95 protein-coding genes, 4 tRNA genes and 4 pseudogenes (2 of these 103 cut by a window edge) are annotated in these 114457 nt (G+C 72.1%); 57 read left to right on the top strand and 46 right to left on the bottom strand.

What is annotated here, in order from left to right:
* The 3 genes from DRB89_RS17600 to DRB89_RS17590 all read right to left on the bottom strand — a co-directional run.
* Positions 1 to 597, bottom strand: the 5' portion of a protein-coding gene (locus DRB89_RS17600) for a trypsin-like peptidase domain-containing protein (RefSeq protein ID WP_162688622.1). Its footprint begins 345 nt before the window's first position; only the first 597 of its 942 coding nucleotides appear in the window; its start codon is at positions 595 to 597; the stop codon falls past the left edge of the window.
* Between the two features lie 10 nt (positions 598 to 607).
* The gene (locus tag DRB89_RS17595; RefSeq protein WP_112463332.1) at positions 608 to 2128 is read right to left on the bottom strand and encodes an FAD-binding oxidoreductase; all 1521 of its coding nucleotides are present in this window, start codon (positions 2126 to 2128) and stop codon (positions 608 to 610) included.
* Between the two features lie 127 nt (positions 2129 to 2255).
* Positions 2256 to 3875 (bottom strand): IucA/IucC family siderophore biosynthesis protein, encoded by a 1620-nt coding sequence (locus tag DRB89_RS17590; RefSeq protein WP_112463865.1) that lies wholly within the window; start codon positions 3873 to 3875, stop codon positions 2256 to 2258.
* A 118-nt stretch (positions 3876 to 3993) separates the two neighbouring features.
* Between DRB89_RS17590 and DRB89_RS17585 the strand changes: the two genes are divergently transcribed.
* Both DRB89_RS17585 and DRB89_RS17580 read left to right on the top strand, forming a co-directional pair.
* A complete protein-coding gene (locus DRB89_RS17585) occupies positions 3994 to 5574 on the top strand; it encodes an IucA/IucC family protein (protein WP_112450625.1) in 1581 nt (526 codons plus the stop codon).
* Positions 5575 to 5719: 145 nt separating this feature from the next.
* Positions 5720 to 6520, top strand: coding sequence for a winged helix-turn-helix domain-containing protein (locus tag DRB89_RS17580; protein ID WP_112450624.1), 801 nt, complete (start codon positions 5720 to 5722; stop codon positions 6518 to 6520).
* A gap of 15 nt (positions 6521 to 6535) precedes the next feature.
* On the opposite strand, the gene DRB89_RS17575 is transcribed toward DRB89_RS17580, so the two are convergent.
* Positions 6536 to 7399: a GntR family transcriptional regulator gene (locus DRB89_RS17575; protein ID WP_112450623.1), complete on the bottom strand. Its 864-nt coding sequence runs from the start codon at positions 7397 to 7399 to the stop codon at positions 6536 to 6538.
* 230 nt (positions 7400 to 7629) lie between these two features.
* Between DRB89_RS17575 and DRB89_RS17570 the strand changes: the two genes are divergently transcribed.
* Positions 7630 to 9438: a beta-N-acetylhexosaminidase gene (locus tag DRB89_RS17570; RefSeq protein ID WP_112463331.1), complete on the top strand. Its 1809-nt coding sequence runs from the start codon at positions 7630 to 7632 to the stop codon at positions 9436 to 9438.
* Here the strand turns inward: DRB89_RS17570 and DRB89_RS44585 are convergent.
* Positions 9432 to 10640, bottom strand: a pseudogene (locus DRB89_RS44585) (cytosine permease); the annotation flags it as partial. The gene DRB89_RS17570 and the pseudogene DRB89_RS44585 overlap by 7 nt on opposite strands.
* A gap of 222 nt (positions 10641 to 10862) precedes the next feature.
* Between DRB89_RS44585 and DRB89_RS17560 the strand changes: the two are divergent.
* Positions 10863 to 11420 (top strand): TetR/AcrR family transcriptional regulator, encoded by a 558-nt coding sequence (locus tag DRB89_RS17560; RefSeq protein WP_112449222.1) that lies wholly within the window; start codon positions 10863 to 10865, stop codon positions 11418 to 11420.
* 117 nt (positions 11421 to 11537) lie between these two features.
* Here the strand turns inward: DRB89_RS17560 and adhE are convergent, their stop codons facing one another.
* Positions 11538 to 14174 carry a bifunctional acetaldehyde-CoA/alcohol dehydrogenase gene (gene adhE, locus DRB89_RS17555; protein ID WP_112449223.1) on the bottom strand — a complete coding sequence of 879 codons (2637 nt, stop codon included), beginning with the start codon at positions 14172 to 14174 and terminating at the stop codon, positions 11538 to 11540.
* Positions 14175 to 14472: 298 nt separating this feature from the next.
* Here adhE and DRB89_RS17550 point away from each other — a divergent pair, with 298 nt between their 5' ends.
* The 7 genes from DRB89_RS17550 (at position 14473) to DRB89_RS17520 (ending at position 25396) form a co-directional block, all read left to right on the top strand.
* On the top strand, positions 14473 to 15375 hold the full coding sequence (locus DRB89_RS17550; protein ID WP_112453484.1) for an alpha/beta hydrolase: 903 nt from the start codon (positions 14473 to 14475) through the stop codon (positions 15373 to 15375).
* A gap of 277 nt (positions 15376 to 15652) precedes the next feature.
* The gene (gene fxsA / locus DRB89_RS17545) at positions 15653 to 15817 is read left to right on the top strand and encodes an FxSxx-COOH cyclophane-containing RiPP peptide (RefSeq protein ID WP_162688621.1); all 165 of its coding nucleotides are present in this window, start codon (positions 15653 to 15655) and stop codon (positions 15815 to 15817) included.
* A gap of 29 nt (positions 15818 to 15846) precedes the next feature.
* Positions 15847 to 18123, top strand: coding sequence for a radical SAM/SPASM protein FxsB, inactivated metallohydrolase extension form (gene fxsB / locus DRB89_RS17540; RefSeq protein ID WP_204357751.1), 2277 nt, complete (start codon positions 15847 to 15849; stop codon positions 18121 to 18123).
* Positions 18120 to 18938 (top strand): AAC(3) family N-acetyltransferase, encoded by an 819-nt coding sequence (locus DRB89_RS17535; protein WP_239516197.1) that lies wholly within the window; start codon positions 18120 to 18122, stop codon positions 18936 to 18938. Before fxsB ends, DRB89_RS17535 begins: the two co-directional genes overlap by 4 nt.
* Positions 18939 to 18981: 43 nt before the next feature.
* Positions 18982 to 20442 (top strand): TIR-like protein FxsC, encoded by a 1461-nt coding sequence (locus DRB89_RS17530; protein WP_162688998.1) that lies wholly within the window; start codon positions 18982 to 18984, stop codon positions 20440 to 20442.
* Positions 20426 to 24424 (top strand): FxSxx-COOH system tetratricopeptide repeat protein, encoded by a 3999-nt coding sequence (gene fxsT / locus DRB89_RS17525; RefSeq protein ID WP_112449226.1) that lies wholly within the window; start codon positions 20426 to 20428, stop codon positions 24422 to 24424. Before DRB89_RS17530 ends, fxsT begins: the two co-directional genes overlap by 17 nt.
* Positions 24425 to 24499: 75 nt before the next feature.
* Positions 24500 to 25396: a DUF4231 domain-containing protein gene (locus DRB89_RS17520; protein ID WP_112449227.1), complete on the top strand. Its 897-nt coding sequence runs from the start codon at positions 24500 to 24502 to the stop codon at positions 25394 to 25396.
* A gap of 68 nt (positions 25397 to 25464) precedes the next feature.
* On the opposite strand, the gene DRB89_RS17515 is transcribed toward DRB89_RS17520, so the two are convergent.
* From DRB89_RS17515 to DRB89_RS17500, 4 genes are all read right to left on the bottom strand, one after another.
* Positions 25465 to 25944, bottom strand: coding sequence for a hypothetical protein (locus tag DRB89_RS17515; RefSeq protein WP_112449228.1), 480 nt, complete (start codon positions 25942 to 25944; stop codon positions 25465 to 25467).
* A 152-nt stretch (positions 25945 to 26096) separates the two neighbouring features.
* Positions 26097 to 26921 carry a S1 family peptidase gene (locus DRB89_RS17510; protein WP_239516808.1) on the bottom strand — a complete coding sequence of 275 codons (825 nt, stop codon included), beginning with the start codon at positions 26919 to 26921 and terminating at the stop codon, positions 26097 to 26099.
* A 196-nt stretch (positions 26922 to 27117) separates the two neighbouring features.
* Positions 27118 to 27939: a DUF1684 domain-containing protein gene (locus tag DRB89_RS17505; RefSeq protein ID WP_112449230.1), complete on the bottom strand. Its 822-nt coding sequence runs from the start codon at positions 27937 to 27939 to the stop codon at positions 27118 to 27120.
* An 89-nt stretch (positions 27940 to 28028) separates the two neighbouring features.
* Positions 28029 to 29168: a DUF5685 family protein gene (locus tag DRB89_RS17500; RefSeq protein ID WP_112449231.1), complete on the bottom strand. Its 1140-nt coding sequence runs from the start codon at positions 29166 to 29168 to the stop codon at positions 28029 to 28031.
* Between the two features lie 283 nt (positions 29169 to 29451).
* On the opposite strand from DRB89_RS17500, the gene sepF reads away from it, so the two are divergent.
* Complete coding sequence (gene sepF, locus DRB89_RS17495) at positions 29452 to 29904, top strand: cell division protein SepF (protein WP_112449232.1); 453 nt, start codon at positions 29452 to 29454, stop codon at positions 29902 to 29904.
* Between the two features lie 18 nt (positions 29905 to 29922).
* Here sepF and DRB89_RS17490 read toward each other — a convergent pair whose 3' ends face one another.
* Entirely contained in the window at positions 29923 to 31092 is a 1170-nt protein-coding gene (locus DRB89_RS17490) for an acyl-CoA dehydrogenase family protein (RefSeq protein WP_112449233.1), read from the bottom strand.
* Between the two features lie 161 nt (positions 31093 to 31253).
* Entirely contained in the window at positions 31254 to 32972 is a 1719-nt protein-coding gene (locus tag DRB89_RS17485; RefSeq protein WP_112449234.1) for an MFS transporter, read from the bottom strand.
* Positions 32973 to 33294: 322 nt separating this feature from the next.
* Between DRB89_RS17485 and DRB89_RS17480 the strand changes: the two genes are divergently transcribed.
* Positions 33295 to 34404 (top strand): glycosyltransferase family 39 protein, encoded by a 1110-nt coding sequence (locus DRB89_RS17480; RefSeq protein ID WP_343234526.1) that lies wholly within the window; start codon positions 33295 to 33297, stop codon positions 34402 to 34404.
* 250 nt (positions 34405 to 34654) lie between these two features.
* Entirely contained in the window at positions 34655 to 35731 is a 1077-nt protein-coding gene (locus tag DRB89_RS17475; protein ID WP_112449236.1) for a phosphatase PAP2 family protein, read from the top strand.
* A gap of 290 nt (positions 35732 to 36021) precedes the next feature.
* On the opposite strand, the gene DRB89_RS17470 is transcribed toward DRB89_RS17475, so the two are convergent.
* Together DRB89_RS17470 and DRB89_RS17465 are read right to left on the bottom strand one after the other, a co-directional pair.
* Positions 36022 to 37014, bottom strand: a complete 993-nt coding sequence (locus DRB89_RS17470; RefSeq protein ID WP_112449237.1) for a YafY family protein — start codon at positions 37012 to 37014, stop codon at positions 36022 to 36024.
* 104 nt (positions 37015 to 37118) lie between these two features.
* A pseudogene (locus tag DRB89_RS17465) lies at positions 37119 to 37514 on the bottom strand (transglycosylase family protein); the annotation flags it as partial.
* A 104-nt stretch (positions 37515 to 37618) separates the two neighbouring features.
* On the opposite strand from DRB89_RS17465, the pseudogene DRB89_RS17460 reads away from it, so the two are divergent.
* Both DRB89_RS17460 and DRB89_RS44580 read left to right on the top strand, forming a co-directional pair.
* A pseudogene (locus DRB89_RS17460) lies at positions 37619 to 38128 on the top strand (YbaK/EbsC family protein); the annotation flags it as partial.
* A gap of 72 nt (positions 38129 to 38200) precedes the next feature.
* Positions 38201 to 38355 (top strand): annotated as a pseudogene (locus DRB89_RS44580) (DUF2000 family protein); the annotation flags it as partial.
* Positions 38356 to 38402: 47 nt separating this feature from the next.
* Here the strand turns inward: DRB89_RS44580 and DRB89_RS17450 are convergent.
* From DRB89_RS17450 to DRB89_RS17435, 4 genes are all read right to left on the bottom strand, one after another.
* Positions 38403 to 40397 carry an FAD-dependent oxidoreductase gene (locus DRB89_RS17450; protein ID WP_162688620.1) on the bottom strand — a complete coding sequence of 665 codons (1995 nt, stop codon included), beginning with the start codon at positions 40395 to 40397 and terminating at the stop codon, positions 38403 to 38405.
* On the bottom strand, positions 40390 to 41994 hold the full coding sequence (locus DRB89_RS17445) for a class I tRNA ligase family protein (RefSeq protein WP_112448298.1): 1605 nt from the start codon (positions 41992 to 41994) through the stop codon (positions 40390 to 40392). Before DRB89_RS17445 ends, DRB89_RS17450 begins: the two co-directional genes overlap by 8 nt.
* Positions 41991 to 42305 carry a cupin domain-containing protein gene (locus tag DRB89_RS17440; protein WP_162688619.1) on the bottom strand — a complete coding sequence of 105 codons (315 nt, stop codon included), beginning with the start codon at positions 42303 to 42305 and terminating at the stop codon, positions 41991 to 41993. Before DRB89_RS17440 ends, DRB89_RS17445 begins: the two co-directional genes overlap by 4 nt.
* 297 nt (positions 42306 to 42602) lie before the next feature.
* The gene (locus DRB89_RS17435) at positions 42603 to 43523 is read right to left on the bottom strand and encodes a helix-turn-helix transcriptional regulator (protein WP_162688618.1); all 921 of its coding nucleotides are present in this window, start codon (positions 43521 to 43523) and stop codon (positions 42603 to 42605) included.
* A 491-nt stretch (positions 43524 to 44014) separates the two neighbouring features.
* Between DRB89_RS17435 and DRB89_RS17430 the strand changes: the two genes are divergently transcribed.
* The 14 genes from DRB89_RS17430 to ddaH all read left to right on the top strand — a co-directional run bounded on the left by DRB89_RS17430 (position 44015) and on the right by ddaH (position 58093).
* Complete coding sequence (locus tag DRB89_RS17430) at positions 44015 to 45325, top strand: lysine N(6)-hydroxylase/L-ornithine N(5)-oxygenase family protein (protein WP_343234514.1); 1311 nt, start codon at positions 44015 to 44017, stop codon at positions 45323 to 45325.
* Complete coding sequence (locus DRB89_RS17425; protein ID WP_112463327.1) at positions 45322 to 46401, top strand: FAD-dependent oxidoreductase; 1080 nt, start codon at positions 45322 to 45324, stop codon at positions 46399 to 46401. The genes DRB89_RS17430 and DRB89_RS17425 overlap by 4 nt, the downstream gene beginning before the upstream one ends.
* Positions 46402 to 46432: 31 nt before the next feature.
* Positions 46433 to 47368 carry a dihydrodipicolinate synthase family protein gene (locus DRB89_RS17420; RefSeq protein ID WP_112448303.1) on the top strand — a complete coding sequence of 312 codons (936 nt, stop codon included), beginning with the start codon at positions 46433 to 46435 and terminating at the stop codon, positions 47366 to 47368.
* Positions 47365 to 47751 (top strand): L-rhamnose mutarotase, encoded by a 387-nt coding sequence (locus DRB89_RS17415; RefSeq protein ID WP_112448304.1) that lies wholly within the window; start codon positions 47365 to 47367, stop codon positions 47749 to 47751. Before DRB89_RS17420 ends, DRB89_RS17415 begins: the two co-directional genes overlap by 4 nt.
* Complete coding sequence (locus tag DRB89_RS17410; RefSeq protein ID WP_112448305.1) at positions 47748 to 48776, top strand: hypothetical protein; 1029 nt, start codon at positions 47748 to 47750, stop codon at positions 48774 to 48776. The genes DRB89_RS17415 and DRB89_RS17410 overlap by 4 nt, the downstream gene beginning before the upstream one ends.
* Positions 48769 to 49512, top strand: a complete 744-nt coding sequence (locus tag DRB89_RS17405) for an HAD family hydrolase (protein ID WP_162688617.1) — start codon at positions 48769 to 48771, stop codon at positions 49510 to 49512. Before DRB89_RS17410 ends, DRB89_RS17405 begins: the two co-directional genes overlap by 8 nt.
* Entirely contained in the window at positions 49509 to 50204 is a 696-nt protein-coding gene (locus DRB89_RS17400; protein WP_112448307.1) for an SDR family oxidoreductase, read from the top strand. Before DRB89_RS17405 ends, DRB89_RS17400 begins: the two co-directional genes overlap by 4 nt.
* A 45-nt stretch (positions 50205 to 50249) precedes the next feature.
* Positions 50250 to 50984: an SDR family oxidoreductase gene (locus DRB89_RS17395; RefSeq protein WP_112448308.1), complete on the top strand. Its 735-nt coding sequence runs from the start codon at positions 50250 to 50252 to the stop codon at positions 50982 to 50984.
* Positions 50985 to 51011: 27 nt separating this feature from the next.
* On the top strand, positions 51012 to 51929 hold the full coding sequence (locus tag DRB89_RS17390; protein WP_162688616.1) for a hypothetical protein: 918 nt from the start codon (positions 51012 to 51014) through the stop codon (positions 51927 to 51929).
* Positions 51930 to 51976: 47 nt separating this feature from the next.
* On the top strand, positions 51977 to 53230 hold the full coding sequence (locus tag DRB89_RS17385; RefSeq protein ID WP_112448310.1) for an ATP-grasp domain-containing protein: 1254 nt from the start codon (positions 51977 to 51979) through the stop codon (positions 53228 to 53230).
* Positions 53231 to 53293: 63 nt separating this feature from the next.
* Complete coding sequence (locus DRB89_RS17380) at positions 53294 to 54622, top strand: ATP-grasp domain-containing protein (RefSeq protein ID WP_112448311.1); 1329 nt, start codon at positions 53294 to 53296, stop codon at positions 54620 to 54622.
* Positions 54619 to 55923: an MFS transporter gene (locus tag DRB89_RS17375; RefSeq protein ID WP_162688615.1), complete on the top strand. Its 1305-nt coding sequence runs from the start codon at positions 54619 to 54621 to the stop codon at positions 55921 to 55923. The genes DRB89_RS17380 and DRB89_RS17375 overlap by 4 nt, the downstream gene beginning before the upstream one ends.
* The gene (locus DRB89_RS17370) at positions 55920 to 57182 is read left to right on the top strand and encodes an ATP-grasp domain-containing protein (RefSeq protein ID WP_112448313.1); all 1263 of its coding nucleotides are present in this window, start codon (positions 55920 to 55922) and stop codon (positions 57180 to 57182) included. The genes DRB89_RS17375 and DRB89_RS17370 overlap by 4 nt, the downstream gene beginning before the upstream one ends.
* Before the next feature lie 95 nt (positions 57183 to 57277).
* Entirely contained in the window at positions 57278 to 58093 is an 816-nt protein-coding gene (gene ddaH, locus DRB89_RS17365) for a dimethylargininase (RefSeq protein WP_112448314.1), read from the top strand.
* 91 nt (positions 58094 to 58184) lie between these two features.
* Here ddaH and DRB89_RS17360 read toward each other — a convergent pair whose 3' ends face one another.
* Both DRB89_RS17360 and DRB89_RS17355 read right to left on the bottom strand, forming a co-directional pair.
* Positions 58185 to 58790 carry a hypothetical protein gene (locus DRB89_RS17360; protein WP_112448315.1) on the bottom strand — a complete coding sequence of 202 codons (606 nt, stop codon included), beginning with the start codon at positions 58788 to 58790 and terminating at the stop codon, positions 58185 to 58187.
* Positions 58791 to 59002: 212 nt separating this feature from the next.
* Entirely contained in the window at positions 59003 to 59434 is a 432-nt protein-coding gene (locus DRB89_RS17355) for a VOC family protein (protein ID WP_112448316.1), read from the bottom strand.
* Between the two features lie 222 nt (positions 59435 to 59656).
* Between DRB89_RS17355 and DRB89_RS17350 the strand changes: the two genes are divergently transcribed.
* The 3 genes from DRB89_RS17350 (at position 59657) to DRB89_RS43005 (ending at position 61461) form a co-directional block, all read left to right on the top strand.
* Complete coding sequence (locus DRB89_RS17350; RefSeq protein WP_239516196.1) at positions 59657 to 60244, top strand: hypothetical protein; 588 nt, start codon at positions 59657 to 59659, stop codon at positions 60242 to 60244.
* A 9-nt stretch (positions 60245 to 60253) separates the two neighbouring features.
* A complete protein-coding gene (locus DRB89_RS17345; protein WP_112448317.1) occupies positions 60254 to 60574 on the top strand; it encodes a hypothetical protein in 321 nt (106 codons plus the stop codon).
* A gap of 203 nt (positions 60575 to 60777) precedes the next feature.
* Positions 60778 to 61461 (top strand): barstar family protein, encoded by a 684-nt coding sequence (locus DRB89_RS43005; protein WP_162688614.1) that lies wholly within the window; start codon positions 60778 to 60780, stop codon positions 61459 to 61461.
* A 49-nt stretch (positions 61462 to 61510) separates the two neighbouring features.
* On the opposite strand, the gene DRB89_RS17335 is transcribed toward DRB89_RS43005, so the two are convergent.
* Both DRB89_RS17335 and DRB89_RS17330 read right to left on the bottom strand, forming a co-directional pair.
* A complete protein-coding gene (locus DRB89_RS17335) occupies positions 61511 to 62236 on the bottom strand; it encodes a hypothetical protein (RefSeq protein ID WP_112448319.1) in 726 nt (241 codons plus the stop codon).
* A gap of 90 nt (positions 62237 to 62326) precedes the next feature.
* Positions 62327 to 63235: a UbiA family prenyltransferase gene (locus DRB89_RS17330; RefSeq protein ID WP_239516195.1), complete on the bottom strand. Its 909-nt coding sequence runs from the start codon at positions 63233 to 63235 to the stop codon at positions 62327 to 62329.
* A 79-nt stretch (positions 63236 to 63314) separates the two neighbouring features.
* On the opposite strand from DRB89_RS17330, the gene DRB89_RS17325 reads away from it, so the two are divergent.
* Genes DRB89_RS17325 through DRB89_RS17315 form a run of 3 tightly spaced genes read left to right on the top strand, consistent with a single transcriptional unit; the run spans position 63315 to position 65954 of the window.
* Positions 63315 to 64385 carry a 3-oxoacyl-[acyl-carrier-protein] synthase III C-terminal domain-containing protein gene (locus DRB89_RS17325; protein ID WP_112448320.1) on the top strand — a complete coding sequence of 357 codons (1071 nt, stop codon included), beginning with the start codon at positions 63315 to 63317 and terminating at the stop codon, positions 64383 to 64385.
* A 7-nt stretch (positions 64386 to 64392) separates the two neighbouring features.
* A complete protein-coding gene (locus DRB89_RS17320) occupies positions 64393 to 64929 on the top strand; it encodes an isoprenylcysteine carboxyl methyltransferase family protein (RefSeq protein WP_112448321.1) in 537 nt (178 codons plus the stop codon).
* Entirely contained in the window at positions 64926 to 65954 is a 1029-nt protein-coding gene (locus tag DRB89_RS17315; RefSeq protein WP_112448322.1) for an NAD(P)/FAD-dependent oxidoreductase, read from the top strand. The genes DRB89_RS17320 and DRB89_RS17315 overlap by 4 nt, the downstream gene beginning before the upstream one ends.
* A gap of 47 nt (positions 65955 to 66001) precedes the next feature.
* Here DRB89_RS17315 and DRB89_RS17310 read toward each other — a convergent pair whose 3' ends face one another.
* Positions 66002 to 66631, bottom strand: a complete 630-nt coding sequence (locus DRB89_RS17310) for a hypothetical protein (protein WP_112463326.1) — start codon at positions 66629 to 66631, stop codon at positions 66002 to 66004.
* A 170-nt stretch (positions 66632 to 66801) separates the two neighbouring features.
* Here DRB89_RS17310 and hrpA point away from each other — a divergent pair, with 170 nt between their 5' ends.
* Together hrpA and DRB89_RS17300 are read left to right on the top strand one after the other, a co-directional pair.
* On the top strand, positions 66802 to 70779 hold the full coding sequence (gene hrpA / locus DRB89_RS17305) for an ATP-dependent RNA helicase HrpA (RefSeq protein WP_112449220.1): 3978 nt from the start codon (positions 66802 to 66804) through the stop codon (positions 70777 to 70779).
* 69 nt (positions 70780 to 70848) lie between these two features.
* Positions 70849 to 70922 (top strand) — tRNA-Asp (locus DRB89_RS17300).
* A gap of 647 nt (positions 70923 to 71569) precedes the next feature.
* Here DRB89_RS17300 and bldC read toward each other — a convergent pair.
* Positions 71570 to 71776, bottom strand: a complete 207-nt coding sequence (gene bldC, locus DRB89_RS17295) for a developmental transcriptional regulator BldC (RefSeq protein ID WP_003949541.1) — start codon at positions 71774 to 71776, stop codon at positions 71570 to 71572.
* Positions 71777 to 72333: 557 nt separating this feature from the next.
* On the bottom strand, positions 72334 to 73188 hold the full coding sequence (locus DRB89_RS17290) for a hypothetical protein (protein ID WP_112449219.1): 855 nt from the start codon (positions 73186 to 73188) through the stop codon (positions 72334 to 72336).
* A 196-nt stretch (positions 73189 to 73384) separates the two neighbouring features.
* On the opposite strand from DRB89_RS17290, the gene DRB89_RS17285 reads away from it, so the two are divergent.
* Both DRB89_RS17285 and DRB89_RS17280 read left to right on the top strand, forming a co-directional pair.
* Positions 73385 to 74494 (top strand): Glu/Leu/Phe/Val dehydrogenase dimerization domain-containing protein, encoded by a 1110-nt coding sequence (locus tag DRB89_RS17285; RefSeq protein WP_112453483.1) that lies wholly within the window; start codon positions 73385 to 73387, stop codon positions 74492 to 74494.
* Positions 74495 to 74794: 300 nt separating this feature from the next.
* Complete coding sequence (locus DRB89_RS17280; protein ID WP_112449218.1) at positions 74795 to 75067, top strand: DUF3073 domain-containing protein; 273 nt, start codon at positions 74795 to 74797, stop codon at positions 75065 to 75067.
* Between the two features lie 101 nt (positions 75068 to 75168).
* On the opposite strand, the gene purM is transcribed toward DRB89_RS17280, so the two are convergent.
* Entirely contained in the window at positions 75169 to 76239 is a 1071-nt protein-coding gene (gene purM, locus DRB89_RS17275) for a phosphoribosylformylglycinamidine cyclo-ligase (RefSeq protein ID WP_112449217.1), read from the bottom strand.
* A gap of 162 nt (positions 76240 to 76401) precedes the next feature.
* Positions 76402 to 77919: an amidophosphoribosyltransferase gene (gene purF / locus DRB89_RS17270; protein WP_112449216.1), complete on the bottom strand. Its 1518-nt coding sequence runs from the start codon at positions 77917 to 77919 to the stop codon at positions 76402 to 76404.
* A gap of 171 nt (positions 77920 to 78090) precedes the next feature.
* On the opposite strand from purF, the gene DRB89_RS46340 reads away from it, so the two are divergent.
* Positions 78091 to 78186: a putative leader peptide gene (locus DRB89_RS46340; protein ID WP_343234525.1), complete on the top strand. Its 96-nt coding sequence runs from the start codon at positions 78091 to 78093 to the stop codon at positions 78184 to 78186.
* A gap of 127 nt (positions 78187 to 78313) precedes the next feature.
* Entirely contained in the window at positions 78314 to 79726 is a 1413-nt protein-coding gene (locus DRB89_RS17265) for a sulfatase-like hydrolase/transferase (RefSeq protein WP_239516194.1), read from the top strand.
* 99 nt (positions 79727 to 79825) lie between these two features.
* Here the strand turns inward: DRB89_RS17265 and DRB89_RS17260 are convergent, their stop codons facing one another.
* The 6 genes from DRB89_RS17260 to purS form a co-directional block, all read right to left on the bottom strand.
* On the bottom strand, positions 79826 to 80668 hold the full coding sequence (locus DRB89_RS17260) for an META domain-containing protein (protein ID WP_112449214.1): 843 nt from the start codon (positions 80666 to 80668) through the stop codon (positions 79826 to 79828).
* A gap of 39 nt (positions 80669 to 80707) precedes the next feature.
* Positions 80708 to 81499 carry a maleylpyruvate isomerase family mycothiol-dependent enzyme gene (locus DRB89_RS17255; protein ID WP_112449213.1) on the bottom strand — a complete coding sequence of 264 codons (792 nt, stop codon included), beginning with the start codon at positions 81497 to 81499 and terminating at the stop codon, positions 80708 to 80710.
* Positions 81500 to 81541: 42 nt separating this feature from the next.
* A complete protein-coding gene (locus DRB89_RS17250) occupies positions 81542 to 82081 on the bottom strand; it encodes a hypothetical protein (protein WP_162688613.1) in 540 nt (179 codons plus the stop codon).
* A gap of 112 nt (positions 82082 to 82193) precedes the next feature.
* Positions 82194 to 84443: a phosphoribosylformylglycinamidine synthase subunit PurL gene (gene purL / locus DRB89_RS17245; RefSeq protein WP_112449211.1), complete on the bottom strand. Its 2250-nt coding sequence runs from the start codon at positions 84441 to 84443 to the stop codon at positions 82194 to 82196.
* The gene (gene purQ, locus DRB89_RS17240) at positions 84440 to 85144 is read right to left on the bottom strand and encodes a phosphoribosylformylglycinamidine synthase subunit PurQ (protein ID WP_112449210.1); all 705 of its coding nucleotides are present in this window, start codon (positions 85142 to 85144) and stop codon (positions 84440 to 84442) included. Before purQ ends, purL begins: the two co-directional genes overlap by 4 nt.
* A 2-nt stretch (positions 85145 to 85146) precedes the next feature.
* Complete coding sequence (gene purS, locus DRB89_RS17235; protein ID WP_008740952.1) at positions 85147 to 85398, bottom strand: phosphoribosylformylglycinamidine synthase subunit PurS; 252 nt, start codon at positions 85396 to 85398, stop codon at positions 85147 to 85149.
* A gap of 356 nt (positions 85399 to 85754) precedes the next feature.
* On the opposite strand from purS, the gene DRB89_RS17230 reads away from it, so the two are divergent.
* From DRB89_RS17230 to DRB89_RS17205, 6 genes are all read left to right on the top strand, one after another.
* Positions 85755 to 86072: an Lsr2 family protein gene (locus tag DRB89_RS17230; RefSeq protein WP_112449209.1), complete on the top strand. Its 318-nt coding sequence runs from the start codon at positions 85755 to 85757 to the stop codon at positions 86070 to 86072.
* 86 nt (positions 86073 to 86158) lie between these two features.
* Positions 86159 to 86230 (top strand) — tRNA-Gly (locus DRB89_RS17225).
* Between the two features lie 81 nt (positions 86231 to 86311).
* Positions 86312 to 86384 (top strand) — tRNA-Gly (locus tag DRB89_RS17220).
* A 173-nt stretch (positions 86385 to 86557) separates the two neighbouring features.
* On the top strand, positions 86558 to 87799 hold the full coding sequence (locus tag DRB89_RS17215; protein ID WP_112449208.1) for a histidine kinase: 1242 nt from the start codon (positions 86558 to 86560) through the stop codon (positions 87797 to 87799).
* Entirely contained in the window at positions 87796 to 88407 is a 612-nt protein-coding gene (locus DRB89_RS17210; RefSeq protein WP_112449207.1) for a response regulator transcription factor, read from the top strand. The genes DRB89_RS17215 and DRB89_RS17210 overlap by 4 nt, the downstream gene beginning before the upstream one ends.
* 22 nt (positions 88408 to 88429) lie before the next feature.
* A tRNA-Gly gene (locus DRB89_RS17205) sits at positions 88430 to 88502 on the top strand.
* A gap of 92 nt (positions 88503 to 88594) precedes the next feature.
* On the opposite strand, the gene DRB89_RS17200 is transcribed toward DRB89_RS17205, so the two are convergent.
* From DRB89_RS17200 to mgrA, 6 genes are all read right to left on the bottom strand, one after another.
* Positions 88595 to 89497: a phosphoribosylaminoimidazolesuccinocarboxamide synthase gene (locus DRB89_RS17200; RefSeq protein ID WP_112449206.1), complete on the bottom strand. Its 903-nt coding sequence runs from the start codon at positions 89495 to 89497 to the stop codon at positions 88595 to 88597.
* Positions 89498 to 89584: 87 nt separating this feature from the next.
* Complete coding sequence (locus tag DRB89_RS17195) at positions 89585 to 91069, bottom strand: N,N-dimethylformamidase beta subunit family domain-containing protein (protein ID WP_112449205.1); 1485 nt, start codon at positions 91067 to 91069, stop codon at positions 89585 to 89587.
* Positions 91070 to 91257: 188 nt separating this feature from the next.
* A complete protein-coding gene (locus DRB89_RS17190) occupies positions 91258 to 92889 on the bottom strand; it encodes a hypothetical protein (RefSeq protein ID WP_112449204.1) in 1632 nt (543 codons plus the stop codon).
* A 300-nt stretch (positions 92890 to 93189) separates the two neighbouring features.
* Positions 93190 to 94443 carry a phosphoribosylamine--glycine ligase gene (gene purD, locus DRB89_RS17185; protein ID WP_112449203.1) on the bottom strand — a complete coding sequence of 418 codons (1254 nt, stop codon included), beginning with the start codon at positions 94441 to 94443 and terminating at the stop codon, positions 93190 to 93192.
* Between the two features lie 60 nt (positions 94444 to 94503).
* Positions 94504 to 95100 carry a hypothetical protein gene (locus DRB89_RS17180; RefSeq protein ID WP_204358144.1) on the bottom strand — a complete coding sequence of 199 codons (597 nt, stop codon included), beginning with the start codon at positions 95098 to 95100 and terminating at the stop codon, positions 94504 to 94506.
* A gap of 489 nt (positions 95101 to 95589) precedes the next feature.
* Entirely contained in the window at positions 95590 to 96627 is a 1038-nt protein-coding gene (gene mgrA, locus DRB89_RS17175; protein WP_112450417.1) for an L-glyceraldehyde 3-phosphate reductase, read from the bottom strand.
* A gap of 128 nt (positions 96628 to 96755) precedes the next feature.
* Here mgrA and DRB89_RS17170 point away from each other — a divergent pair, with 128 nt between their 5' ends.
* From DRB89_RS17170 to DRB89_RS17145, 6 genes are all read left to right on the top strand, one after another.
* Positions 96756 to 97529 carry an isoprenyl transferase gene (locus DRB89_RS17170; protein WP_112450416.1) on the top strand — a complete coding sequence of 258 codons (774 nt, stop codon included), beginning with the start codon at positions 96756 to 96758 and terminating at the stop codon, positions 97527 to 97529.
* A gap of 426 nt (positions 97530 to 97955) precedes the next feature.
* A complete protein-coding gene (locus DRB89_RS17165; RefSeq protein WP_112450415.1) occupies positions 97956 to 99272 on the top strand; it encodes a PhoH family protein in 1317 nt (438 codons plus the stop codon).
* Positions 99273 to 99668: 396 nt separating this feature from the next.
* The gene (locus DRB89_RS17160; RefSeq protein ID WP_204358065.1) at positions 99669 to 100385 is read left to right on the top strand and encodes a transglycosylase SLT domain-containing protein; all 717 of its coding nucleotides are present in this window, start codon (positions 99669 to 99671) and stop codon (positions 100383 to 100385) included.
* A gap of 139 nt (positions 100386 to 100524) precedes the next feature.
* Complete coding sequence (locus tag DRB89_RS17155; protein ID WP_112450414.1) at positions 100525 to 101970, top strand: AI-2E family transporter; 1446 nt, start codon at positions 100525 to 100527, stop codon at positions 101968 to 101970.
* Entirely contained in the window at positions 101954 to 102694 is a 741-nt protein-coding gene (locus DRB89_RS43000) for a hypothetical protein (RefSeq protein ID WP_162688612.1), read from the top strand. The genes DRB89_RS17155 and DRB89_RS43000 overlap by 17 nt, the downstream gene beginning before the upstream one ends.
* Before the next feature lie 15 nt (positions 102695 to 102709).
* Positions 102710 to 103417 (top strand): hypothetical protein, encoded by a 708-nt coding sequence (locus tag DRB89_RS17145; RefSeq protein WP_112450412.1) that lies wholly within the window; start codon positions 102710 to 102712, stop codon positions 103415 to 103417.
* A gap of 123 nt (positions 103418 to 103540) precedes the next feature.
* Here DRB89_RS17145 and DRB89_RS17140 read toward each other — a convergent pair whose 3' ends face one another.
* Entirely contained in the window at positions 103541 to 104080 is a 540-nt protein-coding gene (locus DRB89_RS17140; RefSeq protein ID WP_112450411.1) for an alkyl hydroperoxide reductase, read from the bottom strand.
* Positions 104081 to 104083: 3 nt separating this feature from the next.
* Positions 104084 to 104638 (bottom strand): peroxiredoxin, encoded by a 555-nt coding sequence (locus tag DRB89_RS17135; protein WP_112450410.1) that lies wholly within the window; start codon positions 104636 to 104638, stop codon positions 104084 to 104086.
* 135 nt (positions 104639 to 104773) lie between these two features.
* On the opposite strand from DRB89_RS17135, the gene DRB89_RS17130 reads away from it, so the two are divergent.
* Entirely contained in the window at positions 104774 to 105721 is a 948-nt protein-coding gene (locus tag DRB89_RS17130; protein ID WP_239516193.1) for a hydrogen peroxide-inducible genes activator, read from the top strand.
* A 49-nt stretch (positions 105722 to 105770) separates the two neighbouring features.
* Here the strand turns inward: DRB89_RS17130 and DRB89_RS17125 are convergent, their stop codons facing one another.
* Genes DRB89_RS17125 through DRB89_RS17115 form a run of 3 tightly spaced genes read right to left on the bottom strand, consistent with a single transcriptional unit; the run spans position 105771 to position 109338 of the window.
* Positions 105771 to 108134, bottom strand: coding sequence for an FtsX-like permease family protein (locus DRB89_RS17125; protein WP_112450408.1), 2364 nt, complete (start codon positions 108132 to 108134; stop codon positions 105771 to 105773).
* Complete coding sequence (locus DRB89_RS17120) at positions 108131 to 108817, bottom strand: ABC transporter ATP-binding protein (protein ID WP_112450407.1); 687 nt, start codon at positions 108815 to 108817, stop codon at positions 108131 to 108133. The genes DRB89_RS17125 and DRB89_RS17120 overlap by 4 nt, the downstream gene beginning before the upstream one ends.
* Entirely contained in the window at positions 108814 to 109338 is a 525-nt protein-coding gene (locus tag DRB89_RS17115; RefSeq protein WP_112450406.1) for a PadR family transcriptional regulator, read from the bottom strand. The genes DRB89_RS17120 and DRB89_RS17115 overlap by 4 nt, the downstream gene beginning before the upstream one ends.
* A gap of 151 nt (positions 109339 to 109489) precedes the next feature.
* Here DRB89_RS17115 and DRB89_RS17110 point away from each other — a divergent pair, with 151 nt between their 5' ends.
* On the top strand, positions 109490 to 111016 hold the full coding sequence (locus tag DRB89_RS17110) for a DUF2079 domain-containing protein (RefSeq protein WP_112450405.1): 1527 nt from the start codon (positions 109490 to 109492) through the stop codon (positions 111014 to 111016).
* 116 nt (positions 111017 to 111132) lie between these two features.
* Here DRB89_RS17110 and DRB89_RS17105 read toward each other — a convergent pair whose 3' ends face one another.
* Positions 111133 to 111393, bottom strand: a complete 261-nt coding sequence (locus tag DRB89_RS17105; RefSeq protein WP_112450404.1) for a hypothetical protein — start codon at positions 111391 to 111393, stop codon at positions 111133 to 111135.
* Positions 111390 to 112301 (bottom strand): SPFH domain-containing protein, encoded by a 912-nt coding sequence (locus DRB89_RS17100; protein ID WP_112450403.1) that lies wholly within the window; start codon positions 112299 to 112301, stop codon positions 111390 to 111392. The genes DRB89_RS17105 and DRB89_RS17100 overlap by 4 nt, the downstream gene beginning before the upstream one ends.
* A 240-nt stretch (positions 112302 to 112541) precedes the next feature.
* Between DRB89_RS17100 and DRB89_RS17095 the strand changes: the two genes are divergently transcribed.
* Positions 112542 to 114457 carry the 5' portion of a transglycosylase domain-containing protein gene (locus DRB89_RS17095; protein ID WP_112463325.1) on the top strand. 235 nt of this gene lie beyond the right edge of the window, so 1916 of the gene's 2151 nt are visible here — the first part of the coding sequence; it begins with the start codon at positions 112542 to 112544; the stop codon falls past the right edge of the window.

Here is a 114457-nt window from a genome sequence, read left to right as displayed (position 1 = left end):
CAGCCGGTTGCCGCCCACGACGTCCTCCACCGGGAACCCGTCGGCATCGGGGCCGACCTGGGCGAAGGCCACGTCGAGGGTGGCGCCCCGGTCCGCGCCGAGCTGCCGGTAGCGCGGATCGATCCACACCTTGGAGCGGCCTGCGGAGTCGCGCAGAATGGGGAACATCCCGTACGGCTGCGGGTTCCCGGCCGTGTACTGCGGTACGAAGGCCACCTGCCGGGCGTCGGTCCCCAGCAGGCAGTGCGCCGCGCTGAGCACCAGGTCGCGGCCGGGGGAGGCGACCACGCTCGCGGTGCAGAAGTACGCGCCGCCGCCCTTCATGACGAACATCCGCCCGACGACCGGGATCCCGTCGAAGTCCTGTCCGGTCCCGTCGCCCGCCGCCGGGGCGCCGCCGCGGGTGACCGGGACGGCGGACGCCATCCGGTCGGGGGTCCAGAAGGACTCCGCCTCCCGGGCCGACCACCGGCCGGCCGGAGCCGGGGCAGGGGCCAGGGCCGGGGCCGGGGCGTTCCCGGCCTCGGCGACGGGCAGCGGCCCGCCGGGGAGCAGCAGGCCGGCCGTCATGGCCGCCACCGTCAACACTCGTCGCACGTCGGTCTCCTTACACAGCCTGCGGGAAGCGGAAGAGCCGGTCGGGGTCGTAGGCGCGCCGGACCTCCTCGAGGCGGGCCAGATTCGGCCCGTAGTAGGCATCGCGCCAGCCGGCCAGCTTCGGGTCGGCGTAGTTCTGGTACGCGGACCCGCTCGCCCAGGGCCGCAGGTCCTGCCAGAGCGAGTCGAGCCAGCCCTGGTGCCGGCCGATGTCGGCCGCCGTCGCCGGAGCCGGCCAGTAGGCGAGGTACTGCGCGAGGAAGCCGGCGGAGCGGTGCGCGAAGGCGGTGGCGGTGGGCGCGGTCCGGTTGAGGGCGCCGCCGCACACACCGTCGAACTGGACCACTCCGAAACCGCCGCGCGGCACGCTCCCGGCGTAGCGCCCCACGGCCGCGAGCACCGCCGCCACGGCCGGCTCCGTCAGCCCGCGGGGGGCCCAGAAGTCCGAGCGGGCGGCGTAGGAGTCGCGGCCGAGGCGCCCCCGGGGGTCGTGTCCGGGCAGGGTGCCGGGGAGCCGGCACTCGGCGGGGCCCAGGTCGAGGCAGCCCGACATGGCCCGGACGGTGTCCCCGTGGCTCCGCACCACGGTCCAGCTGTCCCGCGGCGGCCGCCCGGCCAGGTCGGACAGGCGGGTCAGCTGCCGCTCCAGCTCACCGCGCCCGCCCTCCAGGCAGAGCACCCGCAGCGCCGGTGCACCGACCGGGCCGCCGTCGACGGTGAACTCCACCTGGCTCCAGAACGGGTCCGGGAGCGCCGCGAGCCAGCGCTGCCAGCCGCGCAGGACGGCGGCCGAGTCGGCCGGGGCCCAGTGCAGCTCGGCGAACGCGCAGTCGCCGACGGGATGGGCGAGGAAGCGGAAGCCGGTGACCACGCCGAAGTTGCCGCCCCCGCCGCCGCGCAGGGCCCAGAACAGCGCCGGGTCGTCGTCGGCGCCGACCTCGCGGACCGTCCCGTCGGGGGTCACGACGGTCGCCCCGGTGAGCCGGTCGCAGGTGGCGCCGTGGAACCGGGAGGCCAGGCCCAGCCCGCCGCCGAGGGTGAGCCCGGCGATGCCGACGGAGGGGCACAGCCCGGCCGGCACGGCCAGGCCCCGGGCGGCGAGGGCGGCGTTCACCTCGCCGAGCCGGGCGCCCGCGCCGATCCGCACGTCGGTTCCGGAGGCGGAGACCTCCGCCATGGCCCCCGCGTCGATCACGAGCCCGCCCTCGCGGGTGGACCAGCCGGCGTAGCCGTGTCCGCCGCCGCGCGGCACCACGGGGACGGCCGAGCGCCGGGCGAAGTCCAGGCAGGCGGCCACGTCGCCCGGGTGCGCGGGGTAGGCCACCGCGCCCGGCCGAACCGTGTCGTAGCGGGGCTGGAAGAGCCTGCGGGCTTCGGCGTAGTCCGGGTCGGCCGCCGTCACCACCCGGCCGTCGAGGGAGCGGGCCAGCGCGCCGAAGTCCGGGTCCCGAGCGCGCCGGCCCGCCGCGCCGAGGGAGGCGAGTGCGCCGGCGGCGCCGGCCGCGAGGACCTGGCGGCGGTGGAGGCTCATCCCTCCTTCCTGCCACCGCCGTGCCCGTTCGGGGCGAAGGCGGGCCCACGGGGGCCGAGTTGCCCCCCGAACGGCCCACACCCGGACGCCGCGGCGCTGGAGTGCCGGTCTGGACCCCGCCCCGGGATCAGCCCCCCGTCAGCGGATTGTCCAGCTCGGCCCACTGGTCGCCCGGGACCCCGGGGCTCAGCCGCATCAGGGTCAGCGCCTTGGTGGGCAGCGCTCCGCGCAGCAGTGCCTCCGTGTCGGCCGTGGCCGCGAGCCCGGGCGCCGCCGCCGCGAGGTCCGCCGCGAGCGCGGCGGCCGAACCGGCCGTGGAGCCGAACGCGCCGGCCACCAGGGACCCGAAGAGCTTGCGCCGCAGGGCGGTCACGTCGTCGGTGACCAGCCGACCCGTCAGCGGGGGCACCGGCAGGCCGTGGCGGGCCAGCCGGGCCGGGCTGATCCGGATGTCGGCGAGATCGCGGTAGACCAGGCGCAGCGGGGTGCCGTCGGCGGCCAGGACGACCAGCAGGTTCTGGCCGTGCGCCTCCAGGGCCACCCCGAGGTCCAGCACCCGCAGGCACACGGACAGGGCGAGGCGGGCGAAACCGGCCCGCCAGGGCGCGGAGCGCGCGTACGGGGTGAGGGCCAGCGCGGCGACGGGCAGCACGCGTTCGCCCGCGCCGACGTCCGCGTACGCCTCGGGGGGCTCGCGGAGCACCGCGGCCAGGTCCGGGGTGTGCGCGGTGACGGCGCCGAGGGTGCGGGTGATGTGCAGGCGGCCGTCGAGCCGCTCGGACAGGCCCTGCGCGAAGGCGGAGACCGCGGCGGCCGTCTCGACGGAGTAGGCGGAGATGTCCCGCACGGAGGAGGTGAGCCGGGTGCTCAGCGCGGTCTTGACGTGCGGCCCGCCGTCGGCGGGGGACAGGGTGCGCAGGGCCATCAGCGGGTGCGCGGCGGGACCGGGCCGGACCTCGTGCCCCGCCGGTCCCCCCTGCTTGAAGACGTGCTCGGCCTGCCACGGATGGACCGGCAGGAGGATCCGCCCGCCCTCCCGCCAGGCGTCCGGCCAGTCCCCGGCGACCAGGCACTCCTCGGCCCGTACGGAGGCCAGCCCGAGGGTGACCAGGGGCCGGTGCTCGGGCGCGTACGCCAGCTGCTCGGCGACCGTGAAGCCCGGCCGGGAACGGCAGTTGGGGTGGTACGGATGCCCGTCGACGATCCGCTGCTCCCACTCCCAGGTGGTCCGGGGCGCGGGGTCCGGCCCGGCCGGCTGCCCGGCCCGGGACAGGGCGAGCGAGGCCGTGCTGTCGTCGAGCTCGGCGGCGAACTCCTCCCCGTGCGGCACCCCGAGGGCCGCCACCAGGGCGGCGGCCCCCCGGTGGGGGCGGCCGTCGAGCAGCAGCTCGGTGACGTACGGCGCCGTCGCGTACGGGTCCGCCGCCGGGCCCTCCAGCAGCGCGCCCGAGGCGAGGCGCAGCGCGAGGGAGCCGGGGCCCGGCTTCCGGTGCGCGATCCAGGGCAGCGGTTCGCAGGCGAGCGCCCGCCACAGCCGGGTCAGCACGGCGGCGCGCGCGCCGGGCAGTGCGGCGGCGTACGCGCCGGGCAGTGCGGCGGCGTACGCGCCGGGCAGTGCGGCGGCGTACGCGCCGGGCAGTGCGGCGGCGTACGCGCCGGGAAGTGCGGCGGCGCGCGCGCCGGGCAGCGCGGATCCGGCCAATTCGGCGGCCACGGCCTCTTCGGCGGGGGTGGCGGGGAGGTGCATGCTGGGGTCCAGGGCCTTGATCCTCTCGGATGACGTGATGATCACTTCATCATCGCGGATACTGAAGATCACGGCCGGTGGTACGCCCCGCGCGCCGCCGGCACACCGGTTGTACCGAATGGAATCCGTGGACCTCAACGCCGCCGACACTGCCGTCGACAACGCTGCCCGCAGCGCTGCCGCCGATGCCTACGCATCCGCGCCACTGTTGAACTGCCTGCTCAGAGAGGCGGCCGAGTCCGCCGAGGGCGGTGCGGGTGTGTACCGGCTGCTCGGCAGCGGGCGGCTGATGCGGGTGGGCGGCGGCCGGCGGCCGGCCGGGCCCGAGCTGCGCACGGCGGACGGCTGGCATCCGCTCAGCCACACCGAGCTGGTCAAACTGGTCTCCGACGAACTGCTCCAGTACACCGGGGTGTCCAACGACGAGCTCCCGGTGGAGATCGCCGACAGCCGCGAGACGGTCGCCGCGCTGCTGACCGCCCGGGCGGCGGCCGAGCCCCCGGCGGACCCGTACGTCCGCTCCGAGCAGGCCCTGGTGATGGGGCACCCGCACCATCCGGCGCCCAAGGCGCGGGGCGGTGCCCCGGCCGCGGGCTGGCTGCCGTACGCGCCCGAGGCGCACGCCCGGTTCCCCCTGGTCTTCCTGGGGCTGCGGGAGGACCAGGTGGTGGAGGAGGGCGGATCCGGGGCGGCGGCGGCGATCGACTCCCTCGTGCGGACCGCCGGCGGCCCGCACCCGCCCGCGGGCTACCGACTGCTGCCCGCGCACCCCTGGCAGCTCGACCTGGTCGGGGGCCGGCCCGCGGTGCGCGAGGCCTTCGAGGACGGACGGCTGCTGCGGCTGGGGACCGGACGGCTCCCGGTCTGGCCGACGGCGTCGATCCGGACCCTGTACGTCCCCGGCGGCGGCCCGGACGCCGACCTGTTCGTGAAGTTCAGCCTCGACGTGCGGATCACCAACGACGTGCGCCGGCTCTGGCGGCACGACCTGCTGGGGCTGCGCCGCACGGACGCGGCGACCCTGGCGGGCTTCGCGGACCTGCGCCGGTCCGGATCGCGCGCGGCCTGGCTGCCCGACCGGGGCTACCGTACGGCCGCCTTCGCCTTCGAGGAGCTCGCGGTCCTGGTCCGCGACGGGCTGCGGGCGCACGCGGAGCCGGGGCTGACGCCCCTGCTGGCGGCGGCCCTGGCGGAGGGCTACCCGGGCAGCCCGCTCACGGCCGCCGCGGACCCGGCCGCGTGGTGGCGGGCGTACCTGCGCGAGGTGGTGCCGCCCGTGCTGTACCTGTTCGCCCGGCACGGCGTCGTCCTGGAGGCCCACCTGCAGAACACCCTGGTCGCCGTCGACGCCGAGGGCATGCCCGCGCAGGCGCTCTTCCGGGACGCGGAGGGCGTCAAACTCCTGCCGGACACGGAGCGCGGAGCCGCCTGGCAGCGCCTCGTGTACTGCCTGGTGGTCAACCACCTGACCGAGGTGGCGGGCGCGCTCGCGCAGGACCACCCCGCGGCGGCCGGAGCCCTGTGGCCGGCGGCCCGAGAGGAGTTCCGGCGCTTCGACGCGGCCCACGGGCTCCCCGAGATCGAGTCCCTGCTGGCCTCCCCGACGCTCCCGGCCAAGACCAACCTGCTGCTGCGCTGGACCAGGGCCGACGGGGCGGACGCCCGCTACCTGCCGCTTCCCAACCCCTTGCACGGCTGAGGGGGCCCGGCGGGCCGCAAGCGGCAGGCAAGGTTCCGGCCAATCGGGGCCGGTTGTCGGCACCCGTCTCACCTAAAGGTATAGACCAATGCTACGTTGGTCGGGCAGACCGCGCAGTCCTTGACCTCCCGTCAGAGGAGAAGCCATGCCCTCCCCTTCGCGGGGTGGCGGCCAGGCCGCCATGCCCAAGTACCAGCGGATCGCCGCAGCGCTGCGGCACGAGATGGACCGCACCGCCCTCACCCCCGGAGCCAGACTGCCCTCCGAGCGCAGCCTGGCCGCCCGCTACCAGGTCAACCGGCAGACCATCCGGGCCGCCCTCCAGCACCTGCGCGAGGACGGCCTCGTCGTCACCGGGCGCCGCGGCACCCGCACCGCCTTCCCCGAGCCGGCGCCGCGGCCCCCGGCCGCCGTCCCCGCGCGGGTGGCGGCGCCGGCGCCCGCAGGTCCGCCCGCACCGGCACCGGCGCCCGCCGCCGGACCCGCGCAGAACTGGCTCACGCTCGTCACCCTGGCTCCCGCGCTCGCCGATCAGCTCGGCATGCGCGGCGGTGAGCGGACCCTGGTCCACCACCACCGCGAAACCGGCCCGGGGGGCCAGACGCGGCGGCACGAGGTGACGTACCTCTGCCCGCGCGCCGTGGACGGGGCGCCGGAACTCGCCCGCTACCGCGACCGCGCGGCGGCCGGTGTCCGGGACGAGGACCTGGGTGCCCTGCACCGGTGGCTGGAGCGGGCCGCGAACGGCGGCCGGGTCGCGGAGACCATCACCATGACCCGGACCAGCTTCCCCCAGGCCCCCGCCCCCGCGGGAGGGCTCTCCGTGCGCCGCACCCTGCACGACGTCTCCGGCAGGCTGCTCGCCGTCACCGACCTCGCCTTCCCCGGCTGGGACCGGCTGACCTTCGACCGCTCCCACCCGGCCATCGGCTTCCGGGTGACCTAGTGCTGTGACCGGAAGTTACGCGCCGGTGTGGATGTCCCCCGAGGTGGTGGAGGTGATGACGGCCCGCCGGCCCAGATCGCCCGGCGGGATCCCCGGGTGGTGGCCGTCCGGCCGTCCGGCCCCCGGGGACGTCCCGAGCGCGAGGCGCGAGACGATCCGGTAGCGGTCGCCGCGGTAGACGGAGTGCACGTACTCCACGGGGCGCCCGGTGGAGTCGGTGGTGAGCCGCTCGATCAGCAGGGCGGGGGAGAGCAGCGGGACGTCCAGCAGGCCGGCCTCCGCCTCGTTCACCACGGTCGGCTCGATGGACTGCTGCGCCTCGTGCACGTACACGCCGTGGTGGTCGCGCAGGTGCTCGTAGAGGTCGCCGGCCTCCAGCTCGGCCGGGGTCAGGGCGGGCACCAGGGCGGCCGGGATGTGCAGGTGCTCGATCGCCATCGGGGCCCCGTCCACCAGCCGCAGCCGGGCGACGTAGAGCAGCTGCGCGCCGGGCGAGATGCGCAGCCGGCGGCCGATGCGCGCGCCCGCCTGGACGGTGGACTGCTCCAGGATCCGGCTGGACCAGTGTCCGGCGGCCTGCCGCATCGCGAACGCCGCCTCGGCGGCGGCCAGTTCCTGGGTGATCTTGGCCGGGGCGACGAACATGCCGCGCCCGTGCTCCCGTACGAGGACGCCCGTGGCCACGAGTTCGTCCACCGCCGCGCGCAGGGTGGGGCGGGAGACCTCCAGGGTGGCGCACAGGGTGCGCTCCGAGGGGATCGCGTCGCCGGGCCGCCGGACGTCGATGAGGCCCAGCAGGTGCTCGCGGACCCGCTCCCGTTTGAGCACCAGCCCCGACGCTGCGGCTGCGCGGTCAGAGTCGGATGCGCCGTTCTCCATGGCCGGACTCCGTTTCCCTCTGGTCACCTGTCCAACTGGTCATGTGCATCTAACCATTCGGTCGGTGATCGGCGCGAGGTCTCTGCGGAAAATACCGGGAGCGCGCGGGGTTGACGGCGAACACGGGCCGTGTCACCTTCTAGCCACTCAGCTAACCAATTGGTCAGTTGGTCAACTCGCTGGTCAAGGTGGCGAGTTGTCTCCACGACCAGGTGAGGAACCTCGACGCCGTGCCCGCAGCCGCCCTCCGCCCCGACCTCGCGCTCGTCCCGCGCCCCGACTCGGTCACCACCCAGCCCGGACGCTTCCCCCTGGACCACCGCACCGGACTGCGGGCCGGTCCCGGCGCCGGGGCGGCGGCCGACCTCCTGCGCGAACTGCTCACCCCCGCCACCGGACTGCCGCTGGCGCCTGACCCCGAGGGGCGGATCTCCTTCCTGCTGGCCCCCGGCGAGCGGGCCCTCGGAGCCGAGGGGTACTCCCTCACCGTCCGACCCGAGGCGGTCCTGCTCCTCGCCGCCCGGCCCGAGGGGCTGCTGCGCGGGGTCCAGACCCTGCGCCAGCTGCTGCCGCCCGAGGCGCTGGCCGCCACCGGGTCGTTGGCCGGCGGGGAGCGGCCCGGCGGGGGTGCGCGGACCCGTACGCCCGCCCCCGACTGGTCACTTCCCTGCGTACGGATCATCGACCGGCCCCGGTTCGCCTGGCGCGGAGCCATGCTGGACGTGGCCCGCCACTTCCAGCCCGCGGACTACCTGCGGCGCTTCGTGGACCTGCTCGCCCTGCACAAGCTCAACGTCCTGCACCTGCACCTCACCGACGACCAGGGCTGGCGGATGCCGGTCGCCGCCCGCCCCCGGCTCACCGAGATCGGCGGCCGCCGGGCCGAGAGCGCGGGCGACGGCATCCCGCACGAGGGCGCCTACACCCGTGCCGAACTGGCCGGGCTCGTCGCCTACGCGGCCCGGCGCGGGGTGAGCGTCGTCCCCGAGATCGAGATGCCCGGCCACGCCCGCGCCGCCCTCGCCGCCTACCCCGGACTCGGCAACCGGCCCGGTGTCCGGCTGGAGCCGTGGACCCGCTGGGGAGTCTGCGAGAACGTCTTCGGCGTCCACGACGGTGTCCTCGACTTCTGCCGGGAGGTGCTGGACGAGGTCGCCGACGTGTTCCCCGCCCCCTACGTCCACATCGGCGGCGACGAATGCCCCCGCGTGGAATGGGAGCGCTCGCCGGCCGCCCGGGCCCGGGTCGCAGCCGAGGGCCTGTCCGGACCGGGCGCCCTGCACGGCTGGTTCCTCGACTCCGTCGCCGCGCACCTGGCCCGGCTCGGCCGGCGCCCCCTCGGCTGGACCGACACCGGCGCCGAACTCCCCGCCGCCTTCACCGCGATGGCGTGGCGCGACGCGGACCACGGGCGCGCCGCCGCGCTGCGTGGCCACGACGTGATCATGGCCCCGTACCGCTCCACCTACCTCGACTACCCGCAGTCCGCCGACCCCGGCGAGCCGCGCGGCCAGGACGGCGTGCTCGACCTGCGTGGCGTCTACGACAACGAGCCCGTTCCCGCGCACTGGGAGCCCGAGGCCGCGCGCCGGGTCCTCGGCACCCAGGCGCAGCTGTGGACCGAGTACGCGCGCACCCCGGCCGAGCTCGAGTACCTGGCCTTCCCCAGGCTGTGCGCCCTGGCGGACACCGCCTGGTCGGCGCACCGCGACTGGCCGGACTTCCGCCGCCGGCTGGACCGCCACCAGACCCGGCTCGCCGCCCTCGGCGTGCGAGGCCGATCCCCGCAGCACCCCGTCCTGCAGCACCCCGTCCCGCAAGCCCCTCTGCTCGGCCGGGGGGATCAGGCGGCCGGGACGTACGCGGGCACCCGCCGGGCGAGCGCCCAGTACGTGAGCCCGGCGACGACCGAGCCGAGCAGCGTGAGGTCCGCGCCGCCGAGCGGGGCGACGAGCGGCCCGGTCCACAGCTCGGAGTCGCAGGTCAGAGCGGCGAAGACCATGCCGGCGAGCAGGGCGGCCATCCCGGCGGGGTGGTAGCCGGCGCGGTACCAGTAGGCGCCCGCGCTCCCGGCGTGCAGCGCGTCGGAGTCGTAGCGGCAGCGGCGCATCAGCATGTCGGCGAGGAAGACGCCGCCCCAGGGGGCGAACACGATGATCAGGAGGGAGAGGAAGGAGAGCAGCGAGGTGGTGAAGTCGGTGAGGAAGAGCGCGGCGAGCGATCCGGCGGCGGTCACGGCGGCGCTGATCACGATGGCCCGGGCCCGGCTCCACGGGATGCCGAGGACCTGGAGGTTCAGGCTGGAGGAGTAGAGGGTGATGATCGAGTTGGTGACGGAGCCGCCCAGGACCAGGGCGAGGAACAGCGGCTGGAACCAGCCGGGCAGCAGGCTCTCGGCTCCGGCGACGGCGTCGGTCATGTCGGTCTGGGTGGCGGCGGCGACGCCCGCGATCCCGAGGGCGACGGAGGAGACGAAGCCGCCGAGCGCGCCCATCCAGGTGATCGACTTCAGCGAGGTGGTGCGGGGCAGGTAGCGGGTGTAGTCGGCGGGCATCGGCAGGTACGAGAACGGCCCGGCGAGCATCACCACGAAGGCCAGGCTCCAGCCGGACAGACCCGGGAGCGCGGCGCCGGCCGGGGCGGAGGTCTCGGCGCCGGGCAGGACGAAGACCAGCAGGGCACCGAAGCCGACGGCGAGGACGTAGGCCATCCAGCGCTCCGCGAACTGCACGGTGGCGTGGCCCCACATGGCGACGGCGAAGGTGAGCGCGAGGGTGGTGCCGAGGGCGAGGGCCCGGATCGAGGCGCCTTCGCCCAGGCCGATTTCGGCGAAGAAGACCTCCAGCGCCAGGGTGCCGACGACGGTGTTGACGATGGTGTAGCCGATGCTCACCACCCAGTTCAGGACGCCCGCCGGCCAGTTGCCGCGGACGCCGAAGGCGGCCCGGGAGATGACCAGGGTGGCGGTGCCGGTGCGGATGCCGCTGAGGCCGGCGGCGCTGATCGCGAAGAAGGACAGTCCGCTGATCACGACCACGGCGGTGGCCTGCCAGAAGGAGAGGCCGAAGGCGACGGCGAGGGCGCCGTTGATCACGTAGGTGAAGGTCAGGTTGGAGCCGAACCAGAGCCAGAAGAGGTCCTTGGCCCCGCCGTGGCGCTCGGCGTCGGGGATCGGGTCGATGCCGTGCGTCTCGACTCTGAAGATCTCGTCGACGTCGGCCGTCGTCTCCTGCTGTGCCATGCGTCTGCCCCTGACCTTCGAACCGGTGACCTGTCGAACCGCCGCATCTAGATTGAACGGCGTTCTAAGTTCTTGAATGACATTCAAGATGCGCCGCCGATCGGGGCCCCGTCAAGACCCTGTCCGGGATAAGGTCGGCCCACGAAGATCGGGAAGGCGGCACGGGTGGCAGGGGCAGCGGGAGCGGCACGCCGGCGCGACGGGCAGATCGCCCAGGAGCGGATGCTGGAAGAGGCCATGACGGCGATCGCCGAGGACGGGCTGGCGACGCTCACCATGTCCGCGCTCGCCGAGCGGCTCGGCACCAGCGGCGGCCACATCCTGTACTACTTCGGCAGCAAGGACCGGCTGCTGCTGGCCGCACTGCACTGGAGCGAGCGGCAACTGGCCGAGGAGCGGACCGCGCTGCTGGGCCGCCGGGTCACCGCCCACCGCAAGCTCGCGCTCTTCCTGGAGCTCTACCTGCCGCGCGGCCCCCGCGATCCGCGCTGGACGCTCTGGATCGAGCTGTGGGCCCGCATCCCCTCGAACGAACCGCTGCGCGCCGCCCAGCAGGAGATCGACGACGGCTGGCAGCGGGACCTGGAGGCGCTCCTCGCCAAGGGCGTCGAGCAGGGCCGCTTCGCCGCCGGCCTGGACGTCCCCGCCCGCGCCTCGGAGCTGCTCGCCCTGCTGGACGGCCTGAGCACCCGCGTGGTGCTGGGCGAGCGGGGCGCCGACCGGGCCACCTCCCTGGAGCGGGCCCGCTCGGCGGCGGCCCTGCTGATCCCGCACGTGTGAGCCGCCCGCCCCTCCCTGGGGACACGCCCTCCACGGGGACACGTGGAAAGCCCGCCCGGGCCTTGGCGCCCCGGACGGGCTTTTCCGCTCCTTGGCGGAGGTTCTGGGGAAGAAGGGCTACTTCTTCTTGGCGGCGGCCTTCTTGGCCGGGGCACCCTCGGTGTTGCCGTAGTACGCCTGGAGCATCAGCTGCTTCAGGTCGTCGATCATCGGCATCCGGGGGTTGGCGGGCGCGCACTGGTCGGCGTAGGCGTTCATGGCCTGGGTCGGCAGGGCCTCGATGAAGGCCTGCTCGTCCACGCCCTCCTCGGCGAAGGAGGCGGTGATCCCGCACTTGGCGCGCAGCTCCTCGACGGCCTTGGCGTAGGACTCGACGCCCTCGGCCGCGGTGGCGGCCGGCAGGCCCAGCATCTTCGCGATCTCCTGGAAGCGCTCCGGCGCCCGGTAGACCTCGGCCTTCGGCCACGGGGTGGCCTTGTGGGTGACGGTGCCGTTGTGGCGGATCACGTGGGGCAGGAGCAGCGCGTTGGTGCGGCCGTGGGCCACGTGGAAGGTGTTGCCCAGGGTGTGCGCCATGGCGTGGACCATGCCCAGGAAGGCGTTGGCGAAGGCCATGCCCGCCACCGTGGAGGCGTTGTGCATCTTCTCGCGGGCCTCGGGGTCGTTCGGACCGTCGACCACGCAGCGCTGGAGGTTTTCGAAGATGAGCTTGATGGCCTGGAGGCACAGGCCGTCGGTGTAGTCGTTCGAGTACGCGGAGACGTAGGCCTCGGTGGCGTGCGTCAGGGCGTCGAAGCCGGAGTCGGCGGTCACCTTGGGCGGGAGGCCCATCGGCAGCATCGGGTCGACGATGGCGACGTTCGGGGTCAGGGCGTAGTCGGCGAGCGGGTACTTCTGGGCCGCGGCCGGGTCGGAGATGACGGCGAACGGGGTGACCTCGGAGCCGGTGCCCGAGGTGGTCGGGATGGCGACCATCTTGGCCTTCTCGCCGAGCGAGGGGAACTTGTAGGCGCGCTTGCGGACGTCGAAGAACTTCTCCTTCGTGTCGGCGAACTCCACCTCCGGGCGCTCGTACATCAGCCACATGATCTTCGCGGCGTCCATCGGCGAGCCGCCGCCGAGGCCGATGATCGTGTCGGGCTTGAAGTCGCGCATCATCGCGGCGCCGGCCTGGACGGTGGAGAGCTCCGGGTTGGGCTCGACGTTGTCGATGACCTGGATGGCCACGGCGCCTTCGCGGGCCTGGAGGATGTCCACGACCTTCTGCACGAAGCCGATGGAGACCATCGTCTTGTCGGTGACGATCGAGACCCGGCTGATGCCGTCCATCTCACCGAGGTAGCGGATGGAGTTGCGCTCGAAGTAGATCTTCGGCGGGACCTTGAACCACTGCATGTTGGTGTTGCGCCGTCCGATCCGCTTGACGTTGATCAGGTTGACCGCGGTGACGTTGTTCGACACCGAGTTGTGTCCGTACGAGCCGCAGCCGAGGGTGAGGGAGGGGAGGAAGGCGTTGTAGACGTCGCCGATGCCGCCGAAGGTGGAGGGCGAGTTGGCGATGACGCGGATCGCCTTGACCTTCTTGCCGAACTCCTCGACGAGCTCCTCGTCCTCGGCGTGGATGGCGGCGCTGTGGCCCAGGCCGTGGAACTCGACCATCGCGGCGGCCAGTTCGAGGCCGTGCTCGGTGTCGGAGGCCTTCAGGGCGGCCAGCACCGGGGAGAGCTTCTCGCGGGTCAGCGGCTCGTTCTCGCCGACCTCGTTGCACTCCGCGAGGAGGATCGAGGCGTCGGCGGGGACGGTGAAGCCGGCCTGCTCGGCGATCCACTGCGGGGACTTGCCGACGACCGCCGGGTTCAGCTTCGCGCCGGAGGCGTCGGCCGCGTAGGCGGTGGTGCCGAAGACGAACTGCTCCAGCTTGGTCTTCTCGGCCGCGGAGACCACGTGGGCGCCGAGCCGCTTGAACTCGGCGAGGCCCTTCTCGTAGATCTCGGCGTCGAGGATGACGGCCTGCTCGGAGGCGCAGATCATGCCGTTGTCGAAGGCCTTGGAGAGCACGATGTCGTGGATCGCGCGGCCGAGCTTGGCGCTCTTGTGGACGTAGGCGGGGACGTTGCCCGCGCCGACTCCCAGGGCCGGCTTGCCGCACGAGTACGCGGCCTTGACCATGGCGTTTCCGCCGGTCGCGAGGATGGTGGAGACGCCCGGGTGGTTCATGAGGGCGCCGGTGGCCTCCATGGAGGGGGCGGTGACCCACTGGACGCAGTTCGCGGGGGCGCCGGCGGCGACGGCGGCGTCGCGGACGACGCGGGCGGCCTCGGCCGAGCAGTTCTGCGCGGAGGGGTGGAAGGCGAAGATGATCGGGTTGCGGGTCTTCAGGGCGATCAGCGCCTTGAAGATCGTGGTGGAGGTCGGGTTGGTGACCGGGGTCATCGCACAGACGACGCCGACGGGCTCGGCGATCTCCGTGATGCCGTTCAGCTCGTCGCGGCGGATGACGCCCGCGGTCTTGAGCCCGCGCATCGAGTTCACGACGTGCTCGCAGGCGAAGAGGTTCTTGACCGCCTTGTCCTCGAAGAGGCCGCGGCCGGTCTCCTCCACCGCCAGCCGGGCGAGCTCGCCGTGCTGGCTCAGCGCCGCCAGGGAGGCCTTCTTGACGATGTGGTCGACCTGCTCCTGGTTGAACGACGAGAACTGGTCGAGCGCCTTGAGCGCTCCCTGGACCAGTCCATCCACCATCTCGTTGGCCTGCATGGCGGGAACTCCTTCATTTCGACTCAACCCGAACCGCTTTCCTGATGACTCAATTCGACACCCAAAAGCGGAAGCCGCGGCGCCGAGAAAGCCCTTTTCCGGCAGGCCGAAGGTCTGTTCACGCCTGTTCGAACCTCTTCCATCACCCATCTGACCTGCATAGACACCCCAGGACCAAAGACCCCTGTGCGCTTGTGAAAACTTTCACAAGAATTTCGCGCGAAGTGCGCCCTACCGCACTCCTCCCCCAGCGAGCACAATCACCGTGACGAGTCGCGGCGAGCGCAAGGGGGTGCGCGTGCGCAGTCAGGTGCGCGTGGCGGACGGACGGAGCCTGACGGTGGAGCGCTGGGGCGATCCATTCGGCAAACCCGTGTTCCTGCTCCACGGCATGCCCGGAAGCCGGCTGGGCCCGGCGCCCCGGGGGATGGTCCTCTACCAGCGCCGGATGCAGCTCATCGCCTACGACCGGCCCGGCTACGGCGGCTCCGACCGGCACGCGGGCCGCACCGTCGCCGACGTGGCCGGCGACGTGGCCGCGATCGCCGACGCCCTGGGCCTGGACACCTTCGCGGTGGCCGGCCGCTCCGGCGGCGGACCCGGCGCCCTGGCCTGCGCCGCCCTGCTCCCCGACCGGGTCACCCGGACCGCGGCCCTGGTCCCCCTCGCCCCCCGGGACGCGGAGGACCTGGACTGGTTCGACGGCATGGCCGAGTCGAACGTGCTGGAGTACTCGACGGCCGGCCGGGACCCCGAGGAGCTCGCGGCCCGGCTGATCCCGCGCGCCGCCGGCATCGCCGCGGACCCCGGACGGCTCCTGGACGAACTGCGTCGCGAGCTCACCGCCAGCGACCGCATGATCGTCGCGGACGCGGGCCTGCGGGGGATGCTGCTGCGGAACTACCGCGAGGGGGTCCGCACCTCCGCCTACGGCTGGATCGACGACATCATCGCGTTCAGCAGCCCGTGGGGGTTCGATCCGGCCGACATCCGCTGCCCGGTGCTGATCTGGCACGGGGAACTCGACGTGTTCTCGCCCGTGGGCCACTCCCGCTGGCTGGCCCGCCGGATCCCCGGCGCGACCACCACCTTCGACCCGGCCGCCGCGCACTTCGCGGCGCTGCGCGCGCTGCCCGACGTACTGACGTGGCTGCTCAGGGACCTGCCCGTGCCGCCCGTCAGCGAACGGCAGCCGGCGTAGCGGGCTGCCCGCACCCCGGTGCGGGCGCCCCCGGAAAAAGAAAAGGATCTTGCCGTCAGGCAAACGGCCGAATACCGGAACCCGTCCCATTCGGTCGGACTTTCCACGGACGCTTGACCGCCCGTCACATCCGGGTCGAAGACAGCTCAGGATATCCGCCACCCGTGGGCGTTTAGCACGCCGAAGGGCCCGCAGGCAGGTAAAGTCCGCGCCAGACACCGACTTCTCGTCGATGTCAACCCTGCCCATTCCCCATGACCTCCCCGAGGACGGCGTCATGAACACCTCCGCAACCCCCCCGACCGGCACCGTCAAGGTCCGTCGCGTCCCGCTCGACCGGATCGACGTCCGCGGTGCGCGCGCGGCCGCGACCCTGGGCCGCGTCCTTCCCACGGAAGCCGGTCGGCAGGTTCAAGCGCCGATCTTCAACTCTGCACTCTGACCCCGGAGTACGCGCTCTAGACTGGTGGAATGACCGGCCTGATCGCATTTCGCGAGATCGTCCTGAAGGTTCACAGCAGATGCGATCTTGCTTGTGATCATTGCTATGTCTACGAACACGCAGACCAGAGCTGGCGAGCCCGGCCGAAAGTGATCTCCCCCGAGGCCATTTCACAGACCGCGTCGCGGCTCGCCGAGCACGCAAAGGCACACGCACTCCCCTCCGTCACGGTCATCCTCCACGGAGGGGAACCGCTTCTCGCCGGGCCCGCCAGGCTCCGGCTCGTGTGCGAGGAATTCACCCGCGCCCTCGACGGCGTCGCCGCCCTCGACCTGCGCATCCACACCAACGGGCTCCAGCTCAGCGCCCGTTATCTCGACCTCTTCGCGCAGTACGGCGTCAGCGTCAGCGTCTCCCTCGACGGCGACCGCGCGGCCAACGACCGCCACCGCCGCTTCGCCGACGGACGCACCAGCCACCCGCTGGTGCTGGCCGCCGTGGACCTCCTGCGCACCGAGCCCTACCGCCACCTCTACCAGGGCCTGCTCTGCACCGTCGACGTGGCCAACGACCCGGTCGCCGTGCTGGACGCCCTCGTGGAACTGGCCCCGCCGCGCGTGGACTTCCTCCTCCCCCACGCCACCTGGCAGACACCGCCCGTCCGGCCCGACGGCGCCCCCGACACCTACGCGCGCTGGCTGCTGCGGATCTTCGACCACTGGGAGCGCCGCGAGCGGCCGGTCCCCGTACGGCTCTTCGACTCGCTGTTCTCGACCCTGCGCGGCGGGCCCAGCCTCACCGAGTCCCTGGGCCTGGCGCCCACCGACCTCGTCGTGGTCGAGACCGACGGCTCCCTCGAGCAGGTCGACTCCCTCAAGAGCGCCTTCGAGGGCGCGGCCGCCACCGGGTTCAACGTCTTCGACCACGCCTTCGACCTGGTCGCCTCCCATCCCGGGGTCCGCGCCCGACAGCTGGGCCTGGCGGGAGTCAGCGACACGTGCCGCCGGTGCCCCGTCGTACGTTCGTGCGGCGGCGGGCTCTACACGCACCGCTACAAGGCCGATCCGGCGGATCCCGCGGGCGGCGGGGACTTCGACCACCCCTCCGTCTACTGCACCGATCTGCGCGAGCTCGTCGACGGCGTGGCGGGCCGTACGAGCCTGCGCGCGAGCGCGCCCGAGCTCTCCGACCCGGCCGAGCTCGCCGCCTCCCAGGAGCAGCTGACCCGGGACCTGCTCGCCCTGTTGAACGACGGCCGGACGGGTGATCCCGAGTGGGAGCGCGCCTGGCGGGTGCTGGGCGCCGTGGAGCGGTCCGGGGACGCCGGCGCGGACGCGCTGGACGCCGTACTGGCCCACCCCTTCACCCGGACCTGGGTCATGGCCGCCCTCGACGCCGCGCGCGAGGGCCGCGGCGACGGCCCCGGGGCCGCCCGCCGGCTGACCGCGCTCGCCGCCGCCGCCGTCCTGCGCGGCGGGCTCGGCCTGCCCGCGGAGGTCGCCTACCGGGACGGCGAGGTGTACCTGCCGACGCTCGGGCTGCTGCGCCTGGGCGAACCGGGCACCGACGGCCGGGCCGCGCTGTACGCCACGGACGAGGGGTACGCCGTCCGGGAGGAGGGCCGGCGCGAGCACCGCTTCGGGCCCGCCGCGGGGGACGCCCGCTGGCAGCCCGTACGGACCTGGTCGCCCGGGCCCGACGCGGCCCCGGTGGCCCTGGAGGACTTGGACCCCCACCGCAACTGCTTCGCCCGCCCGCCCCGGCTGCGCCTGGGCGCCGGGGAGGCCGAGGAGTGGCGGGAGCGCCTCGACGGGGCCTGGGCGCTGCTGCACGCCTCGGTGCCGGACGCCGCGCGGGCGGCCGCCGCCGGGCTGACCACGCTGACCCCGCTCGCGGGCGGTCCCCGGGCCGGCGGCTGGGGCGAGGCCGGGCGGCACGGGCCCGGCGCCCTCGGAGTGCCGTACGCGGCGGGGGCGACGCAGACCGCGCTCGCGCTGCTGACGGGCTGGCGCCGGGCCCGGCTGCAGGCGCTGACCGAGGTGGCCGACCTGTACGCGCTGGACGGGGAGTGGCAGCACCCCTCGCCGTGGCGGGAGCGTCCGGTGCCGGTGTCCCGGCTGCTGGCCGACGTACACGAGCGGGTGGCCGTGGAGGCCTACCGGCGGGCGACGGCGACCGCCGAGCCCGGCGGGGCGGACCGGATCAACCGGGCGCTGGACCGGCTGTCGGAGGCGGCGGAGCTGACGAACACCGGGATCCGGCTCGTGGAGGAACTGCGCTGGGAGCTCAAGGCGGTCGACGCGTGAGCCCGCCCCCGGAGGAGGCCGCCGCCCAACTGCGCCGGCTGGGCGTCCGCCCCGGCACGCGCCTCATGGCGCACGCCGCCCTCGGGGGCACCGGGCTGCGTGCCGAGGCCCTGCGGGGCGTCCTGCTCGGCGTCCTCGGCCCGCGGGGCGCCCTGGCGGTGCCGGCCTTCACCCCGGAGAACTCCAAGACCTCCGGCGCGCACCTGGAGCGGATCTCGGGCCTCTCTCAAGAGGAGGTGCGCGCCTTCCGCGAGCGGATGCCCGCCTTCGACCCGGAGCGCACCCCGAGCCACGGCATGGGCGCCCTCGCCGAGGCGGTCCGCACCGCGCCGGGAGCCGCGCGCAGCGGGCATCCCCAGACCTCTTTCGCGGCGGTCGGCGAGGGTTCCGCGGAACTGTGCGCGGGGCACCCTCTGACCAGCCATTTGGGCGAGGAATCACCCTTGGGAAAGATGTGCGGCGAGGGATGGAAGGTACTCATGATCAATGTGGGTTTTTCCGTCTGCACTGCCTTCCATCTCGCGGAGTATCGAATTCCGAAGCCCCCCTTGCGCATGTACGAGTGTGTGGTGAAGGTGAACCTTCCGGGGCCCGTCGGGGGGCGTCCCGGTCGGCACGGGGAGAAGTCGAAGGGTGAAGGGTGGACCGCGTACGAGGACGTCGCGCTGGATGACAGCGATTTCGCCGAGATCGGCAGGTCGTTCCCGGAAGACCGGGTAAACAGGGGGTGGGTGGGAAGAGCGCCGGCCATGCTCTTCTCCCTTCCGGATGCCGTCGATCACGCGCTTGAATGGATGACCGAAAACAGACGCTGATTGACTGAACCATGAGGGGATGTGGCGAAGCAGCTCCGGAATGATGTTTCTTCGCTCGCATCTTCGGGACGGGGGTCGTGTGCCCGCATCAGTTCAGCCGTATTTTTTTCTCAGTTATGCGCATACACCGAGGTTCGGGGCGGGAGGACCCGATCCCGACATGTGGGTGGAGCGGCTTTTCCGCGACCTCTGCAGCCATGTCATGGCGCTCACGAATCTGCCCGCGGGAGCCGAGGCCGGTTTCATGGACCGGGAGATACGCAGCGGTGAGGGCTGGTCGGAGCGGCTCGGGGCGGCACTCGCCACCTGCCGGGTCTTCGTCCCCCTGTTCTCACCGCGCTACTTCGCCAGCGAGATGTGCGGGAAGGAGTGGTTCGCCTTCGCGCAGCGCGCCATCCAGCACGAGGCGCTGAGCAACCAGCCCGCCGAGGCCATCGTGCCCGCCTTATGGGTGCCGGTCCCGCCCTCCCAGCTGCCGCTCCCCGCCGAGCGGCTGCAGTTCAACCACAACACCTTCGGGGAGCGGTACGTCACCGACGGGCTGTACGGGCTGATCAAACTGCGCGGGTACGCCGAGCAGTACGAGAGCGCCGTGTACGAGCTCGCCAAGCGGATCGTCCGCGTCGCCGAGACGGTCCGGCTCGATCCGATCCGCCCGCTGGACTACCGCCTGGTGCCGAGCGCCTTCGGCTCCCCCAGCAGCACCGCGCGCACCCTGCACGTCACCGTGGCCGCCGCCTCCCGGCACGATCTGCCGGAGGGCCGCAGCCCCGAGTATTACGGGGACAACGCGCTCGAGTGGAACCCGTACCACCCGGTGTCCCAGAGACCCATCGCCTACGTGGCCGAGGACCTGGTCAGGAACCTCAACTACCAGACGACCGTGGGCTCGTTCGACGACGAGGCCGGGCACTTCGACTCCAAGCAGCCGCCGACCCGGCCCGAGATCCTCATCGTCGACCGGTGGGCCGTCGAGGACGAACAGCGCAGGACGCGCCTGGCCGCCTTCGACCAGGAGTCCCGGCCGTGGATCAACGTGGTCGTGCCGTGGAACCGCTACGACCACCAGAGCCGCGCGAAGGAGAGCGAGTTGGCCCACCGGCTGGAAGAGACCATGCCCGTCAAGATGAGCCAGGGGCGGGCCGCCTGCCGGGCCGCCGCCAACGGCGTGGCCAACATGGAGACGCTCGGCCAGATCCTGCCGCAGGTGGTGGAGGCGGCCGCCCAGCAGTTCCTCAGACACGCACAGGTCTATCCGCCCGCCGGCAGCCCCGCCGGGGGCGCCGACCGGCCCCGGCTGCTCGGGCCGATGGGGATGAACGGGCCGCCGGCCACCCCGCGCGCCCCCTTCCCGCCGAACGCGGCGGGCGCGGGCGACGCGGCCGGGGCGGGCGACCCGGGAGGCGCGGGCAGCGCCGCCGACGGGACCGCTGACGGGGCTGCTGACGGGGCCGACGACAACGACGACAACGACCGGGGGGACGCGGATGACAGCGAGTCGTGACAGCCAGAACAGCCGTGACGGACAGCGCGAGGGGCGCATCGTCACCTTCTACTCGTACAAGGGCGGCACGGGCCGCACGATGGCGCTGGCCAACACCGCGTGGATCCTCGCCGCCAACGGCAAACGGGTCCTCGCCGTCGACTGGGACCTCGAGGCCCCCGGCCTGCACCGCTTCTTCCACCCCTTCCTGGACCCCTCCACCCTCGGCGCCACCACCGGGGTGATCGACCTGATCAGCGAGTACGCCTGGGCGGCCACCAGCCCGGTGCAGCGCCCCGACGACTGGCACAAGGACTACGCGCGGATCCAGCCGCACGCCGTCTCGCTCACCCCCGAGACCCTCGGCTGGGAGTTCCCCGACGGCGGCACCCTCGACTTCGTCTCGGCGGGCCGGCAGAACCGCGAGTACTCGGCGACCGTCTCCACCTTCGACTGGGACAACTTCTACGACCGGCTCGGCGGCGGGCTCTTCTTCGACGCCTTACGCGCCGACATGAAGCGCAACTACGACTACGTCCTGATCGACAGCCGCACCGGCCTCTCCGACATAGCCGACATCTGCACCGTCCACCTCCCCGACGTCCTGGTCGACTGCTTCACCCTCTCCGACCAGTCCATCGACGGCGCCGCCTCGGTGGCCCGGCAGATCGACGAGCGGTTCAACGACCGCGGCATCAAGATCTACCCGGTCCCCATGCGCATCGACGAGGGCGAGAAGGAGAAGGCGGACGCCGGCCGCGCGCTGGCCCGGATCAAGTTCGACCGCTTCCCCAACGGCCTGATCGGGGACGAGCTCACCTCCTACTGGGGCGCGGTGGAGATCCCGTACCGCCCCTACTACGCCTACGAGGAGACCCTGGCCACCTTCGGGGACGAGGCCGGGCTCACCAACTCCCTGCTCTCCGCCTTCGAACGGCTCACCGCCGTGGTCACCGAGGGCGAGATCGTCTCCATGCCGGCCATCGCCGAAGAGCCCCGGATGCGGATCCGGGACGCCTTCACGCGGCGCCGCCCGGCCCTGCCCGCCGACCTCTTCCTGTCCTACGTCGCCGAGAACCGGATGTGGGCCGACTGGATCGAATCGGTGCTCACCCGGGCCGGCTTCCGGGTCGTGCCCAAGGACGTCTCCGCGGAGCGGGCCCCGGGAACCTCCTCCGGGGACACCATCGGCGGGGCGGGCATCAGCGTCGACACTGCGGCCCGGACCGTGGTGCTGCTCTCCAGCGCCTACCTCAAGTCCGCCCGGGCCGTGGACGTGTGGAACCGGGCCGCCTCCGAGGACCCGACGGGGGGCCGGCGCCAGCTGGTGCCGCTGCGGGTGGGCGACGTACGGCTCGCCACGCCCTACATCGACCGCAACCCGGTGGACCTCTTCCGGCTCGACGAGGTCCACGCGACCACCGCGCTGCTGCGGGCGGTCGAGCGGCCGATGGCCCTGCCCGACAGCGTGGCCAGCGCCTCCGCGCCGGGGCCCCGGTTCCCCGGGACCGTTCCGAAGATCTGGAACGCGCCGCCCCGCAACCCCGGCTTCACCGGCCGCTCCATCGTGCTGGAGCGGATGCGCGACCAGCTCGGCGGCGGGATGGCCGTGGTGCTGCCCCAGCCGCAGACCCTGTTCGGGCTCGGCGGCGTGGGCAAGACTCAGGTGGCGCTCGAGTACGTGCACCGGTTCATGGCCGACTACGACCTGGTGTGGTGGATCTCCGCCGAGCAGACCGACGACGTGGTCGCGGCCCTCGCGGAACTGGCCGTACGCCTGGGCGCGCAGACCGGCGAGGACATGTCGGCCGCCTCCCAGGAGGCCATCGACCTGCTGCGGCGCGGGGTGCCCACCTCGCGCTGGCTGCTGGTCTTCGACAACGCCGACGACCCCGAGACGCTCAAGCGGTTCTTCCCGCCGGGCGGGCCGGGGCACGTGCTCGTCACCTCCCGCAACCAGTCCTGGTCCCAGTACGGGGACGCCCTCCCGGTGGACGTGTTCCTGCGCGAGGAGTCCATCGAGCACCTCCAGCGCCGGGCCCCGGGGCTCAGCAAGGACGACGCCGAGCAGGTGGCCGTCGCGGTCGGCGACCTGCCGCTGGCCGTCGAGCAGGCGGGCGCCTGGATCGCGGAGACCGCGACCCCGGTCTCCGCGTACATCGAGCAGCTGGCCGAGCAGGCCGCCCGCGTGCTGGGGCTGAACCAGCCCCCCGGCTACCCGGAGCCGGTGGCCGCCACCTGGAACGTGTCCATCGAGCGGCTGCAGTCGCGCTCCCCCGCCGCCGTGCGGCTGCTGCAGCTGTGCGCCTTCTTCGCGCCGGAGCCGATATCGGCGAACCTGCTCTACAGCAAGGCGATGATCAACGCGCTGAAGCCGTACGACTCCTCGCTCCAGGAGAAGCTGATGCTGGGCCGGGTGATCCGGGAGATCGGCCGGTTCGCCATGGCCAAGGTCGACCAGGTCGGCAACAGCATCCAGGTCCACCGGCTGGTCCAGGCCGTGATCCGGGCGCAGTTGACCGAGGAGGAGCAGCGCGAGGCCCGGCACGCCGTGCACCAGATCCTGGCGGGGGCCCGCCCCGATGACGACGAGCCGATAGACAACCCCGAGACCTGGCCCCGGTTCAACACCATCTGGCCGCACCTGACCCCCTCGGAGGCCCGGTTCTGCAAGGAGCCGGAGACCCGCCGGCTGCTCATCGACCGCGTGCGGTACCTGTGGAAGCGCGGTGACTTCAAGGCCGCCTACGCGCTGGGCGAGGAGCTGCGCGAGACCTGGCGCGAGACCCTGGGCGGCGACGATCTGCAGTACCTGTACCTGCGCTTCCACCTGTCCAACATCCTGCGCTCGCAGGGCCGGTTCGTGGAGGCGAAGGAGCTGGGCGAGGTCACGCTGGAACGGCAGCGGACGGTGCTGGGCCCCTCGCACCCGCACACGTACATGACCACGAGCGGGCTGGCGATGGACCTGGGCGCGCTCGGCCAGTACGGCGAGGCGATGGAGCTGGCGACGGCCGCGCACGAGGGCTTCAGCCAGATATTCCACGAGGCGCACCCCCGCACCCTGGCCGCCGCGAACAACCTGGCGCTGAACCTGCGCATGGTCGGCCAGTACGCGCGCGCCAGGGAGATCGACCAGGAGGTCTTCGACCGGCGCACCGAGGTGCTGGGGGCGGACCACCCGTACACCCTGTCCTCGGCCCAGAACCTGGCGCGGGACCTGCGCGAGGTCGGCCGGTACGACGATTCGGTGCAGCTGCTGAGCCGGACGTACGACATCTACAAGCGGACGCTGGGCCGGGCCTTCCCGGGCACCCTGTCGGCCGCGAAGAACCTGGCGGTCTCGCTGCGCCGGGCCGGCGACGTGGACGACGCGCTGCGGCTGACGACCGCGACCCGCAACCGCTACCGGGCCAAGTACACCTCGGTCAACCCCGACCTGCTGGCCTGCGAACTGAACCTGGCTTCCGACCTGTTCGCGACCGGGGACCCGGGCGCGGCGCGGAGCCTGGCGCAGGAGGTGGTGGAGGAGTTCATGAAGGTGCCGGGCGAGCGGCACCCGTACACCCTGGCCGCGGTCAACAACCTCGCGGTGTTCCACTGGGGCACGGGTGCGGCGGAGACGGCGGAGGCGATGCTCCGCCAGACGATCCAGCACATGCGCGTGGTGCTCGGGGACAACCACCCGCACACCATCTTCGCCAACCTCAACCTGGCCAACGCCCGGGCCGACCTGGGCGATCCGGAGGGCGCGCTGGAGCTGGAGCGGATCTCGGTGATGCGGCTGCGCGAGGCGCTGGGCGTCCACCATCCGGAGACGCTGGCGAGCTCCTCCAACATGGCGGTCAGCCTGGACATGATGGGCCGCAAGGAAGAGGCGAACCGGGTACGGGCCGAGTCGGTGGCCGAGTTGACCCGGCTGCTCGGGGAGGACCACGGCCTGACCCGGTACGCGCGTGACGAGCGGCGGGTCCACCGAGACCTGGAGCCGCTGGCGGTGTGATCCGAGGGGGCGGCTCCCGGCGGGGGCCGCCCCCGAACCCAAATCAGACTGGGGGGGTTCGCTGTGAGTGACAGCATGACCTTTCGCAACGAGGACCTGCCGGCCCTCTTCCACCACACCGACCAGGCGGCGATATCCCGTCAGCGGGAGTCCACCCAGGCCACCCGCGCCCAGCTGGTGCTGCTCGTCGCGGCGGCCGTGGCCGCCTCCCTGTCCGAGGGGCCGCGGGTGGGCGGGGTGTACCTGTTCGGGCTGCTGAGCGCGCTCGCCTACGCCGGGGTGCTGGGCGTGGGCGTACGGGCGACCCGGCGCCGGGCCCGCCCGCAGTGGCAGCTCAACCGCAGCGCCGCCGAGTTCATCAAATCGCTGGCCTGGCGGTTCGCCGTGCACGGCGCGCCCTTCGGCAGCGATGCCTCCGGACCGGAGGCCACGTACCGGACCCGGCTGGAGGCGGGGCTGGACGAGCTGCGGAAGATGGGCTGGGAGGATCCGCGCACGGCCGGACTGGTGCCGGAGGGCGGGGAGATCACCGGCGCGATGCACCGGCTGCGGGGGCTGGGCTACCAGGTCCGCAGGGAGACCTATGTCCGGGACCGGCTGATCGAGCAGCGCAACTGGTACCAGCGCAAGACGGAGGTGTCCCGGCGGGCGACGAGCCTGTGGTCGTGGTCGATCGTGCTGCTGACGTGCCTGGCGCTGCTGTTCGCGCTGATCGGGGCGTTCGGTTCGGGTCCCGGCCCGAAGCTGACCGGGCTGCTGAGCGCGGCGGCGGCGGCCGGGATCGCCTGGAACGAGGTGCGGCGCCACCATCCGCTGATCGAGGCGCACACCCTGATCGAGCAGGACCTCTCCGCGATGATGGTCGTGATGCAGACGACCATCACCGAGTCGCAGTGGCCGTCCGCGGTGTACGAGACCGAGCGGTACGTCTCCCCGCAGCACACGGACTGGCTGGCGCGGCACAGCAGTTGAGGCGGCGCCGACCGCACGGGGGCTGTCCCGGGGGCTGTCCCGGGACGCTCGGTCCCGGGGCGCTCGGGTCAGTCCCGGGCCACTCCCTCGCGCCACAGGACGGTGACCGGCTTGCCGAGCGCGCGGGCGTAGGCCACGATCTCGGCGGTGCCGCCGTGCCCGCGGGCCGGCAGGCCGTCCCAGACGGCGACGAGCCGGTCGCAGGAGTCGGCGATGTAGGTGCCGGCCGCGTAGTAGGCCTCGTCGGTGGAGCGGGCGAAGTCCATCCGGACCTCCTGGGTGGCCCGGCGCTTGAGCCCGAGGTAGCGGTCCAGGGCCTCCGGGCCCTCGAACCCCTCCTCGTAGTCCCCGCTGGGGATGACCACGGTGAGGTCCGCGCCGCATTCCAGGGCGATGACGGCGAACAGCTGGTCCGCTCCGTCGGCGAGGCTGGAGAGCGCCTCCAGCGGCCCCTCGTGGCTCCTCAGCACGGCGCGCAGGCCCTCTTCCACATGGCCGAGCACCTCTTCGGGAATCGAGCGGTGTCCGGTCACGCCGATTCGTTTCATTCGGAAACCTGCCTCCCCCGTGGGCACGGACGCCCTGGACATCCTCCCAGAAGGCGGGAGGACGTCCAGGGGTGCGGCGGGGGCGCGTGGGTCTTCGCGTGGACCCGCGCCCGGGTCCGCACGGGGGGCCGTGGCGGCGCTCGGCCCCCGTCCTAGTAGACGCTGACCCCGTAGGCGTTGAGCGCCTCGACGACGGGCTGGAAGAACGTGGTGCCGCCCGAGGAGCAGTTGCCGCTGCCGCCCGAGGTGAGGCCGACGGCGCGGGTCCCGGAGTAGAGCGGGCCGCCGCTGTCGCCGGGCTCGGCGCAGACGTTGGTCCGGATCATCCCGTAGACGATGTCGCCGCCGCCGTAGTTCACGGTGGCGTTGAGTCCGGTCACCTTGCCGCTGTGGGTTCCGGTGGTGGAGCCGCGCCGGGTCACGGACATGCCGTTGGTGGCGTTGACGGCGCTGGTGATGTCCTGGCTCCCGACGGTGCCGGGCGGGACCGGGGAGTTGCTGGCGTACTTGATCAGGCCGTAGTCATTGGTCGGGAAGCTGGAGCCGACGGTGGACCCGACGACCGTGGTGTGCGCGGAGTTGGCCCACCAGGTGCCCGCGCCGTCGGTGCAGTGGCCGGCGGTCAGGATGTAGTACGTGCTGCCGCTGCGCACGTTGAAGCCGAGCGAACAGCGCCAGCTGGAGGCGTAGATGGCATCTCCGCCGGAGAGCAGTTTGGTCAGCTTGCCGGGGGTCCGCTCGATGCGCAGCGCTGCCGCGTCCGTGCCGGCCTCGCGGCGGATCCTGGCGATGGCGGAGGCCGTGACGGTGGAGTCGGCGGTGACCACGAGGGTCCCCGTCGCGGGGTCGGTGTGCCAGGCGGTGCCGGCCACGTCGGCGCGCAGGACCGAGGCGCCCACGGTGGCGAGCCGGTCGGCGCTGAGGCCGCCGTCGGCGTGCGCGGTGGCGGGTGCGGCGAGGGCGGCCACGGCGGCCATGCCGGTGGCCACGGCGAAGAGCCTGGAGCCGATGATGCGGGTGATCCTCACTTGTCGTCCTCCCGTTGGGGGATCGGGGGCCCGGCCGGTGTGGGGTGCCGGAGCCCGTGGAGGGCGGCCTGGGGTACGACGGGAACAAGGTGGTTCGACGTGCCCCTGACAAGCCCGGAGAGACGCTGTCGGGAGTGTGCTGGTGTCAGATGGCGGCAGCAAGGGCGCCTTTCAGCCGCCGCTCGCCCGCCGCGAGCGCGAAGGGCAGGGTGTTCCCGGGCGGCGGGAACGGGCACACGAAGTGGTCCGCGAAGGCGCACGGCGGCAGCTGCACCCGGTTGAGGTCCACGGTGATCGAGCCGTCGGCCGCCGGGGTGCCGGGCCGCAGGAAGCGGAAGCGGTAGCTGGAACGCCCGCCGGTGGCATCCCCGATGACGGCCCAGAGACTGCCGTCCTCCGCGTCCACGGCCACCTGGAGCGTGTGGCGGTCGCCCTCGAAGTCGAAGCCGAGCTCGCCGCCGAGCCCGAGCCCGCGCGAGCGACCGTCGGCGTTCTCCACCTGGACGGTCCGCTCCTCGCCGTACGGGCGGAACTGCCCGGGCACCGAGTACGCCGGGTCGTACGGGCCCGCCTCGATCCCCGCGAAGGCCGTCCGGCCCGGGGCGGCGGGGTCGAAGACGCGGACCGCCCACTCCCCTTCGCGCCGGAGCACGACGAGCCGGACGCCCGCGGCGGCGGTGGTCCGGGAGCGCGAGGGCGGGGACCCGTCGGCGCCGAGTACGGCGTCCCCGGTGAAGGGCTCGCCGTCCAGGCTGATCCCGTCGCCCGGGGCAGCGGTCAGGGCCACCCCGCCGCCGGTGACGAGCCAGCGGCCCGGAACGGCCGGAATTCGACCTTCCGGGTAGTCGGCGAGCCAGTGGGTACCGGTCAGCGAAAGGGGTCCGTAGGGGGCGGACACCACGGCCACCCGGTGCTCGTGCCACCGCTCCCAGGCGGCGGCCGCGTCTTCTGCTTCGTCAGCGCTCATGCCGCTCAACCCTTCCACACCGCCGCCGCCGGAAACCGTCCGGTACGCCGTCCGGGCCTGCGCGGGGCCGTGACGTAGCTGAGGGACCCTCAGCAGCCGTCGCAGGGACAGCAGCAGCAGTCGCCGCACCCGCAGTCGCAGTTCCCGCAGCCGCAGTCGCAGTTGTTGCACCACGCTTCCTTCTTCTCACGGGACCACGGGCCCTCGTGGTCCGTGCAGCACAGCTGGCAGGTGCAGAACAGCCCGAGGGCCACCGCGCAGCCCGACAGCAGGTCGCGCCGCGGCTTGCGCGGAGGCGGCGGCGGGCCGAAGTCCATCGGGGGCGGGCCGAAGCCGCCCTGCCCGGCGGAGTCCGTCACCGTGTGGGAGCAGCTCGCGGTCCCGAAGGCCCGGTCCACCGAGGTGCGCAGCTCGTGCACCAGCAGCCGGTGGGCCAGGCCCGCGTCCGCGAACTCCACCTCGCGCAGTGCCAGCCGGATGCCCCGCAGGGCGTCGTCGCAGAGCCTGCGCGCCTCGGCGCGGGAGGTCCCGGTGGCGGTCAGCGGGTTCCAGGCGCCCGCCGCGGCGTCGCGGCCCTGGTCCTCGACGGCGTCCAGCAGGTGGGCGAGCCGGCCGAAGTAGCGGCCCGCCTCCGCGAGTGCGGGGGCGTTGCCTGGCCGTCCGGCGAGGGTCGCGGTATGGGCGAAGGCGGCGGCCGTCGCGGTCTCGGTCGGCTCGGTCACCACGAGCACCGGCGTGCCGGGGCCGGCCAGGGTCTCGATGCCCGCCTGCCGGTCCACGGCGTCGACGAGCACGGCCGTGTCGAAGCCGACCGAGGCCCCGGTACGGGCGCCCGCCCGGTCCCAGCCCCGGGCCACCCGGCGCGCCGCGAGGGCGATGGGGGCGCGGGCCAACAGCCCGTCCCGGTCGGCCACGTGGTCGCGCACCTTCGCGGAGGCCAGGACGAGCGAGACGGCGGCGGCGAGCCTCGCCCCCTCGCCCTCGGCGACCGGGGCCGTGCGCATCCCGCGCAGTGGACAGGGGCCCGCGGTGCGGCGGCCGCTCGCGGCCGGACCGGACTGAGCCTCCGTCAGAACGGAGACGAGCAGCCCGTCGTAGTTGGTCACGATCCTCGCGAACTGGCCGTGGTCCCCGCGAAGTGCCAGGCAAAGCCCGCAGAGATGGGCCATCCACTCCGTCTTGAAACGCTCCCCCAGCCGGTGCGTGCAAGGTCTGACGATGCCGAACATGGTGCTCCCCCGTGTGTCATACGCGTGCTCGACGGGCATCGTAGCGAGCACGGCCCTTCACCCGTACGTCCCCGTCGGTCACCCGTACGGCGGCACTGGTCGTATTTTCACTCAGTCAGCAGCGGTACCCGCCTGGATCCTTGACCGTGCAACGGATGTTCTGCACCAGTACCGTCACGAAACCCCTGCGCGGCGACTATCCACTTGGCGCGTTGTCAGCATCATGGACGACGATAGGAACGCGGAAGAGAAGACAGACTGACCGCGATGAAAGGAGGCGTCCATGGGTTCGGTGCGCAAGGCGAGTGCCTGGCTGGGTCTCGTAGAGGACAGCGACGACGAGCGTTACTACGACGACGACTACGCGGAGGCCCCGCAGGGGGGTTCGGTGGTCGGCCCCGGCGAGCAGTGGGTCACCGACCCGCGCGTCAAGGTGGCGTCGGAGTCCGCCGTCGATCAGGGCCGCCGCATCGCGACGGTCACTCCGGACGGTTTCCGTGACGCGCGCGGCATCGGCGAGCTGTTCCGGGACGGCGTCCCGGTCATCGTGAACCTGTCGTCGATGGACCCCGGCGACGCGAAGCGCGTGGTCGACTTCGCGGCCGGTCTGACCTTCGGCCTGCGCGGTTCGATCGAGCGGGTGGCGACCAGGGTCTTCCTGCTGACCCCGGCCGACACCCAGGTCGTGAGCGGTGAGTCCGGTGGCCGCTCGCGTGACTTCTTCAACCAGAGCTGAGGCCGGGCCCTCACCGGCCTAACGGAAAGCGTCGAGCCCGGTGAGCGCCTTGCCCAGCACCAGCTGGTGCATCTCGACGGTGCCCTCGTAGGTGAGGACCGATTCGAGGTTGGTGGCGTGCCTCATGACGGGGTACTCGAGGGAGATCCCGTTGGCACCGAGGATCGTCCGCGCGGTGCGGCAGATGTCGATGGCCTCGCGGACGTTGTTGAGCTTGCCGAAACTGATCTGCTCCGGTCGCAGCGTGCCCGCGTCCATGCGCCGGCCCAGGTGGTGGGCGAGCAGGATGCCCTTGTGGAGCTCCAGTGCCATGTCCGCCAGCTTGGCCTGGGTGAGCTGGAACCCGCCGATCGGCCGGCCGAACTGCTCGCGCGTCTTCGCGTAGTCCAGCGCCGCCTCGAAGCTGGCGCGCGCCGCGCCCATGGATCCCCACACGATCCCGTACCGCGCGTGGCTGAGGCAGCCGAGCGGCCCCTTGAGGCCCCTGACGCCCGGGAGCACCGCGTCGGCGGGCAGCCGTACATCGTCCAGGACCAGCTCGCTGGTCACCGAGGCGCGCAAGGACCACTTGTGCTTGATCTCGGGCGCGGAGAAGCCGGCGGTGTCCGTGGGCACGGCGAACCCGCGGATCCCCTCGTCGGTCTGCGCCCACACCACGGCCACCGACGCGACGCTCCCGTTGGTGATCCACATCTTGCGCCCGCTGAGCACCCAGTCGGTGCCCTCGCGCTTGGCGTGCGTGCGCATCGCGCCCGGGTCGGAGCCGACGTCCGGCTCGGTCAGCCCGAAGCAGCCGATGAGCTCGCCGGCGGCCATGCCGGGCAGCCAGCGCTGCTTCTGCTCCTCGGAGCCGTACTTCCAGATCGCGTACATCGCGAGCGATCCCTGTACGGAGACCAGGGAGCGGATCCCGGAGTCGGCGGCCTCCAGCTCCAGACAGGCGAGCCCGTACTGGACGGCGCTGGCGCCCGCGCAGCCGTATCCCTCGAGGGACATCCCGAGGGCCCCGAGTGCGCCGAGCTCCTTGGCGAGCTCGCGGATGCCGGGCAGCTCGCCGTTCTCGTACCACTCGGCGATGTGCGGCAGCACGCGGTCCGCGGCCCAGCCGCGGACGGTGTCCCGGATGGCGAGGTCCTCGGGGGTGAGGAGCTCGTCGAGCCCGAGCGGATCGGTGGGAACGAAGGACACGGAGCGCCTCCTGGCAGGCCGGACGGTGAAACCTAGCGCTGCAAGTTTGTCGTCGCCCCGGCCCCGGGTCCACCCCCGGTTTCGGCGGCGCCCCCGCCCGGCCGGATCCCGGCGGCCGCCCGCCCGGTGCCGCGGCAGGCGGCCGCCGGGATCCGGCCGGGTCAGGCCGGGTGGCCGAGCGCCGGGTCGCGCTCGGCATCGGCCGAGCTCTGGGCCGGAATCCGCGCGCCCCCGCCCGGAGCCGCGACGGCGCCCGACATCCCGGCGCCCACCCCGGTCCCCGGCTGCGCGGGCACGCGCAGCGGCTCGGGCTCGGCGCTCTCCATCGTCCTCGGCAGCTTCAGCGCCATCGCGGCCCCCGCGAACAGCAGCCCGGCGCTCACCACCAGCGTCACGTGGAGCCCGTGCACGAAGGAGTGCCGGGCCGCCGCGTACAGCGAGTCCCCCGCGGGACCGCCCAGGCGCGCGGCGATCTGGTAGGCCTCGCCCAGCGAGTGTGCGGCGCCCCGCGATTCGGCGGCGCTCACCCCCGGCACACCGGCCAGCCCGGGCGCGTAGGCCGCGTTCATCACGCTGCCCAGCAGGGCGATGCCCATCCCGGCGCCCAGCTGGTACGAGGTCTCGCCTATCGAGGCCGCGCCGCCGGCGGTGGCCGCCGGAGCCTCGCTCAGCATCGACTCGTAGGCGGCGAACAGCGTGGTCTGCAGCCCGAAGCCGAGCAGGACGAAGCCGACCGTCAGGAGCACCGGCCGGTCGTGCTGGCCCATGAAGGTCAGCAGCAGCACGGCGAGGGCGGTCAGCACGAAGCCCAGCGAGACCATTCGGCGCGGCCCGGTCCGGGCCAGCGTGTACGAGCCGGTCGCGCCCGCCGCCATCGCGGCGAAGGTGAGCGGCAGCAGCCGCAGCCCGGTCTCCAGCGGGCTCAGGTGCAGCACCAGCTGGAGGTACTGGACGGCGATCAGTTCGAGGCCGACGAGCGCGAGCATGGCCAGGACGATGCAGCCCACGGACGTGGTGAAGGCGGGCCGGGAGAACATCCGCATGTCGATCAGCGGGTGCGCGCGCCGCTTCTGGCGGCGTACGAAGAGCACCAGCAGCGCCGCGCCGAGCAGCAGCGGGACCAGCGCCTCGGCATCGGCGAGCTGGCGCTCGGCACCGATCCGCTTGACGCCGAGGACCGCGCCGAGCACGCCTGCGGCGGCCATGAGCGCGCCGAGCACGTCCCAGGGCCCGTCGCAGGACCCCTTGGACTCGGGCAGCAGCCACCGGCCGAGCGGCAGGAGCATGATCATCAGCGGGATGTTGATGAGGAAGACCGAGCCCCACCAGAAGTGCTGGACGAGGAAGCCGCCGAGGACCGGTCCGCCGGCCGCGCCGATGGCGGCGACGGCGGTCCAGATGCCGATGGCCAGCGCCCGCTCGCGCCGGTCGGGGAAGACCTGGCGCAGGATCGACAGGGTGGCCGGCATGATCATCGCGCCGCCGACGCCGAGCAGGGCGCGGGCGGCGATGAGGATCTGGGCGCTGTCGGCGAGGGCGGCGACGGCCGAGGCCGCGCCGAAGAGCCCGTAGCCGAGGAGCAGGACCCGGCGCCGGCCCACGCGGTCACCGAGGGTGCCGAAGAGGATCAGGAGGGCGGCGCAGACGAGCGGGTAGGCGTCGACGATCCACAGCAGCTCCATCGGGCCGGGCCGCAGGTCTTCGGTGACGGAGGGCACGGCGACGTGCAGGATCGTCGCGTCGAGCGCGACGAGCACCAGGCTGACGCACAGGACGCCCAGGACGGCCCAGCGGTTGGCCCCGCCGGAGGCCGCGCCGAGTCGCCGCAGTCGCTGCCGGGGGGAAGGGTTCCTGTCGTCGGCCGTGTTCGTCCCCGACATGCATGTACCTCCCAGGTGGTCCCTCGCACTCGGCGGACCAGCGTCTTCGGGCCACTGGGGGCCCTACGGGGTCCGGCGTCGACACGCGAGTGAAGGGTCAGCGTACGCGAGTTCGGCTGTCCGACACGTGGTCAAGCTCTCATCCCGGCACGGGCCGGGATGTGGTGTGCGCCACTCGTTTCACGCCATCCCTCCTCACCCGCGGGTGCGCGCGCACGTCCGCGCGCAGGTCCGCACGCACGTGTACACGCACGCCCGCGCCCGCCGGTTCTCGGCCGCGCGCGTCTGCTCGGGCCCGCCCTCGCCCTCGATAATCATGCCCGTGAAAGATCTTGGATTCCGTCGGGCCGCGCCCGCCCTGGCCGTCTTCGCCGCGGTGCGGCTGTTCGGGCTGGCCGTGCTCGCGGTGTGGGGGGCGGCGGCCGACAGCAGTGCGCACACGCTGCTCTCGGCGCGCTGGGACTCCCTCTGGTACGCCCGCATCGCCACCGAGGGGTACGGGTACGAGATCGCGCTCCCGAACGGTGACGTCCACTCCAACCTGGCCTTCTTCCCCCTGATGCCCTGGCTGGAGCGGCTCGTCTCGGCCGTCACCGGGCTCGGCCACGGATCCGCGGGCCTGGTGGTGTCGGCGCTCGCCGGGCTCGCGGCGGCCTGGGGGATCTTCGCGGTCGGCGACCTGCTCCACGGCCGCCGGGCCGGGGTCCTCGCCGTCGCGCTCTGGGCCGCGCTGCCCGTCGCGGTCGTGCAGTCGATGGCGTACAGCGAGTCGCTGTTCACCGCGCTCGCCGTCTGGAGCCTGTACGGGGTCCTGCGCGGGCACTGGCTCGGCGCCGGCCTGCTCGCGGCCGGGGCGGGGCTGACCCGCCCGGTCGGGGCGGCGGTGGTCGCGGCGGTGTGGGTGGGCGCCGCCCTGGCCGCCCGGCGCGGGGAGCGCTCCTGGCGGGCGGCGGCGGGCGCCCTGCTGGCCCCGCTCGGCGCGGCGGGCTACGTGCTGTGGGTCGGCGCCCGCACCGGCGGCGGCCCGATCGGCTACCTGGACGTGCAGGCCGGCTGGGGCAACGGCTTCGACGGCGGCCTGGCCTTCGCCCGGTTCATCGGGGCGCGCCTGGCCTCGCCGGCCTTCCCCGCCGGGATCGGGCTGATCGCGGGGGTCGCGCTCGTGGTGTGGCTGTACGTGCTCTGCGTACGGCGGCGCCAGCCCGTGCCGCTGCTGGTGTACTGCGGGATCGTGGTGGCGCTGGCCCTGTGCGCGTCCGGGTACTTCGGCTCCAAGCCCCGGCTGCTGCTGCCCGCCTTCCCGCTGCTCTTCCCACCGGCGGCGGCGCTGGCCCGGTGGCGGCCCGGCCGGGCGGCCGCGGCGCTCGGCGCGCTGGCCGCGGCCTCGGCGGTGTACGGGGCCTTCTGGCTGAACGGCTCGGGACCTCCATAGGGGGCCGAGATCACGGAATGGATCGTTCCGCTCCATCTTTGAGCAAAGTAATTGACCCGCACTCATAAATCCCGGATAAGTATGCGAAGAAATGGGCCGGACCTTGGACTGGACCACCTCCAACCAAAGGCCAACCAAAGGCGGAATGCCGGGAATTAAGTCCCGCGTGAGACCAACTCCACATCACATGGTCATCACAAAGCCCGCGATTCGACCGGGGTGCGCATCGGCGCGCGGTAACGTCGATTGAGTGCGTACCGACCAAATCCTGCCCAGACTGGAGCGGGTGTTCGCCCGGCTGGACCGGGAACCAGAGCGACCGGCTCATCTGCAAACACCGCGGATGAGCCGGCACCGCGTCGTGCTCCTCGGAGCGACCCTCGCCTTCTACCTCGCGATCGTCGTCGCGGTCCTGACCACCTCCTGGCTCGTGCGGCTGGACTGGCAGGTCATGTTCTTCCGGCCCTACGAGCAGTGGCCGCAGCTGCACGCCTTCCTCGACTACCTCGTCGTCCTGGGCCAGCGCGGACCCACGGCCGTCATGGTCGCGGCCTGGCTCGGCTGGCGCTCCTGGCGCCAGCACACCCTGCGCCCGCTGATCACCCTCGGCATGGCGCTGCTGCTGCTCAACATCACCGTCGGCGCCGTCAAGCTCGGCCTCGGCCGGCTCGGCCCCCACTACGCGACGCAGATCGGCTCCGCCGAGCTCTTCGCGGGCGGCGATATATTTCCTTCCGGCCACACCGCCAACGCCGTCGTGACCTGGGGAATCCTGGCTTACCTGGCCTCCACCGTGGTCACCCGGCGCGTGCTGTCCGTGGTGTCCGCCGTGGTCTCGCTGAGCGTCGGCGCCACCACCGTGTACCTCGGCACCCACTGGGTCAGCGACGTGCTGCTCGGCTGGTCCGCCGGTCTGCTCGTCCTCCTGGCCCTGCCGTGGTGCGAGCCGCTCATCGCCCAGGTCGAGGCGTACGTGTTCGAGGTGCGCGCCCGGCTGCGCTCCCTCGTGGAGGCCGGACAGGTCCCCGAGGCCCTCACCGGCCTGCTCGTCCCGCTGCTCTCCGCCGGTGGCAAGTGGCACCTGCGGCGCGCCGCGGAGCCGGCCGCGGAGCCCGCGGGACCGGCACAGCCGCAGGAGCCGGCCGCCGCGCCCGCCCTGCCCGCCGCGCACCACCCGGCGGCCCGCCCGGCCGTGCACCTCGCCGCCCGGCCGCACCTGATCCGCTCCGAGCGGACCCCGGCCACCCCGGCCGGCAGCCGCCGCCCGGCCCACTCCGAGCGCGCCGCCTCGCGCGGCACGGCGGCCCGCCCGGCCACGGGCGGCTAGTCCGGACGGTACGCACACCTTCCGCGTCCACGGCGGGCCCCGGTCGACGACCGGGGCCCGCCGTCGTCGTCGGTGCGGCCGCCGGGGGCACCCGGCGTCAGCGGCGCGCCCTGGGATTCCTCCGTACCGGGTCACGCTTGTGTCACGAGTTGTCGACAGTCGTTCCGCCTCCGAGTTCGGCGGGGCATTTCTTTACCGGCCCGCGACACGCCCGGGAAAATTCCCTGTCGAATTTCGCTCGAACTCCCCGGAATTCCGACCGGATCCTGCGCCCGGCCCCCTCTGTTTCCTTACATATCCTTCACTTCCCGGGGTCCTTCCCAAGGTTCCAGGGACCTGCTGAGGAGATCTCGCGCGGCCCTGATCCGGTCCGTCAGCCCGACCGGTTCGACGACTTCGAACTCACACCCGATCAGCATGATGTGAATCACCAGGACATCGAGGTTCACCGCCCCCGTCCGCAGGAGGCAGCTCTCCTCGTCGAGGGGCTCCAGGACCCCGTCGCTCCCCTTGATGATCTGCGCGGCCCGCTCCGCCGGCACCCGCAGCCGGACCACCGCACGGGCCGCGTACGCCCGCTGTCCGATGCCCTGGGAGACGTACGCGGCGAGGTCCTCGGCGGGCGCCGGGCGCGGGGTGAAGCGCGGGCCGTGCGGGGGCCTGGGCTCGATCCGGTCGGCCCGGAAGGTCCGCCAGTCCGACCGGTCCAGGTCCCATGCGACGAGGTACCAGCGGCGCTCGGTGCACACCAGGCGGTGCGGTTCGACGGTGCGGCGGGTGACGGCGCCCCCGTGGTCCCGGTAGCCGAAGCGCAGCCGCTCGGCGTCGCGGCAGACACCCGCCAGCTCGGTCAGCACGGCGGGGTCGACCGTCGCCGCGTCCGGCCCCCTCAGCAGCGGCACGGTGAACCGGTTCAGCGCCGACACCCGCCCGCGCAGCCGGGTCGGCAGCACCTGCTCCAGCTTGGCCAGGGCCCGTACGGAGGCCTCCCCGATCCCCTCGACGCCGTTCCCGGCGGCCGTGCGCAGCCCCACGGCGACGGCGACGGCCTCGTCGTCGTCGAGCAGCAGCGGCGGGAGCTCGGCCCCGGCGCCCAGCTGGTAGCCGCCCCCGGTGCCCGGACTGGCGTTCACCGGGTAGCCGAGCCCGCGCAGCCGGTCCACGTCGCGCCGCACGGTCCTCGGGGTGACCCCGAGGCGGTCGGCCAGATCGGCCCCGGTCCATTCCCGATGGGCCTGCAACAGCGACAACAGGCGCAGCAGCCGTGCGGAGGTCTCAAGCATCCCCGCAGTCTGCCGGTAGCGGGGCCGCCTCCCGAACCGCCTCCCCGCCCCCGGACCGGGGCCTGCGCCGGGACGGGGGCCTGCGCCGGACCCGGGGCCGAGGGCGGCAGCGTCAGGAACGTGCCGATCACCAAGGCCTCCGGCCGGGGGCCGATCACCACCCGGTTCGCCGCGTACAGCGCCTGCCAGCCCCCCTTCACCCGGTGCCGGCGCGCGATCCCGGTCAGCGTGTCCCCGGCGCGCACCACGTGCGCCCGTCCCGTCAGCCCGTACCGCCCCGCGCACACCGGCCAGGCCGCCCAGCCCTGGCTGCCCAGCAGGTCCTCCGCCACCCTGATCTGCTGCTCGCGCGTGGCCAGGTCCGCGCGCGGCGCGAAGGCCAGGCCGCCGTGCTCCTCCCAGGTCGGCTGCCAGAACTGCAGTCCGCCGTAGAAGCCGTTGCCCGTGTTGACCGCCCACCGGCCGCCGCTCTCGCAGTCGGCCACGCAGTCCCACGGCCAGGTCCCGCCCGGCCCGCAGTCCACCGCCGTCCCCTTATTCACACTCGCCCCTCTGACGCTCTAGTTAGTTGTGTGTCTGCAGCGTATGATGGCTGTAGACACCAGCCCTCGACGAGCTCGTCGCCCCCGTCGCCGAGGCCGTCCGGGGCTGGCACGGCGCGACCCCGGCCACCGAGATCCTCTACGTCGACACCGATCCGGCGATCGCCGACACCGCCGCGTTCGTCGAGCACTACGGCCCGGAACTCCTCGACCAGTCGGCGAACTGCGTGATCGTCGCCGCCAAGAGGGCCGGCGAAACCTCCCTCGCCGCCTGCCTGGTCCCCTCTGCCGCCCGGGCCGACGTCAATGGTGCCGTCCGCCGCCGGCTGGGTGCCCGCAAGGTGTCATTCGCACCGATGGACACCGCGGTGGAGCTCACCGGCATGGAGTACGGGGGGATCACCCCCATCGGCCTCCCGGCGGACTGGCCACTGCTGGTGGACGCCTCCCTGGTCGCTCTGCCGTACGTACTGATCGGCAGCGGCCGCCGCCGCGGAAAGCTGATCGTGCCCGGCACGTTGCTGGCCGAGCTCCCCGGCGCCGACCTGATCGAAGACCTGGCCACCTCCTGACGGCCGGTGGATTCCTGCTCCGGGCAGCCCCGGCCGGGGCTGTCGCGCCAGGCCGGGACTTGCTGCTCGACCGCGGTGTTCACCTCGGACCTGTTCGGCACGGGCCACGACCGCGCGAACCGGGCAGCGGTGGCGGCGGTGGCAAGGGCCGGCTCGACCTGGTCGGGATCGCCGTCCACGGGCCACGCAACTCCGTGGACAAAGTCCTCAAGGGCGCCCGCATGCACAGGTGCGCCGGGGCCGGGGACGGGAACCGGCCGGCAGGGCCGTGGGATCATGCCCCTGCTCGTGCTCGTGCTCCTGCCCGTGCTCCCAGGACGTAGTCGACTGCCGCCGCGGCCTCGGCGGCAGCACCGGGTGCCGTCTTGAATCCCGCGCCCGACCAGCATGCGGCGACGACGGTCCGCGGATCGCCGCTCAGGAGCCCGAGGAACGGGCCGTCCGGGTGGTACAGGTCGGTGCCGAACCGCCCGCTCATGAACGGCGCCCGATCGAGCCACGGCCACCGGGGAACCGCTCCGCCTCGGATGTGGGCGATCTGTTCCTCGGTGAGGGTGTCGCCGCTGACGACGGGGACGTTCCACTCGTCCACCGGCCGCCCCGTGAGGTGGCCGCCGGCCGCCTCGCCGTCCAGCTGCGGCCTGCCCCATACGCCGGTCGTCAGGTCGTTGACGACCGGCAGCTCCCGGCCCCCACGGTCGAAGAAGGCGTAGCGGATGCGCCGTGTGCGGGAAGCCTGAGCACCGGGGCGGAACGACAGGCGGTCGCCGAGCAGGGCCGGGGTGCCGCTGCCCGCGGCGACGACGACGCAGGCCGCGGTCAAGGCTGCGCCCGCCGTGACGACTTCCGCGCCGCGCGGGTGCGGGAGCAGTTCGTGCACCGGACCGTACGGCAGCAAGGTGGCTCCCAGACGCAGAGCCCTGGTCCGGTGGACGGCCGCCGTGGCCGTTGGGCTCGCATAGCCGCCGTCGGGCTCCCACAGTGCCGCGGAGATGCCGGCGGTGGACAGGTCCGGCCAGCGGGAGCGGAGCTGGTCCGGTGTCAGCAGTTCCGCCGCGATCCCGGCGTCCCGCAGCTCCGCGAGGCCCCGCTCAGCCTCGGGAAGGTCGTCCGGGCCGAGCAGTACGAGCGAGCCGGTACGGCGGAAGCCGCAGCGGGCGGCCTCCTCCGGGTCGCCGCCCCACAGGAGCTGGTGGCTGAGGATGGCCAGTCTGCGCAGCACGGGCTGCGGTTCGTAGGAGCGGACCAGTCCGCCGGACGCGGCGGTGGCCGCGGGAGCACCCGGTCCGAGGGTGGCGATCGCCACGGAACGGCCGGCCGCGGCGAGTTCGGCGGCGACGGCGCTGCCGACGACGCCGTCCCCGATCACGACGACGTCCGGCTCGGACACCCGCCCGGTCATCGGGGCGGGGATCCGCGAGAAGGCCCTGGCCAGCGGCACGGTCTCCCAGGCCGAGGAGGTGGCGGCGTCCACGGCGTCCCCCCGGGAGTCGAAGTCGATCCCGGCGTGCCCGCGCAGGGCGGCGAGCAGCGCGTCGCCCCGGACATCCGGTTGTGCGGTCAGTGCGTCGACGAGGCAGTCGAACGCCGCCTCCACATGGCGGCGGGCGCCGCCCCGAAGCCGCGCCACGTGGGCGTCGCCCGCGGCGGAGCCGAGCAGCCCGGGAAACTCCTCGACGGCGCAGTCGTCGGTGAACAGCAACCGGCCCTCGAAGCCCTCGGCCCGCAGTCGGCGTGCCGTGGTGGCCGCTCCCACGTGGGTGCCGCAGACGACCACGTCGACCGGCGGGTGCTCCGGCGGTTCAGCGGTCGCCAGCGCCACCCGGAAGCGATCGGCGAGTCGGCGTCCGTAGGCGCTGCCGTCGTCGACGACGGCCGGTGCCCGGTGGCCGGACGGGCGGGCCGCGGCCAGAAGGGCCCGCACCCGTCCGGTGTCATGGGCGCACCAGCGCAGTGCGCCGGGCTCGGTGAGCAGTCCGGGGGCGGTGGAGAGCGGCAGCAGCAGCGGCAGGCCGGCCGCGCGGTAGCCGTCGGTCACCCGAGCGGCCCCCATGCTGTTGAAGTGGCCGACGACCGCGGCGTAGCCGCCGTCGGCCACGACCGCGCGGCCGACCTCCGCCGCTCGGTCGGCATCCCCGCGGTCGTCGTGGAACTCCCAGGAGATGCCGGGCCCCGGGCGGGCCGCCGCCGCCCGGGTCAGCAGGACGCCCCAGGATGCGCGGGGCCCGCTGAACGGGCCGACCACGGCCACGCGTGCCCGACTACCCACGGACGGCACCGGTGAAGACCGGCGTGGCCGGAGCGATGAGCGGCAGGGCCGGCTCGGGGAGGGCGAGGGCGTCGGCGTCCACGGGCCGGGCGGGCGCCACGTGCAGCGCGGCGGCGAGCCGTGCGGCTCCCTCGGGCAGGACGGGCGCGGCCCAGGCGGACAGGGCCCCCGCCACGGCCAGTTGCCCGCGCACCGCGGCTCGGTACGCGCCGGCGCCGCCGGGCCGAGTGCGCTCGTGGGCCTGTACATGTCCGAAGTCGGCGACGCAGGAGACGGCTTCGTCGAGGAGGGCCACGGCGCGCCTCGGGTCGAATCCGGCCAGCCCGTAGGCTTCGTGGAGTTCGGCCGCGATCCGGCGCAGTCGGCTGTCGAGCAGTTCCCAGGCGGGGCCGGTGGGCTCTTCCTGCGGCACGCGGCCCGCGCAGTCGTCGGTGACGGCGGTGAACAGCCGCTCGAGCCAGCCGTCCCACAGCCCGGCGAGGTGCTCCCGGGTCCGCTCGAGTGCGGCGAGGTTGAAGTTGGTCTCGCGGCCGTTGGGCCGGTCGGCGAGCACGTGGTGACGCAGCACGTCGGATCCGGTCAGTGCGAGCGCCTCGTGGGCCCACACCGCATGCCTGCGACTCGTGGAGAACTTCAGGCCGTCGAGCTGGTAGAACTCGTTGACGACGAAGGCGCGGGGCAGCGGGGTGCGGTCGTCATGGGCGAGGAACAGCGCGGGGAAGAGCACCGCGTGGAAGTAGCCGTTGTCGAAGCCGAAGAACTGCACCGGCCCGCTCTGCGGCAGCGTTCCGCCCGTGGGGTCGTACTCCCGCAGGTAGCCGGGTGCCATTTCGAACCAGACGAACACGCGCTGGTCGGTGAAACCGGCGGTCGGCACGGGCACGCCCCAGTCCGAGGGGTGGCTGACGGCGATCTCGGGCAGTCCGTCCGCCCGCATGCGCTCGCACAGGGCCCGCAGTCGGGGCGGCATGTCGACGGCGTCCCAGAAGGCGGTCAGCCGGTCGGTGAAGGGCGCCAGCGGGAAGTACAGCCGGGCGGCGTCGCGCAGTTCCGCGTCCGTGCCGCAGGTGACGCACCGGGGGGCGATGAGGTCGCCGCAGTCGTTGGGCCGGCCGCAGGGTTCACAGGCGTTGCCGTTGCAGGACGCCCCGCACGACGGGCAGCCGCCGGTGACGTGTCCCTCGTACAGCCAGCGGTCGCACGGGCGGCAGTAGGGCAGGGGACGGGTGCGCTCGACGATGTGGCCGGAATCGTACAGGCGCTGGAAGAACTCCTGGACGAGCGGTACGTATTCCGGGTCGGTCCTTGGGCGCACGACGTGGTCGAAATCGACGGCGGCCTCCCGCCAGACGCGCACGATCGAGTCGCCGAAGCCGTCGGCCGTCTCCCCCGGCTTCCCGTCGCCGTCCCTCAGAGCGCGTACGGCGACGTAGCCCTGGTGGTCGTCGAGCCCGGTGGTCAGCCGGACGTCGTGGCCGTCGGCTCGCAGGAAGCGGCCCAGCACGTCGGCGGCGACGTAGGGGCCGGCGAGGTGGCCGACGTGGAGGTCGCCGTTGGGGGTGGGGGGCGTGGCGGTGATCCAGGAACGGTCGGTCATGCGGCGGGCCCGCCCTTCGGCTCGTGCAGCGGCCAGTAGAGCGAGATCCAGGACAGCGGCTCACCCGTGGGGTTCGACACGACGTGCTCGTCGTTGCGCGGGAGGACCAGGAGGTCACCGACGGTGAAGTCGGTGCCCTCCCCCGCCAGGCGGAGCGTGCCCGAGCCGGAGAGGATCACCATGACCTCGTCCTGGTCGTGGCAGTCGGGCTCGGAGTCCGTCCCGGCGGGCAGGAAGCAGGCCATGGCGCCGATGGGCGGTTCGTCCGCCGCTTCCTGGGACTGCCAGGGGATCAGTCGCTGGCAGGACATGCCGAATTCTTCGGAGGCGTGTGCCGCGGAAATGCGGATTCTGGTGATCAAGGGGGTCCTCGCAGCCATTGCAGAACGTTCTCGGGGACCGCCGGACGCGTCGATGCGGGGGCGGTCTGCCGAGACTGAGGAAAGATGAAACGTCGCCCTCCGCGCTGCACCGCGGTAGGGCTCTCGACCGCAGATCCTTCTCCGTGTCCGGAAGTACGTCTCGGAAACAGATCGGATGCATGGGGAAGGTGCTCTGGCACCCCCCGGAGCCGAGTCGGCGAAAATCTAACACACATGTTCTCGCGGTCAATCTGCCTGGACGTGTTCGTCGAGCAAGCCCGAAGAGGCGATGCGATAGCCGAGTTGCGCCCGGCTGGAACTCCCCAATTGCTGGGAGATCCTGCGAACGTGCTCGGCGACCGTACGAGCGCTCACGCCGAGCCTGACCGCCATCGAGGCGTCCGTGTGCCCTTCGATGAGGAGGCGCAGGATCCGGCTCTGGATGTCCGAGGTCACCACCTCCGTGCGTGCGGGCGCGGCAAGTGCTCCGACGACGCTGGCGTTGTCCCAGCACCGTTCGAAGCACCGCACCAAGTGACGCACGAGGGCCGGGTGACGCACCATCAGCGCCCCCGAGCCGCCACCGCCGCCCCCGATGCCGTCCTCGGGGGTGCGGCCGGGGTCGTCGCCGGGCACGAAGGCCACCCGCCGGTCGCAGATGATCACCCGGTCGATGTCCTCGCTCGTCGTGCGCACCTCTCCCCCGGCGCTGGTGATCCTGCGGGCGTACTCGAGCGTGGGCAGGTGCGAACGTATCCCGTGCTGATAGAGGGTCCGTTGGCGCACCCCGCGCCTCAAGGCACCCAGATCGCGCGGCAGCGCCCCGGCCAGCAGGTGCTCGGCACGCCCGCCCCCCGGCTGCACGGTGAGCAGCTCCTCCCGACAGGAGGTCACGGCCCGGTCGAGGGCGGCGTCGATGACCGAGTCGCCGAGCAGGAGGGCCAGTTGGCCGCCCTGGCCGCCCTGCGCCTCGCGGTAGGCCATTTCCGCGGCGGCGAAGGCCGCCTGGGTGGCGGCAATGGCGTTCCGGTGGCGCCGGATGCCCTCTTCGTGGGGCCGCAGCGCCTGGGCGAGGGGCCCCGCGGGTGCGACGGGCACGAGGACGCCGTCCACTCCGGGGATGCCGCGCAGCAGGCCGAGGGCCACGACGCAATCGGGTGCGTCCACCGCGCGGAGGCTGCCGGCGTTCACTGCCGCCCGGTACGCGGCAACGCCACCCGCACACAGGACGTTACCCTCGGAAACAATCTCCCTGTCCGTCTTTGTACACATAGATTCCCCCTTCATGATCACGTACTGCATGATCATGAAGGGTAAGGCCCTTGATCAACTCCCAGGGACTGTGCAGGGTGGATGCATGGACGCACCACGCGTCCTAACGGGGAGGAAATACCAATGCGCTCGGCGCTGTTATCCGCCGCTGCCGCCACTGCCGCGAAGGCAATGACCGGCCATTCGATTGTTTTCAGCCACGATTCCTCCTGGGGCCTGGGGCCTGGTGCCGCACCGCTGACCGCCTCTTAACCGGCGGTCGGGCTGCACCCCGACCGCCGCCGGCACCCGCCATGGATTCGCTTTCTCCGTTCGGAGACAAAACTTTCTTGAGGACAAGAATGCCCGAAACGCAACCACATCCGGAGCATGAACCCGTCTATGACGTGGTCGGAATCGGTTTCGGTCCCTCGAACCTCGCGCTGGCGATCGCGCTGGAGGAGCACAACGAAGCTCTGGGCGGAGAACAGGCACTCACCGGAGTCTTCCTGGAGCGCAAGCAGAGCTTCGGATGGCACCGCGGCATGCTGATCGAAGGCGCCACCATGCAGGTCTCCTTCCTGAAGGACCTGGCCACACTGCGTAACCCCGTCAGCAGGTTCGCCTTCGTGTCGTACCTGCACGACAAGGGCAGACTTGTCGACTTCATCAACCAGAAGTCGTTCTTCCCGACCCGCGAGGAGTTCCACGACTACCTGGAGTGGGCTGCCTCCGACGTCGACCACATGGTGCGCTACGACAGCGAAGTGGTCTCCGTACGTCCCGTCATCGAAGGCGGTGCGGACGGCGCGGCCACCCTGTTCGAGGTGGTCTCCCGCGATCCCGGCAGCGACGAGGAGACCGTCCACAGGGCCCGGAACATCGTGGTGGCCTGTGGCCTGGAGGCCGTCATGCCTGACGGCGTCACCGCCTCGGAACGCGTCTGGCACAGCGGCAGTCTCCTGACCAACCTCGCCGAGCTCAAGGACGACGCCCCCAAGCGCTTCGTCGTGGTGGGTGCGGGGCAGAGCGCGGCCGAGGCCACCGAGTACCTGCACCGCACCCACCCCCACGCCGAGGTGTGCGCGGTGCTGTCCCGGTTCGGCTACAGCCCGGCGGACGACAGCCCGTACGCCAACCGCGTCTTCGACCCGGAAGCGGTCGACGTCTGGTTCGACGCGCCCGAGCCGGTCCGGGACCGGCTCATGGACTACCACCGCAACACCAACTACTCGGTGGTCGACCTCGACCTCATCGTGGACCTCTACCGCACGGAGTACCAGGAGAAGGTCCGCGGCGAGCACCGGCTGCGCATCCTGCGCGCCTCCCGGGTCACCGGCGTGTCCGAACAGGCCACCGGCGTCGTCGTGCACCTCGAGGACCTGCCGGCCGAGGCCCGCAAGGAACTCGACGCCGACGTCGTCGTGTTCGCCACCGGATACCGGCCGTTCGAGCCCACCGGCCTGCTCGGCGACGCGGGACGCCACTGCGTGCGCGACGAGCAGGGACGGCTCGGCATCACCCGGGACTACCGCGTGCGCACCGACTCCGCCGTTCGCGCCGGGATCTACGTGCAGGGCGGCACCGAGCACACGCACGGCATCACCTCGTCCCTGCTGTCCATGGTCGCCGTCCGGTCCGGCGAGATACTCGCCTCCATCGTCGAGCAGCGCGACCGGCAGGCCGATCCGGCTGCCGACGCCGGCAAGAAGCCGTGAGCGGGCTTCCCTCCGCTGACGTGGCCGTGGTCGGCGCCGGCATCGTCGGAGCCGCGATCTTCCACGAACTGGCCGACCGGGGCCTCAAGGTCACCGCCGTCGACGCCCATCGCGGTGGCGGAGGAACCACCGCCCGGTGCGGCGGAGTCGTCCGCGCCTACCACGACGATCCGGTGCTGTCCGACCGGTCCCTCGTCGGCTGGCGCTACTTCCGGTCGTTCGCCGAACGCACCGGCGTCGACGTCCCCTTCCGGTCGTGCGGCTTCCTCTACCTGCCGGCTCTCGACCGGGCACAGTACGCCCAGGCGGAAACGGCCCGGATCGCCGCGGCCGGAGCCCCCGCCGAGTGGCTGCCGCCTCACGAACTGACCCGCCGATTCGGCGGGTTGGTCCGCGGAGACGCGTGCGGTGCCGTCTGGGAGCCGGACGCCGGGTACATCGACGCCGACGAGACCGTGCGCGGCTTCCTGCTCGCCGGACAGCGCAAGGGAGGCCGCCTCGTCGAGGGCGTCACGGTCCGCGGCCCGGTCCGGCAGGACGGCCGGATCACGGGAGTGGACACCGACAGCGGCGTCGTCCGCGCACGCAGCGTCGTCCTCGCCACCGGCGCCTGGACCCCCTCGCTGCTGACCTCGTGGGGCGTCCCGCACGACCTGTGGACACAGGCGATCCAGGTCGACCTGCGCCTGCCCGCGGCCCCGGTCGCCGGACACCCCGCGTACATGGACGACATCCACGACCTCAACGGGCGTCCCCACCCGGATGCCGCGGGCATCTACGTGGGCCACCCCACCGGGCTGCGCACGCCGGGAGCCGGCCACCAGCCCCTGGACCCGCAGCACTCGGCGCGCATCCGGGCAGCAGCGGCACGGCGATTGCGCTGGGCCGGGGACAGCCGGGCATGCGGCGGCCTGCGCGCCGCCGAGTGCTACGCCCCCGACACCCGGGCGCGCGTCGGCCCGCTCGTCGGCGACCCGGCACTGCTGCTCGCCACCGGCTTCAGCGGCGGCGGCTTCAAGATGGCGCCCTGGGCCGCCACCGAGGTGCTGCGCCACCTCACCAGCACGACACCGTGACCACCCTGCCTCCACGACCACAGGAGACGTGATGACCGAACAGACCAGAGCGAAACCGGAGATCAGAGGCGTTCTGCCGGTGATCCTCATGCCCTACACCGAGCAGGGCGCCCTCGACGAGGAAGACTTCCTCGCCCAGACGGAGCACATGTTCGGCGTCGGCTGCGACGGGTTCGTCGTCGGGCAGGTCTCCGAGGTGCTCCGGCTGACCCACTCCGAACGGCTTCGCGTCGCCGAACTGTGCGCCAAGGCCGCCGCCGGGCGCGGCGTCTCCGTCATGAGCACGGGCGCCGAAACCGCCGAGGCCGCCATCGAGTACTCCCGCCACGCGCAACAGGCCGGCGTCGACGCCCTGCTCGTGATGCATCCCGCCACCGTCGCCCTCGGCGACGAGGAGATGCTCGGCTACTACCGCCGGGTCATCGCTTCCGTGGAGATCCCCGTGATCGTCCACCACGCCAAGAGCCTGGCCAAGATACCGCTGTCGATCGCCACCCAGGTCCGGCTGCTGGAGGAGTTCGGCGAGGACCGGGTGCTGTTCAAGCCCGAGGCACAGCCGACCCCGCCCCGGGTCAGCCTGCTGCGCGACGCCACCGGCGGCCGCGCCCGGATCTTCGAGGGCGACGGCGGCATGATGCTGCTCGACTGCCACCGCAGGGGGCTCGTCGGCACGATCCCCGCCACCGAGATCGCGGAGATCGTGGTCGTGCTGTGGCGCCTGCTCGAACAGGGCCGGCGGGCCGAGGCCGAGCGCATCGGCCACCCGCTCTCCTACCTCATGTGTCACATGATGAACAGCACCGACTACTACCTCTCGATCGCCAAGCGGCTCCTGAAGGAGCGCGGGATCGTCAAGAACACCCTCGTCCGGGGTCCCAGCCGGCACGTGCTGGACGACGAGACCTGGACCGAGGTCCGCCACACCTACGACAACCTTCTCACCCTTGCCAAGGAGCTCTCCCGATGAAGAACCACGCCTTCACCATCCGCCTCAAGGACGAAGCGGCCGCCGAGAAGTACATCGCCCTGCACCGCGAAGTCTGGCCCGAGATCGTGGGCCCGGGCGGCGCCCTCGACACCATCGGCGTGCGCAAGCTGCAGATCTTCTACATCGACCCGCTGACGCTGTTCATGTACGTCGAGGCCGAGGACCACTTCGAGCCCGTCCACGACTTCCTGCGCGCCAACGACCTCCACCCCAAGGTCCAGGAGTGGGACGACATCATGCACACCGACGGCGGGCTCCTCGAGCGCCACCCGGGCAACGACGGCAAGCTGAACTGGGCCCCGATGCGCCGCATCCACCACGTCGACTTCACCAACACGCTGCCCGACCTGGACGCGGTGTGAGCACCACCGACCGGTCCGCGGTCACCCTTCTCGACTGCACCCTGCGCGACGGCGGCTACTACACCAACTGGAACTTCGATTCCGTCCTGGTGGAGGAGTACCTCGCCGCATGCGCCGCCGCCGGCGTCGACGTGGTCGAACTCGGTTACGCGTCCTTGGACGACAACGACCGCGGCCCCTACGGACGACTGCCGGCCGGGCTGACGCCCAACCTGCGGATCGCGCTGCCCACGGACCACTCCCTGCGCTTCGCGGTCATGGTGGACGCCGGCTCGCTGCTCGGTGAATCCGCCGACGGGGTGGGGCCGCGGCTCGCCGAACGGCTGGCGACCGGGGCACTGCCCGTCGAGCTCGTACGCGTCGCCGTGCACCACGCCAGGGTCGCCGAGTGCGCGGGCCTGGTGGAATCACTGCGCGGAGCCGGGTTCGGGGTCTGCCTCAACCTGATGCAGATCGACCTGGCCACCGATGAGCAGGTCGACGAGATCATCGGGCAGGTGGCCGCCATGGGCCCGCTGGAGGCGGTGTACGTCGCCGACTCGCTCGGCTCCATGCACGCCGCCCGGGTACGGTCCCTGGTCACCCGCTTCCGCGCGGGCCAGGGCGCACCCGTGGGCATCCACGCCCACGACAACCAGGGCTTCGCACTGGGCAACACCCTGGCCGCCGCCGAAGCCGGTGCGCTCTGGCTCGACTCCACCGTCCTCGGCATGGGGCGAGGGGCGGGCAACGCCCGCACGGAGCAACTGCTGGCCGCCCTCGGCGAACCGGCCGGCCGGATGCGGCCGCTCCTGGAGACCACCGCCCGGCATTTCCTCGCCCTGTTCGAGAAGCACCGGTGGGGAGCCAACCCGCTCTATGCCATCGCCGGCATGCACGGGGTGCACCCCAGTTACGTGCAGCAGTTGGAGGCGACCGCGGACCACAGCCCCGACAGGCGCCTTCGAGCCCTGTGGTCCCTCGCTTCCGAGGGCGCGCACAGCTTCTCGGCCGAGAAGCTGCAGCGCGTACTGCAGCATGCCTGACCGTCTGCTCGACTGGCTCGCCGGTCACGACACGGTCGTCTTCGACCTCGACGGAGTCCTCGTCGACTCCAACGAGGTCAAGGTCGCCTGCATGCGGACCGCGCTGTCGGATTTCGGTACGGAACTCGTGGAGGACTTCCTCCACGAGTTCCGCCGGACCTTCGGCCGGTCCCGGCGCGAGCACTTCGCCGCCTTCCATCGCGACGGGCTCGGCGGGAGGGGCGAGGGGCCCGATTTCGAGGCGTTCTGGGACCGCTACTCCGGCCGCTACGCCGCCCTGCTCGCCCAGCGCTACCGGCAGGCCCCGCGGTGCGCGGGGGCCGCCGAGCTGGTCGGTGCGCTGGCGGCCCGGGGCGTCCCCCTGCACGTGGCGACCGGGACCCTCACCGCCGAGGCCGAGGCGGTGCTCGCACGGGCCGGAATCGCCTCCCACTTCCGCTCCGTACGGGGAGGTGAACGCACCAAGGCCCGGCGGCTGGCCGAGATCCTCGGCGACGAGGGTGCCGTCGTACCGGCGCGGACCGTGCTCGTCGGCGACGCCCGACAGGACCTGCTGGCCGCCGCGAAGGCAGGTACGGGCTTCCTGTTCGTGGAACGGTACGCCTTCTTCCCGGCCGGCCGTGTTCTCACCGGGCCGGAGGCGATCGGCTCCCACCAGGTGTGGGACCTCACCCCCGGCACCGTCGTTTCGCCGGGCGCCTGCCACGACGACCGACCGAAGGGAACGGCAGCATGAGCGTGCGACCTCCCGTGGTGATATCCGGAGTGACCAAGGGGATCGGCCGAGCCCTCGCCCTGCGCTTCGCCGAGTTGGGCCATCCCGTCTCGGGATGCGGCCGCTCGACCGGCGCGGTGAGGGAGCTGCGCGGCATGCTCGGCTCCGGGCACTTGGTCGAGACGGTGGACGTCACCGACGCCGACGCCGTGTCGGCGTGGGCCCGGGCCACGGCCGCCGAGCTGGGCGAACCGGGGCTGGTGATCGCCAACGCGGGTGCCATCCACTCCCAGCGGCCGGTCTGGGAGGTCGAGCCGGCCGTCTTCGCCGAGGTCGTGCGCGTCAATGTCGAGGGCGTGCACGCCATGGCGCACGCCTTCCTTCCGCTGATGTTCGAGTCCGGCGGGATGTTCGTCGCGCTGTCCTCCGGCTGGGGCCGCAACCCGCGCCACCACCTCGCCGCCTACAGTGCGGCGAAGTTCGCCGTCGAGGGGTACGTGGGCGCCCTCGCAGGGGAGCTGCCCGATCACGTCAAGGCGTTCGCCATCGCCCCCCACAGCGCGGTGGACACCGAGATGCTGGCCACCTGTCTGCCCGGCGAACACGAGCAGTACCCCGCCCCCGACGCGTGGGCCCGTACGGCGGTCGACCATCTCCTGCACCGTCTGCCCCACGAGCCGTCCGGCAACGGCCTGTTCTTCCCCGCCTCTTAGCCTGGTCCCGACCACCAGTCCCGACCACGAAACCCTGGACACACTGTGAGCAACCGCTTCGCCGGTCACCGCGTCGTCATCACTGGCGCCTCGCGCGACTTCGGCCGCACCCTGGCCATTCGTTTCGCCCAGGAAGGCGCCGAGGTCTTCCTCTCCGCCCGCCGGCTTGCCGGTGCGCAGAAGGTGCGGGACGAGATCCGTGCCCTCGGCCACGCCTCGGTCCACGCCTTCGCCTGTGACCTGACCGATCCCGCCTCGATCCGCGACTTCGCCGCCCGGCTGGCCGAGGCGACCGACCGGATCGACGTCCTCGTCAACAACGGGGCTCGCTGGCTGGAGGGCGCCGACCTGCTCTCCGCCTCCGACGAGGACGTGGTCGACACCATCGCCGCCGGTGCGGTCGGCACGGTCTTGGTCACCAAGAACCTCCTGCCGCTGCTCCTCGCCTCCGACCACGCCGACATCGTCACCATGGTCTCCACCTGCGGGGCTCAGGGATACAGCCGCTCCAGCGCCCACGACGCCTTCTACGCCGCCAAGCACGCCCAGGCGGGATTCTCCGACATCCTTTCCGAGCGGCTGCGCGGCCAGGGGGTGCGGGTCATCTCCCTGTACCCGCCGGACTTCCGCAACGCCGATCCGCTGTCGGAAGCCTGGGAGAAGGCGCCGCGCACCGCCGACTCGATGCTGACCTCCCAGTCACTGTCGGAGTGTGTGCTCTTCGCCGTGGGCCAGCCCCGCGATTGCTTCATCAAGTCCTTCCACTTCGAGCAGGTCTGATCCGTGTCCACGCCCATGTCGACTCGCGTGTCCACACCCGTGTCCACACCCGTGTCCCGCAGCAAGGTGGCGCAGAACGCCACGGTCGCCGCCGCCGGGACCGGCCTCGCGCTCGACCTGACCGTCCTGGACACCCCGGCCGCGCTCGCCGCCCACCTCGCGGGCGCCACCGGTACCGTCGTCGTGCGCCCGGAGTTCTCGGCCGAGATCGGTTCGGCGCTGTTCCACCGGCCGGGGGCGCCGCTCACCGAGTCCGCCCGGGCTCACCTGTGGCAGCGCTCCGGCGACCGCGTCGTCGTACACGCCCTGGTGCCCGGCACCCCGTACTTCGCCAACGGTGTGGTCCACGAGGGACGTCTCGTCCTGACCGACTGCTGGCGCTGCTTCACCCTCGACGAGGGACCGCGGACCCTGCTCACCAGCGTGATGAACCCTTCGCCCGACGACCCGCTGCTGTCCCGGCTCACCGACGGCCTCGCACCGGTCGTCAAGGCCGCCGGCATCACCGACGGCCCCGTCCACTTCGAACTGGTCGTCGGCGAGGACACCCTGAAGGTCATCAAATGGGCGGCCCGGCCCGCGGGTTCGCCGCTGCCGGAGCTGTGTGCCCTGCTCGGAGTTCCCGGTCAGGCGGGGGCCCTGGCAACCGGCCGTCCCGTCGCCCTGGCCGATGCGGGCGACATCGGATGCGTCGCCGACTACTCGTTCATCGCCCGCGCGCACGGCACGCTCGCCGAAGTGACCGGGTTGGACGAGCTCCTGGGCCGACCCTCGTACGCGGGGCCGGAACGCATTCCCGAACCCGGAGCCCCCGTGACTCCGTCGGTGAACGAGAACCCCGTCCTGACGCTCTGGCTGCGCCACCACGACCGCGCGACCCTCCTCGCCGACATCGACCACTACCAGTCCCGCAACCGCGAGGGAGTCTTCGTCCTCACCCGATGAGCCGGCCTTCCCGGCCCGTCCCGGACCATCCAGCAGAAGGAACCACCGTGTCCGCGTCCACCCCGCCGACCGTCGCGATCGTCGACGCCTACTCCTCGGCGAACCGTCTCGCCCCGCTACTGCGGGAGCGCGGCTACCGAGCCGTGCACGTCCAGAGCACCGAGCTCATCCCCCACGTTTCGGCACCGCAGTTCGTGCCGGACGACTTTCCCGTGAACATCGTCCACCGCGGCGACCTGGCTGCCACCGCCCGCCTGCTCGGCGACCACCGGCCGGTTGCCGTCCTGCCCGGCGGCGAGGTGGGGGTGGAACTCGCCGACACCCTCAGCGAGATGCTCGGCCTGCGTTCCAACGGCACCGCCCTCAGCGCCGAACGCCGCGACAAGTTCCGCATGGTCGAGGCGGTCAAGTCCGCCGGTTTGCGCGGCGCCGAACAGCACATCACCGCCGACGAGGAGGAAGCCGTCGAGTGGTTCGGCAAGCTGGGCGGGCGAGTCGTCGTCAAGCCCCTGCGCAGCTCCGGAAGCGACGGAGTGCGGTTCTGCGACTCCGCCGATGAGGTGAGGGAGGCTTTTCGCGGTGTCCTGGGCCAGGACAACGCCGTCGCTTCGCAGAACGAGGCGGTGCTGTTGCAGGAGTACCTCTTCGGCACCGAGTACTACGTCAACACCGTCAGCATGGACGGACGCCACCACGTCACCGACATCTGGGAGACCACCCACATCTCGGCGAACGGCGTGCGCGACCTCCTCGACAGCGCCCATCTGCTGACCCGGCGCGGCGAGGTGCAGGACGCGTTGGTCGCCTATACGGGTGCCGTGCTGGACGCGCTGGGCGTGGCCAACGGACCGGCCCACACCGAGCTCAAGCTGACGCCCGGCGGACCCGCTCTGATCGAGACCGGTGCCCGACTGTGCGGCGGCGGTCTTCCGGTGCTCGTGCGCACCGCCCTCGGGGAGGGCCAGCTCGAGTGGACGCTCGACGCCTACCTGGAGCCCGGCAGGTTCCTGGAGCGCTGCGGCGAGGACTACCGGGTGGAGCGGTTCGTCTCCTCCGTCGGCCTGATCTCGCCGCGGTCGGGCACCCTCGTGGACTATCCGAGGCTGCCGGACGTCCGTGCGCTGGAGAGCTTCCACCAGCTCAAGATGGGCGTCGCGCCGGGAGGGGCGCTCCACCGGACGGTCGACGACTTCAAGATCCCGCTCCTCGTCGAGCTCGCCCACGAGGTGGAGGCGGTCGTCCACCGCGACCGCGGCACCATCCGCCAGCTCGACGGCGAGGGCTTCTACACCATCGCCTGATCGGGTAACGCCAAGCCGCCCCGGCCCTCTCGCGCAACGACCACGAAAGACGGAACAAGGACGATGGATTCACTCTCCGAGCGGGCCGACGACGGTGTGCTCGTCGTCGTCGGCAGCGGCCTGCGCCTGTACCGCGAGTACCTGCTCGCCGGCGCCGCAAGGGAACATGCGCTCTGGCTGTTCGACACGGCCGATCCGACCTGGCAGACGCCGTATCTGACGGGCTTCACCCTCGTCGACACCTCCGATCCACGCGCCCTGGTCGAGGCGGCCCGACGGCTGCACGCGGTCCGCCGCGTCGACGGCGTCTTCTGTTTCTCCGAGGCGCTCGTCGAACCCGCGGCAGCCGTGGTCGAGGCGCTCGGTCTGCCCGGCATGGGGCCCGAGGCGGTCCGCAACTGCCGGGACAAGAGCCGCACCCGGGCGCTGCTGGACGCCGCCGGCGTCGGACAGCCCCGGTCGATGGCGGTGGCCTCCCTCGAGGAGGCCACGCGGGTGGCGGACGAGATCGGCTACCCGGTGGTTCTCAAGCCCCGGGGCCTGGCCGGCAGCCTCGGCGTCGTCTTCGTGCCCGGACGGGCCGAGCTGGCCGACGCCTACCGGGAGTCCTCGGCCCCCAGCTACCCCGGCGTCCCGGTCTTCGAGGCGTCCGTACTGGTCGAGGAGTACGCCGATGGCCCCGAGATCAGCGTGGACGGGCTGCTGGTCGACGACGTCTACCGCCCTTTGGTCCTCGCCCGCAAGCAAGTGGCGATGGCGCCCTACTTCGAGGAGACGGGCCATGTGGTCGACTCCCAGGACCCGCTCCTGTCCGACGATGAGCTGCTCACGCTGCTCGCCGACGCCCACCGCGCGCTCGGCGCCACGGGCACCATCACGCACACCGAAGTGCGGCTGACCTCCTCCGGTCCTCGACTGATCGAAGTCAACGCCCGGCTGGGCGGCGGCCTCATCCCCCTTCTCGGCAGCCTGGCGACCGGAATCGACCCCGGGCGGTGCGGCGCCCGTGCCGCACTCGGCCGCCCGGTCGAACCGGCCGCCGCGGACGGAGCGGTCGCCGCGGACGGAGCGGTCGCGGGCATCCACTTCGCCTACCCCCCGGACGACTGCACGGTGGAAGCGGTGCGCATGCCGGCACCGGACGCGCTGCCCGGCCTGCACCAGGCGGCGGCCCTCGTCGAGCCGGGTGACGTGCTGCGGCTCCCGCCCCGCGGCTACATCTCCCGCTACGCGTACGCGATATGCACCGCCGAGACGGTGCCGGAGTGCGAGAGCAGGCTGGCTGTCGCCGGCGCGGCCCTTCGCCTCGACCACCGTCCGGCGCCAGCCCTCACCGCCGACGCGGAACCCGAGCTGGCCTGGGCGCAGACTTCCCCCGGGACGGCCCCATGACCGCGTCCCCGCAGCAGGACACGGAGAAGTGGGGTGCCGTCAGAACGTGGCGGCACAGCCCGCCGACGGTGCGCTTCCTGCTCCTGGGCGTCTTCGTCAACCAGGTCGGCGGCTTCGTCCAGCCGTTCCTCGTGCTCTACCTGGTCTGGCGCGGCTTCTCCGCGGAACAGGCCGGAGCGGCGATGACCGCCTACGGCGCGGGGACCATCGCCGGTGTCGTGTTCGGCGCCGAGCTCGTCCGCCGGCTGGGGCCGCGCAGGACCATCATCTTCTCCATGCTGTGTGCGGCCCTGCTCACCGGCGTCCTGCCCCTGATCGGCTCGTACGCCGCGCTCGTCGGCACGATCGCCGTCTCGGGGGCGATGGTCCAGGCGTACCGGCCGGCATCCATGACGCTGCTGACCGACCTCGTCCCCGAGGCGCGTCAGGTCATGGTCTTCTCGATGAACCGCATCGCGCTCAACCTGGGGGCGACCGTCGGCCGGCTGTGCGCGGCCGGGCTGGTGCTGGTCTCCTGGAACCTGCTGTTCTGGGTGAGCGCGCTGGCGTCCCTGGTGTACGCGCTGATCGCGCTCGTCGCGGTACCGAAGGACGCTCCCGGTCAGGCACCGGCGGCCAAGGACACGACCCGGGCCGGGCAGCGGGTGGGCTATCTGGGCATCGTGCGCGACGTCCGCTTCGTACTGTTCCTGCTGGCGATGTTCCTCAGCGCGGCCGTCTTCATCCAGTCCTTCGTCGTACTGCCGCTGTCCATGCGGGAGGCCGGTTACTCCGCCACCTCCTACACCTGGCTGATCAGCCTGTCGGCCGGCGCCATCATCGCGCTGGAACTGCTGGTCACCCGGGTCACCCAGCACTGGCCCGCATGGGTGGCCGTGTGCACCGGGCTGCTGCTGCTCGGTGCCGGGCGCGCGATGTACGCCGTTCCCGACTCCGTGGTGCTCCTGGTCACGGCCACGCTGGTGGGGGTGCTGGGCTCCATGGTGGGCGGCGCGACCATGTGGAGCTATCCCGCCAAGCTGGCGAGACCTGCCGACAAGAGCCACTACCTCGCCCTCACCCAGGCCGCCTTCGGTCTCGGCACCGCTCTCGGCCCGGCACTGGGCGCCTTCGGGTGGAACGCGCTCGGCGACCGGGTCTGGCTGCTGTGGGGCGGCCTGGGGCTGCTCGCGACCCTGGCGGCCGGCATCGCGATGCGCGCGCGGGGCAGCGGCGCAACCGGATCCGGTCCGATGGCCTCCGAGCCACCGCCGGAACACGCCCCGCCCGCGTCAACGACCCGTGAGGAGAAGGCGCAATGAACGCCGATGACCGTCCCGTGATCATCGTGGGGTACACGGCAGGGTGGCAGCACGTGGCCGAGACGTACCACCGGCACCGTACGACGATCTTCGTCGATACGCCCGCCGCCGTGCGCGAGAAGGACCTGGCCGCCGTCCTGGCCGACGCGGACGCCCCGTGCGAGCTGATGGTCGTGGAGTACGAGGAGACGGACGCCCCCGACCGGTTCCACCGGGAGTACCGGGGCCGGCCCCCGGCCGCCGTCGTCCCCGGCATCGAGTACGCCGTTCCGTTCGCCGCCCGGATCGCGGAGCGCTTCGGTGTGCCCGGTGCCGGGGCACAGGCCGCCGACCGGCTGCGCGACAAGTGGCTGTTGCGGCAGGTGACGGCGGACAGCGACGTGCGCAATCCCGTCTCCCGTACGGTGTCGGCGTCCAGCGACGTACGCACCCTGATGGCCGAGGTCGACGGGCCGGTCGTGCTGAAACCCGCCAACCGTCAGGGTTCCATCGGCACGAGGATCGTCCGAACCGTCGACGAGGTGGACGAGGCCTGGGCGGAGTGTGCCGTCCTGGAGCACACGGCCATGGCCGCGCAGAGCATCGTGCCCGTGCGCATGCTCGCCGAGAGCTACCTCCGCGGACCGGAATTCAGTGTCGAGCTCCTGGTACGAGAGGGACGTACCCTCTTCCACAACATCACCGCGAAATCGCTCTTCCCGGGCGATCGTCCCGTGGAGCAGGGCCACACCGTGCCCGCGGACATCACCGCCGCGGAGCGCAAGCGTCTGCGTGCGGCCACCGAACTGCTCCTGGAGACGGTGGGGTTCGACACCGGCTTCGTGCACTGCGAGTGGATCGTCGTGGACGGCGAACCGCACCTGGTCGAATGCGCCGGCCGGATGCCCGGCGGCAGCATCGTCACCCTGATCGAACTGGCCTGGAACATCGACCTCACCCGGGAGTACCTCGCGGTGATGCGCGGTGACGCGCCCCTCACGCCCCTGCCGGAACACCCGGAAGGCGGCGCGGCGAGCTGGTTCCTGTCGGCGGAGCCGGGGGACGTCGTACGCGTGCACGGCGTGCCGGAAGCCGCTGACTCGCCGGGGGTGGTCTCCGTCGGGCTCTTGGTCGACGTCGGCTCCCGGGTCCGGTCCCCGCGCTCCGGCCGGGACCGGATCGGCTCCCTCGTCGCCACCGGCCGCGACGGGGCCGATGCGCGGCTCCGGGCCCAGGACGCCGCGGCACTGATCGGCATAGACGTGCGCACCGCCCACTGACCGAGCCGGCTCTTCCCCTGGTTCCCCGGCTCAGCCACCGCCCCACCCACCGCTCCACCCACCTATCCACCCATGCACAGCAAAGGAAATCAGCCATGCCCGCCTCCCGTGTCGGCACTCCCCGCAAGCTGCTGATGTGCCCGCCGAGCCACTTCGACGTGACGTACTCCATCAACCCGTGGATGGTGCCGGAGAAGCCGACCGACGGTCCCCTCGCCCTCCTGCAGTGGGAGCAGTTGCGTGATCTGTTCCGCGAACTGGGGCACACCGTGGAGATCATCGACCCGCTCCCCGGCCTGCCCGACATGGTGTTCGCCGCCAACGGCGCCACCGTGGTGGACGGCAAGGTCCTCGGCGCGCGCTTCCGCCACGCCGAGCGGACCGCCGAGGGGCCCGCCTACCTCCAGTGGTTCGTACGGCAGGGCTACCGGGAGGTGCTGTGGCCGGAGCGCATCAACGAGGGCGAGGGCGACTACCTCACCGTGGGCCGGCGCATCCTGGCGGGCACCGGATTCCGCACGGACCCGGGTTCCCACGCCGAGGCCCAGGAGTTCTTCGGCCTTCCCGTGACCAGCCTGACCCTGGTGAACCCCCGTCACTACCACCTCGACACGGCGCTGGCAGTGCTCTCCGACACGGAGATCATGTACTACCCGGCGGCCTTCTCGACCGGCAGTCAGAAGGTCCTGCGCGAGATGTTCCCCGACGCGATCCTCGCCTCGGACGAGGACGCCGCCCTCTTCGGTCTCAACGCCTTCTCGGACGGACTCAACGTCCTGCTCCCCCAGGCCGCACAGGACCTGCAGGAGCAACTGCGCACCCGCGGCTTCAACCCGATCGGGGTGGACCTCACCGAGCTCCTCAAGGCGGGCGGCAGCGTGAAGTGCTGCACGCTGGAGCTGCGCGACTGACCTCCGCGCATGCGCCGGGGGCGGTGGAGCCTGCCCGGGTCCTCCTTCGCACGTCGGTCCGGGCGGGCCGCACCGTCATCGGCGGATCGGGTCAGCGGTAGGGGTTCCAGCGTCCGAGGCGGGCCATCAGTTTGCGTGCGGCGTCCTCATCGAGCCCGAGGGCGGTCGCGGCCTGTACGGCGTCGAGGTCGCCGGCGGTGCCGCGGGCGGCCCAGTAGCCGACCCGCTCGGCGGTCACCTCAAGGCGGCGGGCCGCCCGTACGGCCGCGACCGGGGAGGTTCTGGTCAGCTTGTCGATCTCCTGCTCAAGCTGTTCCAGCAGGGTGGTGACGGTGTCGGGCAAGGGGACGGTCGTCGCCTCGACCTGGACGGTGTGCCCGTCCCAGTCCTGTTCGCAGGCGTCCGCCTGCTCGTCCCCGCCCTCCACCAGGTCCTGCCCGGCGACCGCCTCCCAGTCCAGACGGTGCTCGGGACCGGACCAACCGCACGAGCAGACGGCGCGCAGGGCCGCCGCGCGCGGTACGCGGTCGCTGTGTCCGTCGTAGACGTTCCACTGCGAGACGGCTTCTCCTCCCCCGCCGGAGGCGCTGTCGAAGTACACGGGGCCCGGGACCGTGCCGTCGGCCAGGAGCACCCCCACCGCGCCGGCATGGGATGAGCCGAACTCCTCCGTCGTCCACGTCTCACGCCTGGCCACAACGCCCCCTCCTCGCGCCGCCCGCTTTCAGGCCGCCGGTTGTCCGGGCCGCCCGGGACAAGACGATGCCGCAGCCGGGCAGCCGGGCAGCCGGTTTTCACGAAAGTGTGCGGGGGACTTCAGCCACTCCGCTCCGCGCCGCCCCGGATCTCATGGGGCCGCACCGGACGGAGCACGGGCTGCCGCCCAGGGGCATGAGGGCTCCGCGGCCGTCAGCGTTCCGACAGCTCCGAGGGTGCTTCTTGGATCATCCAGCCGTTGCCGTCCGGGTCGGTGAAGGTCAGGAAGGAGTTCCAGGTGTCACCCTTGCCGTCCGCCCAGCCGTTCTCGCCGATGTGGCGTACCGGGGACACGTCCACCCCGCGTACCACCAGCTCTTCTCTCGCCGCCTCGATGTCGGTGACGCAGAGTTGCAGGCCTTGCAGCGTGCCCGGTGCCATCTGACGCGTACCGGGCGCCGGGGGCATCCCGTGCTCCAGCGCGATCGAACAGCGTGAGCCGGGCGGGGTCAGTTGGATGATGCGGATGCCGGGTGCGACCTCGCTGTCAAGGTCGACCGTGAAACCGACCTTGTCGGCGTAGAACTCCTTCGCCCGGTCCATGTCGGTGACGGGGACCGGAACCACTTCGAGCGTCCAGTTCATGAAGGGTCTCCTCGGAACACGAACGGTGTAGGGAAGGTCCACCGTCGCCCACGGGCTGCCCACATGCCAGCCGAAACGCGGCATGCGACAAAGAAACAGGCCCCCACACCGGCCATCAGCGGCCGGACCAGGCGCGGCCTGTTTCTTCGGGTCCGGTTTGGTGGTCGGGGGGATAGGCGATCGGGTCGCTTGCTCTTGGCCCGGGCCCTTCATGATCGTGTCATGGGTGATTGCGGAACCTTCAGCGAGTCCACGTGGCACGGCGGCTTCTACGAGCTGGCGATCGAGGTGGGCCCCCGTGACGACGCGCGGCTTCAGCGGGCCTTGACGGCGGTGTGGTCCGCGGCGGGCGTCGAGGGGTGCTTCGGCGATGTGCGGCGCGCGCCCGGGGAGCAGGAGTCCGTGGGCTGCACGGTCGAGTCGCTGACGGAGTTCGGGCACGTGCTGGGGCAGGTCCGGCTGCCGACCGGGCACACCGTGGCCTGCGGCGCCATGACCATCCGAGAGGAAGGCGACGACCCCGTCGACTGGCTGGACTTCTACCTCCCCATCGGGGCCCTGGACGAGGCGGGCCTCGACATCGAGCGTCCGCGGTCCTACCGTTCCCCGGTCCTGGACGACTGGCTCGCCACCATCGGAGCCGAGGTCTTCCGCGCCGTCGACTTCCACGCGGGGTTCATCGGATTCGAGACGTCCGGGTGCAGCGATGCCGCGACGCTGGGAGGCGAACTCCCGGAATCCCGCGGGATCGGTTACCTCCTCCCGGTCGCGGGCGAACTGCGGTACGGCCCCGCCAACGACGACTCCTGACCAGGCTGTGTGGGGAGCGGGCGGCGCCGGCTGGTCGGCGAGGTCGTCGACGGCCGGTACGAGGTGCTGCGGACGTGCGAGCACGGCGGGATGGGCCTGGTCCACCGGATGCGCCACCTGCGGTGGGGTACCGATCTCGCGGTCAAGTCACCGCGCTCCGAGCTGCTTTCGGTCTCCGGTTTCCTGAACCGGTTCGTCGCCGAGGCCGAGACCAGGGTGTCGCTCGGGCTGGCCGTACCCGTCCGGCGCCGCGACCCGACGTCCCGCGCGGGCTCGCGGAGCTGCTCGACCTCTACGGACGAGCTGGTTTCCACCTGCTGCGGAAGATGATCCTGCTGCAGTAGCCCCCTGAACTGCGCGGACGACGCTCGTTGAGCACGATCTACCCTCCGTAAATCACTCTGGCTCCGAGCAAGCGCCGTGCAAGGATCTCGCCCATGATGGCCAAGCCCACTCTGACGGAACACCGCTCTCCATGGGTCGTGTTCACCTCCTCAGCCGACCCGTGGTTGGCGTCGGAAACGGCCGCGCTCGTGCACCGAAACGGTCTGGTCCTGCGGCTGGACGGCCGGGAGATGCGGGATCCCGCGTCCGTCTTCCGCACCTTCGCCCGGGAGCTGTCGTTCCTCGGCTACTTCGGCCACAACTGGGACGCGCTCGTGGACTGCCTCCACGACTGGCACGGCCCCGGACACGGCAACCAGGACCTCGCGATCCTGATCGAGCACGCGGACGACCTGCTGAAGTCGGACTTCCTCGGGCTGTTCGTATCGGTCCTCGCCCAGGCAGCCTGGAACTCCAACCTCCGTCTGGACGGCGACGGCGTGCTCGATGAGTGGCGGCAGCGTATAGCCCAGCACTTCGTCTTCCTCTTGGACCACACCACACCCGCTGCCTTCACGGAGAAGGCGGCCCGGGGCATGGACGTGGCGGTGGCGCTCTCGGATGGCCGCCTGCTCGCCACCCTGACCGACGTGGACTGGCCCGGTGGAGATCCCGCGTCCGCCCCCTGGACGGCCGGCCCGCTCTCCTTCGCGGACGAGGAGATCCTCAGCGGCATGACCATCAAGGGCATCCAGCTGTTCCGAGACCGCCTCGGCTGCTCGATCCACGAGGCCCTGGACATCCTCCAGTCCCGCTCTGAGCTCCTGCACCGCGACCATTCGGACGGCTACCTGATGGGCCGCGCCAGCCAAGCGACCGGGTTCGCTGAGTAGATGACTCGATCAGACAACCACGCCGGCCACCTCTGCCCCTTCGCAGCAGCTACCGGAGCACCGGGCAGTTGGCGGCCTCGTACTCATCCGCGATGGTGAAGACGCTGGCGCATCTCGGACACTCCGCCCTGCCGAAAAGATGGGAGATTCCCTCCGCGAGGACAGCTTCCCCATCGCGGACGGCCATCTCGTGCATCCACCGGCCGACGCCCGAAAGCTTCTCGATGGATGCCGGTCGGAGGTCACGCAGGTCCACGTCGCCCCGGTTCCAGTCGCGGATCGCCGAGTAGCGCCCGTAGTCGCCGATGGCGACGGTCACCTGCGTGGCGCAGTGAGGACACGGCAGGTCGTAGAAGTCGTCCGCGAAGTCCCCCAGGACGTTGGCCCAGTGGTACTGCTCCCGGACCGCGAGCAGTGCACGGAATGTCACCAAGTAGTCGGCCGGACGGGACTGCAGGTGCCGGTCCAGGAGGATGCCGAACTCGGCGATCGAATCGACGCTGCCAACCAGCAGGTCGTCACCGCCGTGGCGTCCTGCCGCGCGCTCCATGATTTCTCCGGCCAGGTGCCGTGCCTCCGTACTCCTCGCCGCGAGACGCACCAGACGGGGCAGGGCGGCGATGCCGGCGAGCGACACCAGGTCGCGCTCCAGGATCAGCCGGTGTCCCAACTCCGTCCACGCCTCGCCGCCGTCCCCACGCTCCACACGATCCAGAAGCTCGGGGACTCGGTCCACGTCAGAGTGCCAGTCGTACATCTGCGCCCAGTTCACCACCCAGACATTGAACCTCAGGCCCGACCTGGCCCCGGCCGCCCCGGTCGCTGTGCCGAGCCGGTTCGCCGGACGGCCGTGCAGGGGACGCGCTCAGCCGGTGGGCAGGGCGTGGCCGGCCAGGACCAGGAGTGCGGCGTCGGCTCCGGCCAGGGCCAGGATGATCAGGAAGGGCATCCGGCCGCGTGCGAGGGCGGGCGGTGCGGCCAGTGCCGCCAGGCACAGGACCAGTGTCACGCCGAGCAGCACCCGGCCGGCGAGCGGCACCGGGCCGGCCGGGCCGAGGGTCACCACCGCGCAGGAGGCGAAGGCGAGGCAGGCGGCCAGCGCGATGGATGCGCGTCGCCCCAGTCTCTGTGGGAGTCCCAGCACACCGCCCGCGATGTCCTCGTCGATGTCGGGCAGGGCGTTGGCGAAGTGGGCGGCGGTCCCCAGCAGGGCCGCCGCGGCGGTGAGCCACATCGGCGGCCAGTCAGCCGCTGGCGAGGCCAGGGTCAGGAAGGCGGGAAGCAGTCCGAAGGCGACGGTGTACGGCAGCCAGGAGGCGGGGGTGTGCTTCAGCCACAGGTTGTAGGCCCAGGCCGCGGCGACACAGCCGATGTGGACCCAGCCGGCCCGTGCGCCGCATGCCAGCGAGAGCGGGACGCAGGCGAGCAGGGCCGTACACGAGGCCGCGGCCACTGCGCCGGGCCGTACCTCCCCCGCGGCGAGCGGCTTGTCGCGGCGGCCGGCCGCCGCGTCGCGGCGCATGTCCAGGCGGTCGTTGCACCAGCCGATCGACAGCTGGCCCGCGGCGACCGCGGCCGCCGCCGTGGTCCCGGCGGCGGGTCCGAGCCCGACGGCGGCCGCCAAGAGGGCCGTGAGGAGGGTGACGGCGGCGGCAGGCACAGGGTGACTGGCCTTCAGGAGCCCCAGGAGGCTCGCGGGGGCGAGCCGCCGGGCCGTCGTCGAGCCTGCGTGCGCGGTCGGCGCGGCGGTTCCTTCGTCGGTGGTGGCGGGCACCGCACCACGCTATGCGTCCGGCGCGCCCGTGGCGGCCGTGTTCAGCGTGCCGACGCCCCGCTGTCCCTATGTTGGAGCAATGACACGGGTCCTCGCGGTGAGCACGGCGTTCCCGCCACACCGCTACACGCAGCAGGAGATCACCGACGTCCTCGCTTCTTGTCTGCCGGCCGGGGCCGACGGCGCGCTCCTGCGCCGGCTGCACGGCGCGGCCCAGGTGAAGACGCGTCACCTCGCCCTCCCTCTGGACCGGTACCGGGAACTCAACGGCTTCGGCGACACCAACCGTCTGTTCGTCGAACTCGGCGTCGCCCTGGGTGCCGAAGCGGTCGAGCGGGCACTCGACGAGGCGGGGGTGCGGGCCGAGGAGATCGACCTGGTCGTCTCGACGACCGTGACGGGCATCGCGGCGCCCTCCCTGGAGGCCCGGCTGGCCGCGCAGGTCGGCCTGCGGCCCGACATCAAGCGGGTACCGATGTTCGGGCTCGGCTGCTCCGCCGGTGCGGCGGGGCTGGCCCGGGTCCACGACTTCCTCACCGGCCGGCCGGGCTCTACGGCGCTCCTGCTGTCGACCGAACTGTGCTCGCTCACCTTGCAGCCCGCGGACACCTCGATGGCGAATCTGGTGGCGGGAAGCCTGTTCGGGGACGGGGCCGCCGCGCTGGTGGCGGTCGGCGACGACCTCAGTTCCGCGACGGCGCGGGGGGCCGGCCCGTCCGGGCCGGTGGTCACGGCCACGCGCAGCCGCCTGTACCCGGGGACCGCACACCTGCTGGGCTGGGACGTCGGCGACTGGGGCTTCCGCATGGTGCTCGGCCGGGAGGTTCCCGAACTCGTCAGGCTGCACGTGGCGGAGGAGATCGAGTCCTTCCTCGCCGCTCACGACCTCAAGCCCCGGGACGTCACCGCCTGGATCTGCCATCCCGGCGGCCCGAAAATCCTGGACGTGCTCGCCGACGAGCTCGGCTTGCCGGACTCCGCCCTGGCACCCTCCCGCCGCGCGCTGGCCGCCACGGGAAACCTGTCCTCCGCCTCGGTGCTGCAGATCCTGCGCGACACCGGCGCCGCGGCGCCGCCGCCGGGATCGACCGGCCTGATGATCGCCTTCGGTCCGGGATTCTCCTCCGAACTCGTACTGCTGGGCTGGTGACCGCGCCATGACCCCGTACACCGTGCTGATCCTGCTGGTCGTCGCCGAACGGTTGGCTGAACTCCTGGTGGCGCGCCGCAACGGTGCCTGGAGCCGGGCCCGGGGCGGCCTCGAACACGGGGCCGGGCACTACCCGGCGATGGTTGCCCTGCACGCGGCCCTGCTGCTCGGCTGCCTCGTGGAGCCCTGGGCTGCCGACCGGCCCTTCCTGCCCCTGCTCGGCTGGCCCGCCCTGGTCCTGGTGCTGGCCGCCCAGGGCCTGCGGTGGTGGTGCATCAGCGCCCTCGGCCCCCGATGGAACACCCGCGTGCTGATCGTCCCCGGCCTCGCACTGATCACCCGCGGCCCCTACCGGTACCTGCGTCACCCCAACTACCTGGCGGTCGCCGTCGAGGGCATGGCCCTTCCCCTGGTGCACACCGCCTGGGTGACCGCCCTGGGCTTCTCGCTGCTGAACGCCGCCCTGCTGGCCGTACGCATCCGCTGCGAGGACGACGCGCTGGCGACCGCGCGCCCCCTCCCCGCCCCCGGCGCGGTCACGTGATCGACCTCCTCGTCGTGGGCGGCGGCCCGGCGGGCCTGGCCACCGCGATCCACGGAGCGCTCGCCGGGTTCGACGTCGTGGTCGCCGAACCGCGTCCCACGCCCATCGACAAAGCCTGTGGAGAGGGCCTGATGCCGGGCGCGGTGCGCGCCTTGGACGCACTGGGCGTGGAGGTGCCGGGCTGGCCCCTGCGGGGCATCCGCTACGTGGACGCCGCCGGCGAGCGGCGCGCCGAAGCGGTGTTCCGGGCGGGGCACGGCCTCGGCGCGCGCCGCACCCTGCTGCACGAGGCACTGGCCGCCCGGGCCGCCCAGCTCGGCATCCCGGTCCTCCCCCACCGCGTTCGCCAAGTGAGCCAGAACGGCGAGTGCGTCACGGCGGACGGGATGACCGCCCGCTACCTCGTGGCAGCGGACGGACTGCACTCGCCGACCCGGCGCGCGCTCGGCCTGTCCGAGCGGCCGACCGCCGGGCGCCGGCCGCCGCGCTACGGATTGCGGCGCCACTACTGCGTCGAGCCGTGGAGCGACCTGGTGGAGGTGCACTGGTCGGCCGGCTGCGAGGCGTACGTCACTCCGCTGGGCCCGCACCAGGTCGGCATCGCCGTCCTGACGTGCGAACAGCTTCCGTACGACGCCCAGTTGGCCCGATTCCCGCTGTTGGAGTCCCGGCTCATCGCGGCGGGCCGGACGTCGGTCCGCGGCGCGGGTCCGCTCCGCCAACAGGCCCGCTCCCGGGTGGCCGGACGGGTCCTGTTCGTGGGCGACGCCGCAGGGTACGTCGACGCTCTGACGGGCGAGGGCCTCGCCCTCGCCCTGACGGCCGCCGCCGAACTCGTGCGCTGCCTGCGCGAAGGCCGGCCACAGGCCTACGAACGTGCGTGGAGCCGCCTCTCCCGCAACTACCGGCTGCTGACCAAGTCCCTGCTGTGGGCCCGGAACCAGCCCCGGCTGGCGCCCTGGATCACCCCGGCCGCCGCGCACTTCCCCGGCCTGTTCCAGCACGCCGTGAACCTGCTGGCGTGACCACGCGAAGTCCGTCCCCCACAGCGCCGGTTGCGGTCCTCTCGTCCTCAGAAGATCGCGTGGCCGATCGCGATGAGGAAACCGACCACCACGCCCAGGACGATGACGAGCAGCAGGCCGGCAAGACCGGCGAACAGATGGCCGTCCGCTTCCGGGGGGTCGCCGTCGTGGCGGCGTGCGCAGGCGGCGATCCAGGCCGTGGAGGTGAGGAAGGGGACGAGCAGCGGGCCGGTGACGGTGCCGTAGTCGAGGGCCGAGCCGCCCGAAAGGGTGAACCAGCCCTCGAACCGGGCGCGAACCGGCGCCGCACACCGCACTGTGCAGCGAGGTGGAGACCGCGCAGGGGGATGGGGCAGGGCCGGCCCGCCGTCGTGCCCGGGGGCCCCGGGAGCGCAGGCGGGCCCGGGGCCCCCGGCGTGCCCGAAGGCCGCAGGCGCCGGGGCATGCGCCGCGAGGGGCGGGGGCGTCTGCGCCGGGGCGGGCGCCGCAAGGGGCGCCCGGGCCTCGGCCGGGGCAGGCGCCGACGCGTGCGCCGCGAGGAGCGCGGGAGGCTCCGTCTGCGCCGGCGCCGCGGAGGGCGCGGGGCGTACGGGGCCCTGCCCGGCGGCCGGCTGCGCGGCGGCCCCGCCCGCGAGGATCCCGGTCAGCAGCGCCCAGCCCAGCAGCAGCGCGAACACGCACCGGAGGCTGCGGGGGCGGGGCATCGTGGGCGGCCTCTCACTGGGACATCACTGGGACATCACTGGGACACTCGGGCGGACTCGGCGGACTCGTCCCGAAATGGTACGGGTCCGCCCCACAAATGCGTTCGCCACCCGGCACCTGCGGGTGAGATCCTCGACCAGGTATGTCTACTTCCTTCGCCGCCCTGCAGACGCTTCTCGGTGAGATCTCCCTCCGTGACGCGCACCGCCTCGGCCGCCGCCTCGAAGGCGCCCGCCGTATCCGCAAGCCCGAGGCCAAGCAGGCCGTGCTCGACGAGATCGCCGCGGAGGCCGAAAAGGCCGCCGCGCGACTGGCCGGACGCGCCTCGCGGATGCCGGAGGTCACGTATCCCGAGAACCTGCCCGTCAGCCAGAAGAAGGACGAGATCGCCGAGGCGATACGCGACCACCAGGTCGTGATCGTCGCGGGCGAGACCGGCTCCGGCAAGACCACGCAGATCCCCAAGATCTGCATGGAGCTGGGGCGCGGTGTCCGGGGCATGATCGGGCACACCCAGCCCCGCCGGATCGCGGCCCGCACGGTCGCGGAGCGCATCGCCGAGGAGCTGAAGTCCGAGATCGGGCAGACCGTCGGCTGGAAGGTCCGGTTCACCGACCAGGTGGACCAGGACGCCACCTTCGTGAAGCTGATGACGGACGGCATCCTGCTCGCCGAGATCCAGACGGACCGCGAGCTGCGCGCGTACGACACGATCATCATCGACGAGGCCCACGAGCGGTCGCTGAACATCGACTTCCTGCTCGGCTACCTGGCCACGCTGCTGCCCAAGCGCCCCGACCTCAAGGTGATCATCACCTCGGCGACGATCGACCCGCAGCGCTTCTCCCGGCACTTCGGTGACGCCCCGGTCGTCGAGGTCAGCGGCCGTACGTACCCGGTGGAGGTCCGCTACCGCCCGCTCCTCGAAGAGGATGACGAGGACGCGGCGGACAGCGACCGCGACCAGATCACCGCGATCTGCGAGGCCGTCGACGAGCTCCAGGCGGAGGGCCCGGGCGACGTCCTGGTCTTCCTCTCCGGCGAGCGCGAGATCCGCGACACCGCGGACGCCCTCAACAAACGGAATCTGCGGTTCACGGAAGTCCTCCCCCTCTACGCGCGCCTCTCGCACGCCGAGCAGCACCGGGTGTTCCAGCAGCACACCGGCCGTCGGATCGTCCTCGCGACGAACGTCGCCGAGACCTCGCTGACCGTCCCGGGCATCAAGTACGTGATCGACCCGGGCACCGCCCGCATCTCGCGCTACAGCCACCGCACCAAGGTCCAGCGGCTGCCCATCGAGCCGGTCTCGCAGGCCAGCGCCAACCAGCGCAAGGGCCGCTGCGGCCGTACCAGCGACGGCATCTGCATCCGCCTCTACTCCGAGGACGACTTCCTGACCCGTCCGGAGTTCACGGACGCCGAGATCCTGCGCACGAACCTGGCCTCCGTCATCCTCCAGATGACCGCGGCCGGCCTCGGCGAGATCGAGAAGTTCCCCTTCATCGACCCGCCGGACCACCGCAACATCCGCGACGGCGTGCAGCTCCTCCAGGAGCTCGGCGCGCTGGATCCCTCGGAGAAGGACCACAACAAGCGGCTCACCCCGATGGGCCGCCAGCTGTCCCAGCTCCCGGTGGACCCGCGCCTGGCCCGCATGGTGGTGGAGGCGGACAAGAACAACTGCGTCCGCGAGGTCATGGTCATCGCGGCGGCCCTGTCCATCCAGGACCCGCGCGAACGGCCCTCGGACAAGCAGACGCAGGCCGACCAGAACCACGCCCGCTTCAAGGACGAGACGAGCGACTTCCTCTCCTTCCTGAACATGTGGCGCTACGTCCGCGAGCAGCAGAAGGAGCGCGGCTCTTCCGCCTTCCGCCGGATGTGCAAGCAGGAGTACCTGAACTTCCTGCGGATCCGCGAATGGCAGGACATCTATTCGCAGCTGCGTACGGTCGCCAAGACCATGGGCATCCACGTCAACGAGGCCGACGCCCCCGAGACGAGCGTGCACATCTCGCTGCTGGCCGGCCTGCTGTCGCACATCGGGCTCAAGGACACCGACAAGAACGAGTACCTGGGGGCCCGGTCCGCCAAGTTCGCGATCTTCCCGGGTTCCTCGCTGTTCAAGAAGCAGCCGAAGTTCCTGATGTCGGCCGAGCTGGTGGAGACCTCGCGGCTGTGGGCCCGGGTGAACGCCAAGGTCGAGCCGGAGTGGGTCGAGCCCCTGGCCCAGCACCTGATCAAGCGCACGTACAGCGAGCCGCACTGGGAGAAGGACCAGGCGGCCGTGATGGCCTTCGAGAAGGTCACCCTGTACGGCGTGCCGATCGTCGCCCAGCGGAAGATCAACTACGGCCGGATCGACCCCGAGGTCTCGCGCGAGCTGTTCATTCGCAACGCCCTGGTCGAGGGCGACTGGCGGACCCACCACAAGTTCTACGCCGACAACCGCAAGCTCCTCACCGAGGTGGAGGAGCTGGAGAACCGGGCCCGGCGCCGCGACATCGTGGTCGACGACGAGACCCTCTTCGACTTCTACGACCAGCGGATCCCCGAACACGTGGTCTCCGGGGCGCACTTCGACTCCTGGTGGAAGCACAAGAAGCACGAAGAGCCCGAGCTGCTCGACTTCGAGCGCGAGATGCTCCTGACGGAGAAGGCGGCCGGGGTCACCAAGGCCGACTATCCGGACTCCTGGGCGCAGGGCCCGCTGAAGTTCCGGGTCACCTACCAGTTCGAGCCGGGCGCGGACGCGGACGGCGTGACCGTCCACATCCCGCTCCAGGTGCTGAACCAGGTCACGGACGAGGGCTTCGACTGGCAGATCCCGGGCCTTCGCGAGGAGGTGGTCACCGAGCTGATCCGGTCCCTCCCGAAGCCGATCCGCCGGCACTACGTGCCCGCGCCGAACTTCGCGACTCGCTTCCTGGCCACGGCGCGGCCGCTGCAGGAGCCCCTGCACGTGACGCTCGCCCGCGAGCTGCACCGGATGGTCGGGGTCCCGGTCACCGCCGAGGACTTCGACCTCGGCCGCATCCCCGACCACCTGAAGATCACCTTCCGGATCGTCGACGAGCGCCGCAAGAACCTCGCCGAGGCCAAGGACCTGGAGGCCCTGCGGCTCCAGCTCAAGCCCAAGGCCCGCCAGGCGCTCTCGCAGGCCGCCGCGGCCAGCGCCGAGCGCGAGGGCGGGGAGTCGGTGGAGAAGACCGGGCTGACGGACTGGACGATCGGCGCCCTGCCCAAGGTCTTCGAGACCCTTCCCCTCCGCCGTGGACGGCGTGGGGATACCCCATTGGCCGGCCAGCCCGTGAAGGCGTACCCGGCGCTCGTGGACGCCGGTACGAGCGTCTCCGTACGCCTCTTCGACACCGAGGCCGAGCAGCAGCAGGCGATGCGGCTCGGCACCCGGCGGCTGATCCTGCTCAACGTCACGGTGAACCCGGCCAAGTTCGCCTCGGACCACCTCAGCAACCAGCAGAAGCTGGCCCTGTCGCGCAATCCGCACGGCTCCATCCAGGCGCTGTTCGACGACTGCGCGACCGCCGCGGCCGACCACCTGATCGCGCGGCACGGCGGACCGGCGTGGGACGAGGCCGGGTTCCGCAAGCTCTACGAGGCCGTGCGGGCCGACCTGGTGGACACGACCGTGCGGACGATCACGCAGGTGCAGCAGGTGCTGGCGGCCTGGCAGGCCTGCGAGCGGCGGCTGAAGGCCACGAGCAGCCTGGCCCTGATGGCGAACGTCCAGGACGTGCGGAACCAGCTGGCGGCCCTGGTGCCGACCGGGTTCGTCACGCTCGCCGGACTGCGCCGGCTGCCGGACCTGATGCGCTATCTGGTGGCGGCGGACCGGCGGCTCCAGCAGATGCCGACGGGCGTCCAGCGCGACACCACGCGCATGGAGAAGGTCCACGAGATGCGGGACGAGTACCTGTGGCTGCTGGAGCAGTTGCCCAAGGGCCGCCCGGTCCCGGCGGAGGTCACCGAGATCCGCTGGATGATCGAGGAACTGCGGGTCAGCTACTTCGCGCACGCCCTCGGAACGGCGTATCCGATCTCCGACAAGCGCATCGTGAAGGCGGTGGACGCGGCGGCACCGGGACCGGCCCGATGATCGGGTTCGACTGCACCCCCTGAGCTGCGGTACAGTCTGTTTCGCAGCCGCCCAGCGGCCGCAAAACAAGGACCTGTGGAGCAGTTGGTTAGCTCGCCACCCTGTCAAGGTGGAGGTCGCGGGTTCAAGTCCCGTCAGGTTCGCAAGATCGTCAGGGCCCGCATCCTCTGGATGCGGGCCCTGACGCGTTTCCGAGCCGGGAACCACGCGGGGACCCGAGCCGGGAATCATGCCGGAACAGTGCCCCAACCGCACCGGAACCCCGGCCGTCCTCCCGAAACACCCCCAAGGACCGCCTGAAGGCCCCCTGGTGGGCCCGTACGGCCGATCCGGCGCCCGGTCCGGCCCGAGGGCCTGGCGGACCGGTGCGCGGCCCACGGGCCGCCCGGGAGTCCACCCCGGGCCGGCCCCGGGCCCCGCCGGGAAAATCGCCCGTTCGCCCGATGCGGTCCGCACGGCACGTCCCATTACGGGGTGGGTTGCCCACATCACAAGAGTGATCACCTGTGACGGGAGTCACCCCATGTGTTTTTGAGACGTACGCTTTTATCGCGCCCATACGCCTGCTCGATTTTATATGTGCAATGGCACCCACCCCCGAGACGTCCGCACACCCGCCCGATACCGCCCTGACCAGGGCATAAAAAAGATCGCGCTGGACCCGGCGGAGTCCAGCGCGATCGAACGACTGGTGAACCTGTTGGGGCAGGTCCGGTCGCATGAAGCTATGTGGGGCTCATCGGATTGGGGGACCCGATATCGACCCGTCGATAAGTAGTGCTGCGGAACCTCAGGCCTCGCTGCGCTGCTGCGGAATTCCCGCAAGCAGTGCGCGGACCTCAGCCTCGCGGTAACGGCGGTGTCCACCCAGGGTGCGGATGGACGTGAGCTTGCCAGCCTTGGCCCAGCGGGTGACCGTCTTCGGGTCCACGCGGAACATCGTGGCAACCTCAGCCGGGGTCAGCAGCGGCTCGGCATCAGGGGTGCGAGCGGTCATGAGCGGCCTCCTCGGGAGAACCGAACCATCTCGGTTCTTTCCTCTAAATTCTGCACCTTGGCCCACGTTGCCCGAAATGGACATACGCGGGCCGAGTCGGTTATAGGACGAACGGCTTGTCCTCGGCACTACAACTACACCATCCGTCCAGCCCCAAGGGCCAAACCGACGGAATTGCCCTCCGAGGTGTTCATCAGCGGCGGAAGCCGATGGACCGTCCCATAACGGACAGTCACCCCACTGTGACGATCAGTCACAGGGCGATCAGGAGTCGTCAGACCCCCCGTAGAGCGCAATACCGAGCATTCCGCCCTTAGTTGGACGGAAGGAACCCTCCCCGGACTCCTTGTCCTATTTTGGCACGAGGGTAGGGGAAGGGCGCAAGGGTGTAGATAGTGCGGTCCGTCACGCTTGGGCCAATGGCCCGTATCGGGACGTAGGTCCCGGAACAAAGACCCAAAAGAGGGCATCACGACCGTGACCAGGCCGTTCCCTCCCGGGGCCGGCCGATCGGCCGATGGACATCGGCGCTCCGGTTCGCTACTCGCCCGATCGCACTAGTTGGCGAAGAGTCGCTCCCGGACCGCCCGCCAGCGTTCGGCGAGGACCCCGTACGTCTCGGACGCCCCCTCCCGGTCCCCGGCCCGCAGCGCCGCGATCCCCGCCGCCAGGTCCCGGGCCGAGCGGTCCTCCTCCAGCCGCGCCGCCGGCAGCGCGTGCAGCAGCCCGCCGTAGTCCAGCTCCACCATCGAGCGCGGATGGAACTCCTCCAGCCAGCTCCCGACCTCCACCAGCCCGTCGGCGAGCATTCCGTAGCCCTCCGCCTCGCGCAGGGTCCGCAGTCCCCGCGCGAGCCTGCGCCGGGCCTGCACCATCGGCGTCCGGTAGCGCAGCCGCTCGCCCGGCACGTACTCCCGCTCCTCGTCGGACACCAGCACGAACCAGCGCAGCGGCACCTGCCACACCCCCGTACGGATCCACGGGCGCGCGTCGGGGTTGCGCCCGCGCCAGGCCTCGTACTCCTCGGCGGCGCGGCGCCGGGCCGCCGCGGGCAGCGCGGCGTCGAGGACCGGCGCCGGGAAGTCGGCCCCCAGCTCCTGGAGCGCCAGCCAGCCGCGCAGCCTGGTCCGCCACGGGCAGACCAGCAGGGTCCCGCCCACCTCGGCGGTGAAGGCGTCCGCGCTCTCGTGGGCCGGGACCCCGACCACGGGCACCCGCACCAAATCCACCAGCGAGCGGCGCAGTTCGTCCTGGGCCGTCGCGATGACCCCGCGCCGGGCGTAGTCGGCCCAGTGCGTGCGCTCGGGCTCCGGGAAAGCGGCCAGCGGCTCGTAGACCCGCAGGTACGAGGCGTACGGGACGACGGGCGTCGAGCGGGCGGAGGACAGCCGGGGATCGGGGGATTCGCTCACGCTCTCGTACTCCCCCGCCCCGCCCGGTGCTACTCCGACGGGCGGCCGCGGGGCCGGGTCTAACCCCCGAGTGTCCCGATCTCCGGACAGGGAGGATCACGGGGCCCCGCAGGTCTTACGCTGCTCCCAGCACGCCCTCCCCCACCCGCAGGGCGGGCGTCTTTTCCGCCGCATCTCTTCCATGGGAGTCACCACCGTGACCGAAATGACCGACGGCGTCCTGCACACCCTGTTCCGTTCGGAACAGGGTGGCCACGAGCAAGTCGTGCTGTGCCAGGACCGAGCCTCCGGCCTCAAGGCCGTCATCGCGATCCACTCCACCGCCCTGGGCCCGGCCCTCGGCGGCACCCGCTTCCACGCGTACGCCTCGGACGAGGAAGCCGTCCTCGACGCGCTGAACCTCTCGCGCGGCATGTCGTACAAGAACGCGCTCGCCGGGCTCGACCTCGGCGGCGGCAAGGCCGTGATCATCGGCGACCCGGCCAGCAGGGAACAGGGCGGCTTGAAGTCCGAGGAACTGCTGCTGGCCTACGGCCGGTTCGTGGAGTCCCTCGGCGGCCGCTACGTGACCGCCTGCGACGTCGGCACCTACGTGGCCGACATGGACGTCGTGGCCCGCGAGACCCGCTGGGCGACCGGCCGCTCCCCCGAGAACGGCGGCGCCGGCGACTCCTCGGTGCTCACCGCCTTCGGCGTCTTCCAGGGCATGCGCGCCAGCGCCCAGCACCTGTGGGGCGACCCGACCCTGCGCGGCCGCAAGGTCGGCGTCGCGGGCGTCGGCAAGGTCGGCCACCACCTGGTCGAGCACCTGCTGGAGGACGGCGCCGAGGTCGTCATCACCGACGTCCGCGCGGAGTCCGTCCAGAGGATCCTGGACAAGCACCCGGGCAAGGTGACCGCCGTCGCCGACACCGAGGCGCTGATCCGCGTGGAGGGCCTGGACATCTACGCCCCCTGCGCGCTGGGCGGGGCCCTGAACAACACGTCCGTGCCGGTCCTGACCGCGAAGATCGTGTGCGGGGCGGCGAACAACCAGCTCGCGCACCCGGGTGTGGAGAAGGACCTCGCCGACCGCGGGATCCTCTACGCGCCGGACTACGTGGTCAACGCGGGCGGGGTCATCCAGGTCGCCGACGAGCTGCGCGGCTTCGACTTCGACCGCTGCAAGGCCAAGGCCTCGAAGATCTTCGACACCACGCTGGAGATCTTCGCACGTGCGAAGGCGGACGGAATTCCGCCGGCCGCGGCGGCCGACCGGATCGCCGAGCAGCGCATGGCGGACGCCCGCCTGACGCGCACGGTCTGATCCTCACGGGGCCTTTACGGGGCCCTTCGGGCGAGCCCGTCGGGGCGCGGCGAGACGGAACTCACTGCGCTTCGGCGGGTCGCCCGTCAGGAAAGGGCTAAAATCGCAGCTGACCAGCGAGGACGGGGCGCCTTGTTGGTACTGCACCGGGGCGCGTCATGCGGGCGGCGTACCGTATGGCCGCGGAAGCAGGTACCGTTAAACCCCTACGGACGGTCTCTCCACGGAGAGCCCGCTCCGAACCATGAACGCGTGTCAGACTCTGGGGCCGTCGAGCCCCGTCACCGAGGGGGTCGAGCCATGGGGCGCGGCCGGGCAAAGGCCAAGCAGACGAAGGTCGCCCGCCAGCTGAAGTACAGCAGCGGCGGGACTGACTTGTCGCGTCTGGCCAATGAGCTGGGCGCATCGCCGACTGATCCGCCGCTGCCTGTCAGCGTGCCGGTCGAAGTCGATGACGATGACGATCAAGATGAAGACGACCCGTACGCCAAGTACGCGGCCCTCTACAACGACGATGACGAAGAGGACGAGGACGAAGAGTCCGGTCCGTCTGCGCATCGTCGCGGCGCTTGACGCTTTCACGGTGTCTGCACGCAAGGTCTAGAACACCGAAACCCGGTCCAGGGCATCGCCCCGGGCCGGGTTTCCGTGCTGCTCGCACTCGGTCCTGCTGATCAGCTCGCGTAGTCGCCGGTCAGGGTCGCGCCCTCGGTGAGGTCGCCCCGATCCAGGATCTCGCCGGCGACCCAGGCGTCGACGCCCCGGTCGGACAGCGCGGTCAGGGCCACGTCCACCGACTCCTGCGGGACCACGGCCATCATGCCGACGCCCATGTTCAGGGTCTTCTCCAGCTCCAGGCGCTCCACCTGCCCGGCCTTGCCGACCAGGTCGAAGATCGCGCCGGGGGCCCAGGTCGAGCGGTCGACCGTGGCGTGCAGGTGGTCCGGGATCACCCGGGCGAGGTTGGCCGCGAGGCCGCCGCCCGTGATGTGGGAGTAGGCGTGGACCTCGGCCGTACGGGTGAGGGCCATGCAGTCCAGCGAGTAGATCTTGGTGGGCTCGAGCAGCTCCTCGCCGAGGGTCCGGCCGAGCTCCTCGACGTGCTGCTCCAGCGCCATTCCGGCCCGGTCGAAGAGGACGTGGCGGACCAGCGAGTACCCGTTCGAGTGAAGACCGGAGGATGCCATCGCGATGACGGCGTCGCCCGTGCGGATACGCTCCGCGCCCAGCAGCCGGTCGTACTCGACGACTCCGGTGCCCGCGCCCGCCACGTCGAAGTCGTCCGGGCCCAGCAGGCCCGGGTGCTCGGCGGTCTCGCCGCCGACCAGGGCGCAGCCGGCCAGGACGCAGCCCTCGGCGATGCCCTTGACGATGGCCGCGACACGCTCGGGGTGGACCTTGCCGACGCAGATGTAGTCGGTCATGAAGAGCGGCTCGGCACCGCAGACGACGATGTCGTCCATGACCATCGCGACGAGGTCGTGGCCGATGGTGTCGTACACGCCCATGCGGCGGGCGATGTCGACCTTGGTGCCGACCCCGTCGGTGGCGGAGGCCAGCAGGGGGCGCTCGTAGCGCTTGAGGGCGGAGGCGTCGAAGAGGCCGGCGAAGCCGCCGAGGCCGCCCAGGACCTCGGGGCGCTGCGTCTTCTTCACCCACTCCTTCATCAGCTCGACGGCGCGGTCTCCCGCGTCGATGTCCACGCCCGCGGCTGCGTAGCTGGCACCGGTGGTCTTCTCTGTCATGACAGGAGAGAGCTTTCGTGTCGTTGCTGCGTGTGGTGCGAGGGCCCGGGAGAAGCTTCAAAGACGAGCCCGCGCGCAGTTTGAGCAGGATGTGCAGGATGAAGGGGGCCTACGGGTCCGCGGGCTCGGGTGAGCCCGCGGACCGTACGCGGTGTCGCGGCCCTACGGGCGCCGGAGCGCGTCGGCGGCGTCCGTGCCGCCGGCCAGCTCCGACTCCAGGAGCTGCTTGCCCAGCAGCTGCGGGTCGGGCAGCTCCATGGGGTACACGCCGTCGAAGCAGGCCCGGCAGAGGTTGGGCTTCTGGATCGTCGTCGCCTCGACCATCGCGTCGAGCGAGATGTACGAGAGCGAGTCCGCGCCCAGCGACGTGGCGATCTCGTCGACCGTCATGCCGTTGGCGATCAGCTCGGCCCGGGTGGCGAAGTCGATGCCGAAGAAGCACGGCCACTTCACCGGCGGCGAGGAGATCCGGATGTGGACCTCCGCCGCGCCGGCCTCGCGGAGCATCTTGACCAGGGCGCGCTGGGTGTTGCCGCGGACGATCGAGTCGTCGACGACCACCAGGCGCTTGCCCCGGATGACTTCCTTGAGGGGGTTGAGCTTGAGGCGGATGCCCAGCTGGCGGATCGTCTGCGAGGGCTGGATGAAGGTCCGGCCAACGTAGGCGTTCTTGACCAGGCCGACGCCGTACGGAATCCCGCTGGCTTCGGCGTACCCGACGGCGGCGGGCGTGCCCGATTCCGGCGTCGATATCACCAGGTCGGCATCGGCCGGGGCTTCCTTGGCCAGGCGCCGGCCCATCTCGACACGCGAGAGGTAGACGTTGCGGCCGGCGATGTCGGTGTCCGGGCGCGCCAGGTAGACGTACTCGAAGACACAGCCCTTGGGCTTTGCTTCCGCGAAACGAGAGGTCCGCAGACCGTTCTCGTCGATCGCGATGAGCTCGCCCGGCTCGACCTCGCGGACGAAGCTGGCGCCGCAGATGTCCAGGGCGGCGGTCTCGCTCGCGACCACCCAGCCGCGCTCGAGGCGGCCGAGGACCAGCGGGCGGATGCCCTGCGGGTCACGGGCGGTGTAGAGCGTGCCCTCGTCCATGAAGACGAGCGAGAAGGCGCCCTTCACCAGCGGGAGGACCTTGGTGGCCGACTCCTCGATGGTCAGGGGCTTGCCGTCGTCGTCCGTCTGGCCGGCCAGCAGGGCGGTGACCAGGTCGGTGTCGTTGGTGGCCGCCACCTGGGTGGCGCGGCCGTCCTGACGGGGGAGGTCGGCGACCATCTCGGCCAACTCGGCGGTGTTCACCAGGTTGCCGTTGTGACCCAGGGCAATGGAGCCGTGGGCGGTCGCGCGGAAGGTGGGCTGCGCGTTCTCCCAGACGGAGGCCCCGGTGGTCGAGTAGCGGGCGTGACCGACCGCGATATGACCTTGGAGCGAGCCGAGAGAGGTTTCGTCGAAGACTTGGGAAACGAGGCCCATGTCCTTGAAGACGAGGATCTGGGAACCGTTGCTCACAGCGATGCCCGCGGACTCTTGTCCGCGGTGCTGCAGTGCATACAGTCCGAAGTAGGTGAGCTTGGCGACCTCTTCACCCGGAGCCCAGACACCGAAGACGCCGCAAGCGTCCTGGGGGCCCTTTTCGCCGGGGAGCAGGTCGTGGTTGAGTCGTCCATCACCACGAGGCACGCCTCCGAGTGTAGGCGAGATCGACCACTGGTCCGAATTGGGGACGCCCCGTAAAAATCACAGTGCGCACAGTCGGGCAATCCCTGCGGAGGGTGACCGCACACGGGCCGTCTCAATATCCGGATTGCCCTGGTTGACAGCCGCCTGTCGGTTCGTACAAGCTTCCGGCCCATGCAGCCTCTCGGTGACCACTCCGTCACCCTCGTCGAGCGCCGGCACGTGGACCTGGTCCGTGTCGCGAGCGCCATCTGTCGCTGTTTCGCGTAGTCACACGCCGCTTTTCGCTTTTCTTTTTCCCGCTTCCCCCTTTTCCCCCGCGTGAGCCAGCTCCGCCGTGCCCTGCGCCGTCCCGCGCTGCCCGGAGCCGGCCGGCGGGCCATGCCCTGGAGCACCTGTGACCTCGAACGGATCCAACCTGTCCCGGCGCGCCTTCGGCGGCGCGGTCGGCGTGACCGCGGCCGCCGCGGCGGTGGGGCTGGGCGCGGCCGCGCCCGCCCAGGCCGCCGGCCCCGGAGAGCAGGATTTCCGGGCCGCGCGCGGCCGCCGCTCCCGCCGCCCGAACATCCTGTTCATCCTCGCGGACGACCTCGGCTGGGCCGACCTGTCCTCCTACGGGGCCCCGCACATCAAGACCCCGAACCTCGACAGGCTCGCCCGCCAGGGCGTGCGCTTCACCGACGCCTACTCCGGCTCCGCGACCTGCTCCCCGACCCGCTTCAGCCTGTACACCGGCCGCTACCCGGGCCGCGCCAAGGGCGGGCTGGCCGAGCCCATCGCGGACAAGTCGGTGGGCCTGGAGCCCACCCATCCGACCCTGGCCTCGCTGCTGAAGGGCTCCGGCTACGCGACGGCGCTGATCGGCAAGTGGCACTGCGGCTACCTGCCCGACTACAGCCCGACCAAGTCCGGCTGGGACGAGTTCTTCGGCAACTTCGGCGGAGCGCTGGAGTACTACTCCAAGCTCGGCCTGGGCGGGGAGTACGACCTGTACGAGGGCGACGCCGAGTACAAGGACCTGCGCTACTACACGCGGATCCTGACCGAGCGCGCCGGCGAGTACGTCTCCCGCGACCACGGCGACAAGCCGTGGCTGCTGAACCTCAACTTCACCACCCCGCACTGGCCGTGGATCGCCGACGGGGACACCGAGGCGAGCGCCGAGGTGACGCGCCGGATCAAGGCCGGTGACGGACGGGCCCTTTGGCACCAGGACGGCGGCTCCATCGAGAAGTACAAGCAGATGGTGGAGGACCTCGACCGCTCGGTCGGCGAGGTGCTGAAGGCGCTGGGGCGCTCCGGGCAGGAGGAGGACACCCTGGTCTTCTTCTCCAGCGACAACGGCGGGGAGCGCTTCTCCCACAACTGGCCGCTCGCCGGCAACAAGGCCTCCCTCCAGGAGGGCGGCATCCGCGTCCCGAACATCGTGCGCTGGCCCGCCCGGCTCGACGGCGGCCAGGTCAGCCACGTCCCGGTCTTCACCCCGGACTGGACGGCGACCGTGCTCGAACTGGCGGGCGCCCGCGCGAACCCGGCGTACCCGCTGGACGGGGTAAGCCTCGCCGGATACCTGCTGCGCGGCGAGAGGATCGCCGAGCGCAACCTCTTCTGGCGGGTGCGCGGGGAGCGGGCGCTGCGCCGCGGGGACTGGAAGTACTACCGCGGCAAGGCGGGCACCGACCAGCTCTTCAACCTGGCCGGGGACATCCGCGAGCAGGCCGACAAGGCGGCGCTGGAGCCAGCCCGGCTGGCCGAGCTGCGGGCTGCCTGGGAGAAGACCAACGCGGGGCTGCTGCCCTACCCGGGCTGATCCCGATCCGTGGTCCACAGCCTGTGGAGGGCCGTGGGCCACGGCCGGTCCGGCGCGGCCACCACGGCCTCCCGGACCCGGGGTCACCTGGACCCGGGGTCACCCGGTGGCGGAGCCCGCCTTGGCGGTGATGCCCTTGGCTCCGCCGTCGCCGTCGCCGCTCGCGGTCAGGGTGAGGGCGTCGCCCTGGATCCTCCAGTCGAGCGGGCCGCTGCCGAAGAGCCCGGTCAGCGCCCGCTCGACCTCGCCGGCCCCGCCCTCGCAGGCCATCCGGGTGGTGGTGAGCGTCCCGAAGGTGAGCCGGTTCCCCTCGACGGTGGCCTTCGCGTTGAACCGGTTGCAGCCGAGGTTGCCGCTCGCGGAGCCGTCGGCGGCGACGGTGAAGCGGGCCCGGCCCGCCGCCTCGGCAGCCAGCGAGCTCGCGGTGCCCCCGCCGAGCAGGGAGTCCACCGTCCACACGGTGTCCACGAGCGACGCCTTGGGGGTACGGGGCTTCGTGGTCAGGCTGATCTCGTCCCCCGCGGCGGTCTTCAGCGTGACGGTGTCCGGCTGCTCCCGGACGGTCAGCCGGCCCTGGAAAAGCCTGGCGAACTCCGTCTCGAACCGCATGTCCGCGCAGGCCATGTCGGTGGAGGCGCCCGGCCGCACGGTGATGGCGGACCCGGCTTCGAAGACGACCGCGGCCGTGAAGCCGTTGCAGCCGTAGTTGCCCGTGGCCTCGGCCTCCCGGCCCCCCTGACCCGGCTCCAGGGTCAGCCGGGCGGCATCCGGCGCGGTCAGCTTCCGTCCGTCCACGGTCAGGCTCACCACCGACCAGCTCCCGGAGAAGGTGCGGTCGGGGGGCGTACCTCCGGCCCCGCCGCCGTCACCGCAGGCGGTGGCGGTGGCGGACAGCGCGAGTACGGCGACCAGGGCGGCGGGGAGGAGCGGCAGCGTACGCATGCCGCTGGGACGCGGCCGGCGCCCCGGTGGTTCCCCGGCTCAGCTCATCAGGGGAAGCAGCGCCGAGAGGTCGGCGCGCTCTCCGCTGGCCCGGACCTGGGCCGCGTCCAGCGCTTCGGCCCAGCTCGTACGGCCGGTGGCGAGGCGGATCCAGGTCAGCGGGTCGGTCTCCACCACGTTCGGCGGGGTGCCTCGGGTGTGCCGGGGCCCCTCGACGCACTGCACCACCGCGAACGGCGGCACCCGGAACTCCACCGCCCCGCCCGGAGCCTTGAGCGCGAGGGCGTCGGCGAGCAGCCGGGTGCAGGCGGCCAGGGCCTGCCGGTCGATCGGCACGTCCACTCCGGTGGCGCGGCGCAGGTCGTCGGTGTGGACGACCAGCTCGACGGTACGGGTGACCAGGAAGTCGGCCACCGTCATGGCCCCGATCCACAGGTCCAGCACGCGGCTGCCGGGGTTCGCCTCGAGCGCCTCGGCCATGCGGGCGGCGGCCCGGTCGTAGAGCTCGGGCAGCGGGGCGCCGTCGAGGGTCTCCTTGGCGGCCTCGGCGATCTTCCCGGCGAGCGAGGCGGTGGCGAAGGGCCACTGCGCCGCGGGCAGTTCGGCGACGGCGGCGGGCGGCCGGGCCAGGCCGCCGGCCAGCGAGTCGGCGATCCACGCGATGTGCGCGGCGAGTTCGGCGACGGACCAGTCACCGAGCCCGCTCGGCCGGGCGAGCTGCTCGGCGTCCAACCCCCGTACGGCGTCCCGTACATGCCCGAACTGCGCGACGACGGCCGCGCTGGTCTTGTCGTGGTCGTAGGTGCGCGGCTTCTTCTTGGTGGGCGGCATGGCGCCGACCTTACGCCGCCCGGACCGGCCGGGCGGCGCACCTCAGTCCTTCGGGGCCGGGGGCAGGCTGGTCTCGCAGCCCGCCTTCGCCGCGGCGCGCACGGCCGCCTCGCGGGCCAGCCCCGACAGGAAGCCGCGCCCCCTGCTGCCCCGGCCGTCGCCCTCGCCGGCTGCGGTCGCCCGCAGGGCGGTCACTCCGCCGGACCCGGCCGGGTCGGCGCACTTCGCGATCGCCGTGACGCTGAAGGTCCCGTAGTCGAACCGGCTTCCGCCCGGTTCGGCGTCCTTGGAGGCCACCACCGCGACGGAGGCGAACTCGTCCATCTGCCTCTGGCCCTCGAACGTCCCCTCACGCAGCAGCACGCACGCCTGGTCCCCCGTGGCGCCCGCCTCCACCCTGGGCGTGCCGAACCCCATCACCGCATCCGGATCGACCAGTCCCTGACAGTTCTCGATGATCTCCGCCCGGCTCCGCGCGCGGTCCCCGGAGTTGTCGTAGAGGAACCAGCCGCCCACCCCCACGGCGGCCACGATCACCGGCATCCCGGCCCTGAGCAGCCATCGACCCCGACCCTGCTCCATCTGGACCCCGTTCCCCCGCCGGCTCCGCCACCGCCGTCGGTGCGGGCTCCTTGCCGGAACGGACGAGCCCCCGCCCGGAACAGTTCCGGACGGGGGCTCGAAAAACGCCGGGTCAGGCCAGCAGCCCCGGGATCGTCCCCTCGTGGGCGGTGCGGAGCTCGGCCAGGGGGAGCGTGAACTCGCCCTGGATCTCGATCTCCTCGCCGTCCACCACACCGATCCGGGCCGCCGGGAGGCCCCGCGCACCGCACATGTCGGTGAAGCGGAGCTCCTCGCTGCGCGGGACGGCCACGATGGCCCGGCCCGCCGACTCGGAGAAGAGGAAGGTGAAGGCGTCCAGGGCCTCGGGCACCACGATCCGCGCACCGTTGCCGCCGCGCAGGCAGGACTCGGTGAGCGCCTGGATCACGCCGCCGTCGGACAGGTCGTGCGCGGCGTCGATCATGCCGTCGCGCGAGGCCGAGATCAGGATCTCGCCGAGCAGCTTCTCGCGGCCCAGGTCCACCTTGGGCGGCATGCCGCCCAGGTGCTGGTGGACGACCTCGGACCAGGCGGAGCCGCCGAACTCCTCGGCGGTGTCGCCGAGCAGGTACAGCAGCTGGCCGGCCTCCGCGAACGCCATCGGCGTGCGGCGGTTGACGTCGTCGATCACACCGAGGACCGCCACGACCGGGGTCGGGTGGATCGCGATGTCACCGGTCTGGTTGTAGAGCGAGACGTTGCCGCCGGTCACCGGGGTGCCCAGCTCGAAGCAGCCGTCGGCGAGACCACGGGTGGCCTCGGCGAACTGCCACATGACGTCCGGGTCCTCGGGGGAGCCGAAGTTCAGGCAGTCGGAGATGGCCAGCGGCTTCGCGCCGGTCGCGGCGACGTTGCGGTACGCCTCGGCCAGCGCCAGCTGCGCGCCCGTGTACGGGTCGAGCTTGGCGAAGCGGCCGTTGCCGTCGGTGGCCATCGCGACGCCGAGGTTGGTCTCCTCGTCGATGCGGACCATGCCGGCGTCCTCGGGCTGCGAGAGCACCGTGTTGCCCTGCACGAAGCGGTCGTACTGGTCGGTGATCCAGGACTTCGAGGCCTGGTTCGGCGACGAGACCAGGGCCAGGACCTGCGCGCGCAGCTCCTCGGAGGTCTGCGGCCGCGGCAGCTTGCCCGCGTCGTCCGCCTGCAGCGCGTCCTGCCAGGAGGGGCGCGCGTAGGGGCGGTGGTAGGTGGGGCCCTCGTGGGCGACGGTGCCCGGGGGCACGTCCACGATGAGCTCGCCGTGCCAGAAGATCTCCAGCTGCTCGCCCTCGGTCACCTCACCGATGACGGTGGCGATGACGTCCCACTTCTCGCAGATCTCCATGAAGCGGTCGACGTACTGCGGCTCGACGATCGCGCACATGCGCTCCTGCGACTCGCTCATGAGGATTTCCTCGGGCGAGAGCGTCGCATCGCGCAGCGGGACGGTGTCCAGCTCGACGCGCATGCCGCCGGAACCGGCGGAGGCCAGCTCGGACGTGGCGCAGGAGAGCCCGGCGCCGCCGAGGTCCTGGATGCCCGCGACCAGCTTCTCCTTGAAGATCTCCAGGGTGCACTCGATGAGGAGCTTCTCCTGGAAGGGGTCGCCGACCTGGACCGCCGGACGCTTGGTCGGCTTCGTGTCGTCGAAGGTCTCCGAGGCCAGCACGGACACGCCGCCGATGCCGTCGCCGCCCGTGCGGGCGCCGTAGAGGATGACCTTGTTGCCGGGGCCGGAGGCCTTGGCGAGGTGGATGTCCTCGTGCTTCATCACGCCGATGCAGCCGGCGTTGACGAGCGGGTTGCCCTGGTAGCAGGCGTCGAAGACGACCTCGCCGCCGATGTTCGGCAGGCCGAGGCAGTTGCCGTAGCCGCCGATGCCCGCGACGACGCCCGGCAGGACGCGCTTGGTGTCGGGGTGGTCGGCCGCGCCGAAGCGCAGCGGGTCGACGACGGCGATCGGGCGGGCGCCCATGGCGAGGATGTCGCGGACGATGCCGCCGATGCCGGTGGCCGCGCCCTGGTAGGGCTCGATGTAGCTCGGGTGGTTGTGCGACTCCACCTTGAAGGTGACCGCGTAGCCCTGGCCCACATCGACGACGCCGGCGTTCTCGCCGATGCCGACGAGCATGGCGTCGTTCGGCGGGACCTTCTCGCCGAACTGCTTCAGGTGGACCTTGCTGCTCTTGTACGAGCAGTGCTCGGACCACATGACCGAGTACATGGCGAGCTCGGCGCCGGTGGGACGGCGGCCGAGGATCTCCTTGATCCGGGCGTACTCGTCCTCCTTGAGGCCGAGTTCCTTCCAGGGCTGGGAGGCGTCCGGGGTCTCGGTGGCGTTCTTGACGGTGTCGAGGCTCATGCGCTGACCAGCTTCTTCAGGACCGACGTGAAGAACGGGAGGCCGTCGGTGCGGCCCGTCCCGATCAGCGGTTCGACCGCGTGCTCGGGGTGCGGCATGAGGCCGACGACGTTGCCCGCGGCGTTGGTGATGCCGGCGATGTCGCGCAGCGAGCCGTTCGGGTTACCGCATCCATCAGCGGCTTCGCCGCGGACGACGTAACGGAAGGCCACTCGGCCTTCGGCCTCCAGTTCGTCCAGCACCCGCTCGTCGGCCACGTAGCGGCCGTCCACGTTCTTGAGCGGTACGGAGATCTCCTGGCCGGCGGTGTAGTCGCCGGTCCACGCGGTCTCCGCGTTCTCGACCCGCAGCTTCTGGTCGCGGCAGATGAAGTGCAGGTGGTTGTTGCGGAGCATCGCTCCCGGCAGCAGGTGGGCCTCGGTGAGGATCTGGAAGCCGTTGCAGATGCCGAGGACGGGCATGCCGCCCTTGGCCTGCTCGATGATCGTCTCCATCACCGGCGAGAACCGGGAGATGGCTCCGGCGCGCAGGTAGTCCCCGTAGGAGAAGCCGCCCGCGAGGACGACGGCGTCGACTTGGTGGAGGTCCTTGTCGCGGTGCCAGAGGGAGACCGGCTCCGCTCCCGCGAGGCGCACGGCGCGCAGCGAGTCACGGTCGTCGAGCGTTCCGGGGAACGTGACGACTCCGATGCGAGTGGTCACCGTCAGGCCTCGACCTTCACGGTGAAGTCTTCGATGACGGTGTTGGCGAGGAAGGTTTCGGCCATCTTGTGGATGCGGTCGAGGGCGGCCTGGTCGACCGGTCCCTCCACCTCCAGTTCGAAGCGCTTCCCCTGGCGGACGTCGGCGATCCCTTCGAAGCCCAGGCGCGGCAGTGCACGCTGCACCGCCTGGCCCTGGGGGTCGAGGATCTCCGGCTTGAGCATGACGTCGACTACGACGCGTGCCACTGGCACTCCCGATGAGGTGGTTGGTGCGAAGGCGGTTCCCTCAGCGTACCCGGCCGAAATTTCTACGCGGGTAGATAGGCTTCGGATCCGATCACCGGGCCGTTTCGGCTTCACCAACGCTTCGCAAAATCCACCGGAAAACCACGTACCCGGCATTGCGGCGGGACACGCGGAGAGAATTAACTGGGCTTCGCAATGCAATGGGAATCGGGGTACAAAGGATTCCTCCGATGTGTCGGCATTTTCCGCGGCGCAACGGGACCGGAAAGTTGCATTGCTCCGAAACATCCACACAGGCGGCAGCACAGCTCCGTCCCCGCATGTCAGCGGGGAGCCGGCGCCGCACGAAGGGACCGATATCCGTGGCGCAGCGCGTAGTAGTCACGCTCTCCGACGACATCGACGGTGGAGAAGCGGTGGAAACGGTCGTCTTCGCTCTGGACGGTAAGACGTACGAGATCGACCTCAATGTCGCCAACGCAAAGAAACTGCGGAAGGGCCTGGCCCCGTTCGTGGCGGCCGGCCGGCGCCAGGCGCGTTCCGGGAAGGCCTTCAAGCACACGGCCATCGCCCCCGACCCGGCGGTCGTCCGGGCCTGGGCCCGGTCCAACCAGCTCGACGTCCCGCCGCGCGGCCGCATCCCCAAGAAGGTCTACGAGGAGTACAACGCCGCTCACTGAGAGCCGATTTGCCATCCACCCCTACCGGTCCGCTAGTGTGTGGATCACGCCAAGGGGCGCGGCCGCAAGCCGAACCCCGAAGTCGTGCGGGTGTAGTTCAGTAGCAGAACATCCCCCTTCCAGGGGGAAGGCGCAGTGTGCGATTCCTGTCACCCGCTCTGCAACGCATTACCGACCACGGTTGTGGATCAGGTAGAGTGATGCACGCATCGCACGGCACTTCGTGCTGTGGTGAGTATGCGGACGTAGCTCAGTTGGTAGAGCACCACCTTGCCAAGGTGGATGTCGCGCGTTCGAGTCGCGTCGTCCGCTCAGCGCACAAAGGCCCCGGTCATCGACCGGGGCTTTTGTCGTATTCCGGATCGCCGTCGTTCGCCTTCGGGTTCGCCTTCGGGTTCGCCTTCAGGTTCGGCCGAAGTCCGAAGTCCGAAGTCCGATGACATGTGTCATGGCCGGGACGGCCCGGCGGCCGCGAGACTGGGGCCATGAAACTCACCGGCTGGTGGAAGAACCGCAGCAGCGCGGGGAAGGTCGAGCTGTACACCCGCTGGTCGTTCCACTTCTTCGTGCTCGTCGAGATCTTCTCCATCGGCCTGGCCGCGCTCGGCTCCATGGAGGGAAAGGCCTCGCCGGCGGTCGCCCTCCCGCTCTTCCTCCTCGTGTGCGCGCACTCCGTGCTCGTCGGCTTCCTCTCGTCCCGCGCGCTGGACTGGATCGTGGACCGGCGCGAGCGGCCGACCCGGCTCGCGGCCGTCACCACCGCCCTGACCGGCGCCGCCGTGCTGGCCGTCCTCGCCCTGCGCGCGGCCGGCCGGGACGGCGGCCCCACGGTGGCCCCGACCCTCGTCGTCGGCATGACCTGCTTCACCAGCGGCACGCTCGTCCTGTGCATGCGCGAGGTCCGGCACATGCGCTACGTCGCCCCGGTCGCGGCCGCCGGCGCCTCGGTGGCGGCGCTCGCCTTCGGCATCCCGACCGGCGAGTCCGCCGGATTCGCCGTCGGGGTGCTGCTGAGCAGCGCCTTCTTCTGCGCGGCCTGCGGGTTCTCCGGCTGGCTGCTCAACACCGTGCACGAGCTGGACCGCGCCCGCGAGGTCCAGGCGCAGCTCGCCGTGGCCGAGGAGCGGCTGCGCTTCGGGCGCGACCTGCACGACGTGATGGGCCGCAACCTCGCGGTGATCGCCCTCAAGAGCGAGCTGGCGGTGCAGCTGGCCCGGCGCGAACGCCCCGAGGCCGTCGACCAGATGATCGAGGTGCAGCGGATCGCCCAGGAGTCCCAGAAGGAGGTCCGCGACGTGGTCCGCGGCTACCGGGAGGCGGACCTCGCCGTGGAGCTGGAAGGCGCGCGCGGGGTGCTGCGCGCGGCCGGGATGGACTGCCGGGTCGAGTTCGAGACGGACCGCGACCTGCCCCCGGAGGCACAGTCGGCGCTCGGCTGGGTGGTCCGCGAGGCGACGACGAACGTGCTGCGGCACGGCGACGCCCGCAGCTGCGTGATCCGGCTGACCGCCGAGGAGCGGACGGGCGCGCTCACGCTGGTGGTGGAGAACGACGGGGCCCCCAAGGCCCCGGCCGGGCCCCCGGGCTCGGGACTCGCGGGGCTGCGGGAGCGGCTCGCGGCGCTGGACGGCACGCTGGAGGCCGGTCCGGTGGGCGGCGGCCGGTTCAGGCTGCGCGCCGAGATTCCCGGCCCGGCCGGGCCGATGCGACAGGAGGCACGGGCATGAACCCGGTACGCGTACTGCTGGCCGACGACGAGCACCTGATCCGGGGCGCGCTCGCCGCACTCCTGGGCCTGGAGGACGATCTGCTGGTCGTCGCGGAGGCCGCCTCGGGGCCGGAGGCGCTCGCGATGGCCCGGGCCCACCGGCCCGACGTGGCGGTACTGGACCTCCAGATGCCCGGGGCGGACGGTGTGAGCGTGGCCACATCCCTGCGGGCCGAACTCCCCGGCTGCAAGACCATGATCGTGACCAGCCACGGCCGCCCCGGGCACCTCAAGCGGGCCCTGGAGGCCGGCGTACGGGCCTTCGCGCCGAAGACGGTCTCGGCCCAGCGGCTGGCCGAGCTGATCCGGACCGTGCACGCGGGAGGCCGTTACGTGGACCCGGAGTTGGCGGCCGACGCGATCAGCGCGGGGGACTCCCCGCTGACCGCGCGCGAGGCGGAGGTGCTGGAACTGGCCGGGGACGGGGCACCGATCGCGGAGATCGCGGAGCGCGCCTCGCTGTCGCAGGGGACGGTGCGGAACTACCTGTCCTCGGCGGCGTCGAAGCTGGGCGCCGAAAACCGGCACACGGCAGTGCGTCTCGCGAGGGAGCGGGGTTGGGTATAGTAGGTCTCGCGTTACGGCGCATGCGGACATAGCTCAGTTGGTAGAGCACCACCTTGCCAAGGTGGATGTCGCGCGTTCGAGTCGCGTTGTCCGCTCTGTAACGAAGAAGCCCCCGGTCCTCGGACCGGGGGCTTCTCCCGTTTCCGGGGCCCCGGGACAGGGGCCCCTTCGCGATGTCCCGGCCGGCTCAGACCCAGGTCTGGCCGGTGAGCCGCTCGTAGGCCTCGACGTACTTGGCGCGGGTCTGGTCCACGACCGCCTGGGGCAGGCTCGGCGGCGGCAGTTCGCCCTTGGAGTCCCAGCCGGAGGCCGGGGAGGCCAGCCAGTCGCGGACGTACTGCTTGTCGAAGGACGGCTGGCTGCGGCCCGGCTCCCACAGGTCGGCCGGCCAGAAGCGCGAGGAGTCCGGGGTCAGCACCTCGTCGGCGGCGACCAGGGCGCCGTCCTTGTCGAAACCGAACTCGAACTTGGTGTCCGCCAGGATGATCCCGCGGTTGCGGGCGATGTCCCGGGCGCGGCCGTAGACCGCGAGGGTGCTCTGGCGCAGCAGGGCCGCCGTCTCGGCGCCCTGGGTGCGCGCGACCTCCTCGTAGGAGACGTTCTCGTCGTGCTCGCCCACCTCGGCCTTGGCGGCCGGCGTGAAGATCGGGGCGGGCAGCTCGGAGCCGTCGACCAGGCCCTCGGGCAGGGCGAGTCCGCAGACCGTACGGGTCTTCTCGTACTCGGCGAGGCCCGAGCCGGTGAGGTAGCCGCGGGCCACGCACTCGACGGGGACCATGTCGAGGTTCCGGCAGACCAGGGCGCGGCCGGCCCAGTCGGCGGGGGCGCCGGCGGGCAGCTCGGTGCTGATGACGTGGTTCGGGACGAGGTCGGCGAGCTGGTCGAACCACCACAGGGAGAGCTGGGTCAGGATCCGGCCCTTGTCCGGGATCTCGGTGGGCAGCACCCAGTCGGCGGCGGAGATGCGGTCGCTGGCGACCATGACGAGATGGCCGTCCTCGTCACGGTAGAGGTCGCGGACCTTGCCGGTGTGGAGGTGGACGAGGCCGGGCACCTGCACCGGCTCGGGCTTTTCGACGAATCCGGGCACGGTGTCTCCCTGTGGTTCTGTACGAGCGCGCGGCCCATTCTCCCGCACCGCTCCGCGAACGGGGACAACGGGTCCGGCCGGGCCGGGTCAGTCCCTCTTGCAGATGCGGTCGAGGAGGTTCGCGGTGGCCCGCTGGACACGCTCGTCCACGTGCCCGGGGCGGTCCAGGGCGGGGGACCAGGCGAAGGTTCCGGACGCGAAGACGAGCGCGCCGCTCGGTGCCCGGTAGAGCGAGGTCTCCTGGTGGCGGAGGTGCCCCTCGCCGTCCTCGTACGGGGAGTGGGCGAGCAGGATCCGGCTCTGGTGCTCGGGGAGCTGGGTGCGCGGGAAGTAGCGGTCGGCCTCGCCCGCGACCAGGCCCGGCAGCTCGTCGTTCTCGGCGGCGCCGGTGGAGTCCCACAGCCAGTGCGTGGCGTTGCGCACGATCAGGGGCGCGGGCTCGGGGACCCGCCCCGCGTACTGGATGCCGAGCAACTGCTGCTCGGCGCGGTCCACTTCGCGCCAGAGGCTGGAGCGGCCGGGGCCGCGGCGTTTTCGGCAGGTGAGGAGCCGGTCGTCCACGCCGGAGGGCGAGGGGGAGAGCTCGACCTGCCAGTACATGGTGTTGGCGGAGAGGAAGACGAGCGAGGTGCCGTGGTCGCGGGCGCGCTCGACGGTGCGGCGCATCGGGGCGGACCAGTACTCGTCGTGGCCGGGGAAGACGAGGCCGCGGTAGCGGGTGGGGTCGATGCGGCCGGCGTGCAGGTCGCGGGCGTCGGCGTAGGCGAGGTCGTAGCCGTAGCGCTCGGCCCAGCGGATGAAGTCGTAGGCGTGGCCGACGTGCAGGGGCAGGCCCGCGCCGGCGTGCGGGCGGTCGAAGGAGACGGTGATGGCGGCGTCGCGCTCGCCGAGCAGCCGGCCGTCCTCGTCCCAGGCGTGGTAGAGGCTGGCGCCGGTCCGGCCGTCCTCCGGGTAGAGGTTGTAGGCCTGCCAGGTGATGTCGGGGAGCAGGAGCAGCAGATCGGCCGGGTGGTCGTCCCGCACCGTGAACGGGATGTGGGAGCGGTAGCCGTCGGCCGTCGTCAGGACCGCCACATGGGCGCCGACGCTCCAGTACGAGGGGACCTGGAGCCGCCAGGACAGCCACCAGTGGTGGCACGAGACGGTGCGGTCGGCGGTCAGGGGCGCGGGCTGGACGATGCCGGAGAGCCGCGGGCTGGTGGTGATCTTGGAGGCGCCGTCACCGCCGTAGTGCCCGATGCGGTAGACGTCGACGGAGAACTGCTGCGGCGGGTCCACGGTGATGTGGAAGTCGATGGCCTCACCGGGCGCGACGGCGCCGGTGGAGCTGAACCCCTTGATCTGCCGGTGCACGTCGTCCGCGGTGCGCGGGCCGCCGTTGCCCCGGGCGCGGGGGATCTGCCCGGGCCCCGCGGCGACGGCGGGGTCGACGTACCAGGGCACGACCTGCCCGTTGTCGTCGTAGTACAGCTCGCTGCCCCGGAACCACGGCAGCGGCCCCTGTCCGAAGGGGTCGGTCACCGCGTGCGCGAGCGCACCTGACTCCCAACGCCGGATCTGCTCCGCACCCATACCGCTCCCCTCCCTCGCTCCCCCGAACGCCGCGACCGGTCCCAGCACATCACATAACGCACGCACTCCGTCACCGTTCGTCGCTAAAAATTCAGCGATCAAAGAGTTTCGTGCGGGGAGCGATGGCGGGGCGTTGGCCGTGCGGTGCCGGTGGCCGCAGGCCGGAGCCCGGCCGGACTCCGGCCGGGCTACACCAGCCGGACCGGCTTCTCCGGCCGTACGCCCACTTCCGCGAGCCAGTCCCGCAGGGGCGCGCAGTCCCCGTCCTCCACGAGCGAGAGCACCCGGGGCGCGAGGTCCGCCCGGCGCGCGCCGCCGACCAGCAGCACCGGACCGTCCAGCCAGTCCAGCCCCGGCGCCGCCCCGGCGGAGTCCACCGCGGCGCAGGACACCAGCGCCACCACGTGGTCCGCCAGCAGGTCGCGACCGCTGCGCGGCGCCTCCAGCGGGAACAGCGGCAGGGCGTCGGCTCCCCGCGCCCCCGCATCGGCGGCGGCCGGCGCGGTCTCCCGCGCGACGTCTCCGCTCAGCCGCCCCGCCAGCGCCTCGCCGCCACCGTCCGTGAGGTACGACAGCACCCGCTGCACGGTGGAAGCGGCGGGCCCCGACGGCGCGGACAGCGCGTCCAGCGCGGCGAGCAGCCGCGCGGCCTCCGTACGCCACTTGCGGTCGACGACCTCCTCCGGATACTCCGCCCAGTCCACCGGCGACCAGTCCGGTCCGGCCTCGGCCGGACCGCCGTGGAACAGCCGCGCGGCCAGCAGCGAGGCGGCCTCGTCCACCGCTCCGGGCTGCTCCAGCAGATCGCAGGCCGGGCGCTCGCCGAGGCGCGGGGTGAACCCGTCGGCCAGCCGGTCGCGCCGGGACAGCTCGGTCAGCGCGGAGACGACCCCCGCGTCGAGGCGGGCGGGCCAGCGGCCCATCCGCCAGGCGGGCAGCGCGACGCGGGTCAGCAGCCGGTCCCAGCCGGCGTACGCCAGCCCGACCTGCTCCTGGGCGACGATGCGCAGCCCGTAGTCCACACCCTGTGCACGCTCGGAGGCGGCGGCGGCGACCCCGCGCTCCATCTCGGCGGCGTCCACCCGGCACAGCCGCAGCAGCAGCCGGGCGGGGGCGGCGATCCAGCCGAGGAACCGGCCGTTGCCCACGTCCACGGCGGCATCGAGGCCCCGTACGAATCCGCGCGCGTCGGCTATGTCCGGGTGCGCGGACGGGCCCGTGCCGGCGACGACGGGGGCGAGCACGGCGCGGAGCTCGGCGACGCGCATCCACCACAGGAAGGGCGAGCCGATCACCAGCACCGGGGCGGCGCCCGGCTCGGTCTCGGGTGCGGAAGGTCCGGCGAGTCCGGTTCCGGGTGCCGCGCCGGACCCGACCGCCCTGCGGGTGCGGGCGCGGCGGTGCGCCGCGTGCGTGCGGTCCTCGAGCCAGCTGTCGCAGTCGGGCGTCAGGGCTATCGCGGAGGGCGCCGGGACGTCCATCCGGTCCGCCAGGTCCCGCACGAGCCGGTAGAGATCGGGGGCGGCGGCCTCGGACAGCGGCACCGTCGGCGTCATGGCGGGGCTCGCCCGCAGGACGACGGCGGCGAAGATCCCGCCGACGAGCAGGACGAGCGCGGCGAACGCGCACACGCCGAGGGTCACCGCCGGCCAGGGGTCACCGGCCAGGCGGCCCGTCATCCGGGCGCTCACCAGCACCACGGCGAAGGCGGCGGGCAGCAGCCCGAGGGCCAGGGCCCGGCTGCGGACGCGCAGCACGGCCAAGGCACGGGAACGCGCGGACGGCGTGCCCACTTCAGCGATCGAACCGGTTCCGGACACGACCGGACCTCACCCCCCTCTGCCTTGCTGCTGCGTTGCTCACTCCCCCACTGTGACACCGCCCACTGACATCGCAATGCCGGTGGGCCAAGTGCCGGAATGAGAGCCGGAATGCTTGCGCCGCACCATAGTTGGGGCGGACGCGGACGTCAGGCAGACCGGGTGACGATCACCCGATGGAATGGCTTTGGGCAAAGGTGGGTGCGTTCGAACGCGGCTGGATGCACTCGTACGCGAGCATGCGCGCGGGCCCGGCCGCACCGAGTGCGCACCGGGCCCGCGTCCGTGGAATTCCGCTGATCAACGGCCCTCCGCCGCCTTTTCGGCGATGTCCGTGCGGTACTGCGAGCCGTCGAGCTTGATCCGCGCGACGGCCTTATACGCCCTCGTACGGGCCTGCGCCAGATCGGAACCGGTCGCCGTCACCGACAGCACGCGCCCGCCCGCGCTGACGACCGCGTCGCCTTCGAGCCGGGTCCCGGCGTGCAGGACGTACGCCTCCGGGGCGTCCTGCTCCGCGACCTCGGCCAGACCCTCGATGGGGTCCCCGGTGCGCGGGGTCTCCGGGTAGTTGTGGGAGGCGATGACGACCGTGACGGCCGCGTCCTCGCGCCAGCTGAGCGGGGGCAGGGTGCTCAGGGTGCCGTTCGCGGAGCCCAGCAGCACGCTCGCGAGCGGGGTGCGCAGCCGGGCCAGGACGACCTGGGTCTCGGGGTCGCCGAAGCGGGCGTTGAACTCGATGACCCGGACACCGCGCGAGGTGATCGCGAGGCCGGCGTACAGCAGTCCGGAGAAGGGGGTGCCGCGGTGGCGCAGCTCGTCCACGGTGGGCTGGAGGACGGAGGCCATGACCTCGTCGACCAGCTTCGGGTCGGCCCAGGGGAGCGGGGAGTAGGCGCCCATGCCGCCGGTGTTCGGGCCCGCGTCGCCGTCGAGCGCGCGCTTGAAGTCCTGCGCGGGCTGGAGCGGCAGCACGGTGACGCCGTCGGTGATGGCGAAGAGGGAGACCTCGGGGCCGTCGAGGAACTCCTCGATGACCACGCGGTCGCAGCCGAGCGCGTGGGCGCGGGCGGCGGCCAGGTCGTCGGTGACCACGACGCCCTTGCCGGCGGCCAGGCCGTCGTCCTTGACCACGTACGGGGCGCCGAAGGCGTCGAGGGCCGCGTCCACCTCGTCGGGGGTGGTGCACACGTAGCTGCGGGCCGTCGGGACGCCGGCCGCGGCCATCACGTCCTTGGCGAAGGCTTTGGAGCCCTCGAGCCGCGCCGCCTCGCCGGACGGGCCGAAGACGGGGATGCCGACCGCGCGCACGGCGTCGGCGACGCCGGCGACGAGCGGGGCCTCCGGGCCGACGACGACCAGGTCGGCGCGGAGTTCGGTGGCGAGGCGGGCGACGGCTTCGCCGTCGAGGGCGTCGACGGGGCGGAGCTCGGCCACCTCGGCGATGCCGGCGTTGCCTGGGGCGCAGTACAGCGCGTTGACGTCGGGATCGAGGGACAGAGAGCGGCACAGGGCATGTTCGCGGGCGCCGCCGCCGATGACGAGGACCTTCACGTCGTGCAGCCTAGCCCGGACCCGGGGGTGCCCTTCGTGCGGGCACCCAAATCGGACCCCCTAGTCGTTCGTGTATTCCTCCACAACGGTGGCCCCGAGCTCGCGCACGATCAGCTCGTGCCCGCTCAGCGCGCTGTCCACGAGGTCCGGGTCGTCGTCCTCGGGAACGTCGTCCTCGGGGGCGACCGGCGGGGGCGCCTGGTGGACGGGCGGCTGCTGCTGGTGCTGGGGCTGCTGCTGGTACGACTGCTGCGGCGGCTGCTGCTGCGACTGTTGCTGCTGCCCGTGCTGGTCCTGCTGCTGCGGCGCCGGGGCGTGCTGGGCCGGCGGCGGGTTGTAGGCGGGAGCGGGCGGAGCGCCGTAGGACGAGGCGGACACGGGCGCTAGCGGCCCCGTGCCCGCGCCGACCACGGCCTCGATCTTCCAGTTGACCTGGAACTGCTCGGCGAGGACCGCCTTGAGCACGTCCTCGCTGCCGCTGCTCGCGAAGTTGTCGCGGGCCCCGGCGTTGGGGAAGCCGAGCTGGAGGGTGGTGCCGTCGAACCCGGCGACCTGGGCGTTCTGGCTCAGCAGGATCCAGGTGAAGCGGCGGCGGTTCTTCACGGCTTCCAGGACGGCCGGCCACATCGCCTGGATCTGTCCGGCGCCGGCGGCCATGCCGGGGGACGGGGCGGCGGTTCAAGCAGAAGACGGCATCCTAGATTCCTGCCCACCTCGTGTGCCCGGAGATGTGTATCCGGGCCCGGCGTGGCCCCACCGTCGCGCCAGTGCCCCCTGATCCGCATGCCGGCCAGCGTAGGCCCCGGAGCGGGTCCGCAGTGGCGCCGAACCGGCCCGCAGCGGCTCCCCGGCGGCACCGCCGGGGCCCGCGGCGTCAAGGCCGCGCCCGGACCCGGGGTCCCTCTTGGGGGGTACGGCCGGGCGGGGCCGCCCGGGGGGCTCCGCCCGGGCCCCACAAGGCCTCGGGGGGCGGTTTCGGCTCAGCTGAGTGCTGCCGGGTGACTTCGGAGGGTAATCGTGTCGCGGCAATGCACGCAGCGGGCTTTACGAAGGGTTATGGTGGAACCCCCCCCTCGGGCCGGTCCGTATCCCCCCCACGGACCGGCCCGTTTTTCATGCCCCGGGCACGGCGGGCGAATCCGCAGGTCAGCCCCGCTGGGCCCAGATGTTGGCGCCGGGGGTGGACACCGCGAAGGAGTCGATCTCCTTCAGGTCCTGCTCCGACAGCGGTGCGCCGGACAGGGAAGCCACGTTCTCCTCGAGCTGCTTGACGCTCGAAGCGCCGATCAGCGCCGACGTCATCCGCTCGTCCCGCAGCACCCAGTTCAGCGCCAGCTGCGCCAGCGTCTGGCCGCGCCGCGCCGCGATGTCGTTCAGCCCGTTCAGCCGGCGGACGACGTCCTGCGACAGCAGGTCCGGGTTCAGGGACTTGCCCTGCGTGGCCCGAGAGCCCTCCGGGATGCCCTTGAGGTACTTGCCGGTGAGCAGGCCCTGCGCGAGCGGCACGAAGGAGATGCAGCCCATGCCGGCCTCCTCCAGGGTGTCCAGCAGGCCGTCCTCCTCCGTCCAGCGGTTGATCATGGAGTAGGAGGGCTGGTGGATGAGGGGGCGCACGCCCATCTCCCGCAGCAGCCGGGCCGCCTCCGCCGTCTGCTCCGCGGTGTACGAGGACACGCCCACGTACAGCGCCTTGCCCTGCTGGACCGCGGACGCGAGCGCGCCCATGGTCTCCTCCAGCGGGGTCTCCGGGTCGAAGCGGTGCGAGTAGAAGACGTCGACGTAGTCGACGCCCATCCGCTTCAGCGAGGCGTCCAGCGAGCCGAGCAGGTACTTGCGGCTGCCCCACTCTCCGTACGGACCCGCGTGCATCAGGTAGCCGGCCTTGGTGGAGAGGACCAGCTCCTCGCGGTGGGACGCGAAGTCCTGCGCGAAGATCTTGCCGAAGTTCAGCTCGGCCGAGCCGGGGGGCGGTCCGTAGTTGTTCGCGAGGTCGAAGTGGGTGACGCCGAGGTCGAAGGCGCGCCGCAGGATCGCCCGCTGGGACTCCAGGGACGCGTCGTCGCCGAAGTTGTGCCAGAGGCCGAGCGAGATCGCGGGGAGCTTGAGGCCGCTGCGGCCGGTGCGCCGGTACTCCATGGAGTCGTAGCGCGCGGGCTCTGCCCGATAGGGATTGTTTTCAGTCACGTTGTCCTCCCTATCACGGACTTGTGACAGGACCGAGTTGGGTACCGGATCCCGCCGCGCAGTAATGTGGCGGACCTGGGGGGACCGCATTCCGCATCGGGGGAATCGCTCGGAGGGGCTGGAAGATCGTGAAGCTGCGCGACCTGGTACGCCGTCCTGTGTACAGGCTCTACGCACGCCGGGTGGAAGGCCGCATCGACCATGACGAGACGCCCAAGCACATCGGCGTCATTCTGGACGGGAACCGCCGCTGGGCGAAGGCGTCCGGGGGCACCACGGAACAGGGCCACCAGGCCGGGGCCGACAAGATCTCCGAGATGCTGGGCTGGTGCACCGAGACGGACGTCGAGGTCGTCACCCTGTGGATGCTCTCCACGGACAACCTGGACCGGCCCGAGGTCGAGCTCCGCCCGCTGCTCAACATCATCGAGAACACGGTCCGCGGCCTCGCCGCCGACGGCCGCTGGCGGGTCCACCACGTGGGCAACCTCGACATCCTGCCCGCCGGGACGCAGAACGTCCTGAAGGAGGCCGAGGAGGCCACCCGCGGAGTCGACGGGATACTCGTCAACGTCGCCGTCGGCTACGGCGGCCGCCAGGAGATCGCGGACGCCGTCCGCTCGCTCCTGCTGGAGCACGCCACCAAGGGCACCTCCTTCGAGGAGCTCGCCGAGATCCTCGACATCGACCACATCGCCGAGCACCTCTACACGCGCGGCCAGCCCGACCCGGACCTCGTGATCCGCACCAGCGGCGAGCAGCGGCTGTCCGGATTCATGCTGTGGCAGAGCGCGCACTCCGAGTACTACTTCTGCGAAGTCTTCTGGCCCGCCTTCCGCAAGGTCGATTTCCTGCGGGCCCTGCGCGACTACGCGGCCCGCCACCGGCGCTACGGCTCCTGAGCCCTCCCGCGGGTCCCGGGCACGCCGTCGTACGGCACCTGACCTGCGAATCTCTGATACCCCCTCGGCACCTCACGGCGCGCCCGGACCCGTCCGCGGCGCGCCGTCCCCGTGCTCCCGTACGCCGCTGCGCCGCTTCGGGGCCCCTGCGCGCAAGGCCTTCACCAGGGATTCACCGAGCGTCCGTCATATGCCATGGCATGGCCGGTCCCAATCGGGGAATACCCCTTGCAGGTCGATGCCCGATCCACGGGTGTCGAGTCTCAGCGGACGGCATGGGGTCGTCCGCCCGGGAGGCCCTTTGCACCAGGACGAGCGTGCGGTTCGCACGGACGGAGTGGAGGGCCGGGAGTCGGCCCGCGCATGGGTGCCGATGACCGGTCCGGTCTTCATGGCCCGACCTCTTCCGAGGGGGTACGTCCTTCCGTGGTGACCAGCACAAAGAGCCGCCTGCCCGACAGGCGGACCTACGTCCTCGACACCAGCGTCCTGCTGGCAGACCCCAACGCGATCACCCGCTTCGACGAGCACGAGGTCGTGCTCCCGATCGTGGTGATCACCGAGCTGGAGGCAAAGAGGCACCATCCCGAACTCGGCTACTTCGCCCGTCAGGCCCTGCGCCTGCTCGACGACTTCCGGGTTCGCTACGGACGCCTCGACGCACCCATCCCGCTGGGCGATCTGGGCGGCACCCTGCGTGTCGAGCTCAACCACTCCGACCAGAGCGTCCTTCCCGCCGGCTTCCGACTGGGGGACAACGATTCGCGGATCCTCGCGGTCGCCCGCAATCTGCAGGCCGAGGGATACGACGTCACGGTCGTCTCGAAGGACCTCCCGCTGCGCATCAAGGCCTCCTCCGTGGGGCTGATGGCCGAGGAGTACCGCGCGGAGCTCGCCATCACCGATGCCGGCTGGACCGGCATGAGCGAGCTGGCGCTCTCCGGGGAGCAGGTCGACCTCCTCTACTCCGAGGAGCGCCTCTACGTACCGGAGGCGGCGGAACTGCCCGTGCACACCGGGCTGGTCATCCAGTCCGAGCGTGGCAAGGCGCTGGGCCGGGTCGCCGCCGACGGGAACGTACGGCTCGTCAAGGGCGACCGGGAGGCCTTCGGACTGCACGGCCGCAGCGCCGAGCAGCGGATCGCGCTCGACCTCCTGCTCGATCCGGAGATCGGGATCATCTCGATGGGCGGCCGGGCCGGCACCGGAAAATCGGCGCTGGCGCTGTGCGCGGGCCTGGAGGCCGTCCTGGAGCGGAGGCAGCATCAGAAGGTGATGGTCTTCCGGCCGCTGTACGCGGTCGGCGGCCAGGACCTCGGCTACCTGCCCGGGGACGCCTCCGAGAAGATGAGCCCGTGGGCGCAGGCCGTCTTCGACACCCTCTCGGCGGTCGCCGGGCGCGCGGTCATCGAGGAGGTGCTGAACCGCGGGATGCTGGAAGTCCTGCCGCTCACGCACATCCGGGGCCGTTCGCTGCACGACGCCTTCGTGATCGTGGACGAGGCGCAGTCGCTGGAGCGCAATGTCCTGCTGACCGTTCTGTCCCGGATCGGGGCCAATTCGCGGGTCGTTCTGACCCATGACGTGGCCCAGCGGGACAACCTGCGGGTCGGCCGCTACGACGGAGTCGTCGCCGTGGTCGAGAAGCTGAAGGGGCATCCGCTCTTCGCGCACGTCACGCTCACCCGCTCGGAGCGCTCCCCGATCGCCGCGCTCGTCACCGAGATGCTGGAGACCCTGTAGTTCGAAAAAGGGTAAAAACCCCATAGCGGGAAGGCGAGTTGGCGCCGCCCGGCAAAGGCCCAGGAGCCTAGCCGGGCGGCGCCTTCGTGCACAGGGCTTTGGCGAAAACAACGGTGACGTGCCTGGTGTGACCTTTCCCACGCAACGGAGAATTGCCCTGCGGCGTCGAGGTCCGGCAGAGTCTGTTTTCCGTCAGGCCCCGCATACGGCACACCTGTATCTCCCGTGAGATGCGCGCAGCACCACTAACTCCACAACTGATCGCCGTATGCCGCCCGGAGCAACACGAGGCACTCCCGCGAGGGAGTCGCCCACGGGCCCGCGTCTCCAGTGACCGAACCATCATGGAGGCCAGTGTCGAGGGGCACTCTTGCGCCCGCCCGGTCACTGCGGACGCTGCTGGAAGGACACCGTGTGAGCCGGATCTCGGTTCGGGGATTCGCTGTGGCTTCGGCCACGGCGGTCACCACCGTCGGCGCAGTCGTGGGCGTTGCCACCGGCGACCCCGCCTCGAACGATCTCGAGACGACCGCGTCCGGGACGACTCTCCTCACTGACATCCCGGTCGGCGACCAGGCTCAGGTCCAGAACGCGTCCCTGACGCAGCAGGCCGACGCCATCGCCCACGCCGCCGACGCCGACGCCAAGCGCTCGGCGGAGGAGTCCGCCCGCGTCCAGGCCGCCCAGGACGCCAAGGCGAAGAAGGCCGACGCGCAGAAGGCCGCCGACGAGAAGGCGAAGAAGGAGCGCGACGAGAAGGACCAGGCTGCCAGCCGTTCCGCCTCCCGCGACGGGGCCGACTTCGCGCCCCAGAGCTCCTACACGGTCGCCCAGGTCAAGGCCATCGCCCAGCAGATGGTCCCGGCGGGGCAGTTCCAGTGCTTCTCCAAGATCATCAACCAGGAATCGACCTGGAACTACCTGGCCGTGAACAAGTCCTCGGGCGCCTACGGCCTCGTCCAGGCCCTGCCCGGTTCGAAGATGGCCTCGGCCGGCGCCGACTGGCGCACCAACCCCGCCACCCAGATCGAGTGGGGTCTGAACTACATGAACGTCCGCTACGGCAGCCCGTGCGGAGCCTGGAACTTCCACCAGGCCAACGGCTGGTACTAGTCACGGCATGCGAGGCGCACCCGCGCCTCAACCCCGCGGAGCCCCGCACCGTCCTACGGTGCGGGGCTCCGCGCGTGTACGGTCTTTCGAGGTGTGTCCGGGTATGCGGTGCGGTGCGGAGCGGGGGGAAGGGAACGACATGGCGAAGACGGCAGGATGGATCGGCCGGCTCGGGAACAGGCTGAGCCGCGTGGAGGCGCGACTCGCGGAGCGCCGCGCCGAAGTCGAGGCCGAGACCTCCGGGAACCTCGGTGACCTGCCGGCCCGCCCCGCGGGCCGCGCGACCACCGCGGCCGCGGGCTCCACGGCCGCCGAGGGGCCCGGAGTCCCCGGCGCCGCGGCCTCCGCGCCCGGCGCGTCCGAGCCCACGGGCGGCGGGCACGCGCAGGCCCCCGCCGCGGCCCACTCCGCCCCGGTCCGCCCCGAACCGGTCGACGTCATCCCGTGGGGCCTGCGCGTGGCCGCCGAGGCGAGCTGGCGGCTGCTGCTCCTCGCCGGGATGGTCTGGATCCTGATGAGGGTGATCAGCGAAGTCCGCCTGGTCGTCCTCGCCTTCGCCGCCGCCCTCCTGGTCACGGCCATGCTCCAGCCCTTCGTGGTCCGACTGCGCCGCCTCGGCATGCCGCGCGGGCTGGCCACCGCCGGCACCGCGATCCTCGGCTTCGTGGTCATCGGGCTCGTCGGGTGGTTCGTGGTCTGGCAGGTCATGGACAACCTAGACCAGCTCTCCGACCGGCTCCGCGACGGCATCAACGAGCTCAAACTCGCGGCACTGGACAGTCCGTTCCACGTGACCGAGAAGCAGATCAACGACATCGCGAAGAACCTCAGCGAGACCATCGGCACCAACACCGAGCAGATCACCTCCGCCGGCCTGCAGGGCGTGACGGTCCTCGTCGAAGTGCTGACGGGCATGCTCCTCGCGATGTTCTCCACGCTCTTCCTGCTCTACGACGGCAAGCGCATCTGGACCTGGTCCCTGGGCCTGCTCCCCGCGGCCGCCCGCCCCGGCGTCGCCGGCGCCGGTCCGCGCGCCTGGCGCACGCTGACCGCGTACGTGCGCGGCACGGTCCTCGTCGCGCTGATCGACGCCATCTTCATCGGCCTCGGGCTGTACTTCCTCGACGTCACGATGGCCGTGCCGCTCGCCGTCTTCATCTTCCTGTTCGCCTTCATCCCCCTCGTCGGCGCGGTGATCTCCGGCGCCCTCGCCGTGGTCGTGGCGCTGGTCACCCAGGGGCCGTTCATCGGGCTGATGGTGCTGCTGGTGGTCCTGGCGGTGCAGCAGATCGAGGGGCACGTCCTCCAGCCCTTCATCCTGGGCCGGGCGGTACGCGTCCACCCGCTCGCGGTGGTGCTGTCGGTGGCGGCCGGCGGCCTGATCGCGGGCATCGGCGGAGCGGTGGTCGCCGTCCCGCTGGTCGCCGTCACCAACACGGTGGTCGGCTACCTGCGGGCCTACTCCCGCGAGCAGTTCCACCACGGGATCGCCCCGGTCGGCCCCGCGCCGCACGGGGCGACGGCCCTGGGCAGCCCGGTTCCTTCCGACATGGGGGAGACGCGAACAGGTGATAACCGAGCCTGAGTTCGACGGCGGGAGCTCCGGTTCGCCGGAGCCCCCCGGGCTGCCCGAGGCCTACGAGGAGGGCCCGGGCCCGCTCCGCCGGCCCTGGCGGTGGGCGCTGGGCGGGGCCCTGCTCGCCTCCGCGCTGTGGGCGGGAGCCTGGGGGGCCGTGGCCCCGCAGGACGGCCGGCCGCCGCTGCGGTACGCGCTGCCGATGAGCCTGTGCGACGAGGCGAAGCTGCCCGCACTGGCCCGGCTGGCCGAGACCGCCGGATGGGAGTACACCCCGAGGCTCTGGGAGCACCCGGGCGTGGACCAGGCGCTCTGCATGCTGAGCACACCGCGCGGCGGCTCGCAGGAACCCCCGGCCGCGCCCTCGCTCGCGTACGAGGTCCAGGTCTCGGTGACGCTGCACAAGCTGACCGACCCCGCCCCGGAGTTCGGCGCGGATCCCGGGGGGATCGGCTGGATCGGGACGGTCCGGTCGGACCCCCGCTCGGTGCCGGGGCTCGGCGAGCGGGCCCTGATCACGGAGGCGGAGTACGGCAAGTGGTGGCGGCTGACCGTGCTCGACGGGGGCGCGGTGTTCACCATGGACGTCTCGGTGTGGACGGACACCGGGGACGACGGCCGGGTGGTCGAGGGCGAAGGGCCCCTGCCGGAGCCGCCGAAGCCCGACACCGACGCGCTCCAGGCTGCGATGATCGACGACATGCACACGCTGATGAAGGTGTTGCGCGGCTAGTCGGGGGGCGGGGAGATGATCGGCGAGCCGGAGATGGTCGAGGGGGACTGGGAGACCGCGGGGCGGCCGGGCGGCGCGGTCCCGGAGTCGGAGGGTCCGCGCGAGCGGGCGCGGGGCCCGCGCACACCGTGGCGGTGGGCGCTGGGCGGGGCGGTGGCGGTCTCGGCGGTGTGGGCGGGCGCGCTCGCCGCGCAGGACGGCCTCGCGGGTGCACCGCGCATCGGCTACCGGCACTCCGCGGACCTGTGCAAGGAGACCCGCTTCGAGGTGCTCGGCCAGGCCGTGGGCCAGGGCTTCGAGGGATTCCAGAGCAGTGAGGGCGCGCACCCCGCGCGGGACTGGGCGTACTGCGGGGCCGACATGCGCTACGAGGAAGGGTCCGTCATGTACGGGGCCCAGGTGCTGGTCGAGCTGCACAAGAAGGGCGGCCCCGGGGAGGAGTTCGCCACCGGCCCGGCGATGGATCCGGGGACCCGGCTGGACCTGGCGGAGCGCCGCGAGGTGGCGGGCCTCGGCGACCGGGCGGTGCTCGACCGCTTCTACGGGAGCGGCGGCGAGCGGCTCATGGTGCTCGACGGGGCGGCGGTCTTCACGATCACCGTGGAGTGGTACCGGGCGGCCCCGGGCGAGCCCCGAGACACCGGCGCGGGCGTCGACGAGGACGCGGTCCACGCGGCGATGATCGAGGACGTGCGGGCGCTGATGGCGAAGCTGCGGCGGTAGCGGTAGCGGTAGCGGTAGCGGCAGCGGCAGCGCGGGCGAGGGTGCGGGTGCGGGGCCCGTCCAGACGGGCGGAGGGGCCCCGCGACCGGAGTCGCGGGGCCCCTCCGTTTCCGTACGGGGGTGTCACTCGCCCGCGAGGACCGCTTCGGAGTCGAGGGTGACGGCCACGGCCTGGATCACCGAGGCGATCTTGAAGGCCTCCTGGACCGTCTCGCGGTCGACGCCGGCCTTGCGCAGGACCTGCTCGTGCGAGTCCAGGCACTGGCCGCAGCCGTTGACCGCGGAGACGGCGAGCGACCACAGCTCGAAGTCGACCTTCTCCACGCCGGGGTTGCCGATGACGTTCATCCGCAGGCCCGCGCGCAGCGTGCCGTACTCCGGGTCGGAGAGCAGGTGGCGCGTGCGGTAGAAGACGTTGTTCATCGCCATGATCGCGGCGGCGGCCTTGGCCGCGGTGTACGCCTCCGGCGACAGCGCGGCCTTCGCCTCCGGCTCCAGCTCACGCAGGACGCGCGGGGAGCGGGCGGCGATCGCGCAGGACAGGACCGTGCCCCACAGCTGCTGCTGCGAGAGCGTGTCCTGGTTGCCGATGACCGAACCCAGGTTCAGCTTCAGGTCCTTGGCGTAGTCCGGTATGGCGGACTTCAGGGAGTCGAGGGACATCGCTCACTCACCGGCCAGCAGCGCGCCGGCGTCGATGGTGCTGTCGCCCTTGGTCCAGTTGCAGGGGCACAGCTCGTCGGTCTGCAGGGCGTCGAGGACCCGCAGGACCTCCTTGGGGTTACGGCCCACGGAACCGGCGGTCACCATGGAGAACTGGATCTCGTTGTTCGGGTCCACGATGAAGACGGCGCGCATCGGGAGGCCGTCCGAGCCGAGGATGCCGAGGTCGGCGCAGAGCTCGCGCTTGATGTCGGACATCATCGGGAAGGGCAGGTCGCGCAGGTCGGCGTGGTCCTTGCGCCAGGCGTGGTGCACGTACTCGGAGTCGAGCGAGAAGCCGAGGATCTGGGCGTCGCGGTCGGCGAACTCCTCGTTCAGCTTGCCGAACGCGGCGATCTCGGTCGGGCACACGAACGTGAAGTCGAGCGGCCAGGAGAACACGATCTTCCACTTGCCCTCGTAGGTCTTGTGGTCGATCTGCGAGAACTCAGCCCCGGCCTCGAGCGAGACGCAAGCGGTCAGGTCGTAGGTGGGGAACTGGTCGCCGACAGTGAGCACGTGCTCTCCTTGCGGAAAGGAAAGTGACCCTTTTGGGGGCTTTCCGAGGGGGTTGGACTGATCTCACATGCTGACACAGCTGCATTGATTGCGGAAATAGCTACTCTTGTGATGAGTGATCGGAGGTGCCTATCAGTGGCTGTGAGTCACAGGGGAGCGAAGCAGGCGACGCTCGCGCAACTGCGGGCCTTCGCCGCCGTCTCCGAGTACCTGCACTTCAGGGACGCGGCCGCGGCCATCGGCATGAGCCAGCCCGCGCTCTCCGGAGCCGTCTCGGCCCTGGAGGAGGCGCTCGGCGTCCAGCTGATCGAGCGGACCACGCGCAAGGTGCTGCTCTCGCCCGCGGGTGAGCGGATCGCGGTCCGCGCGCGGGCCGTGCTCGACGCCATGGGCGGGCTGCTGGAGGAGGCCGAGGCGGTGCGCGCCCCCTTCACCGGGGTGCTGCGGCTCGGAGTCATCCCCACGGTGGCCCCGTACCTGCTGCCGACCGTGCTCGGGCTCTTCCACCGGCGCTACCCCCGCCTCGACCTCCAGGTGCACGAGGAGCAGACGGCCTCGCTGCTGGAGGGGCTGGCCGGCGGCCGGCTCGACCTGCTGCTGCTCGCCGTGCCGCTCGGCGTCCCGGGAGTCACCGAACTGCCCCTCTTCGACGAGGATTTCGTGCTGCTCGTACCCCGCGAGCACCCGCTCGCCGGGCGTCGGGACATCCCGCGCGGGGAGCTGCGCGGCCTGCACCTGCTCCTCCTCGACGAGGGCCACTGCCTGCGCGACCAGGCCCTCGACATCTGCCGGGACGCGGGGCGCACCACGGGGGCGGACGTCACCACCACCGCGGCCGGGCTGTCCACCCTCGTACAACTGGTCGCCGGGGGGCTCGGCGTCACGCTGCTGCCGCGCACCGCGCTCCGGCTGGAGACCACCCGCAACGAACAGCTGGCCACCGGGTACTTCGCCGAGCCCGCGCCCTCGCGCAGGATCGCCCTGGCCATGCGCACGGGAACGGCCCGGCAGGAGGAGTTCCGGGCCGTCGCCGACGCGCTGCGCGAGGCCATGCGCCCGCTCCCCGTCTGGCTGACCGACTAGTGCTGTGACCGGGAAGGTCCGCCGGGCCGCAGGCGTACGGGGCTGCCGGCTATTCCGTGCGCAGGCCGTCCGGGCGCATCAGCCGCAGCAGCGGCGGCAGGCTGAGCAGGGTCACCAGGACGGCCACGCCGCCGCCGATGCCGGCCATCGTCGCGACCGGGGCCCAGTCGATCCGCACCGGGACGGCCGCCATCCGCATCAGCACGGCGCCGAGCGTCAGCCCGACCGCCGAGGCCAGGACCAGGCCCAGGCCGATCGGCAGGGCCGTCTGCCAGAGCACCGACAGGCTCAGCGTGGAGCGCTTGGTGCCGAAGGCGACCAGCGCCGACAGCAGCTTCCCGCGCTCGCGCAGCTGCTCCAGCTGGGAGACCAGCAGGCTGGCGCCGATCAGCAGCAGCACGGCCGTCGCGCCGAAGAGCAGCCCGGTGCGAATGGTCGCGTAGCCACTGTCCTGCCGGGTGGACTGGTGCGTCATGATCATGGCGAGCGGGGCCGCCTTGAAGGCGGCCGTCCGCGCCTTGTCCATGGCGTCCGGCACCGACGGGTCCAACTGCACGTACACGTGCGGCCAGCGGTCGTCGGGCACGGCCTTCGGCGCGACCGAGGGGGTCACCAGCAGTCCGCCGCGCAGGTCGCCCGTCGGGTCCGGGCGGTTGGTGACCGGGCGGGCGCCGGCCGGGAAGGTCCACCGGGCGGGCTCGGACGCGCCGTCCTCGCCGGTCGGGCCCGGGCCGAGGCCGACCCAGAGCGTGTCCCCGGGCCGGGCCGTGGGCTGGGGCACCCCGCCCTTCAGGGCGGGCGAGTCCGTGATCACGAAGGCGTCGCCGTCCCGGCAGGGTTCGACGGCCGCGTACTCGCGCAGGGCATCGCAGCTGCCCACGGTCACCTGGACCAGGTCGTCCGCCGCGGGAAGCCGGTGCGCGGCCTTGAAGGAGGCGGGCGCGACGACCTTGGCGACTCCCTCGGCCCCGGAGACCGCCCGGGCGGCGGCGTCGACCGCCGCCCGGTCGGTCGGGGGCATGACGATCGAGATCGCCGCGCGGGCCGGGTCCTGCCCGGTCCGCGTCGTGTAGTCGCCCTCGACGCCCGCGAAGAGCATCTGGAGGGCGATGGCCCCGGCCACGGCCACCGCGATGCCGTTGACGAGGCGGGCCGCGCCGCCGCTGGAGACCTGGAGCCGGCGCACGGCGAGCTGCCAGGACACCGGCCCGCCGGACAGTCGGGAGACGACGCGCTCCAGCAGCCAGGGGAGCAGCGCGGTGATCCCGACGAGCAGCAGCACCACGCCGGCGCTGACCTGCCACCGGTTGAAGTCCCCGTGGCGGGTGCCGTGCCCGGTCATCGGGGCCAGCAGGCCGAGCCCGCCGAGCGGCAGCAGCAGCCGCCACCAGACGCGGCGCCTGCCCGGCCGGGCGGTGTGGACCACGCCCAGCGGCTCGATGACGACACCGCGCAGGGCGAACAGGGTCACGGCGACGGCCGCGGCGGGCACCGCGAGCGCCACCAGTACGGCCAGCCACGGCGCGGGGTCGAGGTCCGCGGGGAAGACGCTGCGCTGGTGGAGGGTGACGCCGCCGACCAGCCGGCGGCCGATGAGGAAGAAGCCCGCGCCCAGCCCGAGCCCGACCACGGATCCGGCCAGGGCTTCGCCGGCCGCGATCCGGCGGACCATGCGGCCGTCGGCGCCGACCAGGCGCAGCGTCGCGAGCCGGCGGTCGCGCCGCTCCCCGCCGAAGCGGACGGCGGCGGCGATGAACACGGTGACGGGCATCAGCAGGGCCACGAAGGTCAGCACGACCAGGAGCGTCAGGACCGGGTCGAGCTCGCGCTGCCCGATGTGCCGGTTGAAGCCGAGCACCCGCTGGGCCCGGTGGTCCTCGGGCCCGGTGATCTCCAGGTCGCCCTTGCCGGCGTAGAAGTACAGCTCGCCCGGCCCGGTCAGGCCGGCGTCGCCGATGATCCGGGTGGGCTTCCAGGCGTCGAAGCGCTCGCGCAGCAGCGCGCCGTCGGACGATGCCAGCAGCCTCTTCAGGGCCGGGGAGACGGCCATCTCGCCGGGGGCGGGCACCGATTGAAGTCCGGGCGGCACCGGCGCGTCGGGGCCCTCCGCCAGCAGGAACCTGCCGTCGACGTCCCTGTTCTTGTACATCTGGTTCGCGTTGGCGACGAGCAGCGTGTCGCGGCCGGGCGCCGTGCCGACGGGCGCGGGCATGTAGAAGCGCGCCTCCCCGCGGTCGCCGCGGGTGGCCAGCGCGCCCGGTATCGCGGTGCTGATGAGCAGCAGCGCGACGCCGAGTCCGACGCCCACGCCGGTGAGCAGGGTGCGGGTCCAGCCCTCGCGGCCGCCGCCGAAGGCGAAGCGGACGCCCATGGCGAGGTCCCGGAGCCATGACGATGACGCGGACGCGCTCATGCGATCCACTCCATGTCGCGGGAGCGTCCGTCGCGTACGACGATCTCGCGGTCGGAGTACGCGGCCACGCGGGTCTCGTGCGTGACCAGGACGACGGCGGCGCCGGTGGACCGGGCGGCCTCGGTGAGCAACCGCATCACCAGCTCGCCGTTGAGGGAGTCGAGGGCGCCGGTGGGCTCGTCGGCGAAGACCAGCCGGGGCGAGGTGACGAGGGCCCGGGCGACGGCGACGCGCTGGCCCTGGCCGCCCGAGACCTCGCCGGGGCGCTTGCGGCCGAGGTCGTCGACCCGGAGCCGCTCCATCCAGTGCAGGGCGGTGCGCTCGGCTTCCTTGCGCTTGACCCCGGTCAGGCGCAGGGGCAGGGCCACGTTCTCCAGGCAGGTCAGCTCGGGCACGAGCTGGCCGAACTGGAAGACGAAGCCGAACTCGCTGCGGCGCAGGGCGCTGCGCTCGGCGTCCTTCATGGCGGAGAGCCTGCGGCCGGCGTAGGTGATGGTGCCGGAGTCGGGGGTGACGATCCCGGCGAGGCAGTGCAGCAGGGTGGACTTGCCGGAGCCGGAGGGGCCCATGACGGCGACGACCTCGCCCGCGTGGAGGGAGAACTCGGCGCCGTCGAGGGCCGTGGTGGTGCCGTACGCCTTGCGCAGGCCCGTGGCGCTGAGCAGCGTGCCGGACGGGGTCATCCGCGCACCTCCCGGGCGAGCTGGTCGAGGCGGGCGGCGGCGAGCTCGAGCCAGCGCAGGTCGGCCTCCAGGTGGAACAGGGCGTGGTCGCAGACGAGTTGGTCGGCGAGGTCGCCCGCGGCCTTGCGCCGGGTGAGGATGCGCATCAGGCGCAGGTGCTCGGCGCGCTGGGTGTCCAGGAGCTCCTGGGCGCCGCGGCCGGTGAGGAGGGCGAGCACGACCTTGGTGTAGAGGGTCGTCTGGAGGTACGGCTCGGGCTTCTCGGGCTGGGCGAGCCAGGTCTCGACGTCGGTGACGCCGGCGTCGGTGATGGCGTAGCGCTTGCGCTCGGGGCCGCCGCCGCTCTCGATTCCGTCGACCTCGACGAGACCGTTCTTCAGGAGCCTGGACATGGTCGAGTAGACCTGCCCGTAAGCGAGGGGGCGGTCGTGGCCGAACTTCTCGTCGAAGGCCCGCTTGAGGTCGTAGCCGTGGCGGGGGCCGGCCTCCAGGAGGCCGAGGAGCGTGTGGCTGATGGACATGCGAGGGACTATACATGCGGTGTATACCCTCGGTGTATAGGCCTGGCGCCGAGCGGAACTCCGGCCGGGGCTGCGCCCATTCGTAGGCACTGGCGTCCCGGCAGGGCGCGGCTCGGCACCCGGGCCCCGGGGCGGCTGGCACGTTGACGGCATGCACGCACCCTCCGCCGATGCCGCGAACGCCGACGCCGACGCCGATGCCGCCGACGCCGCCGTGCTCCCGCCCCAACAGGCCGGTCCCGTCGGGCGGCAGGAGGCGGAGCCGTCCCCGGAGTCCGCGCACGGGATCCCGTGGTGGGCGTGGACCATGGCCGGCGGCCTCTTCCTCCTCTACACGGCGCTGTCGCTGCGCACCCACGGGCGGCTCCACTCCCACAGCTTCGACCTGGCGATCTTCGAACAGGCCGTCCGCTCCTACGCGGTGGGCCGGCTGCCGGTCTCGGAGGTCAAGGGGCCGGACTTCCCCGTCCTGGGCGACCACTTCTCACCGGTCCTGGCCGTCCTCGCCCCCCTCTACCGGATCTGGCCGTCGCCCCGGACCCTGCTCGTGGCGCAGGCCGCGCTGATCGCCGTGAGCGTGCTGCCGCTGACCCTCTGGGCGCGCCGGACGCTGGGCGGGGCCGCCGCCGCGGTGATCGGGCTCTGTTACGGGCTCTCGTGGGGCATCGCGAACGCGATCGGGTTCGACTTCCACGAATGGGCCTTCGCCGTCCCGCTCCTCGCCTGCTCGCTGTCCGCGCTCGGCGCCGGCCGACTGCGCGCCGCCGCGTGCTGGGCCCTTCCGCTGGTGCTGGTGAAGGAGGACCTGGGGCTGACCGTGGCCGCGATCGGCGCGGTCATCGCCTGGCGCGGCGGCCGGGGCGGGCGCCGGCTGGGGATCGCCACCGCCGTGGCGGGCGCGGCGTGCACGCTGCTGGCCATGGTGGTGGTGCTGCCGGCCCTGAACCCGAGCGGCTCGTACTTCTACGCGTCGTTCCTCGGCGGCGGCGCCGACAGCGGGGGCGGTGCGGGCGGCGGCTTCACGGACCTGCTGGCCAAGGTCACGGTCGGCCTCGTCACCCCCGAGACCAAAGCGGTCACGCTGGTGCTGGTGCTGGCGCCGACCCTGTTCCTGGCCCTGCGCTCCCCGCTGGTGCTGATCGCCGTGCCGGGGCTGCTGTGGCGGGGTGTCTCGGACCAACCGGTCCACTGGGGGACCGGCTACCACTACTCCCTCACGGTGATGCCGATCGTCTTCGCGGCCTTCGTCGACGCGCTCGGGCGGCGCGCTACGACCACCGCCGGGCTGCGCCGGTACCTGGCGGGCGCGGCCGGGGTCTGCGTCCTGCTGCTGCCGGCGCACTCGCTGGGGCAGTTGGGCCGACCGGACTTCTGGCGGACCGAGCCGCGGGTCGCCGTGGCGCAGCGGCTGATGGACCGGATCCCGGACGGTGCCACGGTCCAGGCCTCGGACGGGCTGGTCCCGCACCTGGCGAACCGTACGAGCGTCAGCGTGTACGGCTGGCCGGCGAGCCGCGACGAACCCGAGTGGATCCTCGTGGACACCGGGGTGGCGCCGGCCCGGCGGTGGCCGCTGTCGGCGATGGAGGAGTACGTCGCCCTGGACGGGGCGCGGGCCCGGGGGTACCGGACCGTGGCCGAGCAGGACGGCTTCGTCCTGCTCGGCCGGCGGTCCTGAGCCCGAGCCTCGGCCGACTTCGAGCCGGCTCCGGGACGGCTTCGGGCCGGCTTTCGTGCTGCTTCAGTGCGGCCCCAGTGCGGCCCAGTGCGGCCCCAGTGCGGCCCAGTGCGGCCTCAGGAATCCGGAGCGGCGCGGGGCCGGCCGCGCGGCGGGATGGGACCCGCCCCGCCGGGGAGGCGGCCCGCCTCGGCCAGGGCCCGGCGGAGCAGGAACTCGATCTGGGCGTTGGCGCTGCGCAGTTCCTCGCCCGCCCACCGCGCGAGCGCGTCGTGCACCTGCGGGTCGAGCCGCAGCAGCACCTGCTTGCGGGCCTGGCGCCCGGCCTTGGGCGCGGCCGGTTCGCGGGGCTCCGCCTCGTCGTCGGCGGGACTCACTGGTAGAGGGTGCCCGTGTTGATGACCGGCTGGGCCGCGCGATCACCGCACAGGACCACCATCAGGTTGGACACCATCGCCGCCTTCCGTTCCGGGTCGAGGTCCACGATGTCCTGCTCCGCGAGGCGGTTGAGGGCGAGTTCGACCATACCGACCGCGCCCTCGACGATCTGCTTGCGCGCCGCGACGATCGCACCGGCCTGCTGGCGCTGGAGCATCGCGGAGGCGATCTCGGGAGCGTACGCGAGGTGGGTGAAGCGGGACTCGATGATCTGGACCCCGGCGGCCTCGACGCGGGCGGACAGTTCCACGGCGAGCTTCTCGGTGATCTCCGCGGCGTTGCCGCGCAGCGACAGGCCGCCGTCCTCGTGGGCGTCGTAGGGGTACTCGATGGCGATGTGCCGCACGGCCGCCTCGGTCTGGGTCTCGACGAACTCCGTGAAGTCCTCGACCTCGAAGACGGCTCGCGCGGTGTCCTCGACCCGCCACACCACGACGGCGGCCAGCTCGATCGGGTTGCCGTAGGCGTCGTTGACCTTCATGACGGTCGTCTCGTGGTTGCGCACCCGGGTGGACAGCCGCCGGCGGGAGGTCAGCGGGTTGACCCAGCGCAGTCCGTCGGCGCGGACCGTGCCGCGGTAGCGGCCGAAGAGCTGGACCACGCGGGCCTCGCCCGGTGCGACCGTGTTCAGCCCGCACATGGCGACGAACGCGGCGACGGCCAGCAGGATCCCCGCCGCGATCAGGCCCCCCTTGGCGCCGGAGCCCTCCACCACCGCGCCCAGCACGATCAGTCCCGCCCCGCCCGCCACTCCCGCCAGGCCGAGCAGCAGGGCGATCCCGCCGCCCACGCTGCGCGCGGGGAACTCCCTTACGCCGGCCTCGGACACGCCTGTCGTGCTGGTCATGGTCTTCCCCGTCCCTCGGTGGCGGCCGGTTCGACCGCCTAGCAAAGTGATATCACTTTTTTGGAAGGACGGCAGCCCCGGCAACCCCGCGGGCTCCGCGTGCGTCGGTTCCATCGGGGCGGGTGCTGATTGTCACGTCCGGATTGACCGGTATTGATCCTGGTTGGCCAGTCTTTGTCACAGCCTGCGGTGTTAGCTTTCTGAGCTGACGTCGGGGGGTAATCGAGCGGAGCGGGAGCGATGGGCCGAGCAGAAGCGCGAAAGGCGCAGCAGCAGCGCGGTGCGCGACGAGCGCCGGGCGGACGCGCCAAGAGCAAGGGCGGGAAGGCCGGCAAGCGGACCGGCATACGCCGCTTCTTCACCTGGAAGAAGATGCTCGGCACGTTCTTCGGGATGATCCTCCTCGGGATGGCCGCGCTGATCGGCCTCTACTTCTACGTGGACCCGCCGGACCCCAACGCCGACGCGCTGAAGCAGAACAACGTCTACAAGCTGGCCGACGGCACCGTCCTGGCCCAGGTCGGCGGCACGAACCGGCAGATCGTCCCGATCGAGAAGATCCCGAAGGACGTGCAGACGGCCTTCATCGCGATCGAGAACAAGTCCTTCGAGAAGGACCGGGGCATCGACCTCAAGGGCATGGCCCGCGGCGTGTTCAACACGGCCACCGGCAAGGGCGCGGCCGGCGGCTCGACGATCACCCAGCAGTACGTCAAGAACTTCTACCTGACCCAGGACCAGACGGCGACCCGCAAGCTGAAGGAGATGGTCATCTCCCTCAAGGTCGACCAGAAGATGAAGAAGCCCGAGATCCTCGCGGGCTACCTGAACACCAACTTCTACGGGCGCAACGCCTACGGCATCCAGGCCGCGGCCCAGGCCTACTACGGCGTCGACACCGACCAGCTGACGCTCGAACAGGGCGCCTACCTCGCGGCCGTCCTCCAGGCCCCCAGCCAGTACGACTGGGCGACCGCCGGCCCGAACGGCAAGCGCCTGGTGATGGTCCGCTTCAACGCGGTCCTCGACAACATGGTCGAGATGGGCGAACTGGACGCGGCCAAGCGCAAGGGCATGCAGTTCCAGGAGCCGATCAAGCCCAAGGTCGCCCCCGGCCAGGAGGGCCAGAAGGGCTACCTGGTCCAGGCCGCGGACGAGGAGCTCAAGCGGCAGACCGGCATGACCGACACGCAGCTCAAGGCCGGCGGCTGGGAGATCACCCTCACCATCGACCCGAAGAAGCAGGCCGCCCTGGAGGCGGCCGTCCAGGAGGAGCTGGAGTCCAAGCTCGACCGCAAGGGACGGCCCGTCGACGCGTCCGTGCAGGCGGGCGCCACCTCGGTGGACCCCAAGACCGGTGCGATCGTCGCGATGTACGGCGGCACGGGGCTCACCGACCAGTACGCGAGCAACGCCATGCGCAAGGACTACCAGCCGGGCTCGACCTTCAAGCCGCTGGTGCTCGCCTCCGCCCTGGAGAACAAGGCGACCACCCAGGACGGCAAGCCGATCAACCCCAACGCCCTCTACGACGGCACCAGCAAGCGTCCCGTGGTGGGAAGCAAGACGCCGTTCAACCCGGAGAACCAGGACAACATCAACTACGGCAACCCGATGATGACGGTGCAGTCCGCCACCAACTCCTCGGTCAACTCCGTCTACGCCCAGATGATCGTCGACGTCACGCCGCAGGCCACGAAGAAGACGGCCCTCGCCCTCGGCATGCACGACGGCAAGGGCTGGCCCGAAGACCGGCCGGCCATGACGCTGGGCACCATGAACGCCGACACCGTGGAGATGGCCGGCGTCTACGCCACCTTCGACAACCACGGCAAGAAGATCACGCCGAGCATCATCAAGTCCGCCCAGAACAAGGACCGCGAGTACAAGCCGGTCCGTGCCGTCGGCGACCAGGCCATCAGCCGCAAGACCGCCGACACCGTCACCAAGGTGCTCACCGGCGTCGTCGAGGACGGCTCCGGCAAGGCCGTCAGGAGCTCGGCCTACGAGGCCGCCGGCAAGACCGGCACCACCGAGGAGAACAAGGCCGCCTGGTTCACCGGGTTCACCCCGGACCTCGTCACCGTCGTCGCGATGTTCGGCGAGGAGCCCGGCACCCACACCCAGGTCAGCCTCGCAGGCACCGCGGGCGGCGG

Source organism: Streptomyces sp. ICC4, from assembly GCF_003287915.1.
GTDB lineage: Bacteria > Actinomycetota > Actinomycetes > Streptomycetales > Streptomycetaceae > Streptomyces > Streptomyces tritrimontium.
Note: the sequence above shows the minus strand (reverse complement) of the source record. Positions and strands in the feature narration are given on the sequence as shown.

What these genes read in the sequence shown, in the direction of transcription:
- DRB89_RS17405 (WP_162688617.1), top strand. Translation starts at nt 48,769, where the DNA reads ATGCCTGACCGTCTGCTCGACTGGCTCGCCGGTCACGACACGGTCGTC.
- DRB89_RS17530 (WP_162688998.1), top strand. Translation starts at nt 18,982, where the DNA reads ATGTTTCTTCGCTCGCATCTTCGGGACGGGGGTCGTGTGCCCGCATCA.
- DRB89_RS17180 (WP_204358144.1), bottom strand. Translation starts at nt 95,100, where the DNA reads ATGGCCGCCGGCGCCGGACAGATCCAGGCGATGTGGCCGGCCGTCCTG.
- DRB89_RS17145 (WP_112450412.1), top strand. Translation starts at nt 102,710, where the DNA reads ATGATCGGCGAGCCGGAGATGGTCGAGGGGGACTGGGAGACCGCGGGG.
- DRB89_RS17510 (WP_239516808.1), bottom strand. Translation starts at nt 26,921, where the DNA reads ATGGCCGCCGTGGCCGCCCTCGCCGCACCCGCCACCGCGCACGCCGAC.
- fxsT (WP_112449226.1), top strand. Translation starts at nt 20,426, where the DNA reads ATGACAGCGAGTCGTGACAGCCAGAACAGCCGTGACGGACAGCGCGAG.
- DRB89_RS17260 (WP_112449214.1), bottom strand. Translation starts at nt 80,668, where the DNA reads ATGCGTACGCTGCCGCTCCTCCCCGCCGCCCTGGTCGCCGTACTCGCG.
- DRB89_RS17325 (WP_112448320.1), top strand. Translation starts at nt 63,315, where the DNA reads ATGACACGGGTCCTCGCGGTGAGCACGGCGTTCCCGCCACACCGCTAC.
- sepF (WP_112449232.1), top strand. Translation starts at nt 29,452, where the DNA reads ATGGGTTCGGTGCGCAAGGCGAGTGCCTGGCTGGGTCTCGTAGAGGAC.
- DRB89_RS17485 (WP_112449234.1), bottom strand. Translation starts at nt 32,972, where the DNA reads ATGTCGGGGACGAACACGGCCGACGACAGGAACCCTTCCCCCCGGCAG.
- DRB89_RS17320 (WP_112448321.1), top strand. Translation starts at nt 64,393, where the DNA reads ATGACCCCGTACACCGTGCTGATCCTGCTGGTCGTCGCCGAACGGTTG.
- adhE (WP_112449223.1), bottom strand. Translation starts at nt 14,174, where the DNA reads ATGCAGGCCAACGAGATGGTGGATGGACTGGTCCAGGGAGCGCTCAAG.
- DRB89_RS17505 (WP_112449230.1), bottom strand. Translation starts at nt 27,939, where the DNA reads ATGAGCGCTGACGAAGCAGAAGACGCGGCCGCCGCCTGGGAGCGGTGG.
- DRB89_RS17210 (WP_112449207.1), top strand. Translation starts at nt 87,796, where the DNA reads ATGAACCCGGTACGCGTACTGCTGGCCGACGACGAGCACCTGATCCGG.
- DRB89_RS17415 (WP_112448304.1), top strand. Translation starts at nt 47,365, where the DNA reads ATGAAGAACCACGCCTTCACCATCCGCCTCAAGGACGAAGCGGCCGCC.
- DRB89_RS17400 (WP_112448307.1), top strand. Translation starts at nt 49,509, where the DNA reads ATGAGCGTGCGACCTCCCGTGGTGATATCCGGAGTGACCAAGGGGATC.
- DRB89_RS17125 (WP_112450408.1), bottom strand. Translation starts at nt 108,134, where the DNA reads ATGAGCGCGTCCGCGTCATCGTCATGGCTCCGGGACCTCGCCATGGGC.
- DRB89_RS17155 (WP_112450414.1), top strand. Translation starts at nt 100,525, where the DNA reads ATGGCGAAGACGGCAGGATGGATCGGCCGGCTCGGGAACAGGCTGAGC.
- DRB89_RS17115 (WP_112450406.1), bottom strand. Translation starts at nt 109,338, where the DNA reads ATGTCCATCAGCCACACGCTCCTCGGCCTCCTGGAGGCCGGCCCCCGC.
- DRB89_RS17375 (WP_162688615.1), top strand. Translation starts at nt 54,619, where the DNA reads ATGACCGCGTCCCCGCAGCAGGACACGGAGAAGTGGGGTGCCGTCAGA.
- purM (WP_112449217.1), bottom strand. Translation starts at nt 76,239, where the DNA reads ATGACAGAGAAGACCACCGGTGCCAGCTACGCAGCCGCGGGCGTGGAC.
- DRB89_RS17370 (WP_112448313.1), top strand. Translation starts at nt 55,920, where the DNA reads ATGAACGCCGATGACCGTCCCGTGATCATCGTGGGGTACACGGCAGGG.
- DRB89_RS46340 (WP_343234525.1), top strand. Translation starts at nt 78,091, where the DNA reads ATGCAGCCTCTCGGTGACCACTCCGTCACCCTCGTCGAGCGCCGGCAC.
- DRB89_RS17590 (WP_112463865.1), bottom strand. Translation starts at nt 3,875, where the DNA reads ATGCACCTCCCCGCCACCCCCGCCGAAGAGGCCGTGGCCGCCGAATTG.
- DRB89_RS17420 (WP_112448303.1), top strand. Translation starts at nt 46,433, where the DNA reads ATGACCGAACAGACCAGAGCGAAACCGGAGATCAGAGGCGTTCTGCCG.
- DRB89_RS17350 (WP_239516196.1), top strand. Translation starts at nt 59,657, where the DNA reads ATGGGTGATTGCGGAACCTTCAGCGAGTCCACGTGGCACGGCGGCTTC.
- DRB89_RS17440 (WP_162688619.1), bottom strand. Translation starts at nt 42,305, where the DNA reads ATGTCCTGCCAGCGACTGATCCCCTGGCAGTCCCAGGAAGCGGCGGAC.
- hrpA (WP_112449220.1), top strand. Translation starts at nt 66,802, where the DNA reads ATGTCTACTTCCTTCGCCGCCCTGCAGACGCTTCTCGGTGAGATCTCC.
- ddaH (WP_112448314.1), top strand. Translation starts at nt 57,278, where the DNA reads ATGCCCGCCTCCCGTGTCGGCACTCCCCGCAAGCTGCTGATGTGCCCG.
- DRB89_RS17500 (WP_112449231.1), bottom strand. Translation starts at nt 29,168, where the DNA reads ATGTTCGGCATCGTCAGACCTTGCACGCACCGGCTGGGGGAGCGTTTC.
- DRB89_RS17120 (WP_112450407.1), bottom strand. Translation starts at nt 108,817, where the DNA reads ATGACCCCGTCCGGCACGCTGCTCAGCGCCACGGGCCTGCGCAAGGCG.
- DRB89_RS17470 (WP_112449237.1), bottom strand. Translation starts at nt 37,014, where the DNA reads ATGCTTGAGACCTCCGCACGGCTGCTGCGCCTGTTGTCGCTGTTGCAG.
- bldC (WP_003949541.1), bottom strand. Translation starts at nt 71,776, where the DNA reads ATGACCGCTCGCACCCCTGATGCCGAGCCGCTGCTGACCCCGGCTGAG.
- DRB89_RS17585 (WP_112450625.1), top strand. Translation starts at nt 3,994, where the DNA reads ATGGAATCCGTGGACCTCAACGCCGCCGACACTGCCGTCGACAACGCT.
- DRB89_RS17445 (WP_112448298.1), bottom strand. Translation starts at nt 41,994, where the DNA reads ATGACCGACCGTTCCTGGATCACCGCCACGCCCCCCACCCCCAACGGC.
- fxsA (WP_162688621.1), top strand. Translation starts at nt 15,653, where the DNA reads ATGAACACCTCCGCAACCCCCCCGACCGGCACCGTCAAGGTCCGTCGC.
- DRB89_RS17560 (WP_112449222.1), top strand. Translation starts at nt 10,863, where the DNA reads ATGCTGGAAGAGGCCATGACGGCGATCGCCGAGGACGGGCTGGCGACG.
- DRB89_RS17255 (WP_112449213.1), bottom strand. Translation starts at nt 81,499, where the DNA reads ATGCCGCCCACCAAGAAGAAGCCGCGCACCTACGACCACGACAAGACC.
- purL (WP_112449211.1), bottom strand. Translation starts at nt 84,443, where the DNA reads ATGAGCCTCGACACCGTCAAGAACGCCACCGAGACCCCGGACGCCTCC.
- DRB89_RS17280 (WP_112449218.1), top strand. Translation starts at nt 74,795, where the DNA reads ATGGGGCGCGGCCGGGCAAAGGCCAAGCAGACGAAGGTCGCCCGCCAG.
- DRB89_RS17595 (WP_112463332.1), bottom strand. Translation starts at nt 2,128, where the DNA reads ATGAGCCTCCACCGCCGCCAGGTCCTCGCGGCCGGCGCCGCCGGCGCA.
- DRB89_RS17100 (WP_112450403.1), bottom strand. Translation starts at nt 112,301, where the DNA reads ATGACCAGCACGACAGGCGTGTCCGAGGCCGGCGTAAGGGAGTTCCCC.
- DRB89_RS17380 (WP_112448311.1), top strand. Translation starts at nt 53,294, where the DNA reads ATGGATTCACTCTCCGAGCGGGCCGACGACGGTGTGCTCGTCGTCGTC.
- DRB89_RS17195 (WP_112449205.1), bottom strand. Translation starts at nt 91,069, where the DNA reads ATGGGTGCGGAGCAGATCCGGCGTTGGGAGTCAGGTGCGCTCGCGCAC.
- DRB89_RS17215 (WP_112449208.1), top strand. Translation starts at nt 86,558, where the DNA reads ATGAAACTCACCGGCTGGTGGAAGAACCGCAGCAGCGCGGGGAAGGTC.
- DRB89_RS17580 (WP_112450624.1), top strand. Translation starts at nt 5,720, where the DNA reads ATGCCCTCCCCTTCGCGGGGTGGCGGCCAGGCCGCCATGCCCAAGTAC.
- DRB89_RS17515 (WP_112449228.1), bottom strand. Translation starts at nt 25,944, where the DNA reads ATGAAACGAATCGGCGTGACCGGACACCGCTCGATTCCCGAAGAGGTG.
- DRB89_RS17520 (WP_112449227.1), top strand. Translation starts at nt 24,500, where the DNA reads ATGACCTTTCGCAACGAGGACCTGCCGGCCCTCTTCCACCACACCGAC.
- DRB89_RS17355 (WP_112448316.1), bottom strand. Translation starts at nt 59,434, where the DNA reads ATGAACTGGACGCTCGAAGTGGTTCCGGTCCCCGTCACCGACATGGAC.
- DRB89_RS17250 (WP_162688613.1), bottom strand. Translation starts at nt 82,081, where the DNA reads ATGGAGCAGGGTCGGGGTCGATGGCTGCTCAGGGCCGGGATGCCGGTG.
- DRB89_RS17110 (WP_112450405.1), top strand. Translation starts at nt 109,490, where the DNA reads ATGCACGCACCCTCCGCCGATGCCGCGAACGCCGACGCCGACGCCGAT.
- fxsB (WP_204357751.1), top strand. Translation starts at nt 15,847, where the DNA reads ATGACCGGCCTGATCGCATTTCGCGAGATCGTCCTGAAGGTTCACAGC.
- DRB89_RS17575 (WP_112450623.1), bottom strand. Translation starts at nt 7,399, where the DNA reads ATGGAGAACGGCGCATCCGACTCTGACCGCGCAGCCGCAGCGTCGGGG.
- DRB89_RS17140 (WP_112450411.1), bottom strand. Translation starts at nt 104,080, where the DNA reads ATGTCCCTCGACTCCCTGAAGTCCGCCATACCGGACTACGCCAAGGAC.